At 41.5% G+C, this 115,343-nt stretch carries 94 protein-coding genes (2 of these 94 cut by a window edge); 44 read left to right on the top strand and 50 right to left on the bottom strand.

Annotated features, from left to right (window positions below; genetic code table 11):
• From MMU05_RS02000 to MMU05_RS01985, 4 genes are all read left to right on the top strand, one after another.
• Positions 1-1,910: the 3' portion of a T9SS type A sorting domain-containing protein gene (locus tag MMU05_RS02000; RefSeq protein WP_241140067.1), read on the top strand. Its footprint begins 265 nt before the window's first position; the window shows 1,910 of its 2,175 coding nt (coding positions 266-2,175); the start codon falls outside the window, past its left edge; its stop codon occupies positions 1,908-1,910.
• Positions 1,911-2,477: 567 nt separating this feature from the next.
• A complete protein-coding gene (locus MMU05_RS01995) occupies positions 2,478-4,169 on the top strand; it encodes a hypothetical protein (RefSeq protein ID WP_241139982.1) in 1,692 nt (563 codons plus the stop codon).
• Between the two features lie 709 nt (positions 4,170-4,878).
• The gene (locus tag MMU05_RS01990; RefSeq protein ID WP_241139981.1) at positions 4,879-5,973 is read left to right on the top strand and encodes a hypothetical protein; all 1,095 of its coding nucleotides are present in this window, start codon (positions 4,879-4,881) and stop codon (positions 5,971-5,973) included.
• A gap of 429 nt (positions 5,974-6,402) precedes the next feature.
• Positions 6,403-8,652 (top strand): glycine-rich domain-containing protein, encoded by a 2,250-nt coding sequence (locus MMU05_RS01985; protein ID WP_241140066.1) that lies wholly within the window; start codon positions 6,403-6,405, stop codon positions 8,650-8,652.
• 251 nt (positions 8,653-8,903) lie between these two features.
• On the opposite strand, the gene MMU05_RS01980 is transcribed toward MMU05_RS01985, so the two are convergent.
• The 3 genes from MMU05_RS01980 to MMU05_RS01970 all read right to left on the bottom strand — a co-directional run bounded on the left by MMU05_RS01980 (position 8,904) and on the right by MMU05_RS01970 (position 11,621).
• Positions 8,904-9,326 carry a nuclear transport factor 2 family protein gene (locus MMU05_RS01980; RefSeq protein WP_241139980.1) on the bottom strand — a complete coding sequence of 141 codons (423 nt, stop codon included), beginning with the start codon at positions 9,324-9,326 and terminating at the stop codon, positions 8,904-8,906.
• A 163-nt stretch (positions 9,327-9,489) separates the two neighbouring features.
• Positions 9,490-10,767 carry a serine--tRNA ligase gene (gene serS, locus MMU05_RS01975; RefSeq protein ID WP_241139979.1) on the bottom strand — a complete coding sequence of 426 codons (1,278 nt, stop codon included), beginning with the start codon at positions 10,765-10,767 and terminating at the stop codon, positions 9,490-9,492.
• A gap of 86 nt (positions 10,768-10,853) precedes the next feature.
• Complete coding sequence (locus MMU05_RS01970; protein WP_241139978.1) at positions 10,854-11,621, bottom strand: hypothetical protein; 768 nt, start codon at positions 11,619-11,621, stop codon at positions 10,854-10,856.
• 75 nt (positions 11,622-11,696) lie between these two features.
• On the opposite strand from MMU05_RS01970, the gene MMU05_RS01965 reads away from it, so the two are divergent.
• Together MMU05_RS01965 and chrA are read left to right on the top strand one after the other, a co-directional pair.
• The gene (locus MMU05_RS01965; RefSeq protein ID WP_241139977.1) at positions 11,697-12,677 is read left to right on the top strand and encodes an isopenicillin N synthase family dioxygenase; all 981 of its coding nucleotides are present in this window, start codon (positions 11,697-11,699) and stop codon (positions 12,675-12,677) included.
• Positions 12,678-12,680: 3 nt separating this feature from the next.
• Entirely contained in the window at positions 12,681-13,880 is a 1,200-nt protein-coding gene (gene chrA, locus MMU05_RS01960; protein ID WP_241139976.1) for a chromate efflux transporter, read from the top strand.
• 81 nt (positions 13,881-13,961) lie between these two features.
• Here chrA and hpf read toward each other — a convergent pair whose 3' ends face one another.
• The 5 genes from hpf to atpD form a co-directional block, all read right to left on the bottom strand.
• Positions 13,962-14,267: a ribosome hibernation-promoting factor, HPF/YfiA family gene (hpf, locus tag MMU05_RS01955; protein WP_241139975.1), complete on the bottom strand. Its 306-nt coding sequence runs from the start codon at positions 14,265-14,267 to the stop codon at positions 13,962-13,964.
• 29 nt (positions 14,268-14,296) lie between these two features.
• The gene (locus tag MMU05_RS01950; RefSeq protein WP_241139974.1) at positions 14,297-15,181 is read right to left on the bottom strand and encodes a tyrosine-type recombinase/integrase; all 885 of its coding nucleotides are present in this window, start codon (positions 15,179-15,181) and stop codon (positions 14,297-14,299) included.
• Between the two features lie 225 nt (positions 15,182-15,406).
• On the bottom strand, positions 15,407-15,601 hold the full coding sequence (gene rpsU, locus MMU05_RS01945) for a 30S ribosomal protein S21 (protein ID WP_113923958.1): 195 nt from the start codon (positions 15,599-15,601) through the stop codon (positions 15,407-15,409).
• A 167-nt stretch (positions 15,602-15,768) separates the two neighbouring features.
• Positions 15,769-16,017: an ATP synthase F1 subunit epsilon gene (atpC, locus tag MMU05_RS01940; RefSeq protein WP_241139973.1), complete on the bottom strand. Its 249-nt coding sequence runs from the start codon at positions 16,015-16,017 to the stop codon at positions 15,769-15,771.
• 43 nt (positions 16,018-16,060) lie between these two features.
• Positions 16,061-17,563: a F0F1 ATP synthase subunit beta gene (gene atpD / locus MMU05_RS01935; protein ID WP_241139972.1), complete on the bottom strand. Its 1,503-nt coding sequence runs from the start codon at positions 17,561-17,563 to the stop codon at positions 16,061-16,063.
• Between the two features lie 396 nt (positions 17,564-17,959).
• Between atpD and MMU05_RS01930 the strand changes: the two genes are divergently transcribed.
• From MMU05_RS01930 to MMU05_RS01905, 6 genes are read left to right on the top strand one after another with little or no spacing between them, the layout of a single operon-like run.
• Positions 17,960-18,811: a heme/hemin ABC transporter substrate-binding protein gene (locus MMU05_RS01930; protein ID WP_241139971.1), complete on the top strand. Its 852-nt coding sequence runs from the start codon at positions 17,960-17,962 to the stop codon at positions 18,809-18,811.
• Positions 18,812-18,817: 6 nt separating this feature from the next.
• Positions 18,818-19,876: a FecCD family ABC transporter permease gene (locus MMU05_RS01925; RefSeq protein ID WP_418884452.1), complete on the top strand. Its 1,059-nt coding sequence runs from the start codon at positions 18,818-18,820 to the stop codon at positions 19,874-19,876.
• A gap of 1 nt (position 19,877) precedes the next feature.
• Positions 19,878-20,678, top strand: a complete 801-nt coding sequence (locus MMU05_RS01920) for a heme ABC transporter ATP-binding protein (RefSeq protein WP_241139970.1) — start codon at positions 19,878-19,880, stop codon at positions 20,676-20,678.
• A 3-nt stretch (positions 20,679-20,681) separates the two neighbouring features.
• Positions 20,682-21,728 (top strand): hemin-degrading factor, encoded by a 1,047-nt coding sequence (locus MMU05_RS01915; protein ID WP_241139969.1) that lies wholly within the window; start codon positions 20,682-20,684, stop codon positions 21,726-21,728.
• A gap of 46 nt (positions 21,729-21,774) precedes the next feature.
• Entirely contained in the window at positions 21,775-24,048 is a 2,274-nt protein-coding gene (locus tag MMU05_RS01910; protein WP_241139968.1) for a TonB-dependent receptor, read from the top strand.
• Between the two features lie 23 nt (positions 24,049-24,071).
• Entirely contained in the window at positions 24,072-25,136 is a 1,065-nt protein-coding gene (locus MMU05_RS01905) for an HmuY family protein (RefSeq protein ID WP_241139967.1), read from the top strand.
• Positions 25,137-25,433: 297 nt separating this feature from the next.
• Here MMU05_RS01905 and MMU05_RS01900 read toward each other — a convergent pair whose 3' ends face one another.
• Positions 25,434-25,928: a C40 family peptidase gene (locus MMU05_RS01900; RefSeq protein WP_241139966.1), complete on the bottom strand. Its 495-nt coding sequence runs from the start codon at positions 25,926-25,928 to the stop codon at positions 25,434-25,436.
• 83 nt (positions 25,929-26,011) lie between these two features.
• On the opposite strand from MMU05_RS01900, the gene MMU05_RS01895 reads away from it, so the two are divergent.
• Both MMU05_RS01895 and MMU05_RS01890 read left to right on the top strand, forming a co-directional pair.
• A complete protein-coding gene (locus MMU05_RS01895) occupies positions 26,012-26,986 on the top strand; it encodes a tetratricopeptide repeat protein (protein WP_241139965.1) in 975 nt (324 codons plus the stop codon).
• On the top strand, positions 26,979-27,221 hold the full coding sequence (locus MMU05_RS01890; RefSeq protein WP_241139964.1) for a hypothetical protein: 243 nt from the start codon (positions 26,979-26,981) through the stop codon (positions 27,219-27,221). Before MMU05_RS01895 ends, MMU05_RS01890 begins: the two co-directional genes overlap by 8 nt.
• Before the next feature lie 14 nt (positions 27,222-27,235).
• Here the strand turns inward: MMU05_RS01890 and coaE are convergent, their stop codons facing one another.
• The 7 genes from coaE to MMU05_RS01855 all read right to left on the bottom strand — a co-directional run bounded on the left by coaE (position 27,236) and on the right by MMU05_RS01855 (position 32,415).
• The gene (gene coaE, locus MMU05_RS01885) at positions 27,236-27,838 is read right to left on the bottom strand and encodes a dephospho-CoA kinase (RefSeq protein ID WP_241139963.1); all 603 of its coding nucleotides are present in this window, start codon (positions 27,836-27,838) and stop codon (positions 27,236-27,238) included.
• The gene (locus MMU05_RS01880) at positions 27,825-28,796 is read right to left on the bottom strand and encodes a YbbR-like domain-containing protein (protein ID WP_241139962.1); all 972 of its coding nucleotides are present in this window, start codon (positions 28,794-28,796) and stop codon (positions 27,825-27,827) included. The genes coaE and MMU05_RS01880 overlap by 14 nt, the downstream gene beginning before the upstream one ends.
• Before the next feature lie 8 nt (positions 28,797-28,804).
• Positions 28,805-29,119, bottom strand: a complete 315-nt coding sequence (yajC, locus tag MMU05_RS01875; RefSeq protein WP_241139961.1) for a preprotein translocase subunit YajC — start codon at positions 29,117-29,119, stop codon at positions 28,805-28,807.
• Positions 29,120-29,122: 3 nt separating this feature from the next.
• Positions 29,123-29,662 (bottom strand): DUF1573 domain-containing protein, encoded by a 540-nt coding sequence (locus MMU05_RS01870; protein ID WP_241139960.1) that lies wholly within the window; start codon positions 29,660-29,662, stop codon positions 29,123-29,125.
• A gap of 12 nt (positions 29,663-29,674) precedes the next feature.
• A complete protein-coding gene (locus MMU05_RS01865; RefSeq protein ID WP_241139959.1) occupies positions 29,675-29,977 on the bottom strand; it encodes a YtxH domain-containing protein in 303 nt (100 codons plus the stop codon).
• 12 nt (positions 29,978-29,989) lie between these two features.
• The gene (gene nusB, locus MMU05_RS01860; protein WP_241139958.1) at positions 29,990-31,174 is read right to left on the bottom strand and encodes a transcription antitermination factor NusB; all 1,185 of its coding nucleotides are present in this window, start codon (positions 31,172-31,174) and stop codon (positions 29,990-29,992) included.
• A 140-nt stretch (positions 31,175-31,314) separates the two neighbouring features.
• A complete protein-coding gene (locus MMU05_RS01855; RefSeq protein WP_241139957.1) occupies positions 31,315-32,415 on the bottom strand; it encodes a Glu/Leu/Phe/Val family dehydrogenase in 1,101 nt (366 codons plus the stop codon).
• A gap of 144 nt (positions 32,416-32,559) precedes the next feature.
• Here MMU05_RS01855 and MMU05_RS01850 point away from each other — a divergent pair, with 144 nt between their 5' ends.
• Entirely contained in the window at positions 32,560-34,350 is a 1,791-nt protein-coding gene (locus MMU05_RS01850; RefSeq protein WP_241139956.1) for an ABC transporter ATP-binding protein, read from the top strand.
• On the opposite strand, the gene MMU05_RS01845 is transcribed toward MMU05_RS01850, so the two are convergent.
• Positions 34,351-34,956, bottom strand: a complete 606-nt coding sequence (locus MMU05_RS01845; RefSeq protein WP_241139955.1) for a hypothetical protein — start codon at positions 34,954-34,956, stop codon at positions 34,351-34,353.
• 96 nt (positions 34,957-35,052) lie between these two features.
• Here MMU05_RS01845 and MMU05_RS01840 point away from each other — a divergent pair, with 96 nt between their 5' ends.
• Positions 35,053-35,370 carry a hypothetical protein gene (locus MMU05_RS01840; protein WP_241139954.1) on the top strand — a complete coding sequence of 106 codons (318 nt, stop codon included), beginning with the start codon at positions 35,053-35,055 and terminating at the stop codon, positions 35,368-35,370.
• A gap of 111 nt (positions 35,371-35,481) precedes the next feature.
• Here the strand turns inward: MMU05_RS01840 and MMU05_RS01835 are convergent, their stop codons facing one another.
• Complete coding sequence (locus MMU05_RS01835) at positions 35,482-37,611, bottom strand: outer membrane protein assembly factor BamB family protein (protein WP_241139953.1); 2,130 nt, start codon at positions 37,609-37,611, stop codon at positions 35,482-35,484.
• A gap of 122 nt (positions 37,612-37,733) precedes the next feature.
• On the opposite strand from MMU05_RS01835, the gene MMU05_RS01830 reads away from it, so the two are divergent.
• A complete protein-coding gene (locus MMU05_RS01830) occupies positions 37,734-38,141 on the top strand; it encodes a HEPN domain-containing protein (protein ID WP_241139952.1) in 408 nt (135 codons plus the stop codon).
• On the top strand, positions 38,120-38,440 hold the full coding sequence (locus MMU05_RS01825; protein ID WP_241139951.1) for a nucleotidyltransferase domain-containing protein: 321 nt from the start codon (positions 38,120-38,122) through the stop codon (positions 38,438-38,440). The genes MMU05_RS01830 and MMU05_RS01825 overlap by 22 nt, the downstream gene beginning before the upstream one ends.
• Before the next feature lie 300 nt (positions 38,441-38,740).
• Here MMU05_RS01825 and MMU05_RS01820 read toward each other — a convergent pair whose 3' ends face one another.
• Positions 38,741-40,228 carry a M28 family peptidase gene (locus MMU05_RS01820; protein ID WP_241139950.1) on the bottom strand — a complete coding sequence of 496 codons (1,488 nt, stop codon included), beginning with the start codon at positions 40,226-40,228 and terminating at the stop codon, positions 38,741-38,743.
• Positions 40,229-40,428: 200 nt separating this feature from the next.
• Here MMU05_RS01820 and gcvP point away from each other — a divergent pair, with 200 nt between their 5' ends.
• The 8 genes from gcvP (at position 40,429) to MMU05_RS01780 (ending at position 50,852) form a co-directional block, all read left to right on the top strand.
• On the top strand, positions 40,429-43,320 hold the full coding sequence (gene gcvP, locus MMU05_RS01815; RefSeq protein ID WP_241139949.1) for an aminomethyl-transferring glycine dehydrogenase: 2,892 nt from the start codon (positions 40,429-40,431) through the stop codon (positions 43,318-43,320).
• Positions 43,321-43,501: 181 nt separating this feature from the next.
• Complete coding sequence (locus tag MMU05_RS01810; protein ID WP_241139948.1) at positions 43,502-43,906, top strand: hypothetical protein; 405 nt, start codon at positions 43,502-43,504, stop codon at positions 43,904-43,906.
• A 142-nt stretch (positions 43,907-44,048) separates the two neighbouring features.
• On the top strand, positions 44,049-44,216 hold the full coding sequence (locus tag MMU05_RS01805) for a hypothetical protein (protein ID WP_241124246.1): 168 nt from the start codon (positions 44,049-44,051) through the stop codon (positions 44,214-44,216).
• Positions 44,203-44,574, top strand: a complete 372-nt coding sequence (locus tag MMU05_RS01800) for a type II toxin-antitoxin system VapC family toxin (protein ID WP_113923978.1) — start codon at positions 44,203-44,205, stop codon at positions 44,572-44,574. Before MMU05_RS01805 ends, MMU05_RS01800 begins: the two co-directional genes overlap by 14 nt.
• 221 nt (positions 44,575-44,795) lie before the next feature.
• Positions 44,796-46,379, top strand: coding sequence for a M1 family metallopeptidase (locus MMU05_RS01795; RefSeq protein ID WP_241139947.1), 1,584 nt, complete (start codon positions 44,796-44,798; stop codon positions 46,377-46,379).
• Between the two features lie 345 nt (positions 46,380-46,724).
• Positions 46,725-47,963 carry an MFS transporter gene (locus MMU05_RS01790; RefSeq protein ID WP_241139946.1) on the top strand — a complete coding sequence of 413 codons (1,239 nt, stop codon included), beginning with the start codon at positions 46,725-46,727 and terminating at the stop codon, positions 47,961-47,963.
• Complete coding sequence (gene treF / locus MMU05_RS01785) at positions 47,960-49,483, top strand: alpha,alpha-trehalase TreF (protein ID WP_241139945.1); 1,524 nt, start codon at positions 47,960-47,962, stop codon at positions 49,481-49,483. Before MMU05_RS01790 ends, treF begins: the two co-directional genes overlap by 4 nt.
• A 130-nt stretch (positions 49,484-49,613) precedes the next feature.
• On the top strand, positions 49,614-50,852 hold the full coding sequence (locus MMU05_RS01780; protein WP_241139944.1) for a purple acid phosphatase family protein: 1,239 nt from the start codon (positions 49,614-49,616) through the stop codon (positions 50,850-50,852).
• Here MMU05_RS01780 and MMU05_RS01775 read toward each other — a convergent pair.
• The 3 genes from MMU05_RS01775 to MMU05_RS01765 form a co-directional block, all read right to left on the bottom strand.
• Complete coding sequence (locus tag MMU05_RS01775; protein WP_241139943.1) at positions 50,849-52,345, bottom strand: sodium:solute symporter family protein; 1,497 nt, start codon at positions 52,343-52,345, stop codon at positions 50,849-50,851. The genes MMU05_RS01780 and MMU05_RS01775 overlap by 4 nt on opposite strands.
• Before the next feature lie 184 nt (positions 52,346-52,529).
• Positions 52,530-53,462: a dihydrodipicolinate synthase family protein gene (locus tag MMU05_RS01770; protein WP_241139942.1), complete on the bottom strand. Its 933-nt coding sequence runs from the start codon at positions 53,460-53,462 to the stop codon at positions 52,530-52,532.
• Between the two features lie 447 nt (positions 53,463-53,909).
• Complete coding sequence (locus MMU05_RS01765; protein ID WP_241139941.1) at positions 53,910-56,264, bottom strand: TonB-dependent receptor; 2,355 nt, start codon at positions 56,262-56,264, stop codon at positions 53,910-53,912.
• Between the two features lie 231 nt (positions 56,265-56,495).
• Here MMU05_RS01765 and MMU05_RS01760 point away from each other — a divergent pair, with 231 nt between their 5' ends.
• The 8 genes from MMU05_RS01760 to MMU05_RS01725 all read left to right on the top strand — a co-directional run bounded on the left by MMU05_RS01760 (position 56,496) and on the right by MMU05_RS01725 (position 67,167).
• On the top strand, positions 56,496-57,476 hold the full coding sequence (locus MMU05_RS01760) for a S41 family peptidase (RefSeq protein ID WP_241139940.1): 981 nt from the start codon (positions 56,496-56,498) through the stop codon (positions 57,474-57,476).
• Between the two features lie 114 nt (positions 57,477-57,590).
• Positions 57,591-58,745 (top strand): acyltransferase family protein, encoded by a 1,155-nt coding sequence (locus MMU05_RS01755; protein ID WP_241139939.1) that lies wholly within the window; start codon positions 57,591-57,593, stop codon positions 58,743-58,745.
• Between the two features lie 100 nt (positions 58,746-58,845).
• The gene (locus tag MMU05_RS01750) at positions 58,846-59,448 is read left to right on the top strand and encodes a hypothetical protein (protein ID WP_241139938.1); all 603 of its coding nucleotides are present in this window, start codon (positions 58,846-58,848) and stop codon (positions 59,446-59,448) included.
• A 195-nt stretch (positions 59,449-59,643) separates the two neighbouring features.
• Positions 59,644-59,904 carry a hypothetical protein gene (locus tag MMU05_RS01745; RefSeq protein ID WP_241139937.1) on the top strand — a complete coding sequence of 87 codons (261 nt, stop codon included), beginning with the start codon at positions 59,644-59,646 and terminating at the stop codon, positions 59,902-59,904.
• Between the two features lie 242 nt (positions 59,905-60,146).
• Positions 60,147-61,661, top strand: a complete 1,515-nt coding sequence (locus MMU05_RS01740; RefSeq protein ID WP_241139936.1) for a Gfo/Idh/MocA family protein — start codon at positions 60,147-60,149, stop codon at positions 61,659-61,661.
• Between the two features lie 175 nt (positions 61,662-61,836).
• On the top strand, positions 61,837-62,778 hold the full coding sequence (locus tag MMU05_RS01735) for a sugar phosphate isomerase/epimerase family protein (protein ID WP_241139935.1): 942 nt from the start codon (positions 61,837-61,839) through the stop codon (positions 62,776-62,778).
• Between the two features lie 275 nt (positions 62,779-63,053).
• A complete protein-coding gene (gene rlmN, locus MMU05_RS01730) occupies positions 63,054-64,118 on the top strand; it encodes a dual-specificity RNA methyltransferase RlmN (RefSeq protein ID WP_241139934.1) in 1,065 nt (354 codons plus the stop codon).
• A gap of 349 nt (positions 64,119-64,467) precedes the next feature.
• Entirely contained in the window at positions 64,468-67,167 is a 2,700-nt protein-coding gene (locus MMU05_RS01725; RefSeq protein ID WP_241139933.1) for a TonB-dependent receptor plug domain-containing protein, read from the top strand.
• 556 nt (positions 67,168-67,723) lie between these two features.
• Here the strand turns inward: MMU05_RS01725 and MMU05_RS01720 are convergent.
• Genes MMU05_RS01720 through MMU05_RS01705 form a run of 4 tightly spaced genes read right to left on the bottom strand, consistent with a single transcriptional unit; the run spans position 67,724 to position 71,741 of the window.
• Positions 67,724-68,656 (bottom strand): rhomboid family intramembrane serine protease, encoded by a 933-nt coding sequence (locus MMU05_RS01720; RefSeq protein WP_241139932.1) that lies wholly within the window; start codon positions 68,654-68,656, stop codon positions 67,724-67,726.
• An 8-nt stretch (positions 68,657-68,664) separates the two neighbouring features.
• On the bottom strand, positions 68,665-69,456 hold the full coding sequence (locus tag MMU05_RS01715) for a rhomboid family intramembrane serine protease (RefSeq protein ID WP_241139931.1): 792 nt from the start codon (positions 69,454-69,456) through the stop codon (positions 68,665-68,667).
• 3 nt (positions 69,457-69,459) lie between these two features.
• Positions 69,460-71,331: a DNA mismatch repair endonuclease MutL gene (mutL, locus tag MMU05_RS01710; RefSeq protein ID WP_241139930.1), complete on the bottom strand. Its 1,872-nt coding sequence runs from the start codon at positions 71,329-71,331 to the stop codon at positions 69,460-69,462.
• Positions 71,328-71,741, bottom strand: coding sequence for a hypothetical protein (locus MMU05_RS01705; protein WP_241139929.1), 414 nt, complete (start codon positions 71,739-71,741; stop codon positions 71,328-71,330). Before MMU05_RS01705 ends, mutL begins: the two co-directional genes overlap by 4 nt.
• 164 nt (positions 71,742-71,905) lie before the next feature.
• Here MMU05_RS01705 and MMU05_RS01700 point away from each other — a divergent pair, with 164 nt between their 5' ends.
• From MMU05_RS01700 to MMU05_RS01690, 3 genes are all read left to right on the top strand, one after another.
• Positions 71,906-74,920, top strand: coding sequence for a glycoside hydrolase family 3 N-terminal domain-containing protein (locus MMU05_RS01700; RefSeq protein ID WP_241139928.1), 3,015 nt, complete (start codon positions 71,906-71,908; stop codon positions 74,918-74,920).
• A 202-nt stretch (positions 74,921-75,122) separates the two neighbouring features.
• Positions 75,123-76,280 carry an N-acetyl-alpha-D-glucosaminyl L-malate synthase BshA gene (gene bshA / locus MMU05_RS01695; RefSeq protein ID WP_241139927.1) on the top strand — a complete coding sequence of 386 codons (1,158 nt, stop codon included), beginning with the start codon at positions 75,123-75,125 and terminating at the stop codon, positions 76,278-76,280.
• Positions 76,281-76,414: 134 nt separating this feature from the next.
• Entirely contained in the window at positions 76,415-77,065 is a 651-nt protein-coding gene (locus MMU05_RS01690; RefSeq protein WP_241139926.1) for a sterol desaturase family protein, read from the top strand.
• Between the two features lie 39 nt (positions 77,066-77,104).
• Here the strand turns inward: MMU05_RS01690 and MMU05_RS01685 are convergent, their stop codons facing one another.
• A complete protein-coding gene (locus MMU05_RS01685; RefSeq protein ID WP_241139925.1) occupies positions 77,105-77,572 on the bottom strand; it encodes a hypothetical protein in 468 nt (155 codons plus the stop codon).
• Between the two features lie 68 nt (positions 77,573-77,640).
• On the opposite strand from MMU05_RS01685, the gene MMU05_RS01680 reads away from it, so the two are divergent.
• A complete protein-coding gene (locus MMU05_RS01680) occupies positions 77,641-78,459 on the top strand; it encodes an NAD(P)-binding domain-containing protein (protein WP_241139924.1) in 819 nt (272 codons plus the stop codon).
• Between the two features lie 9 nt (positions 78,460-78,468).
• Here the strand turns inward: MMU05_RS01680 and MMU05_RS01675 are convergent, their stop codons facing one another.
• The 6 genes from MMU05_RS01675 to MMU05_RS01650 all read right to left on the bottom strand — a co-directional run bounded on the left by MMU05_RS01675 (position 78,469) and on the right by MMU05_RS01650 (position 86,587).
• A complete protein-coding gene (locus MMU05_RS01675) occupies positions 78,469-80,358 on the bottom strand; it encodes an ABC-F family ATP-binding cassette domain-containing protein (protein ID WP_241139923.1) in 1,890 nt (629 codons plus the stop codon).
• A 317-nt stretch (positions 80,359-80,675) separates the two neighbouring features.
• The gene (locus MMU05_RS01670) at positions 80,676-81,641 is read right to left on the bottom strand and encodes a YpdA family putative bacillithiol disulfide reductase (RefSeq protein ID WP_241139922.1); all 966 of its coding nucleotides are present in this window, start codon (positions 81,639-81,641) and stop codon (positions 80,676-80,678) included.
• Between the two features lie 104 nt (positions 81,642-81,745).
• Positions 81,746-82,531, bottom strand: coding sequence for an NRDE family protein (locus MMU05_RS01665; protein ID WP_241139921.1), 786 nt, complete (start codon positions 82,529-82,531; stop codon positions 81,746-81,748).
• A gap of 47 nt (positions 82,532-82,578) precedes the next feature.
• Positions 82,579-83,685, bottom strand: coding sequence for an alkene reductase (locus MMU05_RS01660; RefSeq protein ID WP_241139920.1), 1,107 nt, complete (start codon positions 83,683-83,685; stop codon positions 82,579-82,581).
• 354 nt (positions 83,686-84,039) lie between these two features.
• Positions 84,040-85,122 (bottom strand): DUF4249 domain-containing protein, encoded by a 1,083-nt coding sequence (locus tag MMU05_RS01655; RefSeq protein ID WP_241139919.1) that lies wholly within the window; start codon positions 85,120-85,122, stop codon positions 84,040-84,042.
• 4 nt (positions 85,123-85,126) lie between these two features.
• Positions 85,127-86,587, bottom strand: a complete 1,461-nt coding sequence (locus MMU05_RS01650; protein WP_241139918.1) for an IPT/TIG domain-containing protein — start codon at positions 86,585-86,587, stop codon at positions 85,127-85,129.
• 234 nt (positions 86,588-86,821) lie between these two features.
• Here MMU05_RS01650 and MMU05_RS01645 point away from each other — a divergent pair, with 234 nt between their 5' ends.
• Positions 86,822-87,196: a BlaI/MecI/CopY family transcriptional regulator gene (locus MMU05_RS01645; protein WP_113924007.1), complete on the top strand. Its 375-nt coding sequence runs from the start codon at positions 86,822-86,824 to the stop codon at positions 87,194-87,196.
• A complete protein-coding gene (locus MMU05_RS01640; RefSeq protein ID WP_241139917.1) occupies positions 87,196-89,271 on the top strand; it encodes a M56 family metallopeptidase in 2,076 nt (691 codons plus the stop codon). Before MMU05_RS01645 ends, MMU05_RS01640 begins: the two co-directional genes overlap by 1 nt.
• Positions 89,272-89,569: 298 nt before the next feature.
• Here MMU05_RS01640 and MMU05_RS01635 read toward each other — a convergent pair whose 3' ends face one another.
• The 12 genes from MMU05_RS01635 to hemG form a co-directional block, all read right to left on the bottom strand.
• Positions 89,570-91,099: a DUF1593 domain-containing protein gene (locus MMU05_RS01635; protein WP_241139916.1), complete on the bottom strand. Its 1,530-nt coding sequence runs from the start codon at positions 91,097-91,099 to the stop codon at positions 89,570-89,572.
• Between the two features lie 638 nt (positions 91,100-91,737).
• Positions 91,738-92,877, bottom strand: coding sequence for a polyphosphate kinase 2 (gene ppk2, locus MMU05_RS01630; RefSeq protein WP_241139915.1), 1,140 nt, complete (start codon positions 92,875-92,877; stop codon positions 91,738-91,740).
• Positions 92,878-93,334: 457 nt separating this feature from the next.
• Positions 93,335-93,766, bottom strand: coding sequence for a hypothetical protein (locus MMU05_RS01625; RefSeq protein ID WP_241139914.1), 432 nt, complete (start codon positions 93,764-93,766; stop codon positions 93,335-93,337).
• Between the two features lie 118 nt (positions 93,767-93,884).
• Complete coding sequence (locus tag MMU05_RS01620) at positions 93,885-94,157, bottom strand: hypothetical protein (RefSeq protein WP_241139913.1); 273 nt, start codon at positions 94,155-94,157, stop codon at positions 93,885-93,887.
• Positions 94,158-94,356: 199 nt separating this feature from the next.
• Positions 94,357-95,100, bottom strand: coding sequence for a hypothetical protein (locus MMU05_RS01615; protein ID WP_241139912.1), 744 nt, complete (start codon positions 95,098-95,100; stop codon positions 94,357-94,359).
• A 12-nt stretch (positions 95,101-95,112) separates the two neighbouring features.
• The gene (locus MMU05_RS01610; protein WP_241139911.1) at positions 95,113-95,274 is read right to left on the bottom strand and encodes a hypothetical protein; all 162 of its coding nucleotides are present in this window, start codon (positions 95,272-95,274) and stop codon (positions 95,113-95,115) included.
• Entirely contained in the window at positions 95,271-98,465 is a 3,195-nt protein-coding gene (locus MMU05_RS01605) for a sacsin N-terminal ATP-binding-like domain-containing protein (RefSeq protein WP_241139910.1), read from the bottom strand. Before MMU05_RS01605 ends, MMU05_RS01610 begins: the two co-directional genes overlap by 4 nt.
• A 162-nt stretch (positions 98,466-98,627) precedes the next feature.
• A complete protein-coding gene (locus MMU05_RS01600) occupies positions 98,628-99,998 on the bottom strand; it encodes a tyrosine-type recombinase/integrase (protein ID WP_241139909.1) in 1,371 nt (456 codons plus the stop codon).
• 555 nt (positions 99,999-100,553) lie between these two features.
• Positions 100,554-100,988, bottom strand: a complete 435-nt coding sequence (locus MMU05_RS01595; RefSeq protein WP_241139908.1) for a DUF3788 family protein — start codon at positions 100,986-100,988, stop codon at positions 100,554-100,556.
• 57 nt (positions 100,989-101,045) lie between these two features.
• The gene (locus MMU05_RS01590; RefSeq protein WP_241139907.1) at positions 101,046-102,167 is read right to left on the bottom strand and encodes a hypothetical protein; all 1,122 of its coding nucleotides are present in this window, start codon (positions 102,165-102,167) and stop codon (positions 101,046-101,048) included.
• A 229-nt stretch (positions 102,168-102,396) separates the two neighbouring features.
• Positions 102,397-103,920, bottom strand: coding sequence for a serine hydrolase (locus MMU05_RS01585; RefSeq protein ID WP_241139906.1), 1,524 nt, complete (start codon positions 103,918-103,920; stop codon positions 102,397-102,399).
• Between the two features lie 146 nt (positions 103,921-104,066).
• Positions 104,067-104,594 (bottom strand): menaquinone-dependent protoporphyrinogen IX dehydrogenase, encoded by a 528-nt coding sequence (hemG, locus tag MMU05_RS01580; protein WP_241139905.1) that lies wholly within the window; start codon positions 104,592-104,594, stop codon positions 104,067-104,069.
• 264 nt (positions 104,595-104,858) lie between these two features.
• On the opposite strand from hemG, the gene MMU05_RS01575 reads away from it, so the two are divergent.
• The 4 genes from MMU05_RS01575 to MMU05_RS01560 all read left to right on the top strand — a co-directional run bounded on the left by MMU05_RS01575 (position 104,859) and on the right by MMU05_RS01560 (position 109,283).
• Positions 104,859-106,391, top strand: a complete 1,533-nt coding sequence (locus MMU05_RS01575) for an ethylbenzene dehydrogenase-related protein (protein ID WP_241139904.1) — start codon at positions 104,859-104,861, stop codon at positions 106,389-106,391.
• 126 nt (positions 106,392-106,517) lie between these two features.
• Entirely contained in the window at positions 106,518-106,910 is a 393-nt protein-coding gene (locus MMU05_RS01570) for a hypothetical protein (protein ID WP_241139903.1), read from the top strand.
• Positions 106,911-106,945: 35 nt separating this feature from the next.
• Positions 106,946-107,938, top strand: a complete 993-nt coding sequence (locus MMU05_RS01565; protein WP_241139902.1) for a DUF5777 family beta-barrel protein — start codon at positions 106,946-106,948, stop codon at positions 107,936-107,938.
• Positions 107,939-108,536: 598 nt separating this feature from the next.
• Complete coding sequence (locus MMU05_RS01560) at positions 108,537-109,283, top strand: DUF3575 domain-containing protein (protein ID WP_241139901.1); 747 nt, start codon at positions 108,537-108,539, stop codon at positions 109,281-109,283.
• A 379-nt stretch (positions 109,284-109,662) separates the two neighbouring features.
• Here MMU05_RS01560 and MMU05_RS01555 read toward each other — a convergent pair whose 3' ends face one another.
• From MMU05_RS01555 to MMU05_RS01535, 5 genes are all read right to left on the bottom strand, one after another.
• Complete coding sequence (locus MMU05_RS01555; protein ID WP_241139900.1) at positions 109,663-110,988, bottom strand: ATP-binding protein; 1,326 nt, start codon at positions 110,986-110,988, stop codon at positions 109,663-109,665.
• A gap of 63 nt (positions 110,989-111,051) precedes the next feature.
• A complete protein-coding gene (locus tag MMU05_RS01550) occupies positions 111,052-111,645 on the bottom strand; it encodes a precorrin-2 dehydrogenase/sirohydrochlorin ferrochelatase family protein (protein ID WP_241139899.1) in 594 nt (197 codons plus the stop codon).
• A 217-nt stretch (positions 111,646-111,862) separates the two neighbouring features.
• Positions 111,863-112,636: a uroporphyrinogen-III C-methyltransferase gene (cobA, locus tag MMU05_RS01545; protein WP_241139898.1), complete on the bottom strand. Its 774-nt coding sequence runs from the start codon at positions 112,634-112,636 to the stop codon at positions 111,863-111,865.
• Entirely contained in the window at positions 112,633-114,735 is a 2,103-nt protein-coding gene (locus MMU05_RS01540) for a HEPN domain-containing protein (protein ID WP_241139897.1), read from the bottom strand. The genes cobA and MMU05_RS01540 overlap by 4 nt, the downstream gene beginning before the upstream one ends.
• 121 nt (positions 114,736-114,856) lie before the next feature.
• Positions 114,857-115,343, bottom strand: the end of a protein-coding gene (locus tag MMU05_RS01535; RefSeq protein WP_241139896.1) for a sulfate adenylyltransferase subunit 1. 770 nt of this gene lie beyond the right edge of the window; the window shows 487 of its 1,257 coding nt (coding positions 771-1,257); the start codon falls outside the window, past its right edge — the gene reads right to left on this strand; its stop codon occupies positions 114,857-114,859.

Here is a 115,343-nt window from a genome sequence, read left to right as displayed (position 1 = left end):
CAGGTGCAGTTTTTAACGTAGCCAATACAAGCGGGCTTAATCCATTTTCCTATGTAGAAGTAAGTAATTTGACATTTTTAAATGTTGGTTCAGGACAAGCTGTTACAGTAGGACCAAACACAGTTTTTAAAGTCAATAATCAAACCAGGCTTCAAGGTGGAGGAGCTCTAAATATACAAGGTGAGTTCTTAACCAATACTTTTAATTCTACTAACTCTGGGGGTAATCAAGTAAATATTTCCGGTGACGGTTCAATTAAGACGACTGGTAATATGGTTATTGATGGTTACCCAATAACAATGTCAGGTAATGCAGCTGTATTAGTGGAAGGTAGCTTGAATATTACCAACAGTGGCAGTAGTGCGATAAATCTGAACGGGCCAAGTACCAATTTCAATGTTTTGAACTTTGGATCATCGATAGCAACAGGTAAAACACCTTCAGGAACTTGTTTTCATATTCCGGAATACGGGCCTCCAAATAATTGTTCGTCATTTTTGTGTTTAGAAATTGTAGAAATCCCGGTTTCTGCTGACATCGTGGAGCGGGTATATATTTTTAGATGCAATGCAAACTGGATAATTCCAAACAATACCGGTACTCAGGAAATCCTTGATGATGCAGAAGTGTTGATTGTTGCAGGCGGCGGCGGAGGTGGAAGAGGGACAAGTGCAGGCGGAGGTGGGGCAGGTGGAGTGTTATATATTCCTTCTTTGACATTGGTCCCCGGATCCCCGGTTTCAGTTGAAGTTGGTGCAGGCGGTTTGGGTGCTACAAACGTAAATACACGGGGAAATAATGGAGGGAACTCAACGTTTCTATCAAATACGGCAAATGGAGGTGGCGGTGGTGGATCCACGGGGGTGGGGGCTCGGAGTGGTAATAATGGTGGATCAGGAGGTGGAGGTGCATTTCAGGCAGGTAATGGAGGTGGTTCTGGCAATCAAGGGAACGGTGGTGGGAACGGCAATAACACTACTCCTCCGGGAAGGAATTTTGGAGGCGGTGGCGGAGGAGGAGGAAGTCAAGGTTTATTTGGTCCAGATGGTTCAGCTTCAACCGGGGCTCGTGGAGGAATTGGAGTTGAATTTACAATTTCTGGATCTCCAATTATTTATGCCGCAGGTGGAGGTGGTACAGCGACCGGACCGGGAACGTCCCAGGGAGCAGGTGGTTCTTTGGGGATCGGAGGGGCAGCAAATGGTGCCGGTATTTTAAGAAATGGTAGAATAAATACAGGATCAGGAGGAGGAGCAACATCAAGTGGTACAACAGGAGGAAACGGAGCCTTAGGAATTGTCATAGTACGTCAATCGTTTAGAATCCTCCCCGTAGAATTTATTTCCTTCAGTGCCGAGTTTTTAGAGGAAAACCGAAAAGTCCAACTCACATGGGAAACAGGAAAAGAATGGAACAATTCCCATTTCGAAATCCAGCGCTCGGTAGATTATGCCAAAAATTGGGAAAATATAGGTTTAGTAAATGGAGCAGGTTGGTCTGATATCCCATCGGGATATTTTTTTACTGATGAAAAGCTTCCCTTGGCAGGGGGATTGGTTTATTATCGGCTAAGGCAGGTTGATTTCGATGGGCAATTTTCTTTCAGTAAAACCATTTCTGTCAAATTTCCAGCTGTTTTGAATATGGGGAACTCATGGAGGGTTTTTCCCAATCCTGTCAAAGAAGGAAGAATCTTTCTTGAAAGTTTAAGCCCTCATCAGGAAGGAGGGGATAAAATAGAAACCATGCTTGTTGCTGTTTCAGGACAGGTTTTGGGTTCCTTTCAAGGAAATCTGATCGAAATTACTGATTGGTTAAACGGAATCATCGGGCAAGCGAATCCCGGCATGTACATTTTAGAAATCACCCATCTGAGAAATTCAGAATACCTCAAAATAGTGAAGAGATAGATTGGGTGAGGGTTTTTGACCTTCTTCGAAGAGATTCAAATTTTTTATCGCTCTCTTGAACTGATTTAGCTAATATGATTTTTTGAAAATTAATAACGGGCTTCCATTTTCTTTCTAAATCTCCCATTAATTAAGACATTCTATTTTAGAAGGTCTATAACCTAAAATTTCAATTTAAATTAAGATTTGACAAGAGCAATCTCTTAAGTGTGTGAAGAATGAGAAAAAATATTTTCCAGTTTTAGTTATTAAAATTCCTATCAGATTTTTTATTTTTTTATTGGCTTCAAGTTATCAGAAGAAATAGAATTGTCAATGAAGTATTTTTCAAACATATTTTTTATATAAATACCTTAAAATTAATAAAATAAGAATATAAAACTTTATTGATTAGATCAAAATATTTCATTATTTGCGTGTATGATTTGATTGATCATATACTTTTAATATAGATATAAAAGCATTTCATATATAAAAAAATGTAAAAAAATTATTTTTTATTTGTTTTTTAAATACAAATAAGTACATTTGAAATACAAAATGGACTCTATAAAAATCAATCACCCAATGAGATTTTTAAAAACAGTTTTTTTCGCCCTATTCCTTTTGATTAGCTATAATAGCTTTGCACAGGATTCCAACAAGCCGGATTTAAGAGATGGTTCATGTACCATTTGCAAAGGAAATGCACAAAACTATTCGATATTAAATGTGTATTTCAGTGATGCTTCCGGTAATCCAAATAATATCTGCGTAGGTAATGGACCATATTATATCTCCTTTTTGTATACCTCCAATTCAAAAAATGATATACATAACTTTAGGATTATTGCTGATATTTTAAAGAAAGACAGAAACAATCCAAACGGGGATCCTTTGGAATCCACCTACATCAATGAATTTGTGGGTTCTATCAATCCTTGTAATTCCGGTTCTTGTGTTATCACTATACCAATTCCCGATATTGATGTTGAGTGCCAAAATGAATTTTATGAATTATCGAGGCCCTTGGTTTCCTGGACTACAAGCGGTGCAAAAAATCTGGAGGACAGTTATAACTGCCAGAGTTATCCTGCAGCTCAATGTTTAAATAATCAAAATACTATACCAATTGAAGTTGGCATCTTGTCCTACACTTTTGAACCTATATATGAGTGTTTTGAAGATAATTTAGAACAAACCAACGTCTCTTTTATTTTAACTTCTCTTTTTGGAGGGAATCCTATGCAGGATTACAACGCAACCTGGAATTTCACCTTCTCTGATGGGACCTCCTTAAGTTCATCTAATTTTAATCCCACTGTTTGGAATAGGGAGGTTGGAAGTAGTTTCAATGCTTCCTTAACAATAAGTCAAGGAGCGGTCGTCGGACCTGCAGTAACTAATCCTACTCAAGTTCCAAATGCCTTATCTGCTGAGGATGTCATTTTGAGTGAAAGAGTGGTTGAATCTTCCATTGATGAAACCACAAATGAAGACCTTGGCTCCGGACTCATTGAATTAGAATTCGCAGAAGGTGATTATTTTCACTTTTGGACTTCTTTGGATGACCCTGCATTTTATTCAGAAGAGTCTACCATCGATTCTTTGATGGGGGGAGCAACCTATAAATTAACTACCATTGATAATGCTACAGGCACATGTAGGGTTGATTTTTTTCTTTTAGGTGCAAAAATATTACCAGTAGAATTAATTTACACAGAAGCTAAAATAATTGCTGCTGAAAGAAGTGCCAAGCTGACTTGGGCTACTGCAAAAGAAGCCAACAACAGCCATTTTGAAATCGAAAGATCCATTGACGGCGTCAATGACTTTGCGGTCATAGGAGAAGTGCAGGGTATGGGTTGGAAAGATACAGTCACGGAATATGCTTTTGAGGATAAAAGCCTTCCCTTGACAGGCGGCAATATTTTTTACAGACTGAAGCAAGTGGATTTTGATGGCAAACATACCTATAGCAAGGTGTTCTCCGTAAAAGTGTCCAATGTTCAGTTTAAAAAAGGGGTATGGAGGGCTTATCCCAATCCTACAAACGGGCAGCAATTAAAAGTCAATTTATTGGATAAATCCCAATACGACCGTGAACCTATCGCTTTCAGGATAATCCATCCAAGTTTTATTTCAAAAACAATTACCGTAGAAACAGAATATGCCTTAAATGAATACTTGACACAGATCTTCCCGTCTATTCCTTCAGGGGTTTTTGTATTGGAAATAGCTTGGAGCCAAAAAATAGAGCATATCAAAGTAATGAAATAGGAAGAGTTAAATAGAGAGACAGTACCTATGGAATAGGGAAAAATACACCTATAGGAAAGGGTGATTCTTAAAAAAGGGTCACCTTTTCGTTTTTTTTACCTGAATAGAGGTGTATTATTGATTTTTACTAAAAAAATGAAGTGTATTTAAATTATAACAAAAGGCATAAATGTATATTTGAAGAACAAAAAAATACAGTGTTAAGCCCTTTTTTATGACTAAACTTTTTCAGACGTTCCTTTTGTTGGTTATGCTCTCTGTAGCAGCAGGTAATTCTTATGGGCAGGTTACTTATACAACGAGTGGACTCTGTGCTCCAAATTTTGTGGGGTACTTTAGTACCCCAAGTTGCTGGTTAAAATCTGGACCTGAATGTCCACCACCAGCAACGGCATCCCCCAATGTACCTCCTGTGTCTGGCACTTTAGCTTGTCCAGTTAATATAGTAATTAATCATCAAGTTGATATACCCACCGCTTTTAATTTGGGTACGAGGGTCAATTTCACAGTGAACTTTGGGGGGGAATTTAACATTCAGGGTAATTTGTTTCAGCTAGGTGAAGCGGTCTCCAATGTTGTTATCAATGGTGGTCAATTAAATGTAGATGGCTCAGTTCTGATGAATCAAGGAACATCGGCAAATAATACAACCCTTAATATTCAAACGATTAACTCTGGAGAATTTAATGTTATTACTGGTGCTTTAGATATGCGTAACAACACACTGGTCCAGATTTCTGGGGATGGCACCGGAGAGATGAAAGTTGGAAGCATTGATCTTGGACAAAGGGCAAAAATTAATGTTCTTGATGGTGGGAGATTAATTTCTAATGGTGATACAGAATATGCAGGAAATAATTCAGAAATTAATGTTTGGGGATATTTTAATACTGCATCTCTTACTGTTAATGGAGGTTCAGGGAAGCAATTGAATGTATTTGGGAATGGAGATGTATTGATTGATGGAGATTTGACAATTGCCGGCACTAGTCAAATTACATTTGGGGGAGATAGTAATGTTTACATTGAAGGAAATGTTGTAATCAATGGCTCGGGGAACGATAAGTTAATTATAAAAGAAAATGCAAAAGTTGCTGTCTGTGGAAATGAAACCGATACCGATCCCCCTCCTGCAGGTGTTAATAAAGGGGGGTTAAATGAATGTCCTGACCCAAATAATTGTCCATCAGGAGGATATTATGTCAATTGCCGCGTACTCCCTGTCGACTACGTCTATATAGAATCAGCATATTCCAAGGAATCCAATGCCGCCTTACTTTCTTGGGCTACTTCCAAGGAATGGGAAAACAGCCGCTTTGAGATCGAAAGGTCTGTCGGGGGTATCAGTGATTTTGTGAAAGTTGGGGAAGTACAGGGAATGGGTTGGAAAGACAGCATTACCGAATACGAATATACCGACCGTAACCTGCCACTGATCGGAGGGAATATCTATTATAGACTGAAGCAGGTAGATCTCAATGGGGAATATTCCCTGAGCAAAGTGATGTCTGTGAAGATTGACGGCGTGCAGTTTACCGAAGGCGTATGGAGGGCATATCCCAATCCTACAGATGGTTCACAATTCAGAATAAGTCTACTGGATCCGGCCCAATACAATCAGGAGAAAATTACTTTCAGGATCATCCATCCGACTTCTATTTCTAAGGAAGTCACTGTACAAACTGAAAATGAAATGAACGAGGCCCTCGCCCAAATGGTAGGGAATATCCCTAAAGGCGTTTTTGTGGTCGAGCTCCGATGGGGCCAAAAAATTGAACATATTAAGGTTTTGAGGAAAAGATAAACCCGGGTTTTGAAAAAAACCGGGAGATTTTTTAGTGATTTTATAAACGTCAAAACGGATTTTTCTTTTTTGAATCCATTACTAGGCAATTCAAACGGTGCCAACCCAACTTATTTTTTCCTTTGGGGGATATAAAACCCTTTTCGAAAATCACTCATGTCATTTAATTATCTAATAAAGACCTTTAATTTATTTAATGAATGATGTTTGTTTTTTTATATATTAATAAAAAATAAAAAAATTGTAATAAAATATAATTTTAATGAATTTATATGAACTATATAATTTAAAAATATAATATAATTTATTTTATCAACTTATTCCTCTTCCTCAAAGATTTTTTTGGTATTTATTAAATACGTTAATTTGTATTTGAAATACAGTAATACAAATTTGAAAATTTCTTTTCAGATTTCAATCAGAGATATAATGAATAAGCCCTACTATTTGCCAAGTATCCTCGTTCCGGTTTTAATCTTGGTTAACTCCCTCTTTTTTGCGGCAGAAGCCTTTGCTCAATGTGAGCCGATTGACCCTATAATCTCCGGAAGCGGTACTTTTGTCGTTCCTGAAGGTGTGACTTCCATAACCGTAGAAGTATGGGGTGGAGGAGGAAAAGGTGGGAGAGCATCTTCAAATAATACCAGAAGTGGTGGAGGTGGCGGAGGTGCATATTCACAAAGTGTTTTTTCAGTTACACCTGGACAAATATTTGATTACAGTGTTGGGGTAGGAAGTACTTCCAACAATAATACACCTCCTCCGGGTGGTGATACTTGGTTTGGTTCCAATACAACCCTTATGGCCAAAGGTGGGTCCTCAGTTACCACTAACAATTTAAATGGAGCTGCGGGGGGGCAAGCCTCAGCAGGTTATGGTGAATTGAGATATAATGGAGGAAATGGAAGTAACGCATCAAATTCAGGTTCAATATTCTCAGGAGGGGGTGGATCCTCTGCTTCAAGTCTTGGGAATGGAGTAAATGCCTCTTCTAATATAGGTGCTGCTGCACTAATTGGTGGCGGAGATGGTGGAGATGGGACTACAGGAAATGGAAATACTAATGGTCAAGATGGGGAGGCACCTGGTGGCGGTGGTGGAGGCGCGAGAAGAAACAATCAAACTAGAAATGGAGGAAATGGTGGCAATGGACAGATAATCATTTCCTACACTTGCCCTTGCTTCACTGTATTGGATAATGGAGCATCGTCAGGAGTTACCATCATCCAATTTAATGCGAATTGTACGTGGGAAGCACCTGAGGGACTTTTGGATTTTGAGATTTTGGTAGTCGGCGGTGGCGGTGGCGGTGGATTTGGTAACGGTGGCGGTGGCGGCGGTGCAGGTATTGTGCATGCACGTGTTGATGTAGAAACAAGGTTGGTAAGTGGTCTTCCGGCCGGCAGTATCTTTCAGATTCAGGTTGGAAGTGGTGGATCTGGTTCTACAGATGTTGATGAACAAGGTCAAGATGGCGGAGATAGCGCTTTTGATTTAGGTGGATTATATGAGATTATCGCTGGAGGCGGTGGAGGTGGAGGTTCGGAAGAAGATGAGGAGGACTCAGGTGATGGTAGAAACGGAAGGCCTTCATTGTTCAATTCAACAACTAGTAGCCTTAGCGCTTTATTTCTAAGAGGTGGATCAGGAGGTGGTGGAGCAGATGGTGATGATGATGAGGATGATGACATTAGCTTGGGAGGACAAGGAATGAACAGTTCAGGTAATGGAGGAAACTCCATCGAGGATGAATCCGGTAGTGGCGGCGGTGGAGTCGGAGGCAATGGTCAGGATTCGGTTGATGAAGATGGTGGAATTGGTGGTGCCGGTTTACCGTTTTCAAGTTTTGATATTTTACTCAACCGTTTTTTTAGTGCCGGAGGCGGAGGCGGCGGCGAAGGTGACCCAGGAAATGGAGGAAGTGGCGGTAGTGGCGGTGCAGGAGGAGAAGGGGAAGATGATGAACCGATACTGGAAAGAATTGGCAGAAATGCGACCGCACCCGGTTCAGGGGGTGGAGGCGGTGCCGAAGAAGCCCGAGGTGGAAATGGAGCTAGGGGTATGGTTTTTATTGGCTTTGCCAATTCAAGGATTTTACCTGTAGAATATGTTTCCCTTAAAGCGGAATTTAGAGTGGAAGAAAGACAAACCGAGGTGACGTGGACTACTTCTATGGAAAGAGAAAACTCCCATTTTGAAGTCCAAAGGTCGACAGATGGATTGAAAAGTTGGGACGTAATAGGAAATGTCGATGGGATGGGTTGGTCGGATGCCCCTGTAGATTATAAGTTTGAGGATGTGAACCCGATCATTGCAGGAGGAACGGTTTATTACCGTCTGAATCAGGTTGATTTTGATGGCACATCAAGTCTCAGTAAAGTCTTGTCGGTTAGAGTTCCCGGTGTTCAATTTACCAAAGGGGTGTGGAGGGCATTTCCAAACCCGACAAGTGGAGAACAGTTACGGATCAACTTACTTGACAGATCACAATACAATCAGGAAGAAATTACTTTCAGAATAATTCACCCAACCGCTATATCCAAAGATGTGTCCGTGACCTCTGAAAATGAAATGAATGAGGCCATTTCGCAGATGATCAGAAACGTTCCAAAGGGTGTTTTCGTAATCGAACTCACTTGGGGACAAAAAATCGAACATATCAAAGTCCTCAAAAAATAAGCTGATCCTTATTTGAATCAAAGCCTCTAAAAGCATTCCACTTTTAGAGGCTTTTTTGTTGGAGCGTAGAAGTTTTGGGATTACTGTTTAATAAATATTCATTTGAAACCAAATCCTTACAAAAGGTAAGGTTCTAGACCAATATCAAATAATATCCATCCCGATAGCTCGGGATCCATCAATATCCTGAATATCCAGTATCAACAAATATCTAGTATCCATCAATATCCAGTATCAATAAATATCCAAAATTACCTTTTCTCCTCATACCAAGTCTTATGGACGATTTTCCATTGGCCATCCTTTTTGATCAATGTAAGGAAATCGTAATAGTAAATCCCCGGCCAGAAAAGTTCGGTTTTGGCCAAAGCAGTATTTCCCTTTAGTTCAATTTCCAAAAGGATGTTTTTGTACTTTGAGGGATCTCTTTTTTCTCCCTTTGCCGTTCCGTTTGCCCAATCCTCAAAAGTCGTAATCGTAAAATTTTCCCCTCGGTAACCTATCAACCTTGCTTCAGGGATGAAAGCCTCTTCTAATTTGGAGCGGTCCCTTTGGATCATGCCATCAAAATACAGTTGCACGGTGGCAGTGATGGCTTCCTTCTCTTCTTTTTCAGATTGGCAAAAAGCCTGAAAAGAAAATAAGAACAGGCATGTTGCAAAAAGAAATTTCATCGGAAAGGGATTTTGAAGTTTAAATCTTTTCCAAAGTTAAAATCTCTTCCAAAGTTAAAATCTTTTCCAAAGTTTAAAACTTTGGAAAAGGTATTCTAAGCTTTGGGAAAGGTATTCTAAGCTTTGGAAAAGGTGTTTAAAACTTTGGCAAAGATTGGATAAATCAAAATCCTATGGTATCAAACCCGAGATAAGGCACCAAGACTTTTGGCATTTTGATGCCGGTTTCGGTTTGGTTGTTTTCCAATATGGAGGCCACGATCCTCGGCAATGCCAAAGCACTGCCGTTGAGTGTGTGCGCCAAAGTTGTTTTCTTATCCTCACTTTTAAAGCGGAGTTTGAGCCTGTTGGCCTGAAAGGATTCAAAGTTGCTGACGGAACTTACTTCCAGCCATCTTTCCTGCGCAGCAGAGAATACTTCCATGTCGTATGTCAGGGCAGAGGTGAAGCCCATATCACCGCCGCAAAGTCTCAAAACCCGGTACGGCAACTCGAGCTTTTGTAACAATCCCTGGACGTAAAGACTCATTTCCTCCAAAGCTTGGTAAGAATGTTCAGGATGGGAAAGGTGTACGATTTCCACTTTGTCAAACTGGTGCAGTCTGTTCAAACCCCTCACATGGGCTCCCCAACTTCCCGCTTCTCTTCTGAAGCAAGGCGTATAGCCCACATTTTTGATGGGGAAATCTGATTCATTCAGGATCACATCTCTGTAAATGTTCGTAATAGGAACCTCTGCCGTTGGGATTAAGAAAAGCTTGTCTACCGTGGCTTCATACATTTGGCCTTCTTTATCCGGCAATTGCCCTGTACCGTAACCGGAATCTTCATTTACCAAAATCGGTGGCTGAATCTCCAGATAACCTGCTTTCAGGGCTTCATCCAAAAAGAAATTGATAAGCGCCCGCTGTAGTCTCGCTCCTTTTCCTTTATAGACAGGAAATCCTGCGCCGGCGATTTTGGTCCCAAGTTCAAAATCGATGATGTCGTATTTTTTGATCAGCTCCCAATGTGGCTGTTTGCTTTCGGGCAAAGCCGGAATTTCTCCATGGGTCAGGACGATTTCATTGTCTTCTGCTGACTTTCCCTTTGGTACTGAAAAGTGGGGGATATTTGGGATGGTATATAAAAGCTGCTTGAGTTCTTCCTCTGTCTGACTGAAGATATCCTCTAAGGATTTTACCTTATCCTTGATCTCGGAAGTAAATGTTTTTATCTTTTCGGCTTCCTCCTTTTTACCCTCCCGCATCAAAATTCCAATTTCCTTGGAATAATTATTGGATTCGGACTGAAGTGAGTCCCTTTGGGATTGGGTTTCTTTTCTCTTGTTATCCAGGTCGAGCACCTGAACCAAAACGTCCTGGGCGTTGGGAAAATTACGTTTCTGTAATCCGGCCAAGGTATTCTCAAAGTTATCCCTGATTGTATTTACGAGTAGCATGGTTATGATAAGATGGTCTGTACCTATAGCAAAGATAAGGATGTTCCCCAAATCCAATGGGGAAAACAGACATATCTCCTGCTTGATTATTGGATCAAAATGGTTTTTTGGGCGCTGGAAAATGGCCCCTCCAGGCTTTTTCCATTTTGGTAGGAAAGATTCAGTTGGACAAGGTGTTCACCTTTTGGGAGATTTGAAATATGGACCGGGTTGACTTCGGTCATCTCATAATGAAAATCACCCACTTTGATTTGTACCTGCAAATTATCCAACAGCATATCCCCACCAATTACCAAAAAATCAATGGTAATTTCCTCTCCTTCTAAGTAAGTCTGACCGTTGATCGGAAGGTTGAGGGCGAGATAAGGCTCAGCCGAGTAAGGAAATGGCCTGGTATTGCCAACCATAAAATCCCTATCTACATAATTACCAAATTCTTTGAGTGCCAAACCCTGACTGTCCACCAGATAAGCTACTATCCTGTAAGTACCTTCGTTCAATTCCTGTTGGAAAATCGGGGAATTGTGGCCTACAGGATCGCCTGAATTCAAAATGGTATTCAGTTTAAAACCGTCCAAATCTTCACCGAAAGGGTAATTTTTGATATTGAATTCGAATGGGATTCTTCCCGGACTGAACTTTTGATTGCTGAGCGGTGCGTACATCTCGATGATGGCATCCGGATATTCTTTTTCCTCCTCATAAAAATAAAAACTGACTTCCTTTTTCGCTATTTCCAAACTGTCAGAACCTGTCATTTCGAAGATTTTTTCCTCTTTTTTCTCTTTTGAACTACAAGAGTTAAAAAGAAAAATCAGAACAGGTAAACCAAAATAGAGGATCGTTTTTTTCATAGTGATGAAAGTCTAAAAGCTAAATTATCTAAATTTGGGATATATTGCTGAATAATAAAAAACAAAATTTCGTAGATGAAAGATATTTTATACAATGAAATCCCATCTTTGGACCTTGCGGATTTCACTTCGGGCAGTCAGGACAAGAAGAGTGCATTTGTCCAAAAGCTGGGAGAAGCCTATAATAACATTGGTTTTGTTGCGATCAAAAACCATGGATTGAACAAAGAATTGCAGGACAAGCTCTATGCAGTGATCAAGAAGTTTTTTTCCATGCCTGACGAGGTTAAGGCCAAGTATGAGAAACCTGAAATCGGCTTTCAAAGAGGATACACCGGCAAAGGAAAGGAACATGCAAAAGGTAGAAATACCGGCGACTTAAAGGAATTTTACCATGTCGGGCAGGAATTGGATTCCATTCCGGACAGTGACGAAACCAAAAAAGAATATCCTGATAATATTTGGCCTACTGAAGTCCCCGAGTTTAAGGACATTGCAAACGAAGCTTATCGAACACTAGAGGCTGCGGGCAAAAATATGCTCAAAGCCATTGCCCTTTACCTAGAGTTGGATGAAAATTACTTTGAAGATAAAGTGGCCTATGGCAATTCTATTTTGAGGCAGATCCATTATTTCCCTATAGAAAATCCTGACGCAGTGCCTGCAGATGCGGTACGCGCCGCAGAGCATGGGGATATCAACCTGATCACCTTACTCATGGGTGCAAGCGCAGATGGACTGCAGGTTTTGAGAAAAGACGGGAAATGGATTCCGATCACTGCACTTCCTGACCAATTGGTCGTCAATGTGGGTGACATGCTGGAGAGATTGACCAACAAAAAACTAAAATCCACCATCCACCGGGTGGTGAATCCGCCTAGGGAAATGATGCATACGAGCAGGTATTCCATTCCTTTCTTCATGCACCCGAGGTCTGAGATGGACTTGACCTGTCTCGACAGTTGTGTTGATGCCGACCATCCCAAGCAATTTGAAGATGCTACAGCCGGGGAGTTTTTGGAAGAGAGGCTCCGTGAATTGGGTTTAAAGAAATAAGCCGTGTCAGTCAGGAAGGTCAGGTATTATCTCTATCTCAAAGATGTTTTATTGCTTTCTCTGACTGCATTTGGAGGTCCCCAGGTTTTTCTTGCCATGGTCTTGGACACGATGGTGACCAAACGGGGATACATCAAAGAGCAGGACTTGTGGGAGCTGAACGCACTTTGTCAGATCCTTCCGGGACCAACCTCGACTCAAACGATTTCTGCGATTGGATACAGGGTAGGTGGGCCAAGTCTCGCCTACCTTTCGCTTTTTGTTTGGATCTTGCCTGCCACGCTTTTGATGATCGTGGCTGCTTTTTTGATAGACTTTCTGCAGGAAAATACGCCCGGAGCCCTGAGTTTTGCAAAATTCATCCAGCCCATGGCAATCGGATTTATCATCTATGCTGCCCAAAAGACCATTTTCAAAATGGTCAAGACCACCGAGGCATCTGTCTTGATGATGTTTTCGACATTCATTTCCTTTTTCTATAATTCTCCTTTCATTTTTCCATTATTGCTGCTAGTCGGGGGGGTGACCACTTCATTGAAGTACAGAAATGAACCCAAAGACGAGGGAGACAAAAAGCTCGTCATCGCTTGGGCCAATTTCTACCTATGGGGTGGAATCCTGGTTTTTGCAGCAATCTTGGGTGCATTGACCAAAAATCAGGCGGTGCTCCTTTTTGAGAATTTTTATCGAAACGGAAGTTTGATTTTTGGAGGAGGACAAGTCTTGGTACCTTATCTATTTACTGAGTTTGTGGAGTTCAAAAAATTTCTCACCTCACAGGAATTTTTGACGGGATATGCCATATCACAGGGGATCCCGGGCCCGACATTCAGCATCAGTGCCTACGTGGGGGCGCTTTCCATGAGAGACCAAGGAGTTTTGGGATTATTGACAGGGGGATTTATCGCCTCGGCGGGTATCTTTCTTCCCGGAACTTTCCTGATATTCTTTGTCATCAAATTTTGGGACAAATTAAAAAAATTCCGCCCTGTCCGCGCGGCATTGGAAGGAATCAATGCCGTAAGTTGCGGGATGTTGATCGCAGCGGCATATTTGCTATTCGAGCCCTTGGAGCCTGATTTTTTTAATATTGCAGCCATCATGGGAACCTACCTTTTACTTAATTTTACCAAACTTTCTTCCCCACTCATCATTGCCGTGGGGATCTTGGCGGGCATTGGATTCCATTGGTTTTTTGGATGATCAGCGTACCGCAAAAAATTGTCTTGAATTATAAGGAGATTTAGAAAATGAAAAACCCCGCTTTCGGCGGGGTTTTGTAAGTTATTGGTTGATTAAAACCGCTTTTTCCTTGAATTTTTTGAGCTGTCTGCGAAGGCCTTCTATTGCCTCATCTGTTGCAGCCTCAAATGATTCGCTTTGATGCTTTGAAAAAAGGGTTTTTCCCGGAACATTCATTTTAATTTCAACAATTTTATTTTCTTTTTTTTCATGGTTATCAAGTCTCATAAAAACTTCACCGTCGATTATTCGATCAAAATAGGTGTCAAGTTTATCGGCTTTTTTCTGAATGAAATCGATAAGTTTTTGATCAGCATCGAAATGGATGGAATGCATTTGAAGTTTCATAACGTAAATGGTTTAAAGTGAAAATTATATTAAGCTTTTGGATGTGCCTGTTCAAACACAGCCTTGAGTTTTTCCATGGAATTGTGGGTATACACCTGCGTAGCAGCGAGGTTGGCATGCCCGAGAAGGTCTTTGACGGCATTAAGGTCAGCGCCTTTGTTGAGTAAATGTGTAGCAAATGTGTGTCTCAAGAGATGTGGACTTCTTTTGGTAGTCTGAGCAAAAAGGTCTAAATGTTCTTTCACAATGCGGTAAATCTTCATTGGATAAGCTTGTTCCTTGTTGTTTATAACGATAAAATAGTCACTATCTTGTAGATTTGAAAACGTTTCCTGAAATACTTTTCTGTACGAAACAATATTCTTTTTGAGTCCTGCTGTGATCGGGATTATTCTTTCTTTCTTACGCTTTCCGAGAACTTTCACCGCTTCGCCTGCCAAATCGATGTCTTTCCACCTGAGTTCCAATAATTCTGAGAGACGCACACCCGTGAGGTAAAGGAATTCCATAACCATCTTGTCCCGCTGTCCATCAAAATCCGGCTTGAACTGCAATTCATCCAATACTTTGTCAATGGCATCTTCCTGCACAAATTCCGGCAATCGCTTTGGCGTCTTCAGTGCACGGAGTTTGTAAGTGGGATCTTTGGTGATTTCTCCCGAACGCATCAAGAATTTATAAAAAGATCGGAGTGTAGCGATTTTTCTATTTACTGATGTTGAACTCAGTCCCTGATCGACGAGATCGATGACCCAAGCACGTATTTCCGGGTGATCTGCTGTGCTGATGTCTTCTTTTTCGAAGGAGAGTGAACAAAACTCACTGAATTGCTCTAGGTCCTTTCTGTAAGCCAAGACAGTATGTCGGCTTGCCCTTTTTTCGAATTCAAGGTAATTGATAAAAGAATCGGTCATTGGAGCGAGAAAGATGTTGCAATGAAGTTAGTATAAATTTCCTAAGAAAGGAATCTATTCTGGATCATTGTATCCGGATTTTTGAACAATATAAAATCCTTAGGATTAAAAAATCTTATGGAATCGGGTTTCCTGAATATTTAAACCTGCTGTAGGGGTGGACAAAAAAAGCGCATCCACTTTCGTAGATGCGCTTTTTGATTTTATTTCAAAAGTCAGATTGAATTACTTCATTTCTGCCTCTTGCATTTTTTGCTTGTATGCTGCTTTGATAACTTGTTCTCTGTTTCTTACAGATGGCTTTACAAAGTGCTGTCTCGCTCTGAGCTCTCTTACGGCACCTGTTTTATCAAATTTCTTTTTGAAACGCTTTAGCGCCTTCTCGATTGATTCGTTCTCTTTTACGTTGACAATGATCATATGTATACACCTCCTTTCAGGGTTGCAAAAGTAGGATAATAATTTACCAATACCAAAATATTTTCATTCATCTTCTGATTCAAACTGCGATACGATTTTCCAAACGGACTTAAAAAAACAAAACCCGGCTTTTCAGTCGGGTTTTGGATTTGAATGAGTATGGATTATCAATCAATTACTTTTTCAGCAAGAAGGACAATTTTGTTGTCTTTGACTTCCACCACACCACCGTCGACGATGTGGGATTTTTTTCCTGCCTTTGTAGTATATGAAACCGTTCCTTTTCCCAATGCGGAAACTATCGCCGCGTGGTTGTCCAATACCTGAAAGGAACCGTTGGCACCGGGAAAGGTAGCCTCCGAAACTTCACCTTCAAATACTTTTTGGTCAGGTGTAATGATTGTCAATTGTATCATGATGCGTTTAAAACCTTATTTGTCCGATGGATCGGAATGAAAATTACATTACTTCAGCTAGCATCTTCTCACCTTTGGCAATCGCATCTTCGATGGAGCCTACCAAGTTGAAGGAAGCTTCCGGCAAATGATCCAATTCTCCGTCGATGATCATGTTGAAACCTCTGATGGTGTCTTTGATGTCAACAAGTACACCTTTCAAACCGGTAAATGCTTCTGCAACAAAGAAAGGCTGGGAAAGGAAACGTTGAACCCTTCTCGCTCTGTGAACGACCAATTTGTCTTCGTCAGAAAGTTCTTCCATACCCAAAATCGCAATGATATCCTGAAGTTCCTTGTATCTCTGAAGGATTTCTTTTACTCTTTGTGCGCAGCCATAATGCTCGTCTCCCAATACCAATGGATTCAAAATCCTGGAAGTAGAATCCAAAGGATCCACAGCAGGGTAGATACCCAATTCGGCGATTTTACGGGAAAGTACTGTAGTAGCATCCAAGTGGGCGAAAGTAGTCGCCGGTGCAGGGTCAGTCAAGTCATCAGCAGGTACGTAAACGGCCTGTACTGAAGTGATAGAACCATTTTTTGTAGAGGTGATTCTCTCCTGCATCTGACCCATTTCTGTGGCCAATGTCGGTTGATAACCTACCGCCGATGGCATCCTTCCCAAAAGGGCGGATACTTCTGAACCAGCTTGTGTAAATCTGAAGATATTGTCAATGAAGAAAAGGATATCTCTACCTGAACCTTCACCATCACCGTCTCTATAATATTCTGCCAATGTCAAACCTGTCAAGGCAACCCTTGCACGGGCTCCGGGAGGCTCATTCATCTGACCAAACACGAAAGTAGCTTTGGATTCCTCCAATTTTTTCATGTCTACTTTGGAAAGATCCCATCCCCCTTCTGTCTCTAACGAATGAAGGAAATCATCACCATAAGTAACGATACCTGATTCGATCATTTCTCTCAAAAGGTCATTTCCTTCACGGGTTCTTTCTCCGACACCCGCAAATACTGAAAGACCTGAATATGCTTTTGCAATGTTGTTGATCAATTCTTGGATCAATACGGTTTTGCCTACACCGGCACCACCAAAGAGACCGATTTTTCCACCTTTTGCATAAGGGCAAACCAAATCCAAAACTTTGATACCTGTGTAAAGGATCTCAGTAGCAGTGGAAAGGTCTTCAAACCTTGGCGCTGATCTATGGATTGACATTCTTTTGGTAGACTTCACTTCAGGAAGACCGTCGATTGCCTGTCCGATTACATTGAACAGTCGTCCTTTGATTTCCTCACCGGTAGGAACCGAAATCTGACTTTCCAAATCTGTAACCTCCTGACCCCTTACCATTCCCTCAGTTGCGTCCATTGCAATGGTCCTGACTCTGTCCTCACCTAGGTGCTGTTGAACCTCCAAAACCACTACCAAACCGTCTTCTTTGGTGACTGTCAGGGCATTCAGAATCTTTGGTAATTTTCCTCCTGCGAAGGAGACGTCCACCACCGGACCGATTACCTGAGTTATCTTACCAATATTTGCCATTTTTTATTTTGATGTAAAAAGGATTGATGCTTTAAAATTCGAATGCAAAATTAATTATAAAAGCTTAATACCAAAGGATGTTTGGAAATATAATCGACATAGTTTTTGGACTATTTAGCTTTGAAATCCATTTTTTATCCTTTTGTCTGTTAGTGCCAATTTAGTTTCTTTTAAAAATTGGTTCGTTTGGTTATTCAACTCAAGTCGAACAAAAGAAAATTTGCTTCAATCAAAATCCTGAACAATAAATGACTCAATAGATGAAGCCTATGATAAATCCAATCTATTAATAGGTTGATAGTTTTTAAGTTCTCATAGAAAATATCAATTAAAATTAATTTGGATTAAATCTAAATAGATTGATATTTGTCATGTTATTTTAAATCAATCTAAATAATGATAAGAAAAATAAGTCTGTTCCTATTTGGAATAATTCTCCTAGGATGTGCCGGCAAAAAGTCCGAAGCGACCCTAGAAAGAGTCAAAATAATCACTGCAGGAGGTACAATTACAGAGGTGGTGAGCGAATTGGGATTCGCCGAAGATATCATCGCGACAGACATCACCTCCACCTATCCCGCCAAAATGAAGGAATTGCCTTCAATAGGTTACCGCAATCAGATCAAAGCAGAAGGAATCCTTGCCTTGGGCCCTGATTTGGTTTTGGCCGAGGAAGGTTATATGTCAGAGGACGTTGTCAAGCAATTGGAAGCAGCAGGACTTCAAATCCGGTTTTTTGGAAAACCCACCGACATATCAGGCACCTACAGAATAGTGACAGAAATCGCCGATTTCCTTGAAGTTCCTGATAAAGGTAAAGCCATCAATGCTTCTATCGAGGCTGACATGAAAGAATTGGGGAATTATCTACAAGGGCAATCCACAAAACCCAATATGGCTTTTGTCATGGCAAGAGGACAAGAGATGATTTTTGTCGCCGGGGAGGAAACCTTTGCCGAATCCATGATCAACATGGCTGGATTAGAACATGTAGGGAAAGGATTCAAAGATTTTATTCCATTGACTCCCGAAGCTTTGGTCTCCATGAATCCCGATTACCTGCTCTTCTTTGATTCAGGAATCCAATCAATAGGAGGAATGGATGGAGTCAAAAATATCAGGGGAATTGAAAATACCAACGCTTTCAAAGAAAACCAGATCATCTCCTTGGATGGACAATACCTTTCTGGATTCGGTCCGAGGGTAGGCAAAGCGGCATTGGAACTAGCAAAATCCGTGAGGAAATAAACTGCTTTGATACAAACGCTGACATATCGCAAATACAAAACCCAAAATCTGGTTCTAGGGTTGATGGGAATCGCCTTGGCGGTGATGTCTGTCTTATCCCTGTCCTTGGGGGCATTCCATATACCATTATATAGTGTCTTTGGGATTTTGATTGATACTGTCGGTTTGGAACTGATAGATTTCTCCCAACAGCAATCCAATGTCCTTCTCCATATCCGCCTCCCAAGAATTTTGATGGCGATTTTGGTAGGTGGAGGACTGGGCGTTACCGGAGCTGCCTTGCAGGGATTGTTTAGAAATCCACTTGTAGAACCAGGTCTCATCGGAGTAAGCAGTGGCGGGGCTTTGTTTGCAGTGATATTCATTGTATTTGGCAGTACACTTCCTTTTCTAAGTTACTTTGGTGGGATTGGTTTGCCGCTTTTTGCTTTCCTTGGAGGCCTGATCAATACCCTGTTGGTGTACAAAATGGGGAGTTCGGTAGGCAAGACAGACATTTCTTTATTGATTCTCGCAGGTGTTGCCTTGAATGCACTATCAGGCGCACTGATAGGTTTGGTGATTTTCTATGCTGACGATGCCGCTTTGAGGAATTTTACATTTTGGAGCTTGGGAGATGTAGGAGGAGCCAATTGGAGCAAAGTTGGGATTTCCTTCTTGCTGATTTCCGGTCCAGTCATGTTGGTCCTTTCTCAGTTCAAAAACCTCAACGCACTTTCTATCGGTGAAAATGAAGCTTTCCACATGGGAGTAGATGTCCAAAAAGTGAAATATATCCTGCTCTTTGCGAGTGCGCTGATCGTGGGGACAGCTGTCTCCTTCACGGGAACCATTGGATTTGTAGGACTGATAGTACCCCATCTCATCAGAATGACGTTTGGTGCCGACCACAGGCTGGTACTTCCAGGGTCTTTCCTGCTCGGAGCTTTGTTATTGACTTTCGCGGATTTATTGGCGCGGACCATAGTCATGCCTTCAGAGATGCCCATCGGAATCATCACGGCCATCATCGGTGCCCCATTTTTTATCTGGCTTATTATCAATGTTAAAAAAATACGATCCTGATATGCTACAAGCTCAAGACATACATTTCTGCATCCGGAACATGCCCATAGTGGACAAGGCTAGTGTCTCGCTCGCTCCGGGCGAACTTACGGTTATCCTTGGCCCAAATGGAGCCGGTAAGTCTACTTTGTTCAAAGTATTGGCAGGTGAAATTCCCTGCAAATATGGAAAAGTGGACTATAACGGATCTCCTGTCAATGGCTTTTCCGCAAAAAACCTGGCGTTAGTCAGGGCGGTCATGCCACAGCACAGTTCATTGTCTTTTCCTTTCAAGGCTTTGGAAGTGGTTGAATTGGGCTTGTTGTCGGGAGGGGGTTCTTATCGGCAGGATCTTTTGGAGGAAGTCATGAACGAAACCCAGACATGGCATCTCAAGGACCAACTGTACGGGAACCTATCAGGTGGGGAAAAACAAAGGGTACAACTTGCAAGGGTTTTGACCCAGATATGGGATAAAAAACCCTTTCCGAGATATCTCCTTTTGGATGAACCTACTTCCAGCATGGATATCGCTTTGCAGCATCATGTGCTCAGGATAATCCACAAAATCAAAAAAAGAAACATCGGCGTCCTTGCCATTCTGCATGACCTCAACCTCGCGGCCAACTATGCTGACAAGGTTATTCTGCTCAAAAAAGGAAGAATCCTTCACCAAGGCCCTGTCAAAGAAGTGATGTGTGCCTCCAATCTCGAAGAAGTGTTTGAGCATCCTATTCAGGTGTTTTCCGGATTGGAAGATTCTCCCATGATCATTCAAAGTATCCCTTTTGTTCAAAATCATTTAGAAATCAAACTTGCATAAATTATGGAATCCACCATGCAATTTTCCTCAGTAGCTTCTTTGAAAGAAGCATGGGAAGACCTCAAAAAACAACAGCCTCAATTGCGGGCAAGAGATGCCGCTCAGAAGTTGGGCGTTTCGGAAGCAGAGTTGATCGCTTCCACCATTGGTTCAGATGCTATCCGGCTCAACCAAAACTTTGCCGAGCTCATCATCGCCTGCAAAAGTTTGGGCAAGGTCATGGCACTGACCAGAAATGAAGGTTGTGTGCTTGAGCACAAAGGTAACTTTCAGAAAATCGACTTAATGGGACAGGCCCCCAATCAGGTAGCCACTGTGATCGGCCCAATCGAACAGCGGATTTTTTTCAGCGGCTGGAAATTTGGTTTTGCCGTCACCAACCACACCCCAAGGGGAACCATGCGCAGTTTTCAGTTTTTTGACAAAGCAGGAGACGCAGTATTGAAAATTTTTCTTCAGGAAAAAAGCAACCAAGATGCCTTTGACCAAATCCTGGTTGATTTCAAAAGTGAAGACCAAAGCATGGAATTGGAAGTGGAAGCTTATCCCAAGCCTGAATACGTCAAAAAAATAGACATGGAAGCTTTTACCTATGACTGGGAAAATATGAAGGATACCCACGATTTTTTTGGCATGCTGAGAAAGTACAATGTCCATCGACTTGATGCCGTAAAGTGGATCAATGACAAATGGGCTTATGAAGTAGACAGGCTTTCGGCAAGGAAGATTGTGGAAACCGCTTCTGCTGAAAAGATGCCGATCATGATTTTCGCAGGCAATAAAGGCAATATCCAGATCCATCAGGGGAAGGTGAGGACTATCCGTCAGATGGGTAATTGGCTCAATGTGATGGACCCTGACTTCAACATGCACCTCAACGAGGATATCATTGACTCTGCCTTTGTGGTGCACAAAAACACCTCGGATGGATTGGTTTCATCTCTTGAGCTATTTGACAAAGAAGGTGAAATGATCGCTCAGTTTTTTGGATTGAGAAAGCCGGGAATCCCACAGTTGGATGCTTGGAAGCAGCTTATTGATTGCTTATAAAACCTCTTCGGCGGGGTGAAATCCCTGCCGAAAAAATTTTCTTCTAATGAATAGAATTGATCTAAATAAAATTAAGAACTGGATTCTACTGTTTGCCCTACTCTTTTCTTTTCATCATGTGTTGGCAGGTAAGGAGATCAAAGGCTTTGTTGTAGATCAAAAGGGTAGGCCGGTTCCTTTTGCATCTGTGCTTTTTTCCGATGGGAAAGGGACAATAGCCAATGCTGAGGGAGCTTTTTCATTTGAACCTCAATCCCTAAATCAGAACATCAAAATCTCTGCCGTAGGGTTTGATCCGGTGATTTACAGTCTCAACCAAAACGAAACTACCATTAGGATTGAATTGAAAGAGGCAGTATCAGAACTCAGCGAAGTGGTGGTGACGGGCAACTTTGGAATGGAATCCGTCAAAAATTCTGTCTACCAAGTCAGGTCCATCGATAAGCTCACTATTCAAAACCGTGCTGCCAACAACCTACAGGAAGTCCTCAATACAGAACTTGGAATCCGCTTTTCCCAAGACAATGCCTTGGGCACGAGTAATCTTGAAATGATGGGAATGTCAGGACAGAATGTGAAAATCCTTCTTGATGGTGTACCCATCGTCGGAAGGCAGGGTGTTTCCAACGAAGTCAATATCAATCAGATCGACATCAATACCATAGAGAAAATCGAAATCATTGAAGGCCCTATGTCGGTAGTCTATGGTGCGGATGCTTTAGCAGGAGTAATCAATATCATCACCAAAAACCCAAAACAACGATCAGGTTATTCTATTCAGGCACGCCTTCAGGAAGAAACTGTTGGACAATCTTACAGTCCTATGGCCGGTGCCGGCAATCATATCCGAAATGTTTCCGGCAGTTACACATTTGAAAAACCATGGAAAATCGGGGGTGGATTTACTCAAAACAGGTTCGGTGGTTGGAAAGCCAACCACTCTGGAAGACAGTTTGAATGGCTTCCGAGAGATCAGGATATGGGAAATTTCTTTGTTGGCACGAGCTTCAAAGGTTTTGACATAGATTATGCTTTGGACATATTGAGCGAAACCATCACTTCTTTTGGTCCGGAAAACAGATTGGAGGTGATCGACAAAAATTTTATAACCAGCAGGTGGATGCACCGGCTCAATGGGAAATGGGATTTGTCACCCACTTTCAAGCTTTCCTGGCAGGGGGCATTCACAGATTATGGACGAAGGACGGAGACTTGGGTCACCAATGTCCGGACTAATGAATCCAATCTCTCGGCTGCACCCGATTCTCAGGCTGCGATTTCTTACTCAGGGGTTACTTGGCGGGTTTTGGGTCTTTGGCTCATTTCTCCCAAACTCAACCTTCAGCCTGGCATAGATATCAATACCGAAAGAGGTTCAGGTGAAAGGATCAGCGACAATGAAGGGATCCAAGATTATGCTGGGTTTTTGACAGGGGAATGGTCTCCCTCCGACAAAATCAAAATTCGCCCCGGAATCCGGAGAGCTTATAATTCTGCTTATCAGGCTCCTCCGTTGATTCCTTCGATCAATACCAAGTTTGTACTTGCTCCGAGTCTGGATTTGAGATTATCCTACGCCCGTGGATTCAGGGCACCTTCGATAAGGGAGTTACACTTTGATTTCTTCGATGCAAGCCATTCGATCATGGGTAATCCCGATCTCAGGGCTGAAACCTCTCACAGTTTCAATGGGTCATTGAATTTTCAAAAAGAAGAAAATCAAGGTGTATTCCAAAAAACAGCTTTGAGTGGATTTTACAACGATGTGGCAGATAAGATTTCTTTTGGAATAGATCCCGAAGATCCGAGGATTACCACCTTGTTCAACCTTGATGCATACCGCACTGCAGGTCTGATGCTCAATCAGTCATTCAGTTTCCAAAACTTCAGTGGGGAAGTGGGGATTTCGAGAATCGGTCGATACAATATGCTTTCGGCAGAACAGACCTTGATTCCCGAAATGCTTTTCACCACAGAAATCAACACCACCATTTCTTACCTCATCCCTGTGGTCAAAACCCATGTCAATCTATTTTACAAATGGACAGGGGCATTGCCTGGGTTTGAAATGGCCACAGATGGCAATGGCAACCAAGTGCCAAGGGAGATTAGATTAGAGGGTTTCCACTGGATGGACCTGACTTTCAGAAAACCCCTTGGTGATAACCTTTCCATAAACTTTGGTGCAAGAAACCTATTAGATGTCACCACTATCCTGAGTACTTCAGGTGGAGGTGGGGCACACGGCGGAGGACCCCAGAGACCCATGGGATATGGCCGCTCTTACTTCTTAGGATTGACTTACCAATTATCAAAATAAACACTTTCCAAATCACAATTAATATGAACAGATTACAAGTATTTACAATCGGATGCGCAGCTTTGTTGCTGTCAGGAAGTTTTCTTTCCTGCGATCCAAAAGAAGAACCGATCGTAGAACTTCCTCCTGCTGAGGAAGGATTCATTGAAATCAACGGAGGTGGGGCCACCTTTCCCAATATGGTTTTTGTCAGCCTAAGAAAAGAGGAACAACTTGCTGTCGGTAGAAGAAAATGGGACCTGGCATTCCATGCAGGATCAGATTTCAAAGTTTTGATCAACGGAACTACAGGTGCGATGGCTTTCGAAACTGCTTCTTCTGATATCAATGTAGTTGGTGAAGCTCTGGCAGCGCCTCTCAGAACTTCCGGGGAGTTAGAACTTTCTTTCACTAATTTCAAAAGCATTCTCTATGCAGACAATGCTCAAAATCCGCTTTCAGATCCGGCAATCAATACGGTGAGTACCGCAGACGGTGAAAATAAAGTTTATATTTTAAATAGGGGCAGTAGCGGTGCCGAAGTCAGACCTTGGAAAAAGATCAGAATTTTGAGAAAAGACGGAAAATATATCTTGCAGCATGCTGATATCACGGCCACGACTTTCACTTCCGTAGAAATCACCAAGAATCCCAATCTTAACTTGGTTTACTTTTCATTTGAGGAGGGAGTGGTGCCAGTAGAACCCGAAAAACCAAATTGGGATTTTGTATGGACGGCAGGTACATCCGCCATACCGTTTGGGCAGGCAGTTAACGGAACCTTAGCTTATTTCTTTCAAGACCTGGTTTACCATAATATCTATGGAGGAGCTAGTGCGGTTCAGGTTTTGGAATCGGACATCGCTTATGCTAATTTTTCAGAGCAAAATTTAGCCTCATTGACGCTGAATTCAGATAACAGACTCACCATTGGTTCCAATTGGCGTTCCGGTGGAGGACCCAATTCTGCTCCCTCTATACGAAATGACAGGTACTACGTTTTGAAGGATGCCAATGGAAACCATTATAAGGTTAGGTTTCTGTCTCTTACAAAGGATGGTGAAAGAGGTAAACCATCATTCGAATTCGAATTGGTGAAAGCCGGTTAATTTTAAATAGTTGCTTTTTTTATACAGCCACCACAGGTTCCAGCAATGGGGCCTGTGTTTTTTTGTTTAGAGAAAAGAAGCAAGAGCCGATAAGCTAGAAGCAAGAAGTGAGACAATTGAAATAAAGTGGAAATACGGTTGAAATAAATTGAAATAAAAAGGGAGACCTAGACACTGTTTGGTTATGATGTGATATCGCGAAGCAGACAACTACGACAACAATGACAACAATGACAACCACTACAACAATTACAACTCAACAACCACTTACCAAATAACCATTAACCAAATAACCAACTATAAAATCCTCCTCCCAAACAAAAACGCTTTTGTCCAATAAGTTTGGCTGAGATTATCTTCCGTGACGCCCAAGGAAGTGGAGGAATGGATAAAAATGATGTTTCCCTTAGAGGTATCAGTGACGATGCCGGCATGCGAGACCTGGTTTTTTTTCTTGCCTGTGGCAAAGAACAGGACATCACCCTTCTCGAAATTTTTCCCGGTAACCTTTTTCCCCTCCTTGCTTTGCGCTGCCGAATTGCGTGGCATGGTGATCCCGACACTATAAAATGCATGATATACCAAAGCTGAGCAATCCATCCCGGATCGGGTAGTGCCACCATAGCGGTAAGGAGTACCACGGTAGCTTCTTGCCGTTTCGACGACCTTGTTTACATTCTGTTTCCTGAGATTTTTACTGGATGAGCAAGCTCCAAGAAGTAACAGGCAAAAAAGTAACGGCAATATTTGGTGTGAAAAGAACCTTAATTTTTCTCTTGGATTTGTACTCATTTGTAATCGAAATATTTTAAATTCAATAATACATTCCTATTTCCTGCTTTCAAAGGTTTTTCAAGCTTAAAATTTTGATTCATATGTTAAAGAAAATCGTTTTTTACGGAATATTGCCACTTTTTTTCATTTCCTGTAGCCAAAAGGAAAAGGAGAATAAAGTCATTTTCTTAGAAGAAATTTCACCTGAAACAAAAGTGTTTCAGGCCATTGGCCTGCTGGGGGATTCGCTTTTTACAGAAATCGATTCCGCTTTGCAGCAAAACCAAATCAATAAACTTGGAGAAGCTGAAAACCTGTATGGCGAAGATCCAAGTCTTGAAAACCTGATTTGGATAGGAAGGAGGGAGGGGTACTTGGGAAGGTATGACTTGGCCATCCGTACTTTCAGCAAAGCTGCCAAACAATATCCCGATTCCTTCGAGGCCCTGCGGCACCGGGGACACAGATTTATTTCTATCCGGGAATTTGATAGGGCGGTTGATGATTTTTTGAAAGCAGCAGAATTGATGGAAAACCTGCCTCTGCAGATCGAGGCTGACGGGATGCCCAATAAGCTCAATATTCCTTTGTCAAATGGGCAGTTCAACGTATGGTATCACTTGGGATTGGCTTATTATCTGAAAAATGATTGGGAGAAAGCTTTGGAGGCTTACCAAAATTGCCTTGAGGTCTCTGATAACGACGATCTGATCGTTGCCACTTTGGATTGGTATTATATGACTTTGGTCAAAATGGGAAAAACAAAAGAGGCCCAAAGCCTAATCAAAGCCGTAAATACCAATATGACGATCGTTGAAAATGATGCCTACTTCAAAAGGATATTGATGTACAAGGGGCAGTTAAAACCTGAAGACCTGATGGATGTGGACGCCGCAACGGAAGATCAAAAGCTGCAATATGTCACCCAAGGATATGGATTGGGCAATTATTACTTGTCAAAAGGTGATACAGTAAAAGCAAAATCCATTTTTGAAAATGTCATTTCGTCGGGATATTGGTCCGCTTTTGGCTATATTGCTTCTGAAATGGAATTGGCTAGATTAAACAATGAGTAAAGAAGATTTTAAATTATTGCCCCAACACAAAAAAATTCAGATGCTTTATTCTGAAGGTACCTTTGTGGTAGGCATCCGATATTATCGGCACAAAGTAAACCTCTATCTACTTGAAGATGAATACATAGAGGTTTTCTATAATCATAAACTTGATAGGATTGATAAAATTGATTTTTTGGACCATCAACATACCCGCATGAAATTCTATCTTGACCAGATCCAGCTATCTGTCTGATTGGAATAAAAAAATCACAGCTTTAGGAGCTGACGGTGGATTTCCAAAACCTGGGGGATCAACATTTTATTGTCTGTATTTTTGATAACAAAGTCAGCCAGTTTGTTTTTCTCCTCATCGGGCAGCTGCTTGTCGATGATGTCGTTTACCTGTTTTTCGTTCCTGTGCGGGTCCCGCATCAATACCCTTGAGATCCGGATTCTGATCGGACAGGATACATTGATAACTTTATCCAGATCTTTGTACGACCCGGTTTCAAAAAGCAAAGCCGCCTCTTTGAGCACATAGGGAGTGGTTTGAGCATTTGCCCATTTTTCAAAATCAACTTTGACAGCAGGGTGGACAAGTCCATTGATTGTTTTTACTTTTTCTTCATCCGAAAAAACCTGTGATGCCAAAAATGCCCTGTTGAGTGCTCCTGTTTCGGAATAACTTTCTTGCCCAAAGTTATCTTTTATCTGTTTTTTCAAAGCCTCATCATTTGCCATAAGCCACTTTGCGCGGTCATCAGCATAGTAAATGGGAATTCCTAAAATCGAAAAAATCCTGGCAACCGTGGATTTCCCAGATCCGATGCCGCCGGTGATTCCTACCAATATTGGTTTATGGGTTGTCATACTTGAGTTTCAAAACCTCAGGTTCAAACTTGATTTTTTCTAAAAAAGACGGTTTGGGCTTAACTTCCACAAAAATGGTACTGTCTTCCCTGTCGCGGTTATTGTAATTTAAGATAGCTTCAAATTCAAATTCACTGAGTTCGGCCACTTTCCTTTCATCGATGAAATAAGACATGATGATATTGGAAGGCTCTTGGGCAAGACTGACATTTTTTGGGAAATTGATCATTTTGATTTTCAGCCTCTTGTTTCCTTCCAACATCTGAAAAACCTCAAATTTGACCTGAACACTTTCTTCCTCCAAGGTGAGAAATTCGGTATAGGCCGAAGGCAAAGTCAGCGGGATGAGTTTGTTGAAGTCCTTGTTGATTTTATCTTCCCCCAATGTCACCTTCAATACCCCGTCTAATTCCTGAAGTACAGAGGTAGGACCGGTGATATTGACAAAAGGCGGATCAATATTGATCGGACTGGCGAGCTTAAAATTCTGTGCGAGGGTGGTGGAGGTTGTGTCAGTTTCTATTTTCACCTTTCTTGTCACAATCTTGTCAATTTTGAATTTGACGGTATCGGTGACCATAGAAACCAAAACTGAAGGGGTGAGATTTTCGGCTAGCGTCCTTCTGAGTTCTGATGTTAGGATGTAATCTTTTGTGGAGGGGTTGTTGATTTCGATCAAAAAGGGGCTTTCATTGATTTTAAAGTACTTTCTCAATAAGTCCCAACCGTTACCGTTGATTTCGATTTTTATCCTGTTCGGCAGGTTCTCGACAGGCATAAACTCCGTCTCATCGAAAACAATTTCGATGGGATAATCCACGACAGTATTGTAATTGTCTTTGTTGAGTGCGTTTAAAACCCAAAAAGTGGCGGCTGCCAGAAAACACAGCGCCGCCACTTTCATGTTTGCAATCTTTTGTGGATTAAGGTTGGTAAACAGTTTCTTAAGCTTGGCCAAGATTATTTTTATTTGGTTCCTGTGGCTTTTTTGGTGAAATCAGCTGAAATCGCAGATTTTTCAACCTTCAATTTCATCCCTTTATCCAATTCCAACGTTACCGTGTCCCCTTCGATGGAATAAATTTTTCCATGTATCCCTCCGATAGTGACTGCAGTATCTCCTTTTTTGATGGATTCAAGAAAGTTTTTGGTTTCTTTTTGTTTTTTCTGCTGAGGTCTGATCATGAAGAAGTACATGATAAGGATGATGGATCCAAATAGGAATACCTGACCCATTATTTCCGAACTCAAAAACGATTGCAATAAAATCTGGTTGTTCATAAATTATTTTTTTACGGGACCCAATTGGGCAGGACCGGCACTAGCCAGCTTTGGTGTTACATTTCCTTTTAATCTCAATCTTGTCACGTTAGGGTTGGTGTTAGCCTGAATAGTAACAGTAGGTGCCTGAGTTCCGGTTTTGGCTGTGGAATTGAATACCACTTTCACAAATCCTTCTTCGCCTGGTTTTACAGGAGTTTTGGTCCAGTCAGGACTTGTACATCCACATGATGCGGTGATGTTGGAGATTACCAAAGGCGCTTGACCTTCATTTGTAAATTTGAACAAGTGCTCAATAACTTTTCCTTCATTGATGGTGCCAAAGTCGAACTCCATTTCGGAAAAACTGAATTGACCCAAGGAACTTGGATCTGCATCAGCCACCGTTGTGACGTTGGTAGGAACCGGTTGTGCTGCTTCAAGTTTTGCCAGTTTTTCTTCCAATGCAGCGATTTTGTCTGATTGGTCATCTTTTTTTGTTTCGCAACTTGCAGCCATCAAAGCTACTGCAAGTGTCAGGGCTGATAATCTGAAATATTTCATAATAAATAGGGGTTAATTAGCTTCTCTGTTAATTTGTTCGATTAGTTTATTGACATCGCTGAGCAAGTTCTCTGCTTTGTTTTTCGCGTCCGAAATTACTTTGTTTCCCTCTGATTTTGCTTCATTGAGGGGAAGATTTTTTCCATCTATCAAATCATTGATAAGTTTTTCCAGTTCTTCTTTGTATTTGAAGAGCTGATATGAAAGTTTGTCCCTCGTGTTTTTACCTGTATCGGGAGCAAACAAAATCCCTAAGGCTGCACCTATGCTTGTTCCGACAAGTAATGCAATCCATGCGTTTGAATTTTTGCTCATTGTTTTGATATTTTATTTGTTGTCCAGTAGTCCTCTACCACTTTTACGGATTTCTCCGTTTTCTGTTAATTCCTTTGACAAAACATCCAAAAGTCCATTTACAAATTGCTTGCTTTTGGGGGTACTGTAGGTTTTTGAAATGTCAATATATTCGTTAATACTCACTTTGACCGGGATACTTGGAAAATTTTTCATTTCCGTCAGGGCCATGGAGATAATGATTTTATCTGTTTGGGCTACCCTTTCGATGTCCCAGTTTTGCGTTTTTTTGGATATCAATTCCTTGTTGATGTCGTCATTTGCAACGGTCAAGTTAAAGATATTTTGGAAAAATTCCTTGTCATCCTCCCAGTTGATGGCGATTTCGGGTAGTACTTCCTCCGAGGAATCATATTGGTCTTTGACATTCTTAAGCACTTTGGATGCCAAGCTGCGTACGATAGGCTTGTTTTCGGTCCAATTAAAATCTTTTTCAGAAAAGAAATTCAAGATAGCTTCGGTTTTAAAAATCACTTTCTTCAAAATCTCGTCTGTGATTTCAAAGTCTTCTTCTAAAGTTGGTTCCGCGATTTTGATATAGTTCTGATAAGCCTCCAATGGCTTTACATAATCTCTGAACCATTCTTTGATTTCCAGTTCCAGTTCCCCGATATTGACGTGCTGTCGGGTAATGGCGGATTTGTATTCGGTGGAATTTTTGATCTTAAGTAAGATCTTATTTTTAGCAAAATTCAAGTCCCCTTCGTTAAAAGAGATTTTTTCAGTTGCATATCTTTTTTTCTTGTCGGCCTCAGCAGAAACATGGTCTGCAAAAGCAAGGAGTAATTCTATGGAATAGAGATACAACTGCGGAAGTCTTTCGGCCGAAGCCACCATGTTTTTAGCCAGAAAATCAAAATCCTTTTTGTTGGAAGAATGGTAAAAGTGGATAGCACGTCTTGCCTCTTTGAGAATCCGTTCGTTGGTATCACTTTTTGAGGTCAGGGTATCGGTATTCAGGTTGTTGACAAAAATCTCGGTCGTGATGCCGGACTCTTTTCTCAACAGGTTTTTGTCTTGCACCTCCATACTGTTAAGATCAGGCAGGAAAGCCTCTTTGATTTGATCTTTGGCAAGATTGAAGTTGGAAGCCCTGCACTGTTCGTAGGCATAAAGGTTTTGGAAAGCCTTGACCCTAAGTATTCGTCTGTTTAACATACCTGAAATAAAAGAACGTAAATATAATTCAATTTGGGTAAGGTTAAGGATTGAATGGGATATTAACCTCAATGGATACAAAAAACCACCTGATTCGGTTCAAAGTTTGAAAGATCAGGTGGCTTTTTTGTGAAATTTTATCAATATGGCAATTTTACTTTGCCCATCGCTTCGATCCTGTTCCAAGCCATCTCGGTTGCGGCCTGTTGGGAAGGAATGTTTTCTCTTTCAGATTTATCCAGGATGGATGTGCAGATATCGTAAATTTTTTCTGCATGCTTATAAGTGAGGTCTCTGTTATATCCACCCACAAATTCCGCATAAACATTGATCAATCCACCTGCATTGATCAAGAAATCAGGGGCATAGGTAATTCCTTTTTCTAAAAGTAATTTTCCATGGACCGCTTCATCCTGAAGTTGGTTGTTGGCTGCCCCTGCGATTACACGGCATTTTAGTCTATCTATAGTCTGATCATTGACGGTCGCTCCCAATGCACATGGCGCATAGATGTCCATGTCTAAATCATAGATGACATTTGGGTCCACCACGGTAGCTCCGGTTTCTTTGGATACTTGCTTCAATCTATCTTCGAAAATATCTGTGATAAATACCTGTGCCTTCTCCTTCATAAGATATTCCACCAAGTATTTCCCAACTTGTCCGATTCCTTGGACAGCGATTTTTTTCCCTTCCAGGCTGTCCGAACCGTAAGCTTTTTTGGCCGCGGCCTTCATACCCAGGTACGTGCCATAAGCCGTGACAGGCGATGGATCGCCTCCTCCGCCTCTAACCTCAGGCAAACCGGTTACATATTTCGTCTCCATGGCGATATATTCCATATCGCTGGTTTTCATATTGACATCTTCTGCGGTGATGTATCTTCCGCCTAGACTATTGATAAACCTACCGAATCTTCGGAGATAGGCTTCATTTTTCAATTTTGGATCTCCGATCAAAACAGCCTTGCCTCCTCCGATATTGAGTCCTGAAATGGCCGCTTTGAAGGTCATCCCTCTTGAAAGTCTCAACACATCTGTGATGGCTTCTGCTTCGGAAGCATAATTCCACATCCTTGTGCCACCAAGGGCTGGTCCCAATACTGTATTGTGGATGGCAATGATTGCTTTTAAGCCTGTAGGCTCGTCATAGCATACGACCAGTTGCTCGTGGCCGAGAGAAGTAATCTGTCCATATATGGAGCCTTCCCTCACTTTTTCCTCAGTTTTAATCTCTAGCATTTGAACTTGGAATTTTTTAATGTGTTATATTTGGGATTGATGTTTGAAAAACGCAGGACAAAATTATATATTTTGAATGAGGTTTTCTAGCGCAATTAAAAGAGTATTATAAAACAAATCAAGAGTTTTAAAAATTTTTCTTTCGTGAAATCACTTTGGCACCTCAATAAATATTTTGTAAAATATAAGGGATATCTTCTGATGGGTATCTTATTTACCATCATTTCCAATGTTTTTGTAATTATTCCTGCCCAGCTGGTAAGAATTGCCATAGATTATGTGGTGGAGAGTTTTGCCTTTTATCAGGTTTTTGCCGATGGGGAATTGGCCACTGTGGCCCGTAGCCAATTCATGAAATTCGTATTTATTTTTGGGGTTCTGATTTTGGTGATGGCGCTGTTGAGGGGATTTTTTCTTTTTCTGATCCGTCAGACTATCATCATCATGTCGAGGCTAGTGGAGTACGACATGAAAAATGAAATATTCGAACACTACCAAACCCTTCCTTTGAGTTTTTACCGCAAAAACAGCACTGGCGACCTCATGGCGAGGATAACGGAAGATGTAAGCAGGGTGAGGATGTACCTCGGTCCGGCAATCATGTACGGAATGACACTTTTATTTTTGTTCCCGATGGTGATCGGTTACATGCTCACGGTCAATGTAGAACTGACGATTTATTCGCTGTTGCCTTTGCCGATCCTTTCTATCAGTATCTATTATGTCAACAACCTGATCAACGAACGTTCTGAAAAAATCCAAAGGAGCCTTTCTGGACTGAGTACGTTTGTTCAGGAAGCTTTTTCCGGAATCAGAGTCATCAAGGCTTTTGTGAGGGAAGAGGACAGTACCGCCCAATTTACCAAAGCAAGTGAAGATTATAAAGACAAGTCGATCGACTTGGTCATGGTCAATTCCCTGTTCTTTCCCTTGATCATGGGTTTAATTGGTATCAGTACGCTGATTACCGTTTACGTAGGAGGTATGCAGGTCATAGAAGGGACGATTGGATATGGTGTCATCGCAGAATTTATCCTTTATGTCAATATCCTGACTTGGCCGGTGACCTCTTTGGGTTGGGTGACCAGTATCATCCAGCGTGCAGCGGCTTCTCAAACGAGGATCAATGAGTTTATGGACGAAAATAATGATATCCTCAGCACGGAACACCTTATAGATGAAATCAAAGGAGACATCGAAGTCAAAAATTTAAGTTTTGTATATCCTGAGTCGGGGATAAAAGCATTGGACAAATTGAGTTTTTCGATTGATTCAGGAGAGTCTTTGGCTATTATCGGCACTACCGGTTCAGGGAAGTCCACGATTGCTAACCTCCTCATGAGAATGTATGACGCAACGGAGGGCAAAATATTGATTGACAAAAAAGACATCAAGGCATACGATGTCGCTTCCTTAAGAAGGCAGATCGGTTATGTTCCTCAGGATGTTTTTCTATTCAGTGACAGCATTGCCAACAATATCGGGTTTGGATTGGATACCATAGCCGAAGGCAAAGTAGAAAAAGCGGCCAAAGATGCCGATGTCTATGACAATATCATTGATTTTCCGCAAGGGTTTGAGACCAAACTTGGGGAAAGAGGCATTACGCTTTCCGGAGGTCAGAAACAAAGAGTTTCTATCGCAAGGGCGATTGCCAAGGAACCAAGCATCTTGTTGCTCGATGATTGTCTGTCGGCGGTGGACACCAAAACAGAAAATGCGATTTTGAATTCCCTGAAGACAATTATGGAAAACAGAACTTCCATCATTATCTCGCATAGAGTATCTTCTGCCAAGCTTGCCGACAAAATCATAGTGCTCGATGATGGGAAAATGGTCGAGCAGGGTTCTCATGATTACCTGTTGAACCTCAAAGGCGTATATGCTGATCTGTATGAAAAGCAGACCCAATCGGTAGATATTGTAGAGGAGTAATTATCCCTTTTCTTTGTTTTTGGCAAAAAAATCGAAACCAATTTTTTGTGGATTTCCCAAGCCTGATATATGTTCGATCTTTTGCTGATAAGTAATCACCATGATGTCGCCAAATGCAGGTGCCAACAGGTCATTGTCCAAAGCTGAAACGACCAACTGCTCTACGAAATCCCTCATTTTATCCGGATTTACAGTGTTTTCTTTGAGTTCGGGGAAATTGAAAACGATCTTCCTGTCCCCTTCGAGAAAGAATTTATTTTCCCTGTTGAGGAGAACCCTTCCTATCAGGTACCCCGGGTCATCCAATCTTCCAAATTCTATCGTATCACTTAAAAAGTTATAGATAAGAATCTGCCCAAAATACCGAAGGGTGACATCATCTTTCAGATACTTGGATTTGCTGAGGTAGTTTTCATCCGGTAACCTGACGATATTGCTCTGCAAGATGAAAATGAGTGCATCTCCACCGATTCTGAATATAAACTCAAATGCATTGGTCCTTTCGACTTTGATTGGAATCTGATTTTCTTCTGTATTGGCCTCGATAATTTCTTTTGCCAGCTGTTCACAGATATTTTCCAAATCCAAGAACAGGTTTCCTGTCATTTCAAACAAATTATATTTGAGTTTGCTGGTAGTTTGTAGCTTAGTTAGTATATTCGAGACCATTGTATTTTTTATATTTAATCAAACAACACCATTATGGAAGCCAAAAAAACAGGATTTGAAGAAGTAGAATCTATTCTTCAGGACATAGGTACTAAAATAGAGGAATTAATTGAAAAAGGAACCCAAGCCGGTGGTGAAGCAAAAGACGAAATCGAAAAAAAGATCGATGACCTGAAGGAAAAAAGAACTACCCTTGAAGCCGAATTCAAAAAAGGGAAAGAAAAGGTCGAACAGCTTTACCAAGAAAAAAAGGAGGAATTCGAACCCAACCTGAGTGAATCAAAAGAACATTTTAAAGAGGGTATCAAGCAATTGGTAGAAGGAGTAAAAACCCTTTTGGGAAAAAAATAAGAAATGGAGAAGGCCTGAATTTTGCCTGTACATAATCATAAATCTGAAAAATTTAAAGTCGGACCGGTCTTGATCTCCCAAGCCGGTCCGAATTTTTTTCTTTGGTATCTATTAGTCCGGTAAAGCAAAAGCCACGTAAGCATCGCCTGATTTTGTTCCTTTGCCACCCCCACAGGCGATTACGAGGTATTGTTTGCCGTTTTTCTCATAGACAGCAGGAGTCGCATGGCCCGCGGCTGGAAGTTTGGCTTCCCAAAGGACTTTCCCCGTATCCTTGTCAAATGCCCTGATTTTCTCATCTTTGGTCGCGGCGATAAAGACCAAACCACCGGCGGTCGTGACTGGGCCTCCATAATTTTCTGTGCCGGTCGGAGGGATTCCTTTTGCGGTCAGTTCGTCAAATTCTCCCAAAACAGATTGCCATTTTATCCTGCCGGTATTCATGTCAATGGCCGTCAACGTGCCCCAAGGGGGATTGATGCCAGGATAGCCATCCTCGGTCAATAACCTGGAATAGCCATTCATATAGTATTGAGGATTGAGTTTTTCTTTACCGCCTTCGAGTTCTTTCTTTTCTGCGTCAGCATTTTCTTCGATCCCCATCAGGTAATCTACCAACAACTTTCTGTCTGTCTCAGGGATATGGGCAAATGCAGGCATGGCTCCTTTTCCACTTTTCAAAAGATCAGAAAGTGTTGCATTGGTATATTTTGCCTTCAGGTTTTCAATAGCCGGCATGGTAGGAGGATTCCCTTTTCTTGACATGCCATGGCAATTGGCGCAATAATTCACATAAATGCCCTGACCGACATTTTCAAATTTTGGGTTAGCAGTCATCCGGATCACCCATGGAATCTGATTGGCATTGACATACATGGTCTGTGTATGCGGGTCAAATGAGGAACCTCCCCACTCTGCACCGCCATCCATTCCTGGGAAGAGCACAATACCATGTTGATCGCTGGGAGGTAGCCACATGTGGCCGTATTTCACATTCTCGAGCTTTTTGCGGATATCCTGTTCCCACTCGGGAGTGAGGTTCAGGATGTCTTTTTCTTCATATACCATTCTCATATATGGTTCAGGGAAAGTCGGATGCGGCTGTGTAGGCCAACTTTGGTCGCCGGGGATTTCGGTTTGGGGAACTTCCCGTTCTTCTATAGGCCAAACCGGTTCGCCGGTAACCCTGTCGAAAGTATAGACATAACCCTGTTTGGATGTCTGTGCGACGGCATCTAGCCAATTCCCGTCTTTTTTGATCCTGATTAAGTTTGGATTGGCAGGGAAATCCCTGTCCCAGATGTCATGGTGGACAGCCTGAAAATGCCAGATCCGCTGACCGGTATTGGCATCCAAAGCGATAAGGGAATTGGCAAAAAGATTTTGACCATGCCTGTATCCTCCCCAAAAATCATAAGTCGCCGAACCCGTAGGAACATATACGATTCCTCTTTCTTCATCCAAACTCATTCCTGCCCAGTTGTTGGCTCCACCGATCAACTCCCGGTATTCTTCCTGCCAGGTATCATTGCCAAATTCTCCAGGATGCGGAATGGTATGGAAAATCCATTCCCGCTTTCCTGTTTTGATGTTGTATGCACGAATGTGCCCAGGCGCGGCATCCAATCCTTCCGAAAGCCGCATGCCCAAGATCAGTTTGTCTTTATATACTATTCCCGGTGTATTGGAGGTGATCAAAAATTCCTCCAGATCCGTATCAAGTTCTTTTTGTAAATCCACTTTTCCCCCATCTCCAAAATCCATAATCGGCCTTCCATCTACTGCATTCAATGCCATGAGCCAATTTCCTGCTGCAAAAAGGATCCGCTTGTCTTCTCCCTCTTCCCAATACGTCACCCCGCGGTTTGTTCCAGCCCAGGAGTTTTTTCCACCGAGCATCTGAAAGGGATTGAATCTCCAAAGCAATTTGCCGGAGGCCGCATCCAGCGCAAAAACATTCACTTGCGGACTTGTCGCATAAAGGATGCCGTTGACCACGATGGGCTGACATTGGATTTGTGACCGGGCGGTAGAATCCGAAGTATTGTAGGTCCATGCAACTTCCAGATTTTTGACATTCTCTTTATTGACCTGATCAAGCGAAGAGTAACGTGCAGCGTCTTTTGTTCCTCCAAAAGTCTCCCAACCCGAGTAATCGAGGTGCTTGTAGGGGTCGGATTCCGAACAAGAAAGGAGAAAAAAACTTAGAATTAGGGATAATGGTATTTTGGGAAGTTTCATATTTAAAATCAGTTTTGGATTCATTGGAGGCTATCAGAGATCCAATTTAAAAATATTTTTGGGTTGAAATAATTCATTTCAGTTTGGAGGTGATCTAGGTTGATTTTTTTAGATTTGTCTAGATGGGTAAAAAAGAAGAAATCAAAGATTATGATAAAATTGTTTCACATTGGATAGAAACTTCTAATGAAGATTTTGAAACAATGAAAAAGTTGTTCGAGTCAAAGACTTATCATTGGTCTTTGTTTTTAGGACATATTTCAGTTGAAAAAATCTTAAAATCTTATTACGTAAAGAAACATAAGAATCATCCTCCGTTTACCCATAATTTATTTAGATTGGCAGAGCTTAGTGGATTGGATATTGATGTTGAATATTCGGATTGGTTGGATGAAATCACGAGCTTTAATTTGGCCGCAAGGTATGATGATTATAAAAAAGAATTCTACAGAACTTGTAATCGGGAATTTGCCATAAATTGGATTGAAAAAATCACTATTTTAAGGGAATGGATAGGAAGGAAATTATAAACATTGTAAAGGAATTCGCTCTAAAGGTTTTAGAAACACATTGTGATGCACGTTTCTTTTTGTTTGGTTCATTTGCAAAAGGATCCCAGACTGGAGAAAGTGATATTGATATTGCTGTTGTTTTGAGTGATTTCCCTAATACCAGAGAAAAACAGGTTGAATTGATGAAAATAAGAAGGGCAATCGACAGCAGGATTGAACCACATCCCTTTAGAGAAAAAGAGTTTGTGGAATCAAACCCGCTTGCCAACGAAGTTTTGAAATTCGGCCTTGAAATCAAATTTGATTTGGTTTCCTGAAACTCTTTTTTCTTTTTTCAAAAATCCATTTAACCTTCGCCCATTTTTTTGAAGTTTAAAGTAGATGGATAAAAAAATTGTTCAAAAAAAAGCCATTCACCCCTCTAACCCTTTTGATTTTGCTTTTTCTGATTTGGAAAAACCAGAAAGGTCAGAATCATTTGAATCACAGAAATGAATGGCTATTTGTTTTTTTTATTGCAAAAACTTCAAACCTAAATGGAGCAATTTGAAGCATCGATCACGGTTAAATCCTAATCAATATCTATCAATATCCAATATCAATTAATATCTGATCAACTACCTATCATTAGTCCCATCCACAGGTGTCCTTTCAGCCCTGTTGGCGAGATCCCAAGCGGTATGGAAAATCAATTTTGCCCTTTTGGTCATCAGAGGAAATTCGATCTTCTCCACAGTATCCGTTGGCTGATGATAGTCATCATGGACGCCATTGAAGAAGAAAATCACAGGAATGTTATGCTTTGCAAAATTGTAGTGATCTGATCTGTAATAAAATCTGTTGGGATCATCTGCCGCATCGTACCTGTAATCCAGGATCAAATTGGTGTAAGTAATGTTGTTGTATTCATTGATTACTTTCAGGTGGGAAGAAAGCATCTCTGAACCGATGACATAGACATAATCCTTATTTTCGGCATTCTGATATTCATAATCGATCCTGCCTACCATGTCAATATTGATGTTGTTGACAGTATTGGCCAATGGGAAAATCGGATGGTCGGAATAATATTCAGAACCTAAAAGGCCTTTTTCTTCTCCAGTTACATTGAGAAACAAAATGCTTCTTCGTGGCTTTTTACCTTCTTTGGCTGCCGTAGCAAATGCTTCCGCAATTTCCATGACGGAAACTGTTCCTGAACCGTCATCGTCAGCACCGTTGTTGATTTCACCTTTGCTGTTGATGCCGACATGGTCGTAGTGTGAAGAAATCACCAATACTTCCTCTTTCTTATCGGTTCCTTCAAGGTAGGCCATGACATTTTCTGTAGGCACGAGTTTGTTTTGTTTTTTGACTAGGTAGCTTGCCTTTTGTGCCTTGATGGATTCAGGATTATTTTTGGCAGCTTCTTTCAATGTTTCCACCGGGGTGTCAAACAATGCTGCCATTTTATCACTGCTGACCAAAAATACCGGTTCCTGCTCGGTAGGTTCTTCAAAACCCAACCTGCCTGAACCGCTCAAGGACTTGTATCTGTTTGCAATCCTGTCAAAGTTTGCCTGACCTTCCATGGTCACGATGACGATTCCGGCGGCACCCGCTTTCATGATGTCTTCGATGACTGTCTGTGACCGCGCACCAATGGCCCAAAGTCCAACCAATTTTCCTTTCACATCTACTTTCTTCATGTTTTCCTCTGATGCAAGACCAAGAAAAACCAATTCTGATTTGGCAGCTTTTTTCAGATCGCCATCACCGAGAAACACGAAATCCTCATTGTTGACCAATTTCTGCTTTCCGACTGTCAAGCTGACTTCCGGATAGGAAACAGATACTAGGTTAAATTTCTGTAAATATGAACCGTCAACAGGACCTGCTAAACCCAACCCTTTATAAAATTCAACAAGGTATTCTGCTGCCATTTTTTGGCCTTTATCTCCTGTATTCCTACCTTCCAATTCGTCCGAGGCCAAATAAGTCAGGTGTTTTTCGAGATCAGAAGCAGTGATGGTGGAAGCGTATTTTACAACGCCTGCGTCTTGCGCAGATAAGTTGAGGGAAAGCAAAAATCCAAATGCTCCCGAGATCCAAATTCTTTTTTTCATAAGTTATTTTTGAGGTAATTCAAATTAAGGCTTTAAACATAGAAATAATTTGAATTACATTAAAACCGTTTGTCAATTCGGATGTTTATAGGGTGTATTTCTTTGATTTTGAAATCCATAATCATCCAATAATTCTTACCTTTGCACAACCAAAAATTGAGGCGAATATAACCCAAGTAAATCCCCCCTTATTTATCGATATGAAGATTAATCTCAATCCCTCTACTAAGTTTGAAAATAGGCATAACGGTCCTTCAGCTCACGAAATCATTTTGATGTTGAATAAAATCGGAGCAGCTTCCCTGACCGAACTTATTGATCAAACTATACCTAAATCCATCCAACTGGAGAAGCCTTTGGACCTTCCCGAGGCCAAATCAGAAGCGGGTTTTTTGAAAGAATTCAAAAAAATGGCTTCCAAAAACAGGATTTTCAAATCTTACATCGGATTGGGTTATTATGATACCATCGTGCCGGGAGTGATTTTGAGAAATATTTTGGAGAATCCGGGATGGTATACCGCCTATACGCCTTATCAGGCAGAAATCGCTCAGGGCCGTTTGGAAGCGCTCATCAACTACCAGACCATGGTCATGGACTTGACAGGAATGGAGATGGCAAATGCTTCCCTTCTTGACGAAGCCACAGCAGCTGCCGAAGCCATGACGATGCTCTATGCTTCCAAGCCGAAGGAAAAGAAAAACGCACACACCTACTTTGTAGATGAAAAAATATTCCCTCAGACAAGGGATTTGTTGATTACCCGCTCGGCTCCGATCGGAATCGAATTGGTGATTGCACCACTCTCCACCTTGGATTTGACTGATCCTAATCTTTTTGGGGTAATGGTCCAATATCCAAACATGGATGGTGAAGTTATCAACCATGCTGATTTGGTTGCAGCTGCTAGAGAAAACAATGTCTTGACGGCTTTTGCCTCTGATTTATTGAGCTTGACTTTATTGACTCCTCCGGGAGAAATGGGTGCTGATGTAGTCGTCGGTACAAGCCAAAGATTGGGTGTCCCAATGGGTTATGGCGGTCCGCATGCTGCCTTTTTTGCTACCAAAGAAGCTTATAAAAGACAGGTTCCGGGTAGAATCATCGGTGTTTCTGTAGATAAGGACGGAAACAAAGCCTACAGAATGGCACTTCAGACACGCGAGCAACATATCAAAAGAGAAAAAGCAACTTCCAATATTTGTACTGCTCAGGTACTCCTTTCTGTGATGGCGGGGATGTATTCCGTCTATCATGGTCCAAAGGGTTTGAAAGAAATCGCTTTGAGAACTCATGGCTTGGCTCAATTGACAGCCAAAGCCCTTGCAGAAATCGGTTTTGAGCAGACGAACAAAAACTATTTTGACACCATCAAAATAAAAACCGATTCGGTTCAGCAGTCCAAAATCAAAGCATTTGCTGTTTCTTCAGAATTGAATTTCAGATACGAAGAAGGCGCTATTCTGCTTTCTTTCGATGAGGTCAAAACGGTGAAGGATGTCAAAACCCTTGTGGAGGTTTTTGCAAAATCCACCAACCAAAAGATAAAATCAACTTGGGAGGAGCTGGTCGAAGGATTAGAAATCAACCTTCTTGAGGGTATCAATAGGAAGTCCGATTACTTGACGCACCCGGTTTTCAACCAATACCATTCAGAGCACGAGATGCTCAGGTACATCAAAAGGCTGGAAAACAAGGACCTTTCCTTGGTTCATTCGATGATTTCATTGGGTTCATGTACCATGAAACTCAATGCCACTACCGAAATGATTCCTGTGACTTGGCCGGAATTCGGTCAACTACACCCTTTCTGCCCACAAGATCAGGCAGCGGGGTATTATGAAATGTTCCAAAATCTCAGAAATTGGTTGACCGAAATCACAGGTTTTGCAGATACTTCTTTGCAGCCAAACTCCGGTGCCCAAGGTGAATATGCCGGTTTGATGGTTATCAGGGCGTATCACATGAGCCGTGGCGATCACCACAGGAACATTGCCTTGATCCCAACTTCTGCCCATGGTACCAATCCTGCTTCTGCAGTGATGGCAGGAATGAAAGTGGTCTTGGTGAAATGTGACGAAAGAGGAAACATCGATGTCGCTGACTTGAAAGCCAAAGCTGAGGAGCATTCCAAAGATTTATCAGCCTTGATGGTGACTTATCCTTCTACCCACGGGGTATTTGAGGAGGCTATCCAAGAAATCTGCCAGATCATCCATGACAACGGCGGTCAGGTCTATATGGATGGAGCGAATATGAATGCTCAGGTTGGTCTGACCAGCCCAGGCAGAATCGGTGCTGACGTCTGTCACCTCAATCTCCACAAAACATTCTGTATTCCTCACGGTGGCGGTGGACCTGGTATGGGACCTATCAGTGTTGCCAAGCAGTTGGTGCCATTCCTTCCTGGAAATCCTGTCGTGCAGACAGGCGGAACACAAGCGATCCACGCGATATCTGCAGCTCCTTTTGGCAGTGCAAGCATCCTTCCAATTTCCTATGCCTACATCGCGATGATGGGAGGAGAAGGACTGACCAATGCCACTAAAATCGCCATCTTGAATGCGAACTATATCAAAGCAAGACTTGAAGCGCATTATCCTATCCTTTACACAGGGATCCACGGCAGGGCTGCACACGAAATGATTTTGGATTGCAGGGCATTCAAAGATTTTGGTGTAGAGGTAGAAGACATTGCGAAGAGGTTGATGGACTATGGATTCCATGCGCCGACAGTTTCCTTCCCTGTGGCCGGAACCTTGATGATCGAACCGACTGAGTCTGAGACCATGGCTGAACTTGACAGGTTCTGTGATGCGATGATCGCCATCAGACATGAAATCCAGGAAGTTGCCGAGGGCAATGCAGACAAAGAAAACAACGTCTTGAAAAATGCACCCCACACAGCTGCTTTGGCTTTGGCAGATAATTGGCATTTCCCATACTCAAGAGAAAAAGCAGTGTATCCATTGCCTTATGTGAAAGGGAATAAATTCTGGCCAACTGTCAGAAGAATCGATTCTGCCTACGGAGACAGAAATTTGGTTTGCAGCTGCATTCCTGTTGAGGAATATGTCGAGGCTGAGGCATAAGTATAACATTTGAAAAATAAAGAAAGGAGCTGAGAGGCTCCTTTTTTGGTTTAGATTTTTTGGAATTATCAGTTTTGTTTATAAGTTTAGTTTTAATTTAAATAAATAGGACGTTCACATTTATCAAAATAAATTGAATATCTATTTAATGAGGATTAGAATCGGATTTAAGCAAGAAGTAATGAAAAAAGTCATAGCGAATCTAGTGGTATTTTTGATTATCGGAGGTATGGTCTACTTAAAATACAGGTATGATTTAAAGGAAAACAGGAAATTAATACAAAAGATTAATGAAGAGTATTTATCTATAGGTTTTAGCGACAGTTTAAATTCAAATGTACTTATTTTAAGGGATCCATTTTTTGGATCGAGTTTTAGAGAAAGCAGCAATTCAGTTTATTTTCAACTTTGGGATGGTTCAAAAAGAGGAGTATCAACTTCTTCTGAAATAAAATCAAATGGGTCAATTTCAATTCGGAATATCTTGGAACCGGGAGACCTAATCTTGAAAAGCTCAAATTCAAATTTTATTTCAATAGTAAAGGAAGATAGTTTTGATACATTAATATTTAGGATTTCAAAATAACATTAAATAAACTGATCTTTTACGTTTCGGATTCAATGGGTTTATATCTAGTCCCAAAGAAACTTTAATTATGAATTAAAGAGGGGCGACCAAAACAGCTTTTTGATCAATTTGGATTATATTCACATAAAATCTATACAACATGTTAAGAGTTATCAAAAAAGGTTCTACCAAAGAAGAAATTCAAAAAACCTTAGCTGGTTCCACAAAAAAGAAAAAAGGATTTCAGGCTTCTAATTTTTCGGGCATTATTGATCTTGATGAAAGCCCAATGGAAATCCAAAAAAAGCTTCGTGATGAATGGAAATAAGTTGATGGTAGATACAAATGTCTTACTATATCTCATGCAGGGAGATTCCACATTGGTAAGCATATTAGAAGGAAAGAATATATATGTTTCCTTCGTTACTGAACTTGAGCTTTACAGTTTCAGGCCTCTTTCCCAAGAGGAAAAAAGTAAAATAAATATATTGTTGTCACAATGCACGATCATCGATATCACAGCAGGTATCAAACAATTCACCATAGACCTTCGACAAAATTATCCTATCAAATTGCCGGATAGCATAATAGCCGGAACGTCATTGTATCTTGATATACCACTGTTTTCAGCAGATAAAGGGTTCAAGAATATCGAGCCGCTGGATTTTATTTTTTATGAAAAGTGAAGTAAGGCTCGACCTTTCTCCCTCTCATTTTCCAATGAATATTTCTCTATTGTAAAGGGTAAATTATCCCATATTTCAGGCTCTTTTTTTACGAAATTTTAAAAATTATAATTTGATAGATTCCCTATCTGTTCCATAATGAATAATTCCCTTTCTTTTTTACCTCTCTTTTCACCAAATTGAATTTCGGTATTGCCATTCCTGCTACCAATTTCAAAACCATGAAGCACACTTTATTTCTATTTATAATTCTCCTCTCCTCAAACTTTGCTTTCTCCCAAATCCAAAAGAACTGGGCTTGGGGTGGGCCGATTGATCCTTTGCAGACAAAATTTCAAGTGATGCATTACCACCTTGAATTGGAGATTTTTCCTGAAAAACAGGAAATCCGAGGATTCAACAGGGTTTCTTTTTCTTCCCAAGAGAAGTTGGACACCTTGAGACTAAACCTCATCGAGGAATATACTGTCAGCAAAATCATCATGGATGGAAAGGAAATCACCTTCCGTCATTTTGGGGATACCTTGGATATTTTCCCTATTGATTGCACATGTCAGGATGTGGAAATCCACTATGGCGGCAAAACCCCGATCGCCGTCCGTCCTCCATGGACCGGTGGTTTTACTTGGGAAATCGATCAATTGGACAACCATTGGATGGGCTTGTCTTCCCAAAACGAAGGCGCCAAAATCTTTATGCCCAGCCTTGACCATCCTTCGAGTGAACCGCTGAATGGCGTGGACCTGATTTTCACTGCACCTGAACCCTATTTTGTAGCATCCAACGGCCGACTTGTGGATACCAAAAAATCCGATGGAAAAGTAACCTACCATTGGATGACAGAATATCCGATCAACAATTACAACGTTAATTTTACTTTGGGTGTGTTCCATCAGGAAACCAAGACTTTCACAAGTTCCGACGGGACCGAAATCCCCATGTTTGTCTATGTCCTGCAAGAAAACAGGGATAAAGCCAAAGCGCTTTTGGATGTGTTGGACAACTCTGCAAAGACTTTGGAGAAATACTTTGGACCCTATCCGTTTCCCAATGACAAAATCGCCGTGGTCGAAACGCCGTATCTCGGCATGGAGCATCAGACGATCAATGCGTATGGAAACAATTTCCAATTTGTGCCCATGGGTACGGTTCAATATGATTGGCTGCTGCACCACGAACTCGGTCACGAATGGTTTGGTAATAAGGTTTCTGTGAAGGATTGGGCGGATTTTTGGTTGCACGAAGGGCTGACGGCTTATGGGGATTGGCTGTTTTACCTCGAGCATGGCGGGGAAGATGCCTATCTAGAAAAAGTCGCTTCGGTTCGTAAAGGAATCGCCAATGCGAGGCCGGTAGTTTCACCGAGAAATTCTACTTCGGACTATGCTTACCATCCCGAGATTTATACCAAAGGAGCATTTATCATCCATTCCCTCCGATATTATTTAGGAGATGAGGTCTTTTTCCCGATGCTCAAAGCCTTTGCCTCGGACGAAAGATTTATCTATGAAAACCTTGTGGAGACGGCCGACTTCACAGGATTTGTGCAGCATTATACAGGACAGGATCTGGAAGGATTTTTTGATATGTACCTGAAAAGTATCCGCATTCCGAAAGTGAAAGTGTCCAAAAAAGGAAAGAAAGGCTATGCGGTGAGTCTTCCGAATATCACATTTTCTATGCCTGTCGAAATCCAGACTTCGAATGGTTGGGAAAGACATGTACTATCTTCCAAGCCGGTGATGGTCAAAAGTGAAGGCCCGATTGATGTTGATCCGCGTGGGTGGTACTTGCTGGAAAAGTAAAGTCTTATTTTCCCACAAAGGCACGAAGTCACAAAGGGAAAACTCGCAAGCTCGATTTTAAGGTTCTCGCAAAGACGCAAAGGCGCAAAGATTTGTATTCAGATGGCTCAAAGCCGTCTGACTTTTAAACCATTGGAAGTTATCCCGCTTCTCCAGAAGCAGGATAAATTATTTATTTTGCAGATGCCACAAAGCCATCAATCAATACTGAATTTTTGTATTCAATCAGTAAAAAAGAATGAACAACAATTCTCTTTGGTCAAATTGGAATAAATTTTCCATATTAGATTTTTCCTTTAACATTTTCAGATTTGCGACTTTGTGCCTTTGCGTGAACCATCATCTATGAACTCAAAATTACTCGTCCGGCTCTCCCTGATTTTCAACTACATGGTATTCGCTGTGTTGCTGAATTCGGTGGGGGCAGTCATCCTGCAGGTACAGCGGACTTTTGATGTCAGCAAGGCTGAAGCTTCGGTTTTGGAGGGTTTCAAGGATTTGCCTATCGCCATTTTCTCATTTATCGTAGCCTCATTTCTTCCAAAACTCGGCATCCGAAAAGGCATGTTGATCGCTTTGTTTGCAGTGGCGGCCATGTGCTTTCTGATGCCGGTGATCGCTGATGAGTTCTGGTATTTCAAAGTGTTGTTTGCTGTCGTGGGGGTTTCCTTTGCCATTATCAAAGTCAGTGTCTTTGCAACGATCGGCTTGGTGACTGACACGCCAAAAGAACACAGCAGCCTGATGAGCACCATTGAAGGATTCTTTATGGTCGGGGTATTGCTCGGCAATGTATTCTTCAGCCTGTTTGTCAACGACAGCGACCCTACTTCCCAATCCTGGCTGAACATTTATTGGTACCTCGGGGCGATGAGTTTGGTGGCTGCGTTGTTGCTCTTTTTTGCCCAGATCAATGAAACTGAATCCAAAAGGGAAAATACCAAAGCTTCGGATGAATTCTTCGACATGATCAAACTCGTTGCCAAACCGCTTGTCTTGGTATTTGCTGCCTCGGCTTTTCTGTTTGTACTTATTGAGCAAAGTTTCATGACCTGGACGCCGACATTCTATCAGGATGTATTGAAAGTCCCAGCAAGTATGGGGATTCAAGCCGGTGCAGTTTTGGCAGGAGCTTTGGCCATAGGACGCTTGCTTGCAGGATTTGTATTGAAAAAAATCCATTGGCTCACCTTCACACTTACTTGTACCATCCTTGTGGGAGCCTGTGTTTTGCTGACTTTGCCGCTTACTTCCGATCAGCCTGTTATGAATGAAACAATTACCTGGTTCAATGCTCCTTTTGTCGTTTACCTATTTCCCATTTTGGGAATTTTCTTGGCACCGATTTATCCCACGATCAATTCAGTGGTGCTGAGTGCACTGCCGAGATATATGCAAAGTTCCATGTCAGGCCTGATTGTGGTATTTTCCGCTTTGGGCGGGACTACAGGATCGATCATCACCGGAAATATATTTGAGTCATATGGTGGTACCACCGCTTTTTATTTTTCACTGATTCCCATTGTAGGACTTTGTCTAATATTAATTTTGTTGAATATTCAAGTCAGGAAACAAGCAGCATGAAATTTTACGAGCAACCGGAAGACATATACCTGGAACTTTTTGAAGTGATCCAGATGAGCGGGGTTTTTCCTGATTCCAAGACTTTCGTGGACAGCATTCCCAAGCGGGATGTCCATGACATTTTGAAGGATTTTTACGAGGAAATAAAAACCCCGGGATTTGACCTGAAATCATTTCTTGACAAAAACTTTGACTATCCCGAAGAACCGGAATACAAAAAACTCAACCTCCCCAAAGCCATCAACTTAGAGGACAGGCTCAAGTTGCAATGGGACCTCCTTACCAGAGAAGCGGATGAAGAAGTTGAAAATTCCAGTCTGATCCCTTTGCCACATCCTTACATTGTCCCGGGTGGAAGGTTTCGGGAGATCTATTATTGGGACAGTTATTTTACCATGTTGGGGTTGAAAGTCTCCGGAAGGACCGACCTGATCGAAAACATGGTGGATAATTTTGCGCATCTGATCCGAACCGTCGGCCATATTCCCAATGGCAATAGGACTTACTTCCTATCCAGATCGCAGCCTCCTTTTTTTGCCAAAATGGTAGAATTGTTGGCTGAAGCCAAAGGAGACGAAGAAAGCATCAAGAAGTACCAACCTGAGATATGGATGGAATATCTATTCTGGATTGAAGGGGAAACAGAGATTCCTTTGCCCGGAAAATACTATAACCGTGTCGTCAGGATGGATGACGACACCGCTTTGAACAGGTATTGGGATGATGAAAATACCCCAAGGGCTGAATCCTTTGTCGAAGATGTGGAGCTTTCTGACCAATCGACTAGGTTTCCGGAGAAGCTTTTCCGCAACCTGAGGGCTGCCTGCGAATCAGGTTGGGATTTCAGTTCACGTTGGCTCTATGACCCCAATGACCTGAGAAGTGTACAGACGATTGCCTTGATTCCCATTGACCTCAATGTGTTGCTCGCTGAAACGGAGAGAGTTATCATCAAGGGAATGAAACTCGAGAAAGAGGATTCCAAAGAAATCACTAGGATGGAACTGTTCCATAAAAACAGGATGGAGGGAATTGAGCGCTATTGTTGGGAAGAGGAAAGGGGAATCTACCTCGATTACCATATCAAATTCAAAGATAAAGTAGAAAGACCTTCACTTGCGATGCTATATCCGTTGTATTCCGGAATGGCAACTGTGGAGCAAGCTGCACGGGTATTGGAATATGTCGAAAAGAATTTTCTGAAGCCAGGAGGATTGGTGACAACCAATTTCAACACCGGACAGCAATGGGATGCACCCAATGGTTGGGCGCCGCTACAGTGGATAGGATTTCAGGCCATGCTCAACTATGGCAGAAAAGACCTGGCCAAAACTTTGGCAGAAAGATGGACTTACCTCAACGAATCGGTTTTTGACCGTACCGGAAAAATGATGGAAAAATATAACGTGGAGGACCTCAGCCTAGAGGCCGGAGGCGGTGAATATCCCGTCCAAGATGGATTCGGGTGGACCAATGGGGTGTACCTTGCAATGAAAGAATGGCTAAGGGAAAATCCATAAATAGTAAACAAACCCTCCAATGGTTCAAAACCCTTGGAGGGATATTATCTCAACATTATATTTTCAGCCATTTTTTGAAACCCTGAAATTTGCAGGTAGCTTTAAATTCCAATACCAATATTTTCCTCCCATGATAAAAATCAAAAGAATCCTTTTCCTACTCAGCTTTGTCCTGATGGCCCATTTAGGCTTTGCCCAAACTGAACCCCATGCCTTCTACCTCACTTGGACTTCGGATCCGGCTACGACCATGGATGTGGATTGGCACATGGACGAAATCAACCCGACGACATTGTATTTCAGAAGAAAAGGAACGGAGAAGTGGCATTCATTCGAAAGTGATGTGCTGCCTTATCCCTTTTCGCCAAGGTATATCCATCGGGTTGGAATTCAGGGTTTGAGGCCAAATACGGAATATGAACTGAAGTTTGCTTCATCGGAATCCGTCTATTACTTCCGAACCCTTCCAAAAAATCTAAACAACAAATCGCTCAAAATCGCCATTGGTGGGGATTCCATGCATCAAAAGGAATGGCTAGAGAAAACCAACCGCGTTGTTGCTGCACAAGAACCTGATTTTGTGATCATCGGTGGAGACATGGCTTATGAAAATGGCCTTGCCGAAAATATCCAAAGGATTTACGATTGGTTTGATGCTTATAAAAATACCTTGGTGACGGCAGACAAAAGAATTTTGCCATGTATTGTTGCTGCAGGGAATCATGAGGTGGTAGGCGGTTATTATACCAAGCACGAAGGTTACGTCCAAAACAATGAATTCAGGGCACGCATTGCACCGTATTTTTACAGCCTATTTTCTTTCCCCGGCCAACCCGGATACAATGTCCTCGACTTTGGCGATTACCTGAGTTTGATCATTTTGGACACAGAGCATTCCAATCCGATACTTGGTGCCCAAACGGATTGGTTAACAAAAATATTGGATGAAAGGAAAAAAGTGAACCACAAAATTCCGATTTACCATGTCCCGGGCTATCCTTCTGTGAGGGAATATTCCGGAACCGTACAGACCTTGGTCAGGGAAACATGGACCCCAATTTTTGAAGCCAACGGAGTAGAAATTGCCTTTGAAAATCATGACCATGCTTACAAAAGAACCTTTCCGATCAAGAATATGGAAGTCAACGAAGCCGGTATTATTTATGTTGGTGACGGTTCGTATGGAGTCACGCCAAGAAAAATCCATTCAGTCGACAGTACTTGGTACCTGAACAAAGCCCAATCTATCAGGGCCTTTACGTTGCTTACTGTGGAAGAAAGCCGTTGGAGTTTTATCTCGATAGACGAAGACGGGAATGTCATCGATACTTTTCCGGATATTCCTTTGGAAGCAAAAAAGGAGGATTAAACCAATCTCTTTCTAATTTTGCTGGAGTTGAAAATCCAACTTAATAAAAATCCCACCAAGAAAATAGCCATTGTTCCAAAGACGATGGCTAAATTTTTATGTAGCAAGAAGGAAGGTCTGATGGCTTCGGGAAGGAATTCTCCCAAGCTGATCCACGCAATCACTGCCAATCCGGATAGGACTGCTGCGATGGCGGGAACATTAGTTTTGGTTTTTCCCAAAAGTGCCAAAAAGAACAAACCCAAAATCCCTCCGCTAAAAATCGAAGCCAAAGCCCACCAAGCCTCCAAAGCACTTTCCACGCCGTTGAAGGCCAATCCGATCAATAGTCCTGCTATTCCCATTCCCAAAGAAGCAGCATACAAAACCCTGATTTGGGTATTTTGAGATGGATTAGGTTGGATGTATTTTTTGAAATGGTCTTCGAGAATGACCGTTGCCGAACTGTTGATACTCGTAGAAACCGTACTCATCCCTGCAGCAAAAATGGCGGCAATCACCAATCCCGAAATTCCCGGCGGTAAAACAGTCGCTATAAAGTAGGGAAAGACTTTATCGGCTTGATCTATTGTTTGGAGTTCAGGCGGCAAGGAGTCGGAGAATACTTGGTAATAAGCATACAGACTCGTCCCAATCACGAAGAAAAGCAAGGAGACGGGAATGTAAAGCAAGCTTCCGAGCCAAGTGGATTTTTTGGCTTCCTGTTCTGTTTTGGCACTTTTATAGCGCTGTATATAGCTTTGGTCAATACCAAAATTCTGAAGGTTGATAAATAACCCATAGACCAAAACCACCCAAAAGGTACTTTGCCCGAGGTCAGAGGAAAGACTTCCCAAAGAGAGTTTGTTGTCTTTTTGGGCGATATCCCAAATCTGCGTGATTCCTTCCGGCATATGGAAGACAATCAATACAAAACAGCCCACAGCCCCTGCAATCAGGACAATTCCCTGTACCGCATCGGTCCAAACTACCGCCGAAATCCCGCCCATAGTCGCATAGACCACCACCGCTAATCCAGTAAAAAGGATAATCAAAGGAATGCTCCAACCAAACAACACATGCATCGGCAAAGCCAAGAGGTACAAGATGGCGCCCATCCTCGCGAGTTGGGTGAGGAGGTAGCAACTCGATGCATAGATCCTTGCCCAAGGACCAAACCTTTCCTCCAAAAAAGCATAGGCTGAAGGACTTTGGATTTTTCTGTACAATGGGACAAAATACCTGACAGTGATGAAGGCAGCGACTGGAATCGATAAGCTAAAAACAAATCCATTCCAATTGCCTTGAAAGGCGCTTCCCGGCAATGCCAAAAAACTGATGCTGCTGACATAGGTCGCAAAAATCGACATTCCCAATGCCCAAGCCGGCAATTTTCCGCCGCCAGTGACAAAGTCAGCTGCCGAATTTTTTCTGAAGTAAAAGGAAACCCCAAAACCAACGATTCCAAGCATATAAATCAGGAATACGATCAGGTCTAGGCTGTGGATTTTCATGGTTTGGGCAAAAGAATTCAGGGATTAAGCATTATGGTTACCCGCTTCTCTACCAGGAAACCCATATTTTTTTTCAAACGGGACGGAAGACCGAAGTCGGAAGACCGATGTACCGGGCTTTTAAGTCCGCATACCAGAATTAGAATAGATATCTTATTTACTGGCATCATTGCGAACATACATATTAAACATTTCTAATATTCAGGAGAATTCTTTCTAAGTTTTGAATGATGTCTTCTTTGTGTTTTCTGTCCACGGGAAGAAGCGGAGGCGCAAGATGGGGTTCACAAATCCCCAAAAAATAAAGGCTTTCTTTTACACCACAAAGGTAGCTTGAACTCTTTGGACTGGAATTGTACAGGCCGTTTGAAATCTCCAAAATGAGAGATTGAATCTGTTCGACTTTCTCAAAATCCCTCGCTTTTGCAGCCTCAAACATCTTTACATACAGCGAAGGGAAAATATTGGCACCGCCATTTACTCCACCATCAGCACCTGAAAGGATGGCCTGCGCCAACATTTCTTCCGGGCCGACAAGCAAGGAAAATTCAGGGTATTCCTGTTTGATAGGGATCAATTTCTGGAAGTAAACGCCATTACCCGAACTGTCCTTCAATCCGATGATATTGGCATGTTTTGCCAACTTCAGCACGGTTTCGGGAGCAATAGTGGACTTGGTCATCACCGGATAATTGTACAAAAACAAAGGCAGCGGACTATGGTCGGCTAGCTTCACATAATAATGGAAAATATCATCCTGATCCAAAGCAAAATAATAAGGCAATGCAGCTACCACTGCTACAGCGCCGTTTTCCTTGGCAGACCTTGCCAGTTTGAGACTGACTTCCAAAGCTGTATGGGTAATCCCTACAAAAACGGGTGTTTTTCCATTGGCTTCTTTGCAGGAGATTTCGATCAGGTCTTTTTTTATCGCCGGCTTCAGACTTGCGGCTTCACCGGTAGTCCCAAGAATGAAAATACCCTGAACGCCTCCGTTGACCAAGTGTTTGACGACCCTTTCGACGCCCTTTTTGTCCAATTCCCCATTGGAAAGTAGAGGTGTCACCATTGGAACCATGATGCCTTCAAAGGCCGGGACATTGCTGCTTTCAGTCATTATCTAAAGTTTAAAGAAGAATATCAAAGATTAGCCCATTATAATTTGGGAAGGCTTACAATTTATAAAATTAAATATGATTTTCCTTCTGGCACTCTTACAGAGCCCTTATTTATCAGAGATTGAACACGGTAGTTCCTCCGTCATCCGGAGTCCTCAGCATTTTAATTTTTAACGATGTTATGTCGGAGTCGTCACACTGAACGTAGTGAAGTGTCTCATTATTCTGAGATCTTTCATCCTCGTACCTCGGATTCAAGATGACGCACCACCAACCGTCATTCCTTTCTGAAAATTAGGATTTAACGATTACAAAAATCCAAAAAGTTTACGCTGCAAAAGTAAATGAGTTTACATTGCTAACATAAACTAGTTTACGCCTACAAAGTAAACTTCAATACCCGCGTTTTTTAACTTCTGGGAATCAAAAGAAATACATGATCCCAATCAAAAATTAAACTTGGCGCTCAACAAGAATATCCTTGTTTCCATCTTGGAATAAAAATCCTGAGAAAATGCCGCTGTTCTGTTTTCGCCTGCAAATCTGAGGGTATCGAAAATATCACGAACACTCAAGGCAAGGCTTCCTCGACTTTGGAAGAATGTTTTCATCACGTTGGCATCCACAAAATATTGGGAAAGATCCCGTCCTTGGGCTTCGATTTCGGGAGAATCGTAATTGGCCACAATCTGAAAATTGATTCCCCAAGGAAGTTTGAAATCACTCGTGAGTTTGGTGTTCCAAGCAAAACCTTTGTTGATCGCTCCATTTTCAACATTAGAACCATCGACGATGATCCTAAACATCGTCAGGCCACCGCTGATATTCCACCACGGCGTGACTTCTCCCAATCCGATCAATTCCAAACCATAAGACACCGCAGTGTTCAAATTCTCAGGCTGAATGTAGGAAATCCCATCCTGAATGATGGTAATCATGTCTTCCTGCCCATCCACATGTCTGAAAAATGCATTGGTAGTAAAGCTTGATTTTGCTCTGTTGAGCATGTGTCCAAACTCGAGTGAGTGGATTTTCGCAGGCTGAAGGTTTGGATTGCCCCTTCGGATACTGAGTGAATCGGTGATATCCGGAAATGGATTAAGTCTCCAAGGTCTTGGCCGGTCGATCCTCCTGCTGTAAGTAAATTTCAGGGAATTCTCCTCGTTCAGCTTGTACAGCACCTGCGCACTTGGAAACAGATTGAGGTAATTCTGCTTGTTGATTTCATTGGTGTTGATCAGTTCGGTATTGAGGTTGGTATATTCTCCCCTCAGTCCGAAAGAATAATCAATTTTTTCGGAAGATGCAGCGTAGATAAAGTAACCTGCATACACTTGGTCTTTGTAGATAAACCTGTTGCTGACATTGGGGTCGGTGACAAAATCCTGGTTTCCCTCCTGAAATCTCTGGAAAACAAAATCATTGTCAAATTCCCTCAAAATGGATTTCAGACCTGTTTCTATTTTCTTTTGTTCAGAAATTGGATGGATATAATCTGCCTGAAATACGTAGATGTTTCTGGTTTCATCCGTAAATCCGCGTTCCTGACCTGTACGGTTTTCTTCAGTTGCTTCGCTTGAGTTAGTGAAAACATCAATATTCTGAACCTTGTATTGATTTCTGTAAGAACTGCTCGCCAAAAAACGGAATGACTGATCGGGGTTGTCAAATGTCCGTTCGTAGATAATGGCATTGTCCACGCCGTCGTCGTCTTCGGTTTCATTATTTCTCCTGACGAAATCCAAAATAGGTTCTCCGGTGGAATTCCTGCTGAGTTGGGAATACAAAGTGTTTATCTGACTGTCGAAATTGGTAGTGAAAACCCCTTCGTAGCTGATGATATTCTTGCCAAAGTAATAATCTCCTCCATAGTTGAAGGTATGTCCGATATTTTGGGATTCCATGTCGGTTTCCTGAAGGAGGCGTTCATCTTCTTCGAAAAGTATCCTGTCGGAAGTTCTTGTCCCCACATTTCTCCAATCTCTGAAATTGTATCCCCCATAGAGATTGTACTTGAAGGTCCTGTGGTTCAACCTTGCTCCGGTATTCATCCTTCCCCGTGTTCCATAGGTCAGTTCTGCACTTCCGTTTGTGCCGAGGTCTTCTCCTTTTTTGAGGATAATGTCGATCACGCCGCCTTCAGCATCCGCATCAAATCTTGCATTGGGGTTATTGATGATTTTGATCTGCTCCACAGCACTTGCCGGGAGTTGGTCGAGGTTTTGGGTCAGGGAGGAGTTCCGTCCATTGATGAGTATGTTGGTTCCGGTACTTCCCCTCAGCGCGATCGTACCATCATCACTGACACTGACTGAAGGTGTGTTTCTCAGGATATCCAACAAAGTACCCCCGAGGTTAGACATATTGGCTTCAGGGTTGATCGTAATGCCTTCCACATCTGCGCGAAAAGGGAATTTGGTGGACTGCACCACGACTTCTTCCAGATTTTGGTTTTCACTTTTGACCTCGATTTTTCCTAGATCGGTATTGCCATTCAAGCGGATGTCGGCAATGGTTTTCTTGTCATACCCGATCAGGTAGAAATTCAATTCATAGCTTCCGTTTGGAGCAGATAGGGAAAATTCCCCATTGTCCTTGGTATCAGAAAAGGTCACCGGAGTATCTGTTCCAGGTTTGAAAAGTGCAACCTGCATAAACAGCACCGGCTGTTTGGAATCAGCATCGATGACAGTTCCTTTGATCGTAAATGATTGATCCTGTCCATTTGAAATGAATGGTAAAAAACAAAATATGCCTAAAAGCAAACAATTGGAAAAGCTAAAGCAGGGGAGAAATTTCATTGAAATATAATTTGAAAATTAAAATTTTGCATGCTTATACTAACCCAGCTTTACTTAAAGAAGTTAGGTATAATCTTGATTTTTATTCAAAAGGGAAATAAATCACATCAACGGAATCATAAATCATTGCCATTCAATAAAAAAATCATCATCCAAGATTTCAAAAAATTCTTTGAATTTTTGAATTTAACAGTATATTTTTATAATATTCTCAGATATAACGGATACCATATGAAACGATTTCTTTCAATACTTGCTATCGTTATGCTGACTTTTTCCTGTCAGGAAACTGAGGAAAAAATTGAAGAAACTATTTCTCCAGAAGCAGAGGCCTTTTTGAATGAATTTCTTCAGGTTGTCGAAAATGATTTTTTGGATTCATATAGCTACAATTATACTATAAAGAAATCCCAAATTGATCAGGCAATATCGGATTTGACCAAGGGTGCCCGGAAAATCGAGGATATTTATGCCGCAATAGATAAAGTGTTTGAGCTGATTGGGGATGAGAAAGGTTATGTGGTCAACTCAAGAGGGGAAATTGTAGCAGGAGACAAAAATGCCTTTGATTGTATTCTAGGGCAAAAACAAACACCCTCTTTACCCAAAAACATAGCGTATTTGGACATTCCTACCTCCCGGTTAACTCCCGAAGATTTGGCTATTGCCATTCAGGATCAGATTAGGTCAAGAGAATTGGAAGGGACAGATGCTTGGATCATAGACCTCAGAAGCCTGACAGAAGGGAGCTTTGAAGGAATGTTGGCAGGATTGGGGCCTTTGCTTGGAGAAGGGGTTTTGGGAGCATTTTTTTATAATGACAATAAAAAGGAACAGTGGGAATATGTAAACGGCGCATCCTTTATAGGTGGTGTCCAAAAAGTGACCGTTCCAAATGCATTGGAAGTCTTGTCTCCTTTACCTAAAGTTGCGGTCTTGATTGACAGGTCTACATGTAGGGAAGGCGAACAATTATTTGCGGCAATACTTAAAAGGCCCAACACCCAAAGCTTCGGCAATACCACAGCAGGAAGGGCTTTTCTGGAAGGACAACAAAGCCTGGCAGAAGGGCATAAGCTTCATTTTGTAAAAGCTTTGCTGATGGACAGGGAAAACAGCCTGACTATTTTCCCAAATCTGCACCCTGATGGGTTTTCTTCAGTTACCGTCAATTTTGATGATGTTTTTGAATGGTTGGGAGTTGAAGATTGATTAGTTTTATTCAGTCCCAAAAAATCATGTCCAAAAACATCTAATAATTTCTAAGACAGCCTTACCCCTGTTATATTTAAAGGAAAGAATCTTTGGATAAAAAAATCTAAAATCATGCGAAGACAGGACTTAGACTGGCTACGGGTCATCGTTTTCGGATTGCTGATATTTTACCATGTGGGGATGTTTTTCGTTCCTTGGGGTTGGCATATCAAAAATGACATCATCTACCCTAACCTCCGTTGGCCGATGCTTTTCGTAAACCAATGGCGTCTGCCCATCCTATTTGTGATTTCGGGAATGGGAACATTTTACGCACTTTCAAAGAGAAGCGGCGGCGCTTTTGCCAAAGAAAGAATCGCAAGGTTGCTGATTCCACTGATTGCCGGAATTATCCTGATTGTGCCGCCACAGGTATATTTTGAGCGATTGGATAGAGGGCAGTTCAGCGGTGGGTATTTCGACTTTTGGCCATCGGAAGCATTTGTCGGAGTATATCCTGAAGGAAATTTTTCCTGGCACCACCTTTGGTTTTTGCCTTATTTATTGTTGTTTTCTTTGGTTTTGATTCCGGTATTTTTGTACCTCAGGGACCATCCACAGGCGGGGATTCTGAGAGGAATGCGGAAGTTGGCGGCAACACCATTAGGTCTGTTTTGGCTGGTCATACCGCTTTACATCTGGGAATCTTTGGTCGAACCATTTTTTGAATCCACCCATGCTTTGGTCGGGGATTGGTTCAATATCATCAATTTCATCACTTTCTTTTTCTATGGTTTTTTGCTGATATCAGTCAGGGAGATTTTTTGGAAAACAGTTCTGGAAAACCGTCGCAAGTACCTGTATCTGGGATTGGTCGGATTTACGCTGATGGTGGGTTTGAGGCAGCTTCATGAAGATTCGACATTGGTCCATTTTATCGAAGCAGGTTTCAAAGTCGTCAATCTTTGGGCTTGGATTTTGGTGTTGTTTGGGTACGCTGCCGCTTACCTCAACAAGCCAAGTGCACAACTTACTTATGCCAATGAAGCGGTTTATCCGTTTTACATCCTCCATCAAACTATCACGGTCACATTGGGATACTACCTGATGTATGTAGACTTGGGACTTTTTGTGAAATTTTCCCTGATGGCTCTTGGAACTTTTGGAATAGCTTGGCTGATTTACGAATTCGGCATCAGGAGATGGAATTGGGTCAGGCCTTTGTTTGGCTTGAAGGGGAAATTTAAAGAGTTGAAAATTAATTCTTTGGAGGGTTCAAGAATTTAAAGATTCATTTTAATGATTTTTAAGTGAAAATTTTCAGTTTCTTTAAGAGTAAATAAAACCCCATTTTTGGTAGATAGGGTTTTGCTCCAATAGTGGCTTTATGCGAGACTTTAATATTTTTTCCATTCCACGGCTTCACCAATTTTTTTCTGAAATCGGTGAAGATGATTTTTTGAAATTACCTGATAAAAAGTGGTTTGAACTAATTGAAAATATTCAATCTCTTGAAGAGGATTGGAACAAATTCTCAGAATCACTTGAAGAAAATTCAATATGCGGAAAGGTAATTAATCGGTCTGCCTTGGCTAATCCTTACAGCCTCCGAACAGAAATAAATCTGAAAAAAAGTAAGGACAGCTTGGTAATCTGCCTAAGCACTTTGGGTGAATATTACGGGTTTTACTACTATTCCTTTTCCCAAGAAGCAGCAATTCCGATTAGGTATTATTTAAAAGACTTTCGGGATTATTCGAAAATTATTGAAAAAGTCGATTCAAGAATAAGCTATTTCCCTTTTTCAGAGGGGCATGTAGAAGCCACTTTGGAGGTTGAAAAACAAATGAAAAGATGGTTTCCTAGATTTGAAAAACTGGACCCATTCACGGCTCATTTTAAAGTGGAGAATATCATGATTCAAGAGGAATTTTATCCGAAACTTGATTTGTTCCAATTGATTTTCATTTATGAACCAGTTGCGCTTTAAGCAATATTAGGCATGAATTACAATCAGCCATTTTTAACGCAATAATTAAAGCAGGACAACAAATTTATAACCCAAATCAAGATGGACTCATTGGCTCAGAAAATTGCATGGAAGATAGCATTTGCACTTTGTGCGCTCTTTTTTCTTAGTTCCTGTGGAATGGGGGCAAAGGAGGTTTGCAAAACATTTACTTTCATGTCTGATAAAATTAAGGTCGACACCTTGGTTATAAATTATCCCGAAAGGAATCGGATTTATTCCACAGAACTTCGAATGAAAGGAGAGGTATCTGAAACGGTTTTGGTTAAGATTAAAGGTGTGAAAAATCTACAACTTCCCCCCGGGATTTATGATAGTTTGATCCACAAGGGAGACTGGTATGGCAATCCGATGATTCTCGAAGTCAATGGAAATTCCGGTACTCAGCTTGAATTTTGCGCCAACTTCTATTATTAAGAAATGTGTAAACTCCTACCCAAAACCATCCTGTAAGGTTGGATTTTAATCGCCAGCTTTATTAAAAATTGATTCAAATTTGTTTGGTTTAAGGGAGAATTCGTTATGGCTGATTCGAAGATTAAATGAGTTTTTCCTTCTAAACCCTTTTTGATTTCGGATTTCAAAGTTCATCAAAAAAAGGAAGATTGTAATTTCGGTTCTTTTTGGGTAATTTATTGACCTTCAATATCGTAAGCCCAATGGATCAATCGAATAAGATCAACCGGAGAGAATTTATCGGTTCAGCTGCCGCAGTCGCAGCGACCATCTCCATCGTCCCATCCCATGTCATCGCCGGAAGCGGCAAAATTCCTCCCTCTGATCAGATTACCGTGGCCAACATTGGCTGCGGCACCCAAGGCCTGCGTGAAATGGGAGATTTGCTCCAAAACCCAAAAGTCAGGGTGGTGGCAGTCTGTGATTCCAACAAATACAGCACCGACTATATAGATTGGTCCGCCAATGGCATCCGCAATGACATCCGCAAAGTCTTGGGAGATGACTCGTGGTGGGACAATGTTCCCGGAATCCCCGGAGGCCGGGATGTCGGACAGGCTTATGTGGAGCAATATTATGGCAAAAACAAACCTGCCAAAAAATACAAAGGCTGTGCCTCCTATGAAGATTTCAGGGACATGTTTGCCAAAGAAAAAGGGATCGATGCCGTCAAAATCATGACCCCCGACCATACCCATGCTCCGATTGCTTTGGCTGCTATGGCTCAGGGAATCCATGTGGTGACCCACAAACCCATTTCTAACCGACTATTGGAAGGAAGAAAAGTCATCGAAAAAGCAAAAGAATCCAAGGTGATTACGCATCTTTTGGCGTGGTCAGACCGGCCCGAATACCGACAGATGAAAGCTTGGATGGATGAAGGTCTGATCGGCGAACTGACCGAAATCCACAATTGGTCTTACCGCCCGGTGTGGCAACAGTGGACCAAAAGACCGACCGAACCGATGACAATTCCCGCAGGATTCAATTGGGACCTGTGGCTCGGGCCTGTACCCGACATGCCCTATCATCCCAACTATACCCACAATGTCTTCCGTGGATGGTATGAGTTTGGTGGAGGTTCAGTGGCGGACATGGGACATTACAGTTTGTTTCCGCTTTTTGAGACTTTGGGGATCACCAAATCCCCTTTGAGTGCAAGGGCTTTTGGTACCACTTCCCGCGAGGAAATCAACCAAGTCTATCAATGGGTCAAAAACGATGTCGCATTTCCCGCGAGCAGTATGATCAAATGGAAGTTTCCTGAGCAGGCATCTCTGCCGGCATTTGACCTGTTTTGGTATGATGGGGGGATGAAGCCATTTGCATGCGAGGAACTAGAAATGGATGGCAGGGATACTCCTGAAGAAGGTTTGATGCTTGTGGGGACAAAAGGTAAAATCCTTGGAGGTTTCCGGGGTGAAAATCCCGTGCTGCTTCCTGAAAGCAAAATGAGCCAAAGACCTGCTTCGGAGCGGATAGATTCAAGGGCGGTTGTGCGGAATACTGACGCTTGGGTCGAAGCCATCCTGTCGGGCCAACAAACTCCCGGAAGTTTTATCCGTGCCCAAACCATCACCGATACCATCAATCTCGGGGCAGTAGCTTTGCGGGCAAATAAAAAAGTGGACTTTGACGCCGCTGCCCTGAAAATTACCAATGATGAAAATGCCAATAAATTCCTGACACGTGACTACAGACCCGGTTGGGAAATCTGATTTCATATATTAAAAAGTAAATGAAAAAAGATTCATGGTTCAATGCTAAAAAGTCGCTGACATCGGTCTTCCGTCTTCCGTCTTCCGACTTCCAACTGTTTTGGATCAGAATTTCCGGCTTATAGGTCCGATTTGAGTGTCTAAAGAATTAACTTTTAACCAACCCTTCCAAAACATGAATGATAGACGAAATTTCATCAAAAAAACAGGAGTCGCTGCTGCAGCACTGACTTTTGGCCTTCCCCAATTTGCATTTTCTATGAAAAACGAAGATCCTTTATTCAAGATTTCACTTGCCGAATGGTCAGTAAACAGGTTGCTTTTCGCAGGAAAGATGGACCACCTTGATTTTGCCATGCTATCCAAGAAACATGGCATCGATGCGGTGGAATATGTCAACCAGTTCTTTATGGACAAAGCCAAAGACATGAATTACCTCAGGGAAATGAAAACCCGGGCTGAAGGCGAGGGAGTCACTTCGGTTTTGATCATGTGTGACAGGGAGGGAATGCTGGGTGCAGCCACGTCCGAAGAGCGCAAGCAGACAGTCGAGAACCACAAAAAATGGGTGGAGGCCGCCAAGTTTTTGGGATGCCATTCGATCCGTGTCAATGCCTACACAGCAGTACCATGGAGCGAGGATCCAAAAGCTGAACAGCAGGCGATTGATGTCTGCAGTTCAGGATTGAGGCAATTGTGTGAGTTTGCCGATGAATTTGACATCAATGTCGTGATCGAAAACCATGGAGGATTCTCCAGCAATGCCAAATGGCTTGCCGAATTGATCAAACAGACCTCCCATAGAAGGGCAGGGACCTTGCCTGATTTTGGCAATTTCAGGATTCATGGTGATGATAAAAGGATTGTTTCCTATGATTCCTACAGGGGAGTCGACGAACTGATGCCTACTGCAAAGGGCGTAAGTCTGAAGCCTACCGTGTGGGATGACCGAGGAAAAGAACATGCACTTGATTACAGCAGGATGATGAAAATCGTCCTTTCCCATGGTTACCATGGCTATGTTGGCATCGAGCATGGCGAAAAAGACCGTGAATGGGAAAGCATCGTCGATATCAGAAATACCATGACGGAGTTGAGGGATTTGATGAAGGGGTGATAAGGATTTGTTATTTTCTACAAATTAGGATTGGATATTGATTGATATTCCAGTCCTAATTTTTCATTTTTTCTAAATCTCTGGATAAACAGAGTCAGTAAAGGAAAAAACATCAATTTGGAATGAAATTTTCTGAATAAAGGTATCATATTTCCAACCTTCCAACCTTCCCAACCTCCCAACTTCCTAACCTTATAACTTTCAAACCTTAAATCCTAATTTTTCAATTTTATAATTTTATAATTTTCCAATCTTCCAATCCTTACCTTTGCAGCATGGACAGTACGGCAAAGAAAGACATCAGAAAATTCACCTTGGAGCAGTTGGAGGAATTTTTTATCGACAAGGGGGAAAAGAAGTTCCGCGCCAAGCAGGTGTATGAATGGCTTTGGAACAAGTCTCTTAAAAACTTTGATGACATGAGCAACATCTCCAAGGAAACCAGGGAAATGCTTAAAGCCAACTTTATCATCAACCATATCCACGTCGACCTGATGCAGCACTCAGCAGATGGCACGATCAAAAATGCAGTCAAGCTCTTTGACAGCAAAATCGTAGAATCTGTCCTGATTCCCACTTCCAAGCGGATTACGGCTTGTGTTTCCTCGCAGGTAGGTTGCAGCCTCGACTGTAACTTCTGCGCCACTGCCCGGCTGAAGCGCATGCGCAACCTCAACCCGGATGAAATATACGATCAGGTCGTCGCTATCAAAGAAGAAGCGGAAACCTATTTCAACCGACCCCTGACCAATATTGTCTTTATGGGAATGGGCGAACCGCTACTTAATTATGCCAATGTCATCGAAGCCATCGACAAAATCACCTCACCCGAAGGTCTTGGAATGGCGGCGAGGAGGATTACGCTTTCGACAGTCGGCATTCCCAAAATGATCAAGAAAATGGCCGATGATGAAGTCAAGTTTAATCTTGCCATTTCGCTGCATTCTGCCATCAACGAAACCCGTAGCCGCCTGATGCCGATCAATGATGTCAATCCTTTGGAGGACTTGGCGGAAGCTTTGAAATATTGGTACCAAAAAACCAAGAGGAAAGTCACTTATGAATATGTGATTTGGGATGGCATCAATGACAACGAGGAACATGCCCGGGCCTTGGCCAAATTCTGCAAAATCATTCCTTCCAAAGTCAACATCATCCAATACAATCCGATCGATGAAGGGGAATTCCGTCAGGCATCCAAAGATGCCGTGGAAATGTATGTCAGGATATTGGAAAACAATGGTATCGTCGCCAAAGTCCGCAAATCCCGCGGTCAGGACATCGATGCCGCCTGCGGTCAATTGGCCAATAAAAACGAAGTTGCTCAGTTGGAATCTTGAACTTTTCCTTAAAACCGCTCTCTTCTTAGGGTGATTATATATCACTTACAGTTTATTCATGGAAATACGCTTCTTTGCCAGTAACCCTATATTCTTCTTCATGGGGACGGAAGACGGAAGTCGGAAGACCGATGTACCGGATATTTCAGTCTGCAGACAAAAATTTAAATGGATATCCAATCTACTGGCATAATTGTGTGCATACATTGTTTATTTTATTGAAAATAAGAAAGAAGGAAAATATTTTCCTAACATTGAAACTAAATTTCATTTTAAAATAAACTTTGTCATCATCCCCACGTAATGGGTAATGACATTTGTTTTTTTTACCCCAAAACCCCAAATAATAATGAGTCGAGTTAAGTACATCCTTCCCTTTTTGATCCTCCCTTTTTTATATTTCCTTTCTTCTTTCCAAAACCAATCAAGCATCAAGGAACTTTCCGAGAAAATCATTAGCATGACAGAGAGTTATGTCAATGATTTTCCGGAAGAAAAAGTTTTTGTTCACTTGGACAAAAACATCTATGCCGCCGGTGATAATGTGTGGTTTTCGGCCTATGTCACTGCCGGAAGTCCGGACCTGCCATCGCCTTTGAGCAAGACGGTCTATGTGGATTTGTTGGATAATGAAGGGAATCTCCTCCAACAAAGGACTGTCAAAATCGAAGATGGTCAGGGAAGCGGGGATTTTAAACTTGACAACTTTACCAAAGAGGGTATTTACCACATCAAGGCCTATTCACATTGGTCCAAAGGTTTTGGTGCTGAATCAGTATTCAATACAAATATTGAAATTTTTGAGCCTTACAACTTACGCTTTCAGCCAACAGTTGTTTTTGAAAAAAAGGAAACCGGAAACGACATCCAATATCAGGCAAAAATCAATGCTGTTGACCGCAACTTAGCACCTCTGAAAGGAGAAAAACTTACCTACGCAATTGTAGGCGCAGGGAAAACAATCAAAGAAGGTTCGGTCTTGTTGGATGCCAATGGAGCAAGTTCTATTGAAATTACATTACCGCTTTCAGCCTTGGAAAATGTTACCGAATTGGTTTTGACATGGAATGAAAATGAGGAATACGGCATCGCCAGAAAATTCATTTTACCTTTTCCTTCGGGGAGTATAGACATTCAGTTCTTGCCGGAAGGTGGAGACCTGATTTCCGGATTCAACAATAAAGTGGCTGTCAGGGCTGTTTATCCTGATGGTTCTCCGGTACAGCTAACAGGAAAAATCAATAACGGTGAAGAAGAAATCAATTTTTCTACCAATGAGTGGGGCTTGGGAGCTTTCAGTTTTACTCCCAAAGAGGGTCAAAATTATGTCTCCAAGATTACCGCAAATGAGGCTGTTTTTGAGAGAAAGCTTCCTGCGGTAAAGGTTCAGGGGATCAATCTGGCGGTTGACAATTCGAAGGAAGGCCTATTGAACGTGTTGGTACAGGCCAATGATTTCAAAACGATTTCTCCTACTGCGGAAGGTTTGCTCGTGGTCCATGCACGCGGCAGAATCGGCCACATGCAGGTGATCAACCTTTCCAACGGTGTTACAGGTGCCCGTATCAACAAGGCCAATCTTGCTCCGGGCATCAATCAGGTGACAATTTTCGAGCCTAGTGGCACTGCTTTGGCAGAGCGTTTGGTTTATATTCCTACACCGGAAAGAAAGATCAATCTTGATGCATCGAAAGTTGAATTAAAACCAAGAGGAAAAAACTCGTGGCAACTGACCCTCGATGGGGAAGGATTTGAGAAGGGTTCCTATTCTGTATCCATCACTGATGCAGATGAGTTTTCAAATAATTTTTCATCCAATATTATTTCTTACCTCAAAATGGAATCCGAACTCCGGGGCAATATCCTTTCAGCCAAGCATTTTTTTGGAGATCAAAAAGACGTGGAGGGCCTTGACCTGATCATGCTGACCCATGGATGGAGGAGATTTAATTGGGAATCTGTGATGGCAGGGAAGTTCGAAAACCCGAATTTCATCGAGCAGGGCATCAATATCACCGGAACTATCAAACCAAAGTCCAACAACAAAAAAGGGGTAACCGGCGGGATGATCAATGTATTCAGCAAAGGAAAAGAGGAAGATTTTCTCGCAATCCAGTACAATGAAACAGGAAAATTCATCATTGATGACATGATTTTTTCTGACACCACGCTTTTGACCATTTCCATCAATGACAAAAAAATGAAGGAATTTGTGGAGTTGGATTTGGATGCACCGATAGCCAAATACGAAAAATGGACAGGTTTCAAGCCTTTGGCCAAGGGCTTTGAAGTCAATCCTGTATTGCGGGATTACTTGGTAAATGCAGAAAAAAGAAGACAGGCTTCTGCGGCGTTTGATGAGATGGACCTGGTGGAGATTGACGAATTTGTGGTTCAATCCCAAAAATATGAGGTCGCAAATGAGGAAGTTACCCGTGTATATGGAAAAGGAGATATGACCCTTGTTCCTGCTGAAATCGGAGGTTTTGAAGGGTATTTTGATATATGGCAATTGCTGCAGGGAAGATTCCCGGGCGTGCAGGTCAAACCAAATCCAATGGGTTCACCGACTATCACGATCAGGGGTGCCGGGTCATTGAATGCCCTTTCACCTATATTTTTGTTGGATAATGTTCCCGTAGATGCGCAGTTTCTGAGTGCGATTTCGCCAAGAGACATGGCGGCAATTGATGTTTTCAAAGACGGGGCTAGCTTGGCCATGTTTGGTTCTGCAGGTGCCGGAGGCGTGATAGCGGTTTACACCAAGCGGGGCAACGGAATCGTCGATACAGGAGAAGGGATTTTCAACATCAGGTTTCCTGGGTATTCGACTCCTAAGGAATTTTATATGCCAAAATACGATACAGAGACCATAGCAAAACCTGATTTTCGATCCACACTCTATTGGAATCCCAAGATAAAGTTGCAGGGAAATACTGCCAATATTGAGTTTTTCAACTCTGACATTGTCCAAAGGTACAAAGTCGTCATCCAAGGCATGGACCAGGTTGGAAGGTTATCCTATCTGGAAATGGAGATTGGGTCGTAGGTAAGTTTTTTATTTCTCGCAAAGACGCAGAACCGCAAAGGAAATATTGAATCAAAGCAAAAGCCTCTAGAAATAGGGGCTCTTTTTTGGAGATTGAGTCGTAAGGAGAATTAAGCTCGCAATGGGGCAGAACCGCAAAGAAGGTTTCGCAATGGAGCGCAAAGGATTTTGAACGTCCCTGTTTTTGGCGGAAACCCGAATTCCCTATTTGCATTTCCTTGGCCAAAAACCGGAATCGCTGTTCTGGTTTCTAACCCCGAGTTGCGTTCCTTACTCGGGGCTACCAATATTTGACCACTACGTGGTCGGTCGACACCGCCAATGTTTGTGTCTCCACAAACATCCTCAATCTGAATTTTCCCTTCTCCTCTTTTTCTCCTTTTCCTCTGAGTTTCTGTGTGAGGTATTTTTTTTACCGTAAAGAAAGAAGGCTTAAATAATCCTTTCCTAATTTTTTACTTGATAGGCCAAGACTATATACTGATCACTGAAAACTGATCACTGTAAAACTGATCACTGTAAAACTGCCCACTGAAAAACTGTTTACTGAAAAAACTTATTTCTTACTGAATTCAAAAAGCTTTCTTTTCTCTTCTTTGCTCAGACCGTCATAGCCTTTTGCGGCGATTTTGTCCAAAATCATATCAATCTCATCTTGGGTAACGACCTCTGTTTTGGCAGCAGGAGATGATTTACTGGATTTGGTTTGGGAGAAATCTCCTACGGAAGAATAGGTTTTTGTTTTACGGTAGGAGACTTTCACGGGAGACTTTCTAGTGAATATCTTGGTGAAGAAATTTCCGATTGCCTGAATCCATGATCCTAAGTCTCTGCCTTTTTGGAGTTGAGTGACATATAGGAAACCCAAAGCTGCACCTCCCAAATGCGCCAATTCCCCGCCTGCATTGTTTCCCGTCGAATTGACAAATGCAATCAGTACATAAAAAATGGCGATGTATTTGATTTTGACTGGACCTAGAAGCAAGAGGAAGAAAGTGGTATTTGGTGATAAAGTAGCAGCTGCAACCACCACTGCATACACACCTGCACTTGCTCCCAACATCCGGGCTGTAGCCAGAGAATCCGCAAAATAGGGGGAGATATTGTACATCACGAGGTAGAAAATACCCCCTGCCAAACCGCCCAAAATATAGATATTGGCCAATCTTTTACTTCCTAAATATTCGTTGAGCAGGAGACCAAACCAATACAAAAACAGCATATTGAAAAGGATATGGAAAATCCCTTCGTGAAAGAACATGTATGTCAAAACGGACCACGGCTGGATGATCAATTGTGGCAAATCCGCCGGCATCATCAGGTAGGACCTAAAACCCTCATAAATACTTCCTGCTCCTGAGAAGGTAAAGATTACCCGGACAAAAACCAACACAAAGAATACCAGTATGTTGATCGCCAGGATCTTATACAAGCTGTTGTTTTGGAGTTTGAAAGCGTTTTTGAGGTTATACCAGAATCCGTCGTACATAATTAGTTTTAATAAAAGTCTTTTCTACTTTTTTTCCAATAATACACCAATCCAGCCCCTACTATCAAACCGCTGAGGTGGGCAAAGTGCGCCACATTGTCCAGTGGGTTGTTGTTAACAACGTTGTAAATGGTGTAAAGGCCGTAAAACAGCACCAAATACTTGGCTTTGACCGGCATAGGGGGAAACAACAAAAAGAGCTGGGTGTTTGGAAATAACATGGCAAATGCGATTAATACCCCAAAAAGGGCACCGGAGGCACCTACCATCGGAACATTGGCCTGAAGATCTCGGACTGCTGTCAGGTTTTCTTTTGCTCTTTGGATATGAGCCGGATCTGCGGGATTGCGGCTATAGGAATCTACAAAATCAAAAACGTTTGCTTTGAACAAATGTCTGTTTTGAATTACAAACTGATTGAACTGATCCGGACTTGGTTCTTCATAAAAAGCGCTGATCTTGTTATCCAACTTATTCATTTGGTAGGCTGTATAGCCTGAATACAACAATCCTGAGCCTACGCCGCAGACAATCCACAAGGTCAGAATCTTTTTGGGACCGAGAAATTCCTCTAATAAAGGACCGAAGATAAACAACCCAAACATATTGCTGAAAAGGTGCCATCCATCAGCATGCATAAACATGTATGTCAAAAATTGGGTAGGGATGAAGCGGTTGCTATTGACATAATACAAAGCAAGCATCCCCTTCAGTTGTGGCATCAAAAACGTCGTCACGACAAATACGGCAACGGTAATGATCAGGATATTTTTTACTACAGGGGTAATATTTCTAAACATATACTATCTGGTAAAGAAGCCATGAATTTGTTGTAAATCAATTTTGACAAAAGTTTTGTTCCCCGAAAGGCCATAATTTGGATTTTGACACGCAAATAGCTGACCAACGATTATTTCCATTTCGGACATATCCAGTTTGCTGCCCCGCTTGATGGCGGATCTCCGGGCAAGTGACCTCGCCAGATTTTCTCTTTTGTCCAATGAAAGCTCAGACTTGAAGTGCTTGAACTGCTCCAGCAATCCTTCGAATAAGGCTTTCTCATTGTTGACCTGAATATCAGCAGGCACTCCCTGGATCAAAACTGTGTCTTTTCCGAATTCTACAATCACAAAACCAAGACTCAACAGTTCCTCTTTGATGTCCATCACCAAAGCAAAGTCCGCCTGGCTCAATTGGATATGGGGAGGGAACAGACATTGCTGCGAAGCCCCGGCAGCCTGTTGGAGTTGCTTGCGGTACCTTTCATATAAGATCCGCTCATGCGCCGACTGTTGGTCTATGAACATCAGGCCGGTAGACATTTGAGCTACAATATAATTGTTTTCAACTTGAAATGTCGCACCGGTAGCATTCCCCTCAGGAAAATGGAGGACATCTTCGTTGGCTTTGGAGGATATAGTGAGGATTTCCTCTTCGCCCATATTTCTTATTTCCTTTCCTCGGGAAATCTCTGTGGCATTTCCCCCACCCTCAAAAAGCCTTTCCCAGCCAGAGACAGATTGCTTCTGATAGGCGGGACTTTGGAATGTTTTGTATTTATTTTCCGTCCCTTGGTTGTCAGGTTGGAGGGTGTTCTCTGTATGGACAGCTTCGGTTTGTTCCCTGTTGGATTTCCAGTTTTCGGTAAAATTCACATCGAAGCTGAAGTCGAGTGCCGGCACCACATTGTGGGCGCCAAGGGATTGCTTGACTGCTGACCTTACCACCGCATAAACCGTCCTTTCATCGTCAAACTTTATCTCGGTTTTGGTTGGATGGACATTGATGTCAATATGACTTGGGTCAATCTCCAAAAACAGCACGTAAAACGGCTGCATGTCGCCGGACATCAATCCTTCATAGGCATTACTGACAGCGTGGTTGAGGTAGTTGTTTTTGATATACCTGTTGTTGACAAAAAAATACTGCTCACCGCGGGTTTTTTTGGCAGATTCCGGTTTGCCGATATATCCACGGACATTCAGGTGCGGGGTTTCTTCCAGACAGGCCACCAACTGTCCCTGATAGGATTTTCCGAAAATCCCCAATATCCTATGGCTGAGTTTCCCAGGCAAAAGTCTGAAAAGTTCAAGGTCGTTTTGGATAAAAGTAAATCCTATTTCAGGATAAGAGAGGGCAACTCTTTGAAACTCTTCCACCATGTGGCGCATTTCCACAGGATTGGATTTCAGGAAATTCCTTCGGGCAGGAACATTGAAAAACAGGTTTTTGACGGATATTGAAGTTCCTTCGGGACAGGAAGCAGGTTCCTGCTTTTTAACCTCCGAACCTTCCATCACAATTATGGTCCCCAATTCAGCTCCGATTTGACGGGTTTTCATCTCCACTTGGGCTACGGCGCCGATAGAGGCTAATGCTTCTCCGCGGAAACCGAATGTGCGGATCGAAAACAAATCTTCTGTATTTCTGATTTTGGAAGTTGCATGCCGCTCAAAACTCATTCTCGCATCCGTCATAGACATGCCTTTTCCGTTGTCAATGACCTGAATGAGGGTTTTTCCGGCGTCCTTGACGATAACCTGAATTTGTGTCGCTTTGGCATCGACTGCATTTTCAAGCAATTCCTTCAAGGCCGATGCCGGACGCTGCACTACTTCGCCCGCTGCAATCTGATTGGCTATCGCATCAGGGAGTAAATGGATAATGTCACTCATTGCTTAAGCCTTCCCTTAAGCTTGAATACCAAATAGACAAGCAAAACAGCAAAAGCAAAATACAACAGGTAATACACCGCATCAGGACCATAATAAACGTACCCAAAAACGAGTACAATCAATATTAAAAAAATCAATAGGCGGAGAAATCCTGTGTTTGAAAACGGGGTAGTGGTTTTTCCTTTGATAGGACTTCCTTGGGTAAATGCTCCTCTGATGGCAGAACCACCCCGAAAAGAATCATTTTCAGGGTCATATCCTTCTTCATAAGGCAATTTTCCTTCAGCCTGTAATTCTTTTTTGATCCTTGCAGTCCTTTGTTCGATTTCCTCCTTGACAGGATCATAGAACCGAGGCTTGATATCAAACCGCATGGGTTGGGCTGTTCTGAATAAAGAGGGTAATTTCATAGGACGGTTAAATTCAATTTGGTAATCATTCAATTATAAAACATCAGTTCCAATCATCACAAATTGATACTTTGGGCTTCTTTTTTTCGTATATGTTTGTACAAATTGATGTATATTCATACAAAGTTATTTTAAAATTTAAGCAATAAAAATTAAACAAGAGCATGCGTATAAAAGTTTGGGGTATCCTGTTGGGGTTGGTCGTGATATTTCAGTCCGACGTGTTGATGGGATGGGAAAAATCCAACCTTGATTCAAAATTAGATGAAAAGGATCCACTGAGTACCGAGAATCTCGGCAGGCAGATGGAGTGGGTGGACAGTGTTTTTGAGAATAATAGTTTTGAAGAGCGTTTGGGGCAGCTGTTTATGGTGGCCGCTTATTCCAATAAGGATGAAAAGCATGTCGAAGAAATTGCCAAACTGATCACTGAGCAAAACATTGGTGGACTTATATTTTTTCAAGGCGGACCGGTCAGACAGGCCAATTTGACCAATTATTACCAATCCATTTCCAAAATGCCTCTGTTCATTGCGATGGATGCAGAATGGGGCGTCAACATGCGGTTGGATTCCATCCTCGGATTTCCCAAGGCCATGACCTTGGGCGCCCTTCCCGATGAGGACCTGATCTATGAAATGGGCAAAGAAATAGCCTTTCAATTCAAATCTTTGGGAATGCACATCAATTTTGCCCCGGTCGTAGATGTCAATTCCAATCCAAACAATCCGGTGATCGGATACAGGGCTTTTGGGGAAGAGAAGCATTTGGTCACCAGAAAATCATTGGCCTACATGAAAGGTTTACAGGATAATGGAGTCATGGCCAATGCCAAACATTTTCCGGGACATGGGGATACCGAGACAGATTCCCACTATACCCTGCCTGTCATCAAGCATTCCGAGACGAGGATCAAGGACATTGATCTTTATCCCTATCGAGAATTGATCGAAAATGACCTGATGAGTGTCATGGTCGCCCACTTGCATGTGCCGAGCATGGACAGCGAATCCAACAAAGCCACCACACTTTCCAAGTATGTAGTCACGGATTTGCTGAAGAAGCAGATGAATTTCAATGGACTGGTTTTTACCGATGCCCTGAATATGAAAGGTGTATCCAAATACATGAAACCTGGAGAAGTGGATTTATATGCGCTTTTGGCGGGGAATGATGTGTTGTTGTATTCTCAAAATGTCCCAAAAGCCAAAGCACTTATCCTACAGGCCATCGATGAAGGTAAGATCAGCCAAGAGGAAGTGGATGAAAAAATCAGACGAATCCTCAAAGCTAAATTTTGGGCAGGATTGGACCAAAACCACTCTATAGATACCTATAAACTTGCGGAAAAAATCAATAGACCCGAGGCAGCTTTATTGGTAGAAAAACTCTATGAAAGATCCATTACGGTTACTTCCAACAAAGACAACCTGCTGCCGCTTCGCCATTTGGACATGCAAAATTTTGCTTCCCTCACCATTGGTGGCAACGGAACCGAGTTTCAGAAGAAATTAGATAAATATGCAAGGTTTGACCATTTCCGGATTGAGAATGGGGCGGTCGAAGATAGCCTGAATGGTCTTGCAGAGAAGCTTCAGCCTTACCAAACCGTCATTGTCGGCATGATGGGAATCACCAATACCCCAAAGAGGAATTTTGGGGTGAGCATGAGTGATTTTGATTTTATCAAAAAATTAAGCCGGGATAAAAATGTTATTCTTGTTGTCTTTGGAAGTGCCTATTCGATCAAGTCCTTGCCGGAGATGCCCCACAATATTGTGGCCTTTGAGAATAATGCCGTTACCCAAAAAATGGCACCGGAGATAATTTTTGGGGCCAGAAATGCCCATGGTCTGCTCCCGGTTTCAGCTAACCTGACGTTAAGACAGGGAACGGGTGGCTACATGGAAGGATTGGGAAGACTTTCCTACAGTATTCCTGAAAGTCAAGGACTAGACAGCAAGAGATTGGCCAAGATTGACACGATCATGGCCAAGAGTATTGCAAAGCAGGCAATACCCGGCGGCGTGGTTTTGGTCGCAAAAAACGGTCAGGTGGTATTTGAAAAAGCCTACGGTTATTATGATTATAAAAAAACCAGGCCTGTCAGTACTGAGACTGTATACGACCTTGCCTCCATTACCAAAATTTTGGCGACGACACAGGCAGTGATGTTCCTCGAAAGCAGGGGAATGATAGACATGGACAAGCCTATAGGGCGGTACATTCCCGGATTGCGAAATACCAATAAAGAGCATCTGATTTTGAAAGACATCTTGGCCCATGAGGCCGGCTTGGTGGCATTTATACCCCATTATAACAAAACAGTGGAAGCAGGACAGTGGAAACCGGAATATTACCGCGCTGCGGCCGAACAAGGTTATACCCTTCCGGTATCCAATGAGATGTTTGCGATGAATTCTCTCCGTGACAGTATATGGACATGGACAGTAAAATCTGAGCTGAGAAAACCTGAAGCCAATAGAAAGAAATACAGTTATGTATACTCTGACCTGACCATGTACCTGATGCAGGCCTTGGTGGAGGAATTGACAAACCAGCCTTTAGATGAGTTTTTGGAGCAAAATCTCTATAACCCCTTGGGGCTTTATTCGATGACCTTCAATCCGGTCAATAAATACCCGATTGATTTTGTGGCGCCGACAGAAGAGGATGTGGCTTTCAGAAAGCGGCAGATCCAAGGGTATGTGCACGATCCCGGCGCTGCCATGTATGGGGGAGTGGCAGGACATGCAGGACTCTTTGGCAAAGCCAATGACCTTGCTGTCCTGATGCAAATGATGCTCAACGGCGGCAAATATGCTGATGTAGAATTCATAAATGAGGAAACTGTTACGGAATTCACCAAAAGACAATCCACACAAAGCAGACGCGGCTGGGGTTGGGATAAGCCCGAGCCCGAGAAAGGAAAAGGAGGCAGCGCAGGGAATATGGCTCCAAAGAGTACTTTTGGGCATACCGGATTTACAGGTACCTGTGTATGGGCTGATCCTGAAAATGACCTGATTTATGTTTTCCTCTCCAACAGGGTCCATCCATATGCAGAAAACAACCTCCTGCTCAAAGACGGGGTCCGTCAGGAAATCCATGATGTGATTTACAAAGCCATGGAAATCCAAAGCAAAAGAGAAAATTTGGTTATGGTCAAGGAACAATAACTAGGGAGTATCTCTTTTCCTTAAAACCTTGGAATGAGGAAGTTACTTATTTCAAGAAGAAAAAGTTGGATGCCGTAGCGTTCAAAAGCCTTCAGAAAGAGTACAGCGTGCCTTTCTATAAAAATTTTAAATCAGAAGAATTGAACATTTTTATATAAAAACCGTGTTTAAATTTTTGTTATAAACATTCATCTCAGCAAACATGAAAATAGGAATCGTTTGTTATCCTACTTTTGGAGGCAGTGGAGTGGTAGCCACGGAGTTAGGAAAAGCCCTAGCCAAAGAAGGCCACCAAGTCCACTTCATCACTTACCGACAGCCGACGAGGCTTGACTTTTTCAATCAGAACCTCTTCTACCATGAGGTGGATATCAAAAGCTATCCATTGTTCGAACATGCACCTTATGAACTTGCACTTGCAAGTAAGATGGTGAATGTGGTGAGTTTTGAAAAGCTTGACCTCCTTCATGTCCATTATGCGATTCCGCATGCATCGGCGGCATATATGGCCAAGCAGATTCTCAAAGAACAGGGGATTTATATTCCCGTAGTCACCACACTTCACGGAACCGATATCACATTGGTGGGCAAAGACCCAAGTTATGAGCCTGTTGTCACCTTCAGTATCAATGAATCTGATGCGGTTACGGCAGTTTCCGAAGATTTGAGAAAAGCTACTTACGAGCATTTTGCCATTAGGAAGAACATTGTCGTGATACCCAATTTCATCGATTTGGAACGGTTCAAAAGACAAAAAAAGGAACATTTCAAACTGGCTATCTGTCCACAAGGTGAGAAACTCCTGGTACATACTTCCAACTTCAGGAAAGTCAAAAGGGTAGAAGATGTGATCCACGTCTTCTTTGAATTGAGAAAAAAAATCCCAGCAAAATTGTTGCTTGTGGGAGACGGCCCTGAAAGGGATAAGATGGAAAGGCTCTGCAGAGAATTGGGAACCTGTGATGATATCAGGTTCCTTGGCAAAATGGAGGCGGTAGAGGAAGTACTTTCTGTGGCAGATTTATTTGTCATGCCTTCCGAAAAGGAAAGTTTTGGATTGGCGGCTTTGGAAGCGATGGCATGTGAAGTCCCGGTTCTAAGTTCTGATGCAGGAGGTATTCCTGAATTGAACATCGACGGAGTCACCGGATTTACCTGTAAAATCGGAGATGTAAAAACCATGACCGAAAAAGCCCTTGAAATCCTTGACGACAAAAACCTCCCGGGATTCAAAGAAAGGGCACTTGCCCGGGCCAAAGAATTTGATGTAACCAAAATATTGCCACTTTATGAGCAGGTGTATGTTCAGACTTTGGAGGAAACAAAATCATTGAGCCTAAAATATGATTTAAATCATTAGGGAATTTTTATTGTTGAAATCAATAAATTTGTGTTTTAAATGTAAATTTGTGAATCAAAAAAGATGATTTGTATAACTATTTACCTTTTTTATTAGTTTTATTGATATTATGCAGAATCTCAAATAAGTAAACTATGCCAACTAGTACGAGTACATTGAAAAAAATCGGAAGGTTGGACAGACCCGATAATACGGGTTCTGCCCACATGTTTGAAAACCCGCTTCTGGAAAAACTTTCAAGGACCCACATCTTGGTTCCGATTACCTTGTTCTTTTTGGTTTCGTCGGTCTGCCTCTATTTTGCGGTAACCACGACCAATATCGAAGTGGGAGTTGGGATTTTGGTTTTGCTGTCGGGAATTTTCGCTTTTACATTTGTGGAATATATGATGCACAAGCATTTTTTCCACATGGAGCCGGATACTCCTGTCAAGGATAAACTTCAGTACAGTGTCCACGGGGTCCACCATGACTATCCCAAAGACAAGGACAGACTAGCTATGCCTCCATTTGTGAGCGCTGCTTACGTCTTAATTTTCTATGCTGTTTTCAATTTAATCATGGGTGATTTTACCCTTTATTTCTTGCCCGGGTTTTTAGTTGGCTATTCTTCTTACTTGGGAGTGCATTATGTCGTGCATGCTTTCCAGCCACCAAAGAATTTTCTAAAAGTTCTTTGGGTAAACCACGCCGTCCACCACTACAAAGATCCCGATGTGGCTTTCGGCGTTAGTTCACCGCTTTGGGATTATATCCTCGGGACCATGCCTAAAAAAGAAAAATAAAATGACATCCCTCTTTCATTAATTCCGAAAGAGGGATTTTTATTTGGCTTTGTTTTTCCTGGAATAACGGTTCATAAACTCTTTTTTGAATTCACGGTAAGAAATAGAATCTTTTATGCTTAGAAAAAAATCCTTTGGCAGTTCCAATCTGCTGTATCGGATAGATTCAAGGCTGTCAGTAAGCGTGAAGGTTTCGCCATCGTCCTCTGACACCCTCCAGATTCTTTCCATCGCGGCTTCATTACTCACTACCAGAAGATTGCCGTCAATCGTATAGTCATATCCCACAGGGCCAATATTTAGGTGGTGGAGCACAATCAGAGAATCATTGACATACAACTCGTAATAGGTAGAATCTTCCTCATAGCCATACCAATTTCCGAGCATCGGATTTTTGTTTTTATTGAAGTTGCAGGAAGCAAAGATGAAAACAGACAACATTCCAAGTGCCAGTACATTCGGTCGGAAAATAGAAATTTTAAAAAGAAGCCTTGGTCTGATTTCCATTTTGGAATAGCGTTATCTTTGTCTGCCACTCAAATTACCAAATATTTGAAAATTTACCACAGTTTTTTATGACTTCAGTAGCTATCATCGGATTGGGTTGGTTGGGAGAGCCCCTGGCATTGCACTTTTTGGAAAAAGGATGTCATGTCAAAGGAAGCACTACTACCCAAGAGAAATTATCCCGATTGCAATCCAAAGGAATTGAAACAGCTTTGTTAAAATTCAATCCCCATCCTGAAGGATTGGGATTCATATCACTTTTTGAGACAGATGTGCTTTTTATCAATATTCCTCCCAGGTCAAAGTCCGTACCTGAAGGTTTCTATGTGGAGCAAATCAAATTTGTCAAAGCATTGGCAGTACAGTCCAAAGTGAAGAAAATCATTTTCGTCAGTTCTACCTCAGTCTATCCGGATTGGAATCAGAAAGTGGATGAATCATTCCGTCTGACGATGGAGAACACAGGAAGCCCGGGTATTTTGCGGGCCGAACAAATTATTCAATCCGAAAAAAGCTATGACCTGACGATCATCAGGTTTGGCGGATTGTTGGGAGTGGACAGGATTCCCGGAAGGTATTTTTCAGGAAAGTCAAACGTGACAGGAGACAGCCCTGTCAATTATATCCATCAGGTAGATGCGGTTAGACTGTCTTCTTGGATTATTGAAAACAACCTTTGGAATGAAACTTTCAATGGTGTGGCACCTGTGCATCCCTTGAGAAGAGATGTTTATGAAAAGAATGCATTAGAATTGGGTTTTTCACCGCCTGTAAGCTACGAGAAAAAAGGAGAGTCAATGTGGAAAGAAATCTCAGCAGACAAAATCCTCGCAACCGGTTTCCAGTTTCAGATACCAGATCCGTTGGATTTTTGGTATCGGCCATAAAAAAAGGGATCAATCGATCCCTTCCAATTCACTCAGTTCAAGCCACCTCATCTCGAGATCTTCTAAGTCTTTTTCGATTTTTTGGATTTGTTTTGCCCAATCGACCATCAGCTGATGGTCCTCTGAACCGGTATTGATTTTGGAAACCAAGCCATCTTTCTCTTTGGTGAGGGATTGGATTTTGGCATTGATTTCTTCGTATTCCTTTTTCTCCTTGAAGCTTGCTTTGGGTTTGTGCGGATCGGAGTTGGTCTTTTCAGCTTTTGGAGCTGAAATTGTTTTCTCTTCCTTTTTGGTAGATTTTTCTTCTTTTTCCCACTCTCTAAATTCAGAATAGTTGCCCGGGAAGTCTTTGATGATTCCTTCTCCTTCAAAAACAAACAAATGCTCCACCAGCCTGTCCATAAAGTACCTATCGTGGGAAACGATAATGAGACAGCCAGGAAAGTTGTCCAAAAATTCTTCCAAAGTATTCAGGGTCACAATGTCCAGGTCATTGGTCGGTTCATCGAGGATCAGGAAGTTGGGACTCTTGATCAAGATCATCAGCAGTTGCAATCTTCTTCTTTCTCCTCCGCTCAATTTGGCAATTGGGGTATGCTGTTGTTTGGGAGGGAAACCGAATTTGGTCAAAAACTGCGAAACAGAAATTGTTGCTCCACCGGCTACAGTCACCACTTCTGCGACTTCTTTCACGATATCCAATAATCTCTTCTCTTCGTCAAAACTGTCTTCCTCCTGCCTGTAATAACCGATGGCTGTAGTCTGCCCGATACTGATTTTCCCATTATCAGGAGCCATAGCACCGGTGATCATATTCAAAAATGTGGTCTTGCCGGCACCGTTTGGTCCGACGATACCGATTTTATCGCCTTTTTTGAAAGTATAGCTGAAGTCTTGCAGGATCTTTTTGTCCTCAAAAGATTTGTTCAGCTTCTCGATTTCGATGATTTTGTTGCCAAGCCTTTGAGAGGTGACTTTGAGTTCGATCTCGCGTTCCTCTTTTTTCATAAAGGCTTTTTCCTTCGTTTCCTCAAAGGCATCCACCCGATATTTGGCCTTGGTGCTTCGGGCTTTTGGCTGCCTTCTGATCCAATCCAGTTCTTTTTTGTATAAGCTCTTTGCTTTTTCCTGTTCGGTAGCTTCTATCTCTCTTCTTTCTTCTTTCTTTTCAAGGAAATAGCCATAATTCCCCATGTACCTGTGGATGCTGCCATTGTCAAGTTCAAGGATCTGATTGGTCACTTTCTCCAAGAAATACCTATCGTGCGTCACCATAAACAGCGCAAGGTTGGCTTTGGAAAGGTAGTCTTCCAGCCACTCAATCGTCTCCAAATCAAGGTGGTTGGTAGGTTCATCCAACAGCAAGAGGTCTGGTTTTTCCAAAATAGCTTTTGCCAATGCAACACGCTTCCGCTGACCGCCACTCAGGTTGCTGACCGCCATTTCGGTGTCGTGGAGACCAAGTTTGCCAAGGACTTCATTGATTTGGTATTCAAAATCCCAAGCCTGCAGGGTATCCATTTTTTCAAAAATCTTCTGCATCTCATCGCCGTTGTCTTTGCCGTGCTCGGCATCCAACATCGCTTTGTGGTAATGCTCAATGACCTGTAGCGTTTCATTTGTGCTTCCATCAAAAATGGTTTGAAAGACACTCAGATTTCCCGTAAAGACAGGATTCTGATGCACATAGGCCACTTTGACTTGTTGGTTGATGGCTACATTGCCGGTGTCGGCAACTTCCTGCCCCATAATGATTTTCATCAAAGTGGACTTTCCTGCCCCGTTGATCCCTACTAGGGCGATCTTTTGGCCTTGGTCAATGCCGAAGGAAATGTTCTGAAAAAGTTTGCGCTCGCCAAATGACTTGCTAAGATTTTCTACTGATAGGTAATTCATGCCGCAAAGATAGGAGGAAAAGGTTTTTAAAGTAGGTAGGTTAAAAAGATTTAAGGTTTAGGGTTGGGGATATTTAGATTTGAAGATTTGAAGAACTTGTCCGCCGTGGCGGATTGGAAAATTGCAATATTGGAAGATTGAAAAATTCTAAAATTTCAGAAAGGTCGTTAGGAATAAACTTAGATTACTGAATCTTAGCTGAATTTACATTCCATGGTATCAGAATTTCCCCCCATTTACCTCCCACTTCCTACTTCCTACCTTCCAACCTCTTACCTTCACCTCTTACCTCTTCCTTCCTCCCTCTTCCTTCATCCTTACTTTTTTCCCACAATATCCTTCACGATATGCTCGGCATGGACGATGGAGTTTTCGATAAAAAATTCCCTTGTATTGAGTCCTCCGCAAACCACACCTGCAAGGTAAACCCCATGTACATTTGATTCCTGATTGGTTTGGTCGTAGCAGGGTTGACGCTTTTCATCCAAGCTGAGCTCCACTCCCAATTGGTCCAAGAGCGCAAAGTTTGGCCTGTAACCAGTCATCGCCAAAACAAAGTCGTTTTCAATCGCCACTTCCCCTTCAGGGGTGTTCAGCACAACTTCCTTTTCCCGGATTTCTTTGACTGTTGAGTGGTTAAAGGCCTTGATCGAACCTTCTTTTATGCGGTTTTCGATATCCGGCTTGACCCAATATTTGACATTGGAATCTATGCCTTCGTCCTTCAGCACCATGGTGACATCGGCGCCTTTTCTCCAGGTTTCGAGGGCAACATCTACAGCAGAATTTGCTCCGCCGACCACAACAATTTTCTGACCGATGTATGGCCAAGGTTCTTTGTAGTAGTGTGTTACTTTTGGAAGGTCTTCCCCTGGAACTTTCATCAGGTTTGGAAGGTCATAAAAGCCTGTTGACAAGATGATGTTTTTGGTATGGTATTTTGCCTTTGAAGTAGTGATTTCAAAAACATCCTCTTCTTTGGAAACGGATTTGACTTCCTCGTACAGGTTGATTTTCAATTTCCAGGTTTTGGCTACCCTGCGGTAGTACTCCAACGCTTCTGTCCTTGTAGGTTTGTGGGAAATGGACATAAAGGGAATTCCGCCCATTTCGAGTTTTTCGGAAGTCGAAAAAAATGTCATGTTGAGCGGATAATTGAAGAGGGAATTGGTCAAAACCCCTTTTTCGACGATGATATAGTTGAGACCGGCTTTTTCACATTCTATCCCACAGGCCAATCCTATCGGCCCGCCACCGACAATAAACACATCCAATATTTCCATCACTAAGAGAGTTAATTAATCCGATAATGGGGCTTTTAATCCCGCAAGCCGGATGATTGTAAATTACAAAATTTTGGGGGATACCCACCCAATTGACAAAAGGCTTATCCTATTTTCTGTGTGGCTGATTCCGCCATCTGAAACTGAACCTGGGTTTCTTCGCTGCGGTTTTCTGCCTGAAAATAGCGGACTTCCTTGATCTCCACTTCTCCTGAATGCTTCCAAAGCAAGACCGTGGTATTGATCGTCCCGTAGTAATTGCCCACGTTGATAAACTGCGAAGAAAGCAATCGCTCCTGCTCTATAGTCGCTCCAGTTGAAGGCAAAAACCTGTCCGGTTCTATGTCCCTTGACAGCAAAACATCCCTCAGACCATCCAAGTCTATTTCATTGTGGTCAATTTTAGCGTGCAATTTTTCTTTGGCTTTCACGAGTTTTGCCCAAGGTGTTTCCAAAAGTGCATTGCTCAGGCCGTAAAGACCATATTCCAGCTTATAGATTCCTTCTTTTTTATTGGACAGGTAAAACAGATCTTCCCCTTCTCCGACCAAAAGGTTGAACCCCTCGTATTGGTCTTTTTCCTTTTCTATCTCCAAAAGGTATTCCAAAGGACTTGAATTTCCTTCCAAAAAGTTCTTTACCAGATCACCCCGGGATTTGGCGTTTTGTTTGACATTTTTGAGATCACGATAATTGGTCAAAGTAGCAAAACGGCCGTTAGGATGTAATCCCAACCATGTCCCGCCGGCTTTGAGGTCTTTGCCGGCATAGAATCCCTGCTCCCAAAGATGGATAGAGGCTGTCGGCCGCTCAAAAAACTCATCCCTGTTGGCTACCAGGATAAATTTATATTCGGGGTGGTTGTTCCAGTTGAAAGCTAATAAACACATGCGCGCAAAGTAATAAAAAGGCCGAAATATATCGGCCTTTTTTGGAATTAAACAAGCTCCTGTTCCTGATAAGAAGGATAATCTGTATACCCTTTTTCCCCGGGAGTATAGAAAGTGGCGGTGTCATATTTAGCCAAAGGGTCATGATTTTCAAATCTTTCCACCAGATCGGGATTTGAAACAAATGGCTTGCCAAAAGCTACCGCATCTGCAAAGCCATCCTTTAAGACCTGATTCCCTTTTTCTTGGTCAAAAGCAGAATTGATAATGATCGTTCCTTTGTAGATTGGTCTGTATCGTTTTGCGATTTCCTTTTCGGCAAAAGGAATCTTAGAAACATCTGTAAATGGCTCTGATAAATGCAGGTAAGCCAAATCGTACTCATTGAGTTTGTTGATGATGTAATCAAAAGTAGGAATTGTCTCCTCATCCATCGTCATTCCAAAAACGCCATTCAGGGAAGGATTCAGCCTGAGACCGATTCTGTTTTCGGGCATTACTTCTTTGATTGCATCGATCACTTCAAAAAGGATTCTTGCTTTGTTTTCGATGGTTCCACCGTATTGGTCGGTTCTCACATTGGAAGTACCATTGAAGAATTGGTGAAAAAGATAGCCATTAGAAGAGTGGATTTCCACACCATCAAAACCGGCTTCCATGGCATTTTTTGCAGCATTTTTGAAATCAAGAACCGTTTGCTTGATTTCTTCCAAGGTCATTTCTTTTGGAGTGACAGTTTCTTTGAATCCTTCGAATGTGTAAGATTTTTCATGGGGATTGAGGGCGGAAGCCGAAAGTGGAAGTTCACCGTCATGAAAATCAGGATGTGACATCCTGCCCACATGCCACAATTGGATAAAAATTACCCCACCATTTTCGTGGACAGCGGAGGTGGTTTTTTTCCATCCTTCCACTTGTTCTTGTGAATAAATCCCCGGGGTATTGATATAGCCAACGGCGATTTTGGATACCTGCGAACCTTCAGTAATCAATAATCCTGCGGAGGCTCTTTGCGAATAGTATGTGGCCTGAAGTTCTGTTGGGATATTACCCGGGTTGTCAGCCCTGCTTCTGGTCATCGGCGCCATGACGATCCTGTTTTTCAACTCCAGATCCCCCAATTGTAATTTTTCTAAAAGTGGTTGTGTACTCATCTTATTTTAATTTAGTTGGTTTAATTCAATGTATATACAACTAATTGAAACCGGGGATGGTTCAGTCATTCGGGGAATATAAAATAGAACAGCCTTCAGTCAGTTTGAGGCCATATTTTGAAATTCTTGTTCTGAAAAGATTATCCCATAGGATTTTTGAGTCTAGAGTTTCATTTAAAAATTAGGGCCAACCGGTATCTTTCCACCTATTTGGAAGTTCAGGTCCACACTTTTTTCAAGCTGGTTCCCAAGGGGGCTACCAGATTAAAAATTAATTACTAAGGGGTAATTTCAAAGTTCTTTTTGGTGAAAAAAATCATCCTTTGGGGATTAGGATGGATGCTTTATCCTGTGTTATGGATTCCAGTCTGCAGGAGGCTGAAGAGTGGCATTGCGACTGAGTCGACAATCATCCGGAATTTTAGTTGAAGGAGTCAATACAAATTCTAAATTTTCTCTTTTGATATAAACTTGTAAGGGTTGCTCATCTGAGGCAAAAAAATAACCAAGCACTGTTTCATTCGCATCGTCAAGGCTAAAAACATTTCCTCTAATATTAGCAGGAGGAGGGTCAAAGACACTTCCTGTGAGGCTGATTTGCTGGTCTACCAATTTCAAAAAACGATTGCCCCTTTCATTAATAGACAAGTTTGAACCCTCATACCTGTAGGTGTCCAAAAACCTCAATCCATCATCAGGAATGTAGGCAATAATCCTGCTTTGGGAGAGGCCGTTGAATTCATTGTCATCTGATGCATAGATGTTGACTACAGGTTGCTCTTTTCTGTAGCATATCTTACAACAAGGCTTGGGATTAGGGCAACGGGGACAAGTTGGATGGGTTGGAGGGTTTGTAAAGTCCTCTGGCTGGGTGACCAAAACATAAGTAGATTCGTTGCCTGCCCAATAGTAATAGTTTTTTATATCACCGGGATCTCTGAAATGCGCAATAACTTGTACGCCAACGTCAGATAGCAAGCGGTTGGTAGTCGCAGATCTGACAGACCTGTAGGAAAGGGAGTCTATCTTTGGCACAGGCACTATGGTCTCCGGCAAGGAAATGTACCTTCCTCCTATAAAAGTGATGATTTCGAGATTATAACTTCTTCCAATTTCAGCACTGACAAAATCTGCAGTTTCATACACTCCGGGGCTGATTTCTTCCAGCGAAATTGTTTTTCCCAAATCATCTCTAATCAAAACGGTTGCCAGGGATTCGGGTCTGTTGAGCCCATTAAAATCCGGTCCGTATTGACTTGCTCTCGATAGTCTGATCCGGTGTTTTTTGAGTTGGGTAGTGATGCGTCCTTCGATGGTAAGCAAGCGCCCTGGATCTTGGGATTCAAATGAATACTCTTCAATGCAAGATATACCCAAACAGACCAAGAATAAAAAGAAGAGCGAAAGGCGGATTTTGGAGGTTGAAATCATTTTCATTTTTTTAGAGGCCATCCGGATCAAATCTCCAAAACTCAGTATAGTCTGCAAACAGCAGAGACCGCAAAAAGTATAGCTGTCCTTCATGCTCAAAAATTGCAGTATTCTCGGCCTTAATTTCCCCTGGGAATGGATTTTTTGCTGACCATTCAAATGTCTTCAGATCCAGTTCCCAAAATTCTCTTACACTGTTGTACATACCGATATATGCTTTGTCTCCTTTCACTATAGCCAATCCTCCAAAATCCGAAACGGTTTTGATAAAAGGGGAAGGATATACAGTTTTGGCCACTGCGGAGGCGGTAATTGGGTCATGTTCCCATAAAATCTTTTCCTTGTCGATAATATACAATTTGTTTTGGTAGGTGAAATTCAGCATGTCCCCTGTGACATCATAGGGAAGGTTGGGGAGGTTATTCCAATTTCCAAGGAGCGGATTGTATTCTCTGACCAATGAACCTACCTCCAATAATCCCCCGATCGCCAGGAAATTTCCTGCGATTTCAGCCCCTATGGCATCTGCAAACCTGAAAGAAGGCGATGTAATCTGTCGGTATTCACCATTTTCATATTTCCAAAAATCGCTTGAATAAGTAGCTGAAATTCCAAGATTTTGGAATCCCCCTCCAAAGAAACCGGTACGGGTAGAAACTGCTTTTCTTTTGGGCAATCCGGGATAGTTGGTTGGCTTCCATTCGCTTTCTCCCGGGATGAAGGAGTAGATTTCCGGATAAAAATTATTTCGAAAATCTATCCCCAAACCCACAAAAAACTTACTGCCTTGCTGAAAGTATATATTGCCCCTAAACCTGATTAGGTCCAACCTGATATCAAGCAATTCATAACTTCCGGTAGGGTACCTAAAGAGATTTTCGGCAAGGGCTGTTTGAGAACCAGTCACAACTTTTAGTGGTATAGAATTGGGACCCTGCTTAGCCGGAACCCTGACTCTGATTTGCGAACCAAATTCTACGTCTACTACTTCTGCTTTTGTATCTCCAAAAAACACTTCAGAAGTACTTTCAAAACCCCTTCCAAACACTGTGACGATTTCTCCTGCAAACTGTGTTATAGGAAAAAACCGCTCCACAGATGGTTTAAGCGTCACAAGTGTAAGGGTATTCCCAAAAACCAGGTCCGATTTCGTCTGGGCAAATCCCCGCACAAAATATTCTTTACCCAAAGAAAGGGATTCGGTCTCTCCTACAAAGTTGCCCGGACGGGATCTTTCTCCCATTTTGATTTCTATCGGATCTGAAAAGTCAGCTGTCAACGAAAACTGAAATCCATGCTCTTGGACTGCCACATTTTGGAATGCCAAAATCCTGCCTAAAATAATAGCCCTTGTTCCATTGACATTGACAATCTCCTCAGTCACTATGGTAAACCCTCCATCCGCTTTTTCGTCGCAGGAAAAGAAGCCGAGGCAACAAAGGAGAAAGATATAGGGATATATATGTTTCAAAAGGGAGAATTTACGGGTTATGAAACTAAATTTCAATGAATTTTTTGAGAATCAGGGATTCCAATCATCTGGTGTATCAAAAAGAAGAATAAAATTTACCCGATTCTCCTTAAAACTAAATGCAATATAATGATTCATAGGGTTTTCAGATAATATACGAAAAAAATCGTATAAAATATTTGCATTACGATTCTCTTCGTATAACTTTGTACGAAAGCAATCGTATTAACCGTTATGCAAGCTAAACCGACTGAATCCGAACTTGAAATTTTGTCCCTGCTCTGGCCCATGGAGCAGGCGACCGTGAGGGAAATCCACGAGAAACTGGCCGAAACCAAGGACACCGGCTACACCACCACGCTCAAGACCATGCAGATCATGCATGCCAAAGGGCTTCTCCGAAGGGATGAGCAGAACCGTACCCACATTTACTTTCCGGCGGTAGACGAGACCGTCACCCAAAAAAACCTGGTGACCAATTTTATGGCCACAGCATTTGGCGGCTCTGCCAAAAACCTGGTGATGCAGGCTCTCGGACAGGGCAATCCCTCCAAAGAGGAATTAGATGAAATCCGCGCATTTTTGGACCAATTGGAAAATGAACAATAATGGAAACTTTATCCACTTTTATCGCTGAACCCTATTTACTTGGCCTCGGCTGGATGATCGTCCATGCCCTGTGGCAGATCGCCGGTGTGGGTCTGATGCTTTGGCTGACCCTTCAGATTTTTGGTAAAAAGTCAGCAGCTTTCAAATACAGGCTGAGTATTTCAGCACTTGTATTGATTACGGTGTTGGCTTTGGGAACTTTCATTTATTCCATTCCACCTTCCCTTCCAGTCCCATCCGGAGCCATTCCCCATACCTCCCAAATCGAGCATTTGACCCAACTCAACTCCAACCATTTGATAGAAGCACCTTCAGATTGGATGATCGTTTCCAAAAGGATAGAAAACTGGATCCCGACATTGGTGCAGGTTTGGTTTTTGGGAGCCATGTTGTTTTTGGTGAGGTTGGCTACCTCGCTTGCCGACATCCGCAACCTCCGGCAAAAGCAGCATGACCCGGTAGCATCTGTTTGGCAGCAGGTATTGGATAAGCAACTTACCTCGCTCCAAATGTCCAAACCTGTGCAGCTGCTGAAAAGCATACACGTAGACGTCCCGATGACTTATGGAGTTTGGAAACCTGTCATCCTTATTCCTGCGGGCCTTTTCTTTCAGCTTTCCCCGCTGCAGCTCGAGGCGATCATCGCGCACGAACTCGCCCATATCAAACGCCACGACTACTTGGTCAATTTGATACAATCTATTTTGGAAGTAGTTTTCTTTTTCCATCCCATATTCTGGTGGATCAATAAAACAGCCAAAGAACAACGCGAAAATGCCTGTGACGACTTGGCGATCAGTATGGGGATTTCTCCAAAAGACCTGGCATTTGGCCTTGCCAATGTACTGAACCATGCGAAAAACCCGACACCGGATATCGCCATGGCTGCCGCCAAACCCAACAACCCAACCCTTGACCGGATCAAAAGAATAATGGGAGTCAAAACTTCCTCAACACAACCAACTACTATAACCAGCATGACCATGATGATCACACTATTGCTTGGCGCCACCCTGATGGTCGGTGCGAGCGACAAGCTGTCCAAGGAGTCCTTTGAAGACCTGATGGCGACCGAATTGAATATCAATACCATCGATGGCAACTGGACCGGCCAATATGCCTATCCTGCAGAAGATACCATTCCGCCAAAAGGTCCCGTCATCATCGAAATGGATTGGGACAAAATGACTCCGGAGCAAAAGGAGAAATTTAAAAAAGAAATGGAAGGGCTCAAAGATTTGGGTTTGTTCTTCAAAGACATAAAGCCTGTATTTCTGGAAATGCCTGAATTCAACATGATGTTCAAGGACTTTCCCGTGGTACCTTTTGCCTTTGAAGCCATGCCGATGTTTCAGATGGAATTAAATATGGATCCGATACCTCCTATGAATTTTGGTATGCCGGGAATTCCTGAACTGAATATGGACGATATGCCTGTAATGGATTTTGACATTGCCCCATTCATGGCTTTCCCGGACTCGGCATTATATATAGAAATCCCTTCGGATATATATTTCCCTTCTGACTCTGCACGCGTGTATGATTTCACCTACCGTTACAAGTACGATTTTGATACCACCAAGATGTCCAAGGCAGAAACCCAAAAGAAGAGGGCGGAGATGAGTGCCAAAATGGCTGAGGCTGATAAAAAGCGTGCAGCTGCAATGGAAAAATGGAACGAGGCAAACAAAGAAAAGCTGGCCGATTGGCACAAAAAACAAGAGGAATGGGAAAAGGAATTTGCCCCAAAAGTGAAAGAATTTGAATCCAAAATGATGGAATGGGAGAAAGCCAATCGACCTAAGATAGAGGAATTTGAGAAAAAAATGGAGGAATGGGAAAGAGCAAACGCTCCAAAGATGGAAGAGTACGAGCTAAAAATGAAGGCTTGGGAGAAAGAAAACCAACCCAAAATGGATGAATTCCAAAAGAAGATGGAAATCTGGGAAAAAGAGAATAAGGTGAAGATGGAAGAGTTTCAAAGAAAAATGGAACTCTGGCAAAATGAACATCAGGAGGTGTTGAAAGAGATCCAAAAAACCATTCAAGAATCAACAAAAAAAGGGGACAATTAGTCTCCTTTTTTTTCTTTATTCTCCGGGATATTTTTCAAATGTTGTAGTGAAAACTTTAGAATTTAACCATTGAATTAGGAGAGGAAGTGAAGTTTCTATTTCAACCGGAGATTTTTCTCATCAACATTTCAATGGGTCCTTTCTTATATTTTATTTACCAAAGTTTGCTGAAATAGTGACTTAATTTAAAATATACTGTCGCAAACATTGAATTTCAAACATTGCCGAAACACCCTTTGAAAGACGTTTCCAAGCCCGGTCAATAGCATATTGGTTAATGATTCTAGTATAGAGTTAATTATTCCGATTCTACAATTACCCTCCGGTAGGTTACGAGTTTTGGTTCACCGGAATCTCTAACTTCTAATACCAAATGAATATTTGCATTGCTGAAGTCCTGTGGAACAGATATCTGCTGCAAGGGGTTGGTCGGATCGATAATTTCAAATTCTCCTGCAAAATTGTCGGCTGTTTTGTACCTAAACCAATTGAAAGTGAGCTCATCGTTATCAGGATCAAAGGAGCCGGATGCATCGAGGGTAATTACCTCTCCAGGTTTGGCAATGATATTTAAAATTTTATTGGATTCATCGCCATTAAGTACCGCCACCGGTTCACGGTTCACTTCGCCGGGTTCTTTAACCGACCACAGCAAACGGTTTTTAAAACTGTTGGTGGCATCGGGAACCCATCTTACCAACTCATTTTGGTCCATATCGACAGAGGCATCGGGATCCGCTCTTTCTAGCCCCTCCTGAACCGGTTCGCAGGTAGAATAGTACTTATCTGGGAAACTGCTGCCCATGGGTTTAAACATGCTTCCCCAGCTCCCCTGTGTGGGATCGTTATAATCATTCAGTCCAAATACAGAACTTAAAATATATAGAAAGGCAGGAGTGTCGCCTTCTCCACCATTATCATAGATGTTTGACATAGGGCCATGTCCGTTCACATCCTTTGATGCCAAGGGTTTTTTCCAGTTGGGGTCGCTGTTCCAGACATAATGCCAGAAATGACCGTTGTCATAAAGCACTTTTCCTAACTCAACAGGTTCTTCGCCGTAGGTCGGTCTAGCTGTACCGAAGCCGGCACAGGTTTCATTCTTCATTTTTTCAAAGCTTGCAAAGTATTCAAAGCTGATGTCCTGAAAAAGGATTCCGAACAAATGGATTTTCGGGAGGAGTGCTTGGAATTTTTCATCCCCGTGTTTTTGACGGTATCGGTGCAAAGCCTGCACAAAAGTAATGGTGCCTCCCCAGGCCTGAACATAGATAGGGCGTTCATCATCCTTTTCAAAAACCTCAACAAGGAACTCGCTTCCATCTGAATCCTTAGGTTCACCATGTGGGGTCAGTCCTTCACCAATCCAGTCATGGAAGTATACCGAATCCCACGAACTTGTTACATACCTGTCGGCGATCTTGTTTGAAAACTCGAGGGTGTTGGTGAGCCAAATGATGGGCAAAGCGCCGCGTCCCTGTTTGGTAACCGCCAAAAGGTCTTCATAAGCGGGCAAATCGGGGTCATGCTTACGCAGCTGTGGTAGTTCACGCTGATAGGCATCGAGGATCGACATGCCTTTTTGCCACGGCCCGGTATCATCGTGATTGAAATCTGGCAACTGGTTGGTAATGATCAGGGCTTCCAGATCGAATTCCGAAGCGTAGTACAAATACCTGATCAAGGAATTGCCATCATCGTGAGTCATGTCGGTAAGGATGACGGTACGGATTTTTTCCTGTTCATTTTTTTGCTCATCAACCCCTGTCGTTTGGCAGGCTGTTATGATAGAAATAATTGCGATTAGAGCAAAAACATGTGTTTTCATCGGTTTGAGTTAGTTGGGCTTGATTTGGATATTAATAAATAATCAGATTTTAAAGGTAAACCTATAACTTTTGCAATACCTTCCAAAATTTTTGAATCATTCCTCCAGACTGTAAATTATGGCCTTTTTTTTCTTAGTTTATTAGTTCAATACCTGTTCCGCTATGCTGGAATCCCTCTAAAATTAGTAAATTCAGTTGAATAAGAAGCAGGAGACTTGAAAGGGGATGTGTCCGGAAAATTGAAGACTTTATGGAAGAACTCAGAAAATGTAACAGCACTTCAAGACAGTTTCTATCAGACCAAAATCAGGTTAAATCGAAAACTAGAGACTCGTCAACCCAATATCTCCAAAAATCGGACAAGAGAGTTTTTGGGATATTCTTTAAGTATGTTCTAGCTTTTAGAAATACAAACCCCGTATCAGCTTCACAAAAGGGATTTTTGTAAAAAAAATGTAGATTTTTCACAGCCTAACGGTTTTCAGCTTCAGGAAGTTGGCGATTTCGAAGTACAAGACTTTCAACCTTCAAAGTTTGATTGAGAAACTGAACTTCATTTAACCACGAACCGCCAATTTTTTGTTTTTATTGGCGGTTATTAGCGATACAACAGGATTTATAATTGAGTAGCCGACAATCAAGTTATTTCATTCGACCGCTTTTCACCTTTTTCATAAATCACATTCGAACGTCCTACAATTAATGAATCTAATTTTCCAATGTTGTTCACATCTCTATCACTATAGGTAAACCTATTTAAAACATACCTCATGGTGTTGAGTCTGGCTCGTTTTTTACAGTTTGATTTAATCACAATCCAGGGAGCATCTGAAGTGTCTGAATAGAAAAACATTTTTTCTTTAGCATCAGTATAATCATCCCATTTGTTCAAGGAAGCTTTGTCAATTGGTGATAATTTCCATTGTTTCAGTGGATGATTTTCCCTGTCCTTAAATCTTCTCTTTTGTTCATCTCTACTCACAGAAAACCAAAATTTAAACAGATATATTCCACTCCTTATTAAGTTGCGTTCCAATTCCGGAACTTCACGCATAAACTCCAAATATTCTTCATCAGTACAAAACCCCATTACTTTTTCTACCCCTGCTCTGTTGTACCAAGAGCGGTCGAATAGCACGATTTCTCCTTTAGAAGGAAAATGTTTGATATACCTCTGAAAATACCATTGCCCTTTTTCCTCGTCCGTTGGTTTCTCTAAAGCCACAACTCTTGCTCCCCTTGGATTAAGATGTTCCATCAAGCGCTTTATTGTTCCTCCCTTTCCGGCTGCATCTCTTCCTTCAAATAAAATCACAACTCTGGAACCGGTTTCTTTGACCCATGATTGAAGTTTTAACAATTCTACCTGAAGTTTATACTTTTGCTTTTCGTAGTTTTTTCTGGACATCAGATATTCATAGGGATATCCGCCTTGATGCCAAAGTTTTGACAAAACCTCATCAGGATGTTTCTGAACCTGATTATTTTCCAATTCGTCTCTTAGCAGGCTTAAGACCTCTTTTTTATCTTCCTCAGAGAATTTTTCCAGATATTCACTTAAAGACCTTTTCTTATTGTTAGACTTCCCAAAAATATCTTCAATTGCAGCCACTTCCTTTTCAAGCTTGGCTTCATGTATCACTTCAATCGTGTTGTCTTGAATCTGTTTAGGGGTTTTTCCTTTGATAACGTCTCCGGTCGAAACTTTTTTAGGCTTTGCTAAAGTGGACTTGGTTTTTGGAGGACTGGTCTCTTTTATGGTTGTTTTCTTTTCCATATTTCTTCTTATAGTTTTGTTTCTGTGATCCCTAATAAATTTTCAAAATATACAACCCGTACCAATTAATAAAAATGATATTAGTCATCTTTAGAAGGGTATCGCGCATGGAGAATAAGGATTTTGCGGTATTATAGTTTTTTGTAAAGTTTGTCTAAAGCTGATTGCCACCAACGTTCAGGAAACGTCATGCCGAAGCTAGAATCTGACTCAGAAGATGGGTATGTGGCAGTATAAGATTTTAAATTCTGCTGAATAGAAGCTGGTTTGTGTGTGCCTTGAATGGTGGATATAGGGTAAAAAGATAAACGTTCCAACGGGTGAAATGTGAAACAATCATGAACTCCTGGGGATTATTGGAATTTCAAGTTCAAAAAATAATGGTAAATTTCTTAAGACGGCTTTATCGAATACCTTTTCACCCAACCATCAAATATTAGGTAGAAAAAGGAGGGGTTTAACTGCTGCTTTTTGCTAGACCAATTTTTACAAAGCCGACTTCCATTTCCATTTCAATAAACAATATTCCATTGTCCAAGCTAAATGGTACCGTCTCTTTTTTACCTTCTTGGTCAATCATTATTATCTTTTTATTTGTTTCATCTACCTCATATTTTCCGCTTGCAATTATGCCCATGGCTTGATGACTGACACCAAAATTACCGTTGTTGTCAAAATTATAAGTCAGAGGGGAAATCATAAACTCAGCTGTTTCTAGAAAGTATTCAGCATCTTCTTTTCTTGAAGCATCTTTAAATGAAATTGAATCCGTGATTTTATTGTAATAAACGATTTCATCTTCATAGGAGATTACCTTCCAATTTCCGGTCAATTCCGGTGAAGTAACCTTAAAGCTGAATAAGAATATTATTAATAGCAGTCTTGTCATATTAAGTTAGGAAAGCTGTTTGAAAACGGTTTGAGCGAATGACTTGTGGCGGTTTTCGAAGTATTTCTTGCCCGCCCTAATTTTGATTAAGAGCCGACAACAATGAGATTTTTATTCCTCAATTCAAGTGACGTTCTCTTAAGACCTCTTCCAAATCCTTGTTCTTATTTGGATTTTTAAACATCCGGTAAATAAAGACAACAGGAATTAACATGGGGATAAGAAATCCCACCTGTTTTTTTGGAGATAAACTCCAGGCAACAACTCCGAAAATGAGGATTCCAGCAAGAAAACCAATGGATGCTGCATGGAAAATTTTAGATTTATTCAGCTTCTTTTTTTCGGCTAAAAGTTCTTCGTCAGTCAACTTGTAAAGGTCCTTTTTTTCCATATCAATCTATTTTATGAGATTTAACTATTTATTGAATTTACGGCTAACTAAACGCTCTACTGCTCCGTGCCATTTGGCAGTCCCCGGTATTGCGTTTAGTGGATGTCGAATGGAGTTGTCCTTTGGAAGGAAGGCCAGCGTGAGTCGCTTTGGCTATGATGCGTGTCCCGCAGGGCGGGCACTATAGCCGTTGTTGTGGCTAGTTTTTTATTTTCAAATATTCTCCAATTTCAGAGAATGCATATTTCAATTCAATTATTGGTGTTAGTGGTTTCATCACATGAGGCAGCCAACATTCTTCAATTATTTCAATAGAGTCTGGATACAAGGCAAATTGAATAAGCTTGAATGAGTTGTCACACTCATTATAAAACTCAAGTGCAGAATCATACTCATCCTCAGTTAATCCCCAATCAGGGTCGTTAAGAGCTTCTTTAAGTTCTAGCCTTGCTTTATCATACTGTTCCATTTTGTCTTCAATAACCATTTTCCTGAATAAGCCTGTCGTGTCAACAACTGAATTAATATCAAGCCATTTTCCTGATTGTGTCGAATAATTAAAGTAGTCTGTCCAATAAGTGCAATATGCTCCGCAACCTTCAGCACTTACATTGATTGACAGAATTCCACTTTGATTGTAAGTCACCTGAAAGTCGAGAAAAACAATTTGGTCGCCTGCCCATTTCAATAGAGTCGAATCGAGATTTTGGATGGGGTATTCATATCTTGTAAATCGATTTTTCAAGTCGAAATTTATCAATGAGTCAATTTCCTTATTTCCTGAACGAACTACTGGAAAGTTCATCTTTTCAGATTGAATGTCCTTGAATCGTTCACTTTTCTCAAGTCGAAATGTGTCGATTTGAACGCTTTGTCCAAATGCAATTGTTCCTATGAACACAAATACTATCGTTAGGGACTTCGTCATTTTTAAATTAGCCACAACGGTTTGCAGCTATACGCAGGCAGGGATTTTTACCACTGAACTTCCTTCGAAGAACTGAACTTTAAATTTACCACATTCCTGTCCTACGAAGCACGAAACCCCTGCTTGCGTATAGGTGATGTTGGCGGTTCGTTGTTCTTTTTCGTGTCGTGATAATATCGTTCTTGTCATACTTTTTCTGTGTCTGCTGTTTTAATTGTTTCTGAAAGCAAATCAATAAACTTGTCAAAGTCGTATCCGCTTTGAATTATGTCTTGTGGTATAATACCTCTATAATCTATTAAGTGTATTGATTTTTCTTGTTCTTTTTCCGCTATTAAATTATCTTCAATTAATGGCTTTATTGTATTACCAATGTTTGTTACAAATTTTGTGAGGGGTAGAATTTCGTGTGTTGAAAGTTTGTATCTGTCATTTGTGCCTGTGTAGCGTGTAATGTCCACCGCACACAAAGCATAAAGTTTATTTTGTTCAACGGCACGTTGAAGTTGTAATTTGCTCATAGAAACGGAATTTTGGGAATTCCATCTGGATTTTACTTCTATGAAATAAACTGGATTTCCATCAAGAAATATAACAATATCTTGTCCGCCTTGAATGTTTGTTGCTTCAACGGATTCTTTGTCTCCAAAAGTAACTCTGTCTTGTAATTCGTCAGATAATTTTTGTCTAATTAAACTTTCAATATATGTTCCTATTTCGTGTTTATGATGAAAATCGGCATCATTTTCTTTTTGTAATTCAAGCAAAGCCGTTGCAGCGTTTAAAATTGCTGAAAAGTTATCCTCTTGAACAAGTTTACCAAGTTTCTTTAATTCAGATTCCTTTAATGTTACAATTGAAAAAATTTCATCTTTTGTATTTTCATTTGTAACAACGTCCAACATTAAATTTGCTTTTTTGTCGTCAAGTCGTGGAAATAATTCTGCATATTTTTTGTCGCGTAACGATGAAATAATCTTTAATATTTCGTCTTTAAAGGGATGCTCATTTATACTATGAATGTCAGAATTGAAAAATATATCTTCTATTTGATTGGTGAGATACTTACTTGTTATAAATCTGTCCTCTGCTACAAATTCATTAAATCCTATGTACACCAAATCTTCTTTAATTTCGTCCTTTGATACCCTGTTGTAGAGGTCTTTGATTTCAGGAATTATGTCAATATCTCTTTTTAGTTCACTATTGCTTTTTAGTTGATTTAACTGATTAGGATAAATTTTTGAAGTTGAATAAACTTCTTTCAAGCTGTCTTCATTACAGTTTGCGATTTCAAGTAATAATCCAATATTTGATTCTACCCAATCTTCGTTATGGTGTTGAAGCAAATTAAAGAAAATTTGAACCAAAATTTTTCTTGTTGAACGAATGTCTAAATTTTCTTCTTGGTTTTCAAGGTTAGATAACTGAATCAAATTCTCATCAAAAGAATAATACTTGCTTATGATTTTTACTAATGTCGCAGGCTTACTTTGTGAATTTACATTATTATTTAGTTTACAATACTTCAATAGATTTTCAAAGAAATTTTTTTCGAGTTTTTGAGTTTTGTCAAATGATTGAACATTATAATTGGCTGTATTTATTGTTTCAGGGAAATAAATGGAAGTTGAAGCCTGAATTTCATCTAATTTTGTTTTAACGCTGTTTGAAAAATCTTTTCTGTTGAATTTTTCAAAATGAAAATTGAAACTAAAATCCCTATGAATTAGTCGTTCAATAGAGTTTGGAATTATAGACGTTCCAATGTCAATTAGATTTTCGGTTAGGTTTTGAGGTGTAAGAAGAGATGAAAGCAAACAAAATTTACCGTTTAGATTTGGCAATAAAGTATGCTCTGAAAAATAATTTATCTTTTCTTCTGCAATTAGAATCTTGTAGTAGTTGATTAAGCAATCTTTGTCAAACTTAGATAAATGCTCTTTTGCTATTTTCTCAACCAAATCTTGATGCCCTACAAAATCCGTATTCTCATTAGTCCATTCACTGGCAAACCTACTCCACAAAGCAACTTTCTCTTTTGTTGGAATGTTGCTGTAAAAAGTTGATACTAAAGTATAAACATCATCAAAATATTCTGGGTTGATTAAAAGTTCTTCGGCAAAGAAACAAACTTGATTAACAGGCATAAAACCTTCAACTGTTTCAACGATTGGCAACAACTTATATTCTTTTATCCAAGTGGTTTGTAGGGTTTCGAAATACTCGTTCAACAAATTATTGTCTGTATTCCTTTTAAAATTTATTTGAGCATATAAAAGCGGATTTGAAACGCTTAGTACGTTACTTTTTAGAAAATCAAATATTAATTCTGATGCCCTTTCTATTATTTTTTGGTTCGCTTCTTCTTGCTCTTTTACTTGGTCTTTGTTGCTTTTTAAATGGATTCCGTCTCTTGGTTCGGTTGGCAAGAATTGATTACAGTTGATAATGAAGTTTAAACCAAAATCTTCAGAACCTATTAATGGATAATATAAAAAAAGTCGGGCAACTCTTTCTGAAAATTGAAATAATTCAAGGTTTTCGTTGATTGGAAGAATTACTTCAATTTGGTCGTCAGTTTCAATGATGGAATAAAGTATTTTGTTCCTTCCGTTTTTTGAAATAGTTGTTTTGTATAATTCAATTTCTTTGTCATTTTCGACTTTTATTTTTTCAACTTGTTCAAAAGAAGTTTCAGTATCATTTAAAACAATTTTTACTTTTTTGAGTCGGTCATTTATTGTCAAAACAATGGGAATGTAGTCTTCTAAATCTTTGCTTGATTCAGCTATGTAACTCCGTTCTTGGTCGGTCTCGGGTAAAAACGTGAATGTTGTTTTTATTTCAGGACTTGAAAGAATAGCACCTTCTTGAATAAGTTGGTAAACATTTTCTTTTTGCGTTCTGATGTTTTCACTTAGAGCTTTCCATTCTTTCGGGCTTCTGTCAATTAAAAAGTCTTTGATTTCAAAAAAGGTGTTGTTTGCTTCAAGAATAGAGTTGATTTTGAACTTACGTCCAAAAGTATGTGTCGTCAAAAAACCTGTTCCGTATTTTCCAACTTCTGGGATTTCTGATTCTTCTCCATATTTCCCACTTACTTGCTTTATTAAAGAAATAAACGATTTAGTCGTAAATGGTTTTCCGTTGTGAGTAAAAGAGAACCCGTTTCGGTAGTCTAAAACAACTTCACATTCCGTTGTCAAGTCACAAGCATTTTGAACTAATTCCCATACTGCACGATTTGACGAATAATTATTGAAATTTTCAAAACCTCTAATCATCTTATCAGCGTGTTGCTTCAAGTCTGATAATTCAGATTCCGTTTTTGCGTTGTTTAATATTTCGTCACGATTTATGCTTGTAGTTTCGTTCATTTTTAGCTTTTAATTTGTCTTGTCGGTTTGTGTTTGGGTGTCGCTCTACAATGACCGCCAACGTGTTGCTTCACGCAATCATTGCGCTATGTATGCCATATGGAATACATGGCGCAACAGTTGCGGATATATTTGAATTATCTTAAACATAAACCTAAAAGTCTAAATATCCAATTTGTCCAATGGACTTATTATTTGATCAAAGCCTTTTGTTGTAATATGGGTATAGATTTGAGTTGTTTTTGGGCTTTCATGCCCCAGAAGAGACTGAATATACCTTAGATCAGTACCGTTTTCAAGTAGGTGAGTTGCGAACGAGTGCCGTAAGGTATGGACAGTTACTTTTTTCTTAATCCTTGTAATTTCCAAGGATTGCTTTAATATGGCTTGAATGCTTCTGGCAGAATATTGTATAGGCTTTTCATTAGTACTTCCTTGTCCTTCGAATAAAAACTCTGAAGGTTTCTCATTTTTGAAATATTCCCTCAATATTTTTAAAGTTTTTGGAGATAAAATAGTATACCTATCCTTCTTCCCCTTTGCTTGTTCAATCCTTATTTGCATCCGTTTTGAATCAATGTCTTTGATTTTGAGATTGATCAACTCACTTATTCTGAGTCCGGCAGAATATATGGTCATCAGGATTGCTTTGTGCTTCAGGTTTTCGGTGGCTTTGAAGATGGCAACGATTTCTTCCTCACTACAGACCTCGGGTAAGGCTTTCTCCCTGATCGGCCTATCTACATGATAGTATTTCCGCTCGCCGCCTTTGACTTTTTCGAAGTAAAATTTCGCGGCGTTGATAGCTTGATTTTGATGTGAAGAGGACACTTTCCGCACAGTCACCAGGTAATGGGAAAATTCCATGATTTCTTTTTCACCAAAATCATTGATATCTAAATCCGGAAAGTGATTTAGGAATTCTTCGAATAAAGGAACATAAGCCCTGATGGTACTTTGACTGTACCTCCTTTCTTCCAGCTTGTGAATATACTCCTCAGGGCATTTTCTGTAATTGGGGATGTCATAATGAGATACTTTGGCTACCACCTCAGTATTCTTTTCTTCCTCTTCAAAAACCATAACCAAACCCAGGTCCCCGATCTTTCTTTTCACCTCTTCCAAAAACTGATCTGAATAGGGAATTGTCCACCACTTGTTTTTTAGATCCCATTGGTAGTAGGGGATAGATTTTATCGTTTTGGTCAGCGTAGCATTGTATCCAAAAATCAGCTTTAGTCTACCGGCCCGGGTTTTGATTACCAGGACCTGGTTTATGTCGGCCTTCCTTAATTGCCCGATGGATTCTAGAGTGATAGACTCCTGTCGGTTGACAGGTCCAATCCTGTCCCCAAAATGTTGTTGGATCCGCTCGAGGTTGCCAGGATAATGCGGGATCTCCCAAAAAAAACCTTCCTTGTTCCACTTGGAATACCGGAGAGTCAGGACGAACTTTACATCAGCCTCATTTTTGGGCATCTTCAGGATGATCTTCTTACCGATCACCTCGGCTTGGATAGGTTTTGGTTCCATGGGGTCAAAAATTTCAGGTTAGATCCTGCTTCCGGAGAAGCAGGAGAGCTGGAGAAGCTGTATATCCTGCATAATTTAGCCTGTTCCTATTTTGATAAAAAATTACTGGCCCAACTTAAACGTTTAACTTTTTCCCCGACATTCAATACTATTCCCACAACCTTCTGCTATACTTCCTCTATACCCTAGTATACCTTCCCCTAACCTCTAGTATACCTTCCCCTAACCTCTAGTATACCTTCTCCTATAGATACTCCGTGTCCTAGATAGGGATACTCCGTGTCCCAGCTAGGGATACTCCGTGTCTGGGTTACCGTTTAGCTACCCCGGAGCGAATCCTGGTAGGTATTTTCGCTATTGAAGATGCATGGTGGTCTTACCTGATTAAGAATGACGACGACCTACATTCAGAATCATGAATTCAGTATTCTGAATTAAAACCCATTTTAAGAGAATTAATCGGATTGGTCGTAGCCTTCTTAACCGAATGAAAAGCTAAAGTAATGATGCTTCATACCCATCGTTTTGAAATAGTTGTCTCCCAAAGTGATTAAACTACATCAACCCCTTTTTGTATTTGACAATTTCCCACACCTCCATCAACTGTTCCTTTTGGTCAATCTCAAGAGTCAGCGGAATCAATTTGCCAACCGGTTTGCCATTTCTAAAATTCTCCTTGGTTGCATCGCTTATTTGCAAATCGAAGGTCCCGGAGTGGGAGTTTTGGGTGAAATAAAAACTCACCTTGAGGAGATTTTCCCAAGCAGAAAGCCAGAAAACCGTCTTCTTTTTGTGAGTGGCTTTAAACAGCCAGGTTTTTCCATCTTTGTAATACCTCCACTCGTGGTCAAGTCCAAAATCAACGGAAATTTTTTCCCGCAATTCGCAGTAAATCTGAAAAATATCTTCCCTGAGTGCTTTTTCCAACACTTTGTCTGTAGGTACAATTAATTCATCCCGAAGTAACAATTGCTGATTTTCTGCTTTCATGGATGAATGGTTTACGGAGTGGGAAATTACCCATTTGTGGCGGTCAAAATTAGGTATCTATTCCCCTTTGCCATCGGTAAACAAAAGCCAGGAATCAGCTCTAAATGTATTGTTTATGGTTCTTGTGCCCACAAAAATCACCTCATCTTGCGCCCTGCTGCCGACAGCATTGTGTCGGTAACTTTCAGTTCCATTGAAAATCTTTTCGATACCTCCGCCACCTGCTAAATCGGTAGAGAAAATCAAAGCTGTTTCCTTTTGGTTTGGAGTAGCATTTGTAAAACCACAGAAATGAATCGAATTGCCAAGAAAGATAGCATCCATAAACCAATACCTGTTGGTGCCATTCCCTTGGTCCAGATCCCAAAGGGTTTTACCGCTGTCATTCAGCAAAAATGCCCAGGCGGAAGTCTGCTTGGATCCTACAAAAAGGAAATCCCCAGTGGGACTCTTGATGACGCTTGTCACTGTCGAAAACCCGAGGCCTCCTTTTTCAGTTTCCCAATTTACTCTGCCGTCCTTAAACCTATAAATCAGGATTCCCTGTTCATCTAAAATCGGATCTGCTATTTTTCTCTGACCTTGGACAAGAAAATTTGATTTGCTTTCAATCACGATGTGATAGGTAAAGAAATCCGCTTTTGGCTTAAAACTGAAATCTGAGGATCCTAATACTTCCCCATTTTTGGAAAATGCTTCAAAATATATCGTTTTTTCAAGTGCATTGGGATCTTCATTTGTGGTGGAGGAAAAGGCAAGAATCAGTTCATTTCCCTGTACCTTGAGGGTGGGCGCTTCTACCATTTCCGCACCACGGGTAACAAATTTTTCCCATAAAAAATCCCCATTTAAGTTGTAGGCAGATACCCCAAGTCTGTTGGGATCTTCTGTTTTTCCCGTTGCAAAGATTTGGTTTCCTTCTGTAATCATGTAGTCAAAAACATAGCTACGTATCGAGAATCGATGCTGAAATTTTCCGCTTCGATCCAGAATTGCTCCCAAGCCCATATTGTAGACTACTATTGTATTTTCGTTGGGAAACAGGATGCCGTTACTGCCTCCTTCACCTTCCAAAAATATTTCCTTGGAAATGGCGTCTGAAGGAGATTCATCCGGTTCACAACCTGTCCATAATCCTAGGCAGAAGAAGAAAATCAAAAATCTGTATAAGTATTTCATTCTAAGGGTTTTGAATAAATCTATTAAAAAGATGCTAGTTAAAAAAATTTGAAAGGACATATTTTAAAAGGATTGAAATAAAACTTTCAAGGTGGCAGACCATGCTTTTTGGAAGGTTCCAAAACTGAACTTAATTCTGAGGCGGGGAAGTAACAATATCCTAATATCTTAATATCCCAATATCTAATCATCTTTATTTATCAAAATCTATACTGGAACCCTACCCCTTTCATTTTTTAATCGGTTTCAGCTCCTCAAAGAATATGTCATCATTGGGAACCTGGAATTCCAGTCCGGTGACTTTCATGTCGTTGTCGGTCTGAAATTTGACAGTGCCAAAACTGAACCAGGCGTGCTTTTCGTCCCAGACGATTTCCCATACATCATAATGCCAATGCCTTAGCTTCGCGGAAAGGCGAGGGGAATTTTCAAATTCAATCAGGAGTTCCCCGCCTTCGATGGTGACAATGATATTGCCATAAACTTCAGCATGGTAAATGCCTGCATAGGCAGAAAGCCCAAGGGAGGGTTTGGTGTCCATCACCCGTTTGGCTTTCATGTCTGCAATGCGGGTGTCATTTTTTTGGTTTTCATTGGTCCTGACAAGTAAGTCTTTGGACCAATCCTTGGTACCTGTGCCCAGGAATTGGTCAAAAGCATAATACGTAGCGGCCATGATGGGGCTTTTGTGGCCATTGGTCAGGACGACTATGCCAAGGTTTTCTTCAGGAATCATCGTCACTGCCGTGATCATCCCGTCAAATCCACCTGTATGGCCCACCATCATTTTCCCATGAAAATCCCCGAGGTTCCAACCCATTCCATATCCCGAGAAATGCCTTCCCAAGTCGTTTTTTGTGGTATGGTCTACCATAAAATTGTTGTGCGGGGTCCAGACCATATTGCGGGTAGACCTGGTCAAAATCGTATCCTTGCCGTGGATACCATGGTTGAGGTTGAAGATCATCCATTTGGCCACGTCGTTGACCGAAGAGATGATGCCGCCGGTAGCTCCGATTTCATTCCAATCTTCAAATTTGATGGGGAAGTTTATGTCATTTTCCCGTCCGTGGGGAGTGGTCACGTTATTGGTATTTGCCAAATCCTGTGCAGTGGTCAGGGTCCTGTTCATCCCCAAAGGAACCAGGATTCTTTCTTTGACATTTTCGCCCCAGGTTTTGCCCGTGATTTTCTTGATGAGTTCGCCGGCTGTAATGTACATCAGGTTGGAGTAGCCATACCCAGCGCGGAAGTCATAGGCCTGAGGGAGTTTTCCTGCGAGCTTGATCATGTTTTCGGAGCTCATCTCAGATTTGTACCAGATCACATCTCCGCTGAATGTACCCAATCCCACCCTGTGGCTGAGGATATCCCGCACGGTCACCTGACTGCTGATCCAGGGATCATTGTAGAGTGAAAAATAGGGGAGATGGTCTTTGACCTTCTCGTTCCATTTCAGTTTCCCTTCCTGCACGAGCATCCCGATGATCGCAGAAGTGAAAGCTTTGGAATTGGAGGCAATGGCATAAAGGGTGTTTTCATTGGGCTTTTCGGGTTTGCCTGTTTCGATAAGGCCATAGTTTCCGGTAAAGACAAGTTTTCCGTCTTTGACGATACCGATGCTCGCTCCCGGCACATCCCAATCGGCTACCATTTTGGCAAAATAGGCATCGAGTTTTTTGAGGTCTTGGGCAAATGAATGGTGTACTGAAAGGGAAAAAATGATCAAAAATAGGGTGAACTTGTTTTTCATATCCGGTTTAATTTAGAAGCAATGAAGATACACCTGAAATGGATTACTTCAAAAAATCGGATTTCTTCAATATTCGTAAGACATCATTTTCAGTACGATAGTCTTCGAGTCTTAAATTTTCTCCTCGATTTTAACACTGGATATCATCACAACTTCTTAAAATCCTCGGCAAAAGCATCTATCCTTTTCCAATCGGTATACTCTATGGCAGTTTTGGGAAATATTGGGCCTTTGGTAATGACCATGATAAGCCGGATCAAAAGCTTGTCCGAAAATTTGTATTTGGAATAATCAAGCATCCCTGCAAATACCCCGACCAGGGAGGGTTTCCAGGTGATGCTTTCCAAAAACTTTTTGACATAAGGGTTTGTGTCTGCACTATTTTTCGCCGGCTTTCTAGCGACCAGATTGACCGATATAAATGCCGCTTTCTTGCTGTTGAGCATTTCGGCGTTGTCATTGATTAGCTTCACAATGGCCTCATTGTGCTTTCCGTATCGGATACTGGAGGCGATGATTATTTTTTCATATTGCTCGAGGTTTCCTTTGAAAGCATTTACAGGAAACAAATGAACTTCCTCTTTTCCGGTAGTGAGAATCTTGGAAAGATGGTTGCATATTTTCAATGTCTGTCCATCTACTGAGGAATAAACAATAAGGGTGGATTTTTTCATTTGATTGGGGTTTTTTCTTTCAAGTTTGATTTTTCTCAGCCCTTAAAAGGAGGTTATTATTTTCATATTTTGGTTTGAAAATCATTTACTGGTTTTATCTAAAAATTGAATACTACAATCATAGAAAAAAACTATGAATTTTTATCTATGATAAAAGTCATGAATCTAAATGTTTTTGGTCAAGCACCCAAGATTTTTAATAGACTACCTTCAATGCAAATATTAATGCATGAACTATTCAACCAATCTTAAAAATTTTGACTTATGGGGCTTTTAAAAACAGGCAGTAAACCGCTATGGCTGGTACTGCTAATCACATTTCTGAGTCTGGGTTTCATCGCTAGTTGTACCCATGAAGACACTTTGGATCCCAGCAATCCGGATGTTCCGACATTGGGACAATTGGATAAGCAAGTCCGCGTGCAGGTAGCTTATGATGCAAATGAAGTTGCATTTAAGTTTGTCTGGAAAACCCAAAAGAAGCTTTACCCTACAGGTCAGGCCAATGTCGGAAAGAATTATCCCATGCAGTTCCACGATATGCTTCAGCATAATGGGACAAGGTTTGATAGGCTTATTGCCGAACAAAGACTAGAGGAGGATAGGATTACCTTTATGATAGACCGTCAGGAAAGTGGGATTCAGGGGTATGCAAGGATGGGTTGCGGAGTCACCTGCCATAATGGAATGACGGATCACCGTCTTTTGACCAATGCAGTTTTGGACCATTGGCATTGGAGAGGTGCACGAAGCGGCCCAATGGGGTATGCTGAAGATGTTGCAGTGGATAATGTTTCGAGGATAAGAGATGATTTAGGAACCATGCCAAGTAAATTTCTACGTTCGGGTGGAGATAGATTTAGGGAAGATCAAGGAGCGATCACAGGTACAGGTCACCCGGTTTTGGTAGATGGATTGCCTAGGTTTGTCTTTAATAAAGGAAAAACGCTGCCGGGTGGTTTCGTCATTCCGGGATTTTTTCTCCCAAACAGGTCTAATGCTACCATGATCGATGCGCATATTGATATACCTCAGATCAAGGACGTATCAAAGAACATCAGTTTATTGGTAGTGTATCAGGACCGTAATTTTGACCCCATCGAAAAAGTCAACGCCATAGATTTGGGATATTTGGCATGGCTTGCCACAGGATCGCTTACCCATCTTCCGGCTCATTTGCGTGATGAGACTACCGCAGATTTTAATGTTTGGAAGAATTTTTGGGCATCAGAAACCAATATTTCCACCGCTCCGGCAGCCGTTACCAAACTTGATCAGGTTCACCAAGAATGGGTAGCCTCAGGCAAAAAGGCAATGGTTACCCGTAGTGTTGGTTTTATTTACAATTCTGATCAGCATGATATTTCCTCCGAAAGGGAATTCAATGCAGAAAGAAATGAGTGGACGGTAATTCTTATGAGAAAACTTGCTACGAGCTCCACCAAGGATGCCAATCTGGCCACACTCCCTAATGGAGGAAAATTCACCGTCAGTTTTGCCATGCACGATTCCGGAGCAGGTTCCGAAACTCACGACATTTCATTGCCCTATGAGTTATCCAACCTAGAAGGTGCGGATCTCAAGGCCAAGCAGGTTTCGAATATCTCCGATGTCGATTGGAACACCGTTCCTGCATTGGATACTTATTGGGTGAAGCAGGCAGTCATGCCAAAATTCACAAACGATTGGTTGAGGAGTGGAGCTCACCCGGGATCAGGTAGCATCGAATCTACCAAGTGTATCACCTGCCATACTGAGAGCAATAATGTGATCTTCACACAAGGTGTGCTGAACTAACAAATTGTATCTGGAAAGCAGACAGAATATGGGGGGGATAATCAAGGGATTTTTGTTCGATGTAACCCTTTTCAATTCTCCCCCAGATTTTGAAAGAATCTAAAACACAATTAAATCTGAAGAACCATGAAATTCAAAAATATACTTGTGGCGTTTTCGACCTTGCTGATTTTTACCTTGGTCCTGAATTCTTGCTATTATGACCAAATTGTTCCAAGGCCACCTGATCTAGACAGTGTTGGTCCGCAGACTTTTAGCGGGGATATTATTCCGATTTTTAACCAAAGTTGCAATAACGCAGGGTGCCATAATGGCGCAGTCAGACCTGACCTAAGACCGGCAAATGCCTATAATGCACTGATAAATGGAGGGTATATAAACACCGATTCACCTGAATCAAGTGAATTGTACCAATGGATGAAGGGAAACCGATCAATTCCAATGCCTACCTCAGGACCAAATTCTGATTATAACAACAGGATTTTGAGATGGATTACTGATGGCGCTTTAAATAATTAATTAGACAGAATATGAAAAAGATAAAAACAATAAAAATGAATCTTTCAGTCATTTTCTCTTTCGTGATTATGATGGCCCTGAGTATTGGCTTGATGGCCCAGGAGGTGGAGAAGGAAGAAAAAAAAGTTAATCCAGAAGAAGAGGTTCAGACACTTTACATTCACAGTCGCCCGCTCCAAAGAGTAGGAAATACCTTTGAAAGTACCTGGCTGATAGACAACCAGACTGTGTTGGTCCCTTTGAGGAAAACATTCCAGTTTGATATTCTCCACAGATTTGGAACGGTCAACAATGGTTACAGTGACTTTTGGGGAGTTTATGCACCTTCCAACATTAGGTTGGGTTTTGGCTATACACCAATAAATAACCTCATGGTAGGTTTTGGATTTACCAAATTTAACCTGCTTTGGGATTTCAATGCCAAATACGCTATCATGAAGGAACAGGGACCCAATCCCAAACCTGTAAGCGTAACGTACTTTGTCAACATGGCGGTGGATACCAGGCCATCTGAAAATTTCACCTATAGTTCGGATCGCTGGAGTTATTTCCATCAGATCATGGTTGCCAAAAAGTTGAACAGGGATTTGTCAGTACAAGGTTCTTTGAATTTTAGCCATTTCAATGCTGTAGAGGCTTTTATTAATCCGGAAGGGGACAAGCAGGCTTTGATGAACAACGATCACTTTTCATTTACCATTTTGGGAAGGTATAAAGTATCCGACGCGCTTTCATTTATCGGAAATTACGATCAACCGATTACCCAGCACCCAACCAACAACCCAAATCCAAATGTTTCATTGGGATTGGAATTGGCCACTCCATTGCATGCCTTTCAAGTATTCCTGGGCAATTACCAATGGATAGTTCCCCAGCACAATAATTTCCTGAACAACAATAATTTTGCAAAGGGTCAGTATTTGTTGGGTTTCAATATCACCAGATTGCTGGATACTAAAGAAGAAAATCTAAAGGATATGGTATTCAAAGAAAAAAAGGGAAGTAAGAAAAATAGAAAAGAAAAGTGAGGTTGAAATGAATTTTTAAAAAGCATCGGCTAAGTCGGTGCTTTTTTTTATTTGGAATAATAATCCTTATCATTTGACTGTAGTTATATTACTAATAATCAACAAAAATTGAAATATAAAATGCTGGGCATCTATAAAAAAAATATAAGGTAATAATGTGAATAATTTGAAACCTATTTTGAAAGATTGAGTCCGCCTTGAAAAGGTAAATTTTTCTACAAATGGTGTCCTTCGGGTCAAGTTTGAAGAGACGTTCTACGGACAATAGAATTATCGGAGTGATCTTAAATATACAATTTTCAAAATATCGGTTTTCTTTGAATAGATGATTTGAATTGATATCGCCTCGGTCCATGAAATCAATAAACTAAAATATAGATTTTATGAAAACCATCAGGTCAAAATTTGTTCTGAAAACAATTTTTTTTACTCTTTGAATGCTGAAATAAGTAGCGAAAAAGAATTAAATTCGGGTATTGGAGAAAAAAAATAGGAAATTTTGATTCTTAGGGAATATTGATCTATTGCCCTGAATTTCAATTAGTTACTTTGATATTCAAAAATTGATTTATAAAATAAAGTTTTAAATGACTGTGTTATGAAAAAGCTTATCAGTTTGCCCATAATTGTTGGATTGGTTTTAATTTCATTTTCATCCTTTTCCCAGAGGGAGGATTCTGTATCTAGAAAAAATGTCATCAAGTACAACCTCAGTACCCCCGCTTTGTATAACAGTGCGTTTTTGTTTCAATACGAAAGGGTACTTAACCCCAATCGATCATTATCTGTCCAAGTAGGTCACATAACTTTGCCTGAGCTCCTTACTAGATTTGAAAATGTTCAGAAGATATCTAATGCAGAGCAATTCGGATACAATGTAACAGTTGACTACAGATTTTACCTTGCCAAAGAAAACAAATACAATGCCCCACGGGGTGTTTATATTGCCCCGTTTGCTTCTATTCACCATTTTAAAAACGTCAAGGATTTTGAATTAAAAAGTTCAGAAACAAATGAATTTGAAACTGTTACCCTCACTTCCAAAGTGAATATCCTCAGTGCAGGTGTGGCTTTGGGATACCAATTTGTGGTATGGGACCGAATGACACTGGATTTTTTGGTCTTGGGGCCTTCTATCTCCAATTACAATGTGGAAATGGCTCTGGATGGAGATCTTCCTCCTGTGGAACTAGATGAAAACCTCCAACTCATCCTTGAGCACATTGTAGATAGACTTCCTTTTATCGACAGGTTATTGGAGGACAGAGTCGCGGATTTTGATGGCAGGACAAACATATCCACTATGGGATTCAGGTACTCGGTCGGGATTGGTTTTCGGTTTTAGAATCAAAAGCGAAAGCCAAAATCACACAATTGGTTGGTAAAACGTGAAAAAAATCACATAATCGGAACTAATTGTCATAGGAGGGAAAGTTATTTTTTCGAGTTTGAAAAATTCATCAGACCATTTATGATTAAGGCAATTGATAGGGAAAATAGAATAAAAAAGTAGATAAGCAATCGATACTCATTAAATCCTGCGCTCCAGACATTCAATCCTTTAATATGATAAAGATAAAAACAAGTAAAACAAAAAACTATAAGTCCAATTGAGATACTTGTCCATGCAAATTTCCGTAGATTTAATCTCTTTTTTTCCTCATTTTTTTGAAGCCATTCTTTGTCTTTGAGGGACTTAACTTTCCTATTCATGTTATTTGATCTCATTTTCCCAGAATATTTGTTAAAAAATCTGCTGTCCTATCCACCAAAAAGAGAGGAATGTTCAACAATCCATCCCTGAATTCCATGTTCTTCAGTGAGTAGCGGATTTTAAGTTTAGGAGAATGAACTTGGGAGTAATAAGCCAAACTTTTACTTCTAACATTTTCATCGGATTTTACTTCTATTGGGATAATCTCATTCCGGAATTGAATCAAAAAATCCACTTCTGCCTTTCCTTCAGAGGTCCAATATCTTGGAAAGACATCTAGCTGAGGCATCAGACTCTGCAAGATGAAATTTTCAGTCAATGCACCTTTGAATTCTACAAAAAGTCTATTTCCTTCTTTGAATGCCATCGGATCAAGTTGAGATTTTCTTCTTAATAAGCCGGTATCAAAAAGATAAATCTTGAACGCAGACAAATCGTCGTAAGCCGCCAATGGCAAATGGATCTGGTTACAGCGGTGAATTTTGTAGACCAATCCTGCTTGGACCAACCAAAGCAAAGCGTCTTCATATTCTCTTGCACGCGCACCTGTTTTGACAGCTTGGTACAAGAATTTTTTATTTTCCTTTGCCAATTGTGAAGGAATGGAATCCCATATGTAAGAAATTTTGGGTATGTCCTTCGTCTCAGTGTGTTTCGAAAAATCAAGTTCATATGCTTTTTGGATGTCCTGAAGAATTTGCTGAGTCCTATCAATGTCCATTTCAACCAATAAGATTTTGGCTGCTTCCGGTAATCCACCTGAAATGAAATATAACTTGAATTTTTCCAATAGGGAATTGAAGAAGAAATCAGGTATTGGCTCTCCCAATTCCGCGGATTTCACAAATGCAGCCAAATTTGGATCTGCCTGATGCAAAAACTCCAAAAATGTAAGTGGGAACGCTTCCATGAATTCAACTTTGCCAACTGGAAAAGAGGCTTCATTGCCCAAAGTGATTCCTAAAAGAGATCCGGCAGCAATGATGACATATTCAGGTGCATTTTCATTGAAATATTTGAGGGAGTTTAGGGCAGGTTTGCATTCCTGAATCTCATCAAAAATAATGAGTGTCTTTTCAGGTTGGATGTTTTTACCATGTACCAAAGAAAGATTTTGAAGCAATCGTGTAACATCTTTGGTTGATTCAAAAAATTGTTTGATATCCGGCTGTTCATCAAAATTGAAATAGGCGACATCTTCAAATTCTCTCTTTCCGAAAGTTTTTATCAATGACGTTTTACCCACCTGCCTGGCACCTTTAAGTAACAGTGGCTTGCGGTTTTTTCTGTTTTTCCACAGAAGCAAATCCTTTTCTAAATCCCTTTGAAAATACATAAATCACACAATTGGTTACAAAAGTGTGAAAAAAATCACATAATCGGAACTAATTGTGTGATTTTACTCAAATTGTCCCGATTTCTCCTTGCTGACCAATCCTTCGGTAAGCTTGTTCAGAGCCTCTACTTTGAATTCAAAATCTCCCTTTAGGGTCTTTCTGTATTCATTGATGTTTTCTACCAATTCATTGATATCCTCCGGGATGACTTCTTCAAGGAGCTGCCGCAATCTCTTGGCTGTGGTCGGGGATTTGCCGTTGGTGCTGATGGCGATTTTGACATTGCCTTTGCTGACTATTCCTCCCAAGTAAAAATCACAGAGGTCCGGTGTATCTGCTACATTGACCAACAAAAACCTTTCTTTGGCTTCGTCATGGATTTGCCTATTGACGGCTTTGTCGTCTGTGGCCGCGATGACGATATGCTTTCCTCCAAGATATTTCTCGTGGTAGACATCCTGGATCAAAGTGACATAAGGATTGTCTTTAGCCAAAGCCAAAAAATCTTCATTGAATTCTCTTGAAACAGCCGTCACCTGCGCTTTTGGACTGCTTTTGAGCAGGAAAGCCAACTTCTCCGTGCCCACAAATCCCCCACCAACCAAGAGCGTATTCAATTGGTGGACTTTAAGGAAGATGGGGTAGAGGTGGTTCATATTCAAGGTTGATATTAGTTGATAATAATTGATATTATTTGATACTTGTTTCCGCCTAATTGAGAAGATATGAAGTACTGTTTCCGGTAAAATATCTACCAATATCCAATATCAATTTATATCGAACTTACGATTGCATAAAATACTTGGTATCGGAATAAATGCTCGTATTGATTGGTCTCCATATCGCGAAGCAAATATCCAATATCCATAAATATCAATTTTTTAAAACAGCTACTGTTGATTGATATATCTCTGCCAATTGGTAACTTTCCTTCACCACTTCCCCAATTACAATCACGGCAGGGCCACCGATACTGCTGTCGGATACTTTGCTTTCGATGTCGTTGATCGTTCCAGCTACTATTTCTTGCTCGATGGTCGTTCCGCTTTGGATCATGGCGATAGGAAGATTTCCCTTTCCTGCTTTTTGATAGACTTTGACGATTTCGGAGAGCTTTTTGGAACCCATCAAAACCACCACAGTTGCTGTAGATTGGGTAGCCAAATGTAGGTCGCGTGACAATTCCCCGGAACTTGTGGTTCCTGTGATTACCCAAAAACTCTCAGCCACACCGCGCTTGGTGACAGGAATTCCTGCTGCCGCCGGAACAGCCACCGAAGAGGAAATGCCCGGAACCATTTCCGTTGGAATCCCGAAGGCTGAGATGAAATCTATTTCCTCAGCCCCACGGCCAAAAACAAACGGATCTCCACCTTTCAACCTGACCACATGGCCATATTTCAGGGCATATTCCACGCAAAGCCTATTGGTATCCTCCTGTGGATTTACTTGACTGCCTTCCCGCTTTCCGACAAATACTTTAATGGCATTGTCAGGAGCATGGTTCAGGAGACCTTTGTCAATCAAGGCATCATAAAGAACGGCATCGGCTTTGTTCAGAGCCAATACCCCTTTCAAAGTGATCAGTTCAGGGTCTCCCGGACCCGCACCGACCAAGGTTACTTTTGGTTTAATGGCTTGAATCATGCTGTTACCTCCTGTTCTCTATAAGCGCTGATCGCGTCAAATACTTTAATGGCCTCTTTGAAATAAGCTTCTGCAAATTCTTGGGAAGGCTCATTTTTGTTGATTTCATATACGATTGAAGCCAAGTCTTTTTCCAAGCTAATTTTACCTGTTTGGGTAAATGTCTCGTCAAACAAAGCCACGATGTTTGCATAGGAGTTGGTGCTTTTGCTTTCGCTGAGCAAGATTGCTTTTGCTGCATTGACGATCGCAGCATAGGTATGATAGATGCTGTCAGACCATCTTTTTTCTACCAATCCTTCTTTGGAAAGCTCAAGTTTTTCCCTTGCTTCTAACAAAAGGGTAGCTACTAAGTCAATCACCACGCCGGCACATTCGCCCACACCTACGGCCACTTTATACGCCTCCTCGTGTCCCCAATCAACCTGATCGGCTTCGGTGATGGTGGAGGTTTCTGTCAATACTTTCAGAATGTCGTAGAAATAGATATGTCCAAGTCGGTCATAGTAATCCAAAAAGGATTCAGAAACATTGGAATTTTGCTCAAAATCCGCAATCAGGATCCGCAAAGCCTCGGGACCACGGCGGCTTGGAACTTTGATGACTTTATCGGCAAATCTGCCCTGACCATTGCCCAATGTTCCGCCTCCAAGCAATACCTGAAGGGCAGGAACTACTACTTTACCGACTTTCATGGACATGCCCTGAAAGCCGATATGCGCCATATTGTGTTGTCCGCAGGCGTTCATGCAGCCTGAGATTTTGATGGTCAGGTCTTTGTTTTTGAGGTATTGGGGATATTCTGCCAAGATTACTTTCTCCAATTCTTTGGCAATTCCGGTACTGCTCGCAATGCCAAGGTTACAGGTATCTGTTCCCGGGCAAGCGGTGATGTCTCCAAAAGTATTGTAGCCGGCATCCGCCAGACCGATTTTTTTCAATTCCTGATAAAAGAAAGGAATGGCTTTTTTCTGGACATCCCGGATAAGGATATTTTGTCTGAGGGTGAATCTCAGCTCATTGTTTGCATATTTTTTGACAAGGTCCGCTATCTGCCTTGCTTGGGGGGTGTAGAAGTCTCCCAAAAGGACTTTCACACCGATCGATACAAATCCTTTTTGCTTTTGGGGAAGGACATTGGTGAGTTTCCATTGCTCATAAGCAAGCTCCAAAGGCTCTTCCAACTCGGGAACTTCCGGTTGGAAAAGCTGTTTGGAATCCTCATAGTCGTTGTGGTTAATAGGATATTTTTTGAATGGAAGTGCTTTTTGTTCTTCTTTGACCAAATCCAGAAAAGCCTCCAATCCGATATCTGAAATCAAAAATTTCATCCGTGCTTTCAGCCTTCTTGCCCTTTCTCCATGTCTGTCAAAAACCCTCAAAACACCTTCGATAAATGGAATCAATTCGTCTGTGGGAAGGAATTCCGTAATCAAGTCGGCGTGTCTCGGTTGGGAACCCAACCCGCCGCCAAGCATCACTTTGAAGCCTCGGATTTCTTGGCCGTCTTCAGTTTTTACTTTTGGGATAAAACCCAAATCGTGGAGGTAAGCCAAAGCTGTATCTTCATCAGAAGCTGAAAATGCCATTTTGAACTTTCTGCCCATTTCCTGACAAACAGGATTTCTCAAAAAATATTTGAAAACTTCATCGGCATATAATGTCACATCAAAAGGTTCATAGGGATCGACACCTGCAGTCTCTGAGGCGGTAACATTCCGTACGGTATTGCCGCAGGCTTCCCGCAAAGTCACATCGTCTTTTTCGAGTTCGGCCCACAAAGCAGGAGTTTCATCCAAACTCACATAGTGGATCTGAATATCCTGACGGGTAGTGATGTGGAGTCTGCCTGTGGAATATTTGTCAGAAACATCTGCTATCCGCTTCAACTGCTCGCTTGTGGCTTTGCCATAAGGAAGTTTGATCCTGATCATCTGCACGCCCGGCTGCCGCTGTCCATAGACGCCACGGGCAAGGCGGAGGCTTCTGAATTTTTCCTCGTCAATCTTGCCTTCTCTAAAAAGTCGTATCTTTTTTTCCAGTTCGAGAATATCTTTCTCAACAATGGGATTTTCTATTTCTGTCCTGAAACTTTGCATCTTTAATTAGATTTGAGATTTGAGACATAAGACACAAGACCTTCGTGCCATCTCATCTTTATTTTGTTTCACTTTTCCCAAGAATTCTTTCTTGGTACTTGGTACATTGTACTTCGTACAATTATTCAATAAACCCAACTCCCACCGTATCATAACTTCCTTCGTCGATCAGGATAAACCTGCCGTTGGATTTGTTGTCATGGTAAGTGTCGAAGTGGATAGGCTTGCTCAACCTGAAATTCACCTTGCCGATGTCATTCAGTTTGAGTTGGGCTGCAGGAACTTCCCCTGAGAAATCCGTGTGAATCACCGAGTCGATGCTTTCAACCTTTGCCAAGACCCTGTTGATGCCGTGCTGAAGGGTGTATTTATCCCCTACTTTTAGAGGCTTGGAATTCACCTGACAAATGGTGGCAGAGATCTGCTTTTCTGATTTTGGCAGTTCGGAAGATTTCACCAACATGTCGCCGCGGCTGATGTTGACTTCATTTTCCAAGGTGATCGTGATGGAAGCGCCAGGCAATGCCTCAGAATATTCCTGATCGAAGAAATGGATGGTTTTGATTTTGGATTCGGTGAAGGAAGGCAAAACCGTCACTTCGTCGCCA

Source organism: Cognataquiflexum rubidum (assembly GCF_022538115.1).
In the GTDB taxonomy this organism is placed as follows: domain Bacteria; phylum Bacteroidota; class Bacteroidia; order Cytophagales; family Cyclobacteriaceae; genus Cognataquiflexum; species Cognataquiflexum rubidum.
The sequence above is the reverse complement of the archived record's forward strand: the minus strand, read 5'-3'. Positions and strand labels throughout refer to the sequence as shown.

What these genes read in the sequence shown, in the direction of transcription:
- MMU05_RS01995 (WP_241139982.1), top strand. Translation starts at nt 2,478, where the DNA reads ATGAGATTTTTAAAAACAGTTTTTTTCGCCCTATTCCTTTTGATTAGC.
- MMU05_RS01990 (WP_241139981.1), top strand. Translation starts at nt 4,879, where the DNA reads ATGCGTAACAACACACTGGTCCAGATTTCTGGGGATGGCACCGGAGAG.
- MMU05_RS01985 (WP_241140066.1), top strand. Translation starts at nt 6,403, where the DNA reads ATGAATAAGCCCTACTATTTGCCAAGTATCCTCGTTCCGGTTTTAATC.
- MMU05_RS01980 (WP_241139980.1), bottom strand. Translation starts at nt 9,326, where the DNA reads ATGAAATTTCTTTTTGCAACATGCCTGTTCTTATTTTCTTTTCAGGCT.
- serS (WP_241139979.1), bottom strand. Translation starts at nt 10,767, where the DNA reads ATGCTACTCGTAAATACAATCAGGGATAACTTTGAGAATACCTTGGCC.
- MMU05_RS01970 (WP_241139978.1), bottom strand. Translation starts at nt 11,621, where the DNA reads ATGAAAAAAACGATCCTCTATTTTGGTTTACCTGTTCTGATTTTTCTT.
- MMU05_RS01965 (WP_241139977.1), top strand. Translation starts at nt 11,697, where the DNA reads ATGAAAGATATTTTATACAATGAAATCCCATCTTTGGACCTTGCGGAT.
- hpf (WP_241139975.1), bottom strand. Translation starts at nt 14,267, where the DNA reads ATGAAACTTCAAATGCATTCCATCCATTTCGATGCTGATCAAAAACTT.
- MMU05_RS01950 (WP_241139974.1), bottom strand. Translation starts at nt 15,181, where the DNA reads ATGACCGATTCTTTTATCAATTACCTTGAATTCGAAAAAAGGGCAAGC.
- rpsU (WP_113923958.1), bottom strand. Translation starts at nt 15,601, where the DNA reads ATGATCATTGTCAACGTAAAAGAGAACGAATCAATCGAGAAGGCGCTA.
- atpC (WP_241139973.1), bottom strand. Translation starts at nt 16,017, where the DNA reads ATGATACAATTGACAATCATTACACCTGACCAAAAAGTATTTGAAGGT.
- atpD (WP_241139972.1), bottom strand. Translation starts at nt 17,563, where the DNA reads ATGGCAAATATTGGTAAGATAACTCAGGTAATCGGTCCGGTGGTGGAC.
- MMU05_RS01930 (WP_241139971.1), top strand. Translation starts at nt 17,960, where the DNA reads ATGATAAGAAAAATAAGTCTGTTCCTATTTGGAATAATTCTCCTAGGA.
- MMU05_RS01920 (WP_241139970.1), top strand. Translation starts at nt 19,878, where the DNA reads ATGCTACAAGCTCAAGACATACATTTCTGCATCCGGAACATGCCCATA.
- MMU05_RS01915 (WP_241139969.1), top strand. Translation starts at nt 20,682, where the DNA reads ATGGAATCCACCATGCAATTTTCCTCAGTAGCTTCTTTGAAAGAAGCA.
- MMU05_RS01910 (WP_241139968.1), top strand. Translation starts at nt 21,775, where the DNA reads ATGAATAGAATTGATCTAAATAAAATTAAGAACTGGATTCTACTGTTT.
- MMU05_RS01905 (WP_241139967.1), top strand. Translation starts at nt 24,072, where the DNA reads ATGAACAGATTACAAGTATTTACAATCGGATGCGCAGCTTTGTTGCTG.
- MMU05_RS01900 (WP_241139966.1), bottom strand. Translation starts at nt 25,928, where the DNA reads ATGAGTACAAATCCAAGAGAAAAATTAAGGTTCTTTTCACACCAAATA.
- MMU05_RS01895 (WP_241139965.1), top strand. Translation starts at nt 26,012, where the DNA reads ATGTTAAAGAAAATCGTTTTTTACGGAATATTGCCACTTTTTTTCATT.
- MMU05_RS01890 (WP_241139964.1), top strand. Translation starts at nt 26,979, where the DNA reads ATGAGTAAAGAAGATTTTAAATTATTGCCCCAACACAAAAAAATTCAG.
- coaE (WP_241139963.1), bottom strand. Translation starts at nt 27,838, where the DNA reads ATGACAACCCATAAACCAATATTGGTAGGAATCACCGGCGGCATCGGA.
- yajC (WP_241139961.1), bottom strand. Translation starts at nt 29,119, where the DNA reads ATGAACAACCAGATTTTATTGCAATCGTTTTTGAGTTCGGAAATAATG.
- MMU05_RS01870 (WP_241139960.1), bottom strand. Translation starts at nt 29,662, where the DNA reads ATGAAATATTTCAGATTATCAGCCCTGACACTTGCAGTAGCTTTGATG.
- MMU05_RS01865 (WP_241139959.1), bottom strand. Translation starts at nt 29,977, where the DNA reads ATGAGCAAAAATTCAAACGCATGGATTGCATTACTTGTCGGAACAAGC.
- nusB (WP_241139958.1), bottom strand. Translation starts at nt 31,174, where the DNA reads ATGTTAAACAGACGAATACTTAGGGTCAAGGCTTTCCAAAACCTTTAT.
- MMU05_RS01855 (WP_241139957.1), bottom strand. Translation starts at nt 32,415, where the DNA reads ATGCTAGAGATTAAAACTGAGGAAAAAGTGAGGGAAGGCTCCATATAT.
- MMU05_RS01845 (WP_241139955.1), bottom strand. Translation starts at nt 34,956, where the DNA reads ATGACAGGAAACCTGTTCTTGGATTTGGAAAATATCTGTGAACAGCTG.
- MMU05_RS01840 (WP_241139954.1), top strand. Translation starts at nt 35,053, where the DNA reads ATGGAAGCCAAAAAAACAGGATTTGAAGAAGTAGAATCTATTCTTCAG.
- MMU05_RS01835 (WP_241139953.1), bottom strand. Translation starts at nt 37,611, where the DNA reads ATGAAACTTCCCAAAATACCATTATCCCTAATTCTAAGTTTTTTTCTC.
- MMU05_RS01830 (WP_241139952.1), top strand. Translation starts at nt 37,734, where the DNA reads ATGGGTAAAAAAGAAGAAATCAAAGATTATGATAAAATTGTTTCACAT.
- MMU05_RS01825 (WP_241139951.1), top strand. Translation starts at nt 38,120, where the DNA reads ATGGATAGGAAGGAAATTATAAACATTGTAAAGGAATTCGCTCTAAAG.
- MMU05_RS01820 (WP_241139950.1), bottom strand. Translation starts at nt 40,228, where the DNA reads ATGAAAAAAAGAATTTGGATCTCGGGAGCATTTGGATTTTTGCTTTCC.
- gcvP (WP_241139949.1), top strand. Translation starts at nt 40,429, where the DNA reads ATGAAGATTAATCTCAATCCCTCTACTAAGTTTGAAAATAGGCATAAC.
- MMU05_RS01810 (WP_241139948.1), top strand. Translation starts at nt 43,502, where the DNA reads ATGAAAAAAGTCATAGCGAATCTAGTGGTATTTTTGATTATCGGAGGT.
- MMU05_RS01805 (WP_241124246.1), top strand. Translation starts at nt 44,049, where the DNA reads ATGTTAAGAGTTATCAAAAAAGGTTCTACCAAAGAAGAAATTCAAAAA.
- MMU05_RS01800 (WP_113923978.1), top strand. Translation starts at nt 44,203, where the DNA reads ATGAATGGAAATAAGTTGATGGTAGATACAAATGTCTTACTATATCTC.
- MMU05_RS01795 (WP_241139947.1), top strand. Translation starts at nt 44,796, where the DNA reads ATGAAGCACACTTTATTTCTATTTATAATTCTCCTCTCCTCAAACTTT.
- MMU05_RS01790 (WP_241139946.1), top strand. Translation starts at nt 46,725, where the DNA reads ATGAACTCAAAATTACTCGTCCGGCTCTCCCTGATTTTCAACTACATG.
- treF (WP_241139945.1), top strand. Translation starts at nt 47,960, where the DNA reads ATGAAATTTTACGAGCAACCGGAAGACATATACCTGGAACTTTTTGAA.
- MMU05_RS01780 (WP_241139944.1), top strand. Translation starts at nt 49,614, where the DNA reads ATGATAAAAATCAAAAGAATCCTTTTCCTACTCAGCTTTGTCCTGATG.
- MMU05_RS01775 (WP_241139943.1), bottom strand. Translation starts at nt 52,345, where the DNA reads ATGAAAATCCACAGCCTAGACCTGATCGTATTCCTGATTTATATGCTT.
- MMU05_RS01770 (WP_241139942.1), bottom strand. Translation starts at nt 53,462, where the DNA reads ATGACTGAAAGCAGCAATGTCCCGGCCTTTGAAGGCATCATGGTTCCA.
- MMU05_RS01765 (WP_241139941.1), bottom strand. Translation starts at nt 56,264, where the DNA reads ATGAAATTTCTCCCCTGCTTTAGCTTTTCCAATTGTTTGCTTTTAGGC.
- MMU05_RS01760 (WP_241139940.1), top strand. Translation starts at nt 56,496, where the DNA reads ATGAAACGATTTCTTTCAATACTTGCTATCGTTATGCTGACTTTTTCC.
- MMU05_RS01755 (WP_241139939.1), top strand. Translation starts at nt 57,591, where the DNA reads ATGCGAAGACAGGACTTAGACTGGCTACGGGTCATCGTTTTCGGATTG.
- MMU05_RS01750 (WP_241139938.1), top strand. Translation starts at nt 58,846, where the DNA reads ATGCGAGACTTTAATATTTTTTCCATTCCACGGCTTCACCAATTTTTT.
- MMU05_RS01745 (WP_241139937.1), top strand. Translation starts at nt 59,644, where the DNA reads ATGTCTGATAAAATTAAGGTCGACACCTTGGTTATAAATTATCCCGAA.
- MMU05_RS01740 (WP_241139936.1), top strand. Translation starts at nt 60,147, where the DNA reads ATGGATCAATCGAATAAGATCAACCGGAGAGAATTTATCGGTTCAGCT.
- MMU05_RS01735 (WP_241139935.1), top strand. Translation starts at nt 61,837, where the DNA reads ATGAATGATAGACGAAATTTCATCAAAAAAACAGGAGTCGCTGCTGCA.
- rlmN (WP_241139934.1), top strand. Translation starts at nt 63,054, where the DNA reads ATGGACAGTACGGCAAAGAAAGACATCAGAAAATTCACCTTGGAGCAG.
- MMU05_RS01725 (WP_241139933.1), top strand. Translation starts at nt 64,468, where the DNA reads ATGAGTCGAGTTAAGTACATCCTTCCCTTTTTGATCCTCCCTTTTTTA.
- MMU05_RS01720 (WP_241139932.1), bottom strand. Translation starts at nt 68,656, where the DNA reads ATGTACGACGGATTCTGGTATAACCTCAAAAACGCTTTCAAACTCCAA.
- MMU05_RS01715 (WP_241139931.1), bottom strand. Translation starts at nt 69,456, where the DNA reads ATGTTTAGAAATATTACCCCTGTAGTAAAAAATATCCTGATCATTACC.
- mutL (WP_241139930.1), bottom strand. Translation starts at nt 71,331, where the DNA reads ATGAGTGACATTATCCATTTACTCCCTGATGCGATAGCCAATCAGATT.
- MMU05_RS01705 (WP_241139929.1), bottom strand. Translation starts at nt 71,741, where the DNA reads ATGAAATTACCCTCTTTATTCAGAACAGCCCAACCCATGCGGTTTGAT.
- MMU05_RS01700 (WP_241139928.1), top strand. Translation starts at nt 71,906, where the DNA reads ATGCGTATAAAAGTTTGGGGTATCCTGTTGGGGTTGGTCGTGATATTT.
- bshA (WP_241139927.1), top strand. Translation starts at nt 75,123, where the DNA reads ATGAAAATAGGAATCGTTTGTTATCCTACTTTTGGAGGCAGTGGAGTG.
- MMU05_RS01690 (WP_241139926.1), top strand. Translation starts at nt 76,415, where the DNA reads ATGCCAACTAGTACGAGTACATTGAAAAAAATCGGAAGGTTGGACAGA.
- MMU05_RS01685 (WP_241139925.1), bottom strand. Translation starts at nt 77,572, where the DNA reads ATGGAAATCAGACCAAGGCTTCTTTTTAAAATTTCTATTTTCCGACCG.
- MMU05_RS01680 (WP_241139924.1), top strand. Translation starts at nt 77,641, where the DNA reads ATGACTTCAGTAGCTATCATCGGATTGGGTTGGTTGGGAGAGCCCCTG.
- MMU05_RS01675 (WP_241139923.1), bottom strand. Translation starts at nt 80,358, where the DNA reads ATGAATTACCTATCAGTAGAAAATCTTAGCAAGTCATTTGGCGAGCGC.
- MMU05_RS01670 (WP_241139922.1), bottom strand. Translation starts at nt 81,641, where the DNA reads ATGGAAATATTGGATGTGTTTATTGTCGGTGGCGGGCCGATAGGATTG.
- MMU05_RS01665 (WP_241139921.1), bottom strand. Translation starts at nt 82,531, where the DNA reads ATGTGTTTATTAGCTTTCAACTGGAACAACCACCCCGAATATAAATTT.
- MMU05_RS01660 (WP_241139920.1), bottom strand. Translation starts at nt 83,685, where the DNA reads ATGAGTACACAACCACTTTTAGAAAAATTACAATTGGGGGATCTGGAG.
- MMU05_RS01655 (WP_241139919.1), bottom strand. Translation starts at nt 85,122, where the DNA reads ATGAAAATGATTTCAACCTCCAAAATCCGCCTTTCGCTCTTCTTTTTA.
- MMU05_RS01645 (WP_113924007.1), top strand. Translation starts at nt 86,822, where the DNA reads ATGCAAGCTAAACCGACTGAATCCGAACTTGAAATTTTGTCCCTGCTC.
- MMU05_RS01640 (WP_241139917.1), top strand. Translation starts at nt 87,196, where the DNA reads ATGGAAACTTTATCCACTTTTATCGCTGAACCCTATTTACTTGGCCTC.
- MMU05_RS01635 (WP_241139916.1), bottom strand. Translation starts at nt 91,099, where the DNA reads ATGAAAACACATGTTTTTGCTCTAATCGCAATTATTTCTATCATAACA.
- ppk2 (WP_241139915.1), bottom strand. Translation starts at nt 92,877, where the DNA reads ATGGAAAAGAAAACAACCATAAAAGAGACCAGTCCTCCAAAAACCAAG.
- MMU05_RS01625 (WP_241139914.1), bottom strand. Translation starts at nt 93,766, where the DNA reads ATGACAAGACTGCTATTAATAATATTCTTATTCAGCTTTAAGGTTACT.
- MMU05_RS01620 (WP_241139913.1), bottom strand. Translation starts at nt 94,157, where the DNA reads ATGGAAAAAAAGGACCTTTACAAGTTGACTGACGAAGAACTTTTAGCC.
- MMU05_RS01610 (WP_241139911.1), bottom strand. Translation starts at nt 95,274, where the DNA reads ATGACAAGAACGATATTATCACGACACGAAAAAGAACAACGAACCGCC.
- MMU05_RS01605 (WP_241139910.1), bottom strand. Translation starts at nt 98,465, where the DNA reads ATGAACGAAACTACAAGCATAAATCGTGACGAAATATTAAACAACGCA.
- MMU05_RS01600 (WP_241139909.1), bottom strand. Translation starts at nt 99,998, where the DNA reads ATGGAACCAAAACCTATCCAAGCCGAGGTGATCGGTAAGAAGATCATC.
- MMU05_RS01595 (WP_241139908.1), bottom strand. Translation starts at nt 100,988, where the DNA reads ATGAAAGCAGAAAATCAGCAATTGTTACTTCGGGATGAATTAATTGTA.
- MMU05_RS01590 (WP_241139907.1), bottom strand. Translation starts at nt 102,167, where the DNA reads ATGAAATACTTATACAGATTTTTGATTTTCTTCTTCTGCCTAGGATTA.
- MMU05_RS01585 (WP_241139906.1), bottom strand. Translation starts at nt 103,920, where the DNA reads ATGAAAAACAAGTTCACCCTATTTTTGATCATTTTTTCCCTTTCAGTA.
- hemG (WP_241139905.1), bottom strand. Translation starts at nt 104,594, where the DNA reads ATGAAAAAATCCACCCTTATTGTTTATTCCTCAGTAGATGGACAGACA.
- MMU05_RS01575 (WP_241139904.1), top strand. Translation starts at nt 104,859, where the DNA reads ATGGGGCTTTTAAAAACAGGCAGTAAACCGCTATGGCTGGTACTGCTA.
- MMU05_RS01570 (WP_241139903.1), top strand. Translation starts at nt 106,518, where the DNA reads ATGAAATTCAAAAATATACTTGTGGCGTTTTCGACCTTGCTGATTTTT.
- MMU05_RS01565 (WP_241139902.1), top strand. Translation starts at nt 106,946, where the DNA reads ATGAATCTTTCAGTCATTTTCTCTTTCGTGATTATGATGGCCCTGAGT.
- MMU05_RS01560 (WP_241139901.1), top strand. Translation starts at nt 108,537, where the DNA reads ATGAAAAAGCTTATCAGTTTGCCCATAATTGTTGGATTGGTTTTAATT.
- MMU05_RS01555 (WP_241139900.1), bottom strand. Translation starts at nt 110,988, where the DNA reads ATGTATTTTCAAAGGGATTTAGAAAAGGATTTGCTTCTGTGGAAAAAC.
- MMU05_RS01550 (WP_241139899.1), bottom strand. Translation starts at nt 111,645, where the DNA reads ATGAACCACCTCTACCCCATCTTCCTTAAAGTCCACCAATTGAATACG.
- cobA (WP_241139898.1), bottom strand. Translation starts at nt 112,636, where the DNA reads ATGATTCAAGCCATTAAACCAAAAGTAACCTTGGTCGGTGCGGGTCCG.
- MMU05_RS01540 (WP_241139897.1), bottom strand. Translation starts at nt 114,735, where the DNA reads ATGCAAAGTTTCAGGACAGAAATAGAAAATCCCATTGTTGAGAAAGAT.